This window comes from Pantoea rodasii (genome assembly GCF_002095465.1).
GTDB lineage: Bacteria > Pseudomonadota > Gammaproteobacteria > Enterobacterales > Enterobacteriaceae > Pantoea > Pantoea rodasii.
The window spans coordinates 113,953-219,443 of record NZ_MLFP01000006.1 but is presented as its reverse complement, the minus strand read 5'-3'; the positions used below and the strand labels follow the sequence as shown (position 1 = coordinate 219,443).

84 protein-coding genes and 12 pseudogenes (1 of these 96 running past the window's edge) are annotated in these 105,491 nt (G+C 53.8%); 55 read left to right on the top strand and 41 right to left on the bottom strand.

The window, feature by feature from the left end; genetic code table 11:
• Both HA45_RS28110 and HA45_RS28105 read right to left on the bottom strand, forming a co-directional pair.
• Positions 1–269, bottom strand: a 269-nt coding sequence (locus tag HA45_RS28110) for a class I SAM-dependent methyltransferase (protein WP_495524941.1), incomplete at its 3' end; no start/stop codon positions are given.
• Positions 270–329: 60 nt separating this feature from the next.
• Positions 330–578: a class I SAM-dependent methyltransferase gene (locus tag HA45_RS28105; protein ID WP_240629169.1), complete on the bottom strand. Its 249-nt coding sequence runs from the start codon at positions 576–578 to the stop codon at positions 330–332.
• A gap of 44 nt (positions 579–622) precedes the next feature.
• On the opposite strand from HA45_RS28105, the gene HA45_RS11260 reads away from it, so the two are divergent.
• From HA45_RS11260 to HA45_RS11245, 5 genes and pseudogenes are all read left to right on the top strand, one after another.
• Positions 623–1,474, top strand: a complete 852-nt coding sequence (locus HA45_RS11260; protein ID WP_100700128.1) for a hypothetical protein — start codon at positions 623–625, stop codon at positions 1,472–1,474.
• A gap of 183 nt (positions 1,475–1,657) precedes the next feature.
• Positions 1,658–2,215 (top strand): hypothetical protein, encoded by a 558-nt coding sequence (locus HA45_RS11255; protein WP_128598937.1) that lies wholly within the window; start codon positions 1,658–1,660, stop codon positions 2,213–2,215.
• A gap of 297 nt (positions 2,216–2,512) precedes the next feature.
• Positions 2,513–3,633: pseudogene (locus HA45_RS11250) on the top strand (IS3 family transposase).
• Positions 3,634–3,757: 124 nt separating this feature from the next.
• Complete coding sequence (locus HA45_RS27295; RefSeq protein ID WP_157811608.1) at positions 3,758–3,931, top strand: hypothetical protein; 174 nt, start codon at positions 3,758–3,760, stop codon at positions 3,929–3,931.
• Positions 3,924–4,202 (top strand): hypothetical protein, encoded by a 279-nt coding sequence (locus HA45_RS11245; protein WP_100700126.1) that lies wholly within the window; start codon positions 3,924–3,926, stop codon positions 4,200–4,202. Before HA45_RS27295 ends, HA45_RS11245 begins: the two co-directional genes overlap by 8 nt.
• A 39-nt stretch (positions 4,203–4,241) precedes the next feature.
• Here HA45_RS11245 and HA45_RS11240 read toward each other — a convergent pair whose 3' ends face one another.
• Positions 4,242–4,436 carry a hypothetical protein gene (locus HA45_RS11240; RefSeq protein WP_100700125.1) on the bottom strand — a complete coding sequence of 65 codons (195 nt, stop codon included), beginning with the start codon at positions 4,434–4,436 and terminating at the stop codon, positions 4,242–4,244.
• A 64-nt stretch (positions 4,437–4,500) separates the two neighbouring features.
• Here HA45_RS11240 and HA45_RS11235 point away from each other — a divergent pair, with 64 nt between their 5' ends.
• Together HA45_RS11235 and HA45_RS11230 are read left to right on the top strand one after the other, a co-directional pair.
• Positions 4,501–5,562, top strand: coding sequence for a hypothetical protein (locus HA45_RS11235; RefSeq protein ID WP_100700124.1), 1,062 nt, complete (start codon positions 4,501–4,503; stop codon positions 5,560–5,562).
• 40 nt (positions 5,563–5,602) lie between these two features.
• Entirely contained in the window at positions 5,603–6,337 is a 735-nt protein-coding gene (locus HA45_RS11230; protein ID WP_100700123.1) for a hypothetical protein, read from the top strand.
• Between the two features lie 477 nt (positions 6,338–6,814).
• Here the strand turns inward: HA45_RS11230 and HA45_RS11225 are convergent, their stop codons facing one another.
• From HA45_RS11225 to HA45_RS27290, 3 genes are all read right to left on the bottom strand, one after another.
• Entirely contained in the window at positions 6,815–7,300 is a 486-nt protein-coding gene (locus HA45_RS11225; RefSeq protein ID WP_100700122.1) for a hypothetical protein, read from the bottom strand.
• Between the two features lie 85 nt (positions 7,301–7,385).
• Positions 7,386–7,955 (bottom strand): hypothetical protein, encoded by a 570-nt coding sequence (locus HA45_RS11220; protein ID WP_128598936.1) that lies wholly within the window; start codon positions 7,953–7,955, stop codon positions 7,386–7,388.
• A gap of 75 nt (positions 7,956–8,030) precedes the next feature.
• The gene (locus HA45_RS27290) at positions 8,031–8,183 is read right to left on the bottom strand and encodes a hypothetical protein (RefSeq protein WP_157811607.1); all 153 of its coding nucleotides are present in this window, start codon (positions 8,181–8,183) and stop codon (positions 8,031–8,033) included.
• A 552-nt stretch (positions 8,184–8,735) separates the two neighbouring features.
• Here HA45_RS27290 and lplA point away from each other — a divergent pair.
• Positions 8,736–9,626: pseudogene (lplA, locus tag HA45_RS11215) on the top strand (lipoate--protein ligase); the annotation flags it as partial.
• Here the strand turns inward: lplA and HA45_RS11210 are convergent.
• From HA45_RS11210 to HA45_RS11195, 3 genes are all read right to left on the bottom strand, one after another.
• Positions 9,619–10,197, bottom strand: a complete 579-nt coding sequence (locus HA45_RS11210; protein WP_100700119.1) for a TetR/AcrR family transcriptional regulator — start codon at positions 10,195–10,197, stop codon at positions 9,619–9,621. The pseudogene lplA and the gene HA45_RS11210 sit on opposite strands and share 8 nt — an antisense overlap.
• Entirely contained in the window at positions 10,194–10,790 is a 597-nt protein-coding gene (locus HA45_RS11205; protein WP_100700118.1) for an NAD(P)H-dependent oxidoreductase, read from the bottom strand. Before HA45_RS11205 ends, HA45_RS11210 begins: the two co-directional genes overlap by 4 nt.
• 1,097 nt (positions 10,791–11,887) lie before the next feature.
• Positions 11,888–12,568, bottom strand: a complete 681-nt coding sequence (locus tag HA45_RS11195; protein ID WP_100700117.1) for a pirin family protein — start codon at positions 12,566–12,568, stop codon at positions 11,888–11,890.
• 222 nt (positions 12,569–12,790) lie between these two features.
• Between HA45_RS11195 and HA45_RS11190 the strand changes: the two genes are divergently transcribed.
• Positions 12,791–13,354 (top strand): TetR/AcrR family transcriptional regulator, encoded by a 564-nt coding sequence (locus tag HA45_RS11190; RefSeq protein ID WP_100700116.1) that lies wholly within the window; start codon positions 12,791–12,793, stop codon positions 13,352–13,354.
• Here HA45_RS11190 and HA45_RS28100 read toward each other — a convergent pair.
• From HA45_RS28100 to HA45_RS11170, 4 genes are all read right to left on the bottom strand, one after another.
• Positions 13,332–13,715, bottom strand: a complete 384-nt coding sequence (locus tag HA45_RS28100; protein ID WP_244563427.1) for a hypothetical protein — start codon at positions 13,713–13,715, stop codon at positions 13,332–13,334. The two genes, HA45_RS11190 and HA45_RS28100, sit on opposite strands and share 23 nt — an antisense overlap.
• Before the next feature lie 355 nt (positions 13,716–14,070).
• Positions 14,071–15,495, bottom strand: a complete 1,425-nt coding sequence (locus tag HA45_RS11180; protein ID WP_100700114.1) for an efflux transporter outer membrane subunit — start codon at positions 15,493–15,495, stop codon at positions 14,071–14,073.
• A gap of 1 nt (position 15,496) precedes the next feature.
• Entirely contained in the window at positions 15,497–18,658 is a 3,162-nt protein-coding gene (locus HA45_RS11175; protein WP_100700113.1) for an efflux RND transporter permease subunit, read from the bottom strand.
• Position 18,659: 1 nt separating this feature from the next.
• A complete protein-coding gene (locus tag HA45_RS11170; RefSeq protein ID WP_100700112.1) occupies positions 18,660–19,808 on the bottom strand; it encodes an efflux RND transporter periplasmic adaptor subunit in 1,149 nt (382 codons plus the stop codon).
• Positions 19,809–20,614: 806 nt separating this feature from the next.
• Between HA45_RS11170 and HA45_RS11160 the strand changes: the two are divergent.
• From HA45_RS11160 to HA45_RS11045, 23 genes and pseudogenes are all read left to right on the top strand, one after another.
• Positions 20,615–22,884 (top strand): annotated as a pseudogene (locus HA45_RS11160) (type VI secretion system Vgr family protein).
• Positions 22,884–25,178 carry a DUF2169 family type VI secretion system accessory protein gene (locus HA45_RS11155; RefSeq protein ID WP_158087311.1) on the top strand — a complete coding sequence of 765 codons (2,295 nt, stop codon included), beginning with the start codon at positions 22,884–22,886 and terminating at the stop codon, positions 25,176–25,178. The pseudogene HA45_RS11160 and the gene HA45_RS11155 overlap by 1 nt, the downstream one beginning before the upstream one ends.
• Before the next feature lie 2 nt (positions 25,179–25,180).
• The gene (locus tag HA45_RS11150; protein ID WP_100700109.1) at positions 25,181–26,266 is read left to right on the top strand and encodes a pentapeptide repeat-containing protein; all 1,086 of its coding nucleotides are present in this window, start codon (positions 25,181–25,183) and stop codon (positions 26,264–26,266) included.
• 126 nt (positions 26,267–26,392) lie between these two features.
• Positions 26,393–26,860 carry a DUF3540 domain-containing protein gene (locus HA45_RS11145; RefSeq protein WP_158087310.1) on the top strand — a complete coding sequence of 156 codons (468 nt, stop codon included), beginning with the start codon at positions 26,393–26,395 and terminating at the stop codon, positions 26,858–26,860.
• 11 nt (positions 26,861–26,871) lie between these two features.
• Positions 26,872–27,252 (top strand): DUF4150 domain-containing protein, encoded by a 381-nt coding sequence (locus tag HA45_RS11140; RefSeq protein ID WP_100700107.1) that lies wholly within the window; start codon positions 26,872–26,874, stop codon positions 27,250–27,252.
• 60 nt (positions 27,253–27,312) lie between these two features.
• Positions 27,313–27,816 (top strand): hypothetical protein, encoded by a 504-nt coding sequence (locus tag HA45_RS11135; RefSeq protein WP_100700106.1) that lies wholly within the window; start codon positions 27,313–27,315, stop codon positions 27,814–27,816.
• Positions 27,816–28,307, top strand: coding sequence for a type VI secretion system lipoprotein TssJ (gene tssJ, locus HA45_RS11130; protein WP_100700105.1), 492 nt, complete (start codon positions 27,816–27,818; stop codon positions 28,305–28,307). The genes HA45_RS11135 and tssJ overlap by 1 nt, the downstream gene beginning before the upstream one ends.
• A gap of 19 nt (positions 28,308–28,326) precedes the next feature.
• Positions 28,327–29,670, top strand: coding sequence for a type VI secretion system baseplate subunit TssK (gene tssK / locus HA45_RS11125; protein ID WP_100700104.1), 1,344 nt, complete (start codon positions 28,327–28,329; stop codon positions 29,668–29,670).
• Positions 29,671–29,691: 21 nt separating this feature from the next.
• A pseudogene (locus tag HA45_RS28645) lies at positions 29,692–30,913 on the top strand (DotU family type VI secretion system protein).
• 11 nt (positions 30,914–30,924) lie between these two features.
• Positions 30,925–34,510 (top strand): annotated as a pseudogene (gene tssM / locus HA45_RS11115) (type VI secretion system membrane subunit TssM).
• On the top strand, positions 34,507–35,190 hold the full coding sequence (tagF, locus tag HA45_RS11110) for a type VI secretion system-associated protein TagF (RefSeq protein ID WP_100700102.1): 684 nt from the start codon (positions 34,507–34,509) through the stop codon (positions 35,188–35,190). Before tssM ends, tagF begins: the two are co-directional and overlap by 4 nt.
• Before the next feature lie 10 nt (positions 35,191–35,200).
• Entirely contained in the window at positions 35,201–36,127 is a 927-nt protein-coding gene (gene tssA, locus HA45_RS11105) for a type VI secretion system protein TssA (protein ID WP_366557332.1), read from the top strand.
• Positions 36,128–36,241: 114 nt separating this feature from the next.
• Complete coding sequence (tssB, locus tag HA45_RS11100) at positions 36,242–36,814, top strand: type VI secretion system contractile sheath small subunit (RefSeq protein ID WP_420849019.1); 573 nt, start codon at positions 36,242–36,244, stop codon at positions 36,812–36,814.
• Complete coding sequence (gene tssC, locus HA45_RS11095) at positions 36,807–38,306, top strand: type VI secretion system contractile sheath large subunit (RefSeq protein ID WP_100700100.1); 1,500 nt, start codon at positions 36,807–36,809, stop codon at positions 38,304–38,306. The genes tssB and tssC overlap by 8 nt, the downstream gene beginning before the upstream one ends.
• A gap of 63 nt (positions 38,307–38,369) precedes the next feature.
• Positions 38,370–38,852 (top strand): Hcp family type VI secretion system effector, encoded by a 483-nt coding sequence (locus HA45_RS11090; protein ID WP_100700099.1) that lies wholly within the window; start codon positions 38,370–38,372, stop codon positions 38,850–38,852.
• Positions 38,853–38,920: 68 nt separating this feature from the next.
• Positions 38,921–40,624 (top strand): type VI secretion system-associated FHA domain protein TagH, encoded by a 1,704-nt coding sequence (gene tagH, locus HA45_RS11085; protein ID WP_100700098.1) that lies wholly within the window; start codon positions 38,921–38,923, stop codon positions 40,622–40,624.
• On the top strand, positions 40,624–41,400 hold the full coding sequence (locus HA45_RS11080) for a PP2C family protein-serine/threonine phosphatase (protein WP_100700097.1): 777 nt from the start codon (positions 40,624–40,626) through the stop codon (positions 41,398–41,400). The genes tagH and HA45_RS11080 overlap by 1 nt, the downstream gene beginning before the upstream one ends.
• A 10-nt stretch (positions 41,401–41,410) precedes the next feature.
• Positions 41,411–42,295, top strand: a complete 885-nt coding sequence (locus HA45_RS11075) for a hypothetical protein (RefSeq protein ID WP_100700096.1) — start codon at positions 41,411–41,413, stop codon at positions 42,293–42,295.
• A 309-nt stretch (positions 42,296–42,604) separates the two neighbouring features.
• Positions 42,605–43,156 carry a type VI secretion system baseplate subunit TssE gene (tssE, locus tag HA45_RS11065; RefSeq protein ID WP_100700095.1) on the top strand — a complete coding sequence of 184 codons (552 nt, stop codon included), beginning with the start codon at positions 42,605–42,607 and terminating at the stop codon, positions 43,154–43,156.
• Positions 43,153–45,024, top strand: a complete 1,872-nt coding sequence (tssF, locus tag HA45_RS11060) for a type VI secretion system baseplate subunit TssF (RefSeq protein WP_100700094.1) — start codon at positions 43,153–43,155, stop codon at positions 45,022–45,024. Before tssE ends, tssF begins: the two co-directional genes overlap by 4 nt.
• A complete protein-coding gene (gene tssG, locus HA45_RS11055; protein ID WP_100700093.1) occupies positions 45,021–46,064 on the top strand; it encodes a type VI secretion system baseplate subunit TssG in 1,044 nt (347 codons plus the stop codon). Before tssF ends, tssG begins: the two co-directional genes overlap by 4 nt.
• Before the next feature lie 105 nt (positions 46,065–46,169).
• Positions 46,170–48,793 (top strand): annotated as a pseudogene (gene tssH / locus HA45_RS11050) (type VI secretion system ATPase TssH).
• Positions 48,783–50,219, top strand: coding sequence for a serine/threonine protein kinase (locus HA45_RS11045; protein ID WP_100700091.1), 1,437 nt, complete (start codon positions 48,783–48,785; stop codon positions 50,217–50,219). Before tssH ends, HA45_RS11045 begins: the two are co-directional and overlap by 11 nt.
• 1 nt (position 50,220) lies before the next feature.
• Here the strand turns inward: HA45_RS11045 and HA45_RS11040 are convergent, their stop codons facing one another.
• From HA45_RS11040 to HA45_RS11025, 4 genes are all read right to left on the bottom strand, one after another.
• Complete coding sequence (locus HA45_RS11040; RefSeq protein WP_100700090.1) at positions 50,221–50,619, bottom strand: hypothetical protein; 399 nt, start codon at positions 50,617–50,619, stop codon at positions 50,221–50,223.
• Positions 50,616–51,419, bottom strand: a complete 804-nt coding sequence (locus HA45_RS11035) for a glycoside hydrolase family protein (protein WP_100700089.1) — start codon at positions 51,417–51,419, stop codon at positions 50,616–50,618. Before HA45_RS11035 ends, HA45_RS11040 begins: the two co-directional genes overlap by 4 nt.
• A gap of 320 nt (positions 51,420–51,739) precedes the next feature.
• Positions 51,740–52,885: a YncE family protein gene (locus HA45_RS11030; protein WP_420849025.1), complete on the bottom strand. Its 1,146-nt coding sequence runs from the start codon at positions 52,883–52,885 to the stop codon at positions 51,740–51,742.
• Positions 52,886–52,923: 38 nt separating this feature from the next.
• Positions 52,924–54,924, bottom strand: a complete 2,001-nt coding sequence (locus HA45_RS11025; RefSeq protein WP_420849024.1) for a TonB-dependent receptor — start codon at positions 54,922–54,924, stop codon at positions 52,924–52,926.
• Between the two features lie 435 nt (positions 54,925–55,359).
• Here HA45_RS11025 and HA45_RS11020 point away from each other — a divergent pair, with 435 nt between their 5' ends.
• A complete protein-coding gene (locus HA45_RS11020; RefSeq protein ID WP_128598932.1) occupies positions 55,360–55,908 on the top strand; it encodes a DUF6622 family protein in 549 nt (182 codons plus the stop codon).
• Between the two features lie 46 nt (positions 55,909–55,954).
• On the opposite strand, the gene HA45_RS11015 is transcribed toward HA45_RS11020, so the two are convergent.
• Positions 55,955–56,596 (bottom strand): glutamate racemase, encoded by a 642-nt coding sequence (locus HA45_RS11015; RefSeq protein WP_100700085.1) that lies wholly within the window; start codon positions 56,594–56,596, stop codon positions 55,955–55,957.
• Positions 56,597–56,734: 138 nt separating this feature from the next.
• Between HA45_RS11015 and HA45_RS11010 the strand changes: the two genes are divergently transcribed.
• Both HA45_RS11010 and HA45_RS11005 read left to right on the top strand, forming a co-directional pair.
• Positions 56,735–57,355, top strand: a complete 621-nt coding sequence (locus tag HA45_RS11010) for a LysE family translocator (protein ID WP_366557331.1) — start codon at positions 56,735–56,737, stop codon at positions 57,353–57,355.
• Entirely contained in the window at positions 57,352–57,897 is a 546-nt protein-coding gene (locus HA45_RS11005; RefSeq protein WP_240629168.1) for a P-loop NTPase family protein, read from the top strand. Before HA45_RS11010 ends, HA45_RS11005 begins: the two co-directional genes overlap by 4 nt.
• Positions 57,898–58,180: 283 nt before the next feature.
• Here HA45_RS11005 and HA45_RS11000 read toward each other — a convergent pair whose 3' ends face one another.
• Together HA45_RS11000 and HA45_RS10995 are read right to left on the bottom strand one after the other, a co-directional pair.
• Complete coding sequence (locus HA45_RS11000) at positions 58,181–58,402, bottom strand: hypothetical protein (protein ID WP_100700083.1); 222 nt, start codon at positions 58,400–58,402, stop codon at positions 58,181–58,183.
• Between the two features lie 60 nt (positions 58,403–58,462).
• A complete protein-coding gene (locus HA45_RS10995; RefSeq protein ID WP_058959946.1) occupies positions 58,463–58,663 on the bottom strand; it encodes a hypothetical protein in 201 nt (66 codons plus the stop codon).
• Between the two features lie 286 nt (positions 58,664–58,949).
• Between HA45_RS10995 and katE the strand changes: the two genes are divergently transcribed.
• The gene (gene katE / locus HA45_RS10990) at positions 58,950–61,214 is read left to right on the top strand and encodes a catalase HPII (RefSeq protein ID WP_100700082.1); all 2,265 of its coding nucleotides are present in this window, start codon (positions 58,950–58,952) and stop codon (positions 61,212–61,214) included.
• Positions 61,215–61,269: 55 nt separating this feature from the next.
• On the opposite strand, the gene HA45_RS10985 is transcribed toward katE, so the two are convergent.
• A complete protein-coding gene (locus tag HA45_RS10985) occupies positions 61,270–63,630 on the bottom strand; it encodes a membrane-bound PQQ-dependent dehydrogenase, glucose/quinate/shikimate family (RefSeq protein WP_100700081.1) in 2,361 nt (786 codons plus the stop codon).
• A 370-nt stretch (positions 63,631–64,000) separates the two neighbouring features.
• Here HA45_RS10985 and HA45_RS10980 point away from each other — a divergent pair, with 370 nt between their 5' ends.
• From HA45_RS10980 to HA45_RS10965, 4 genes are all read left to right on the top strand, one after another.
• Entirely contained in the window at positions 64,001–64,930 is a 930-nt protein-coding gene (locus tag HA45_RS10980) for an ABC transporter substrate-binding protein (RefSeq protein WP_100700080.1), read from the top strand.
• Entirely contained in the window at positions 64,927–66,246 is a 1,320-nt protein-coding gene (locus HA45_RS10975; RefSeq protein WP_100700079.1) for an NtaA/DmoA family FMN-dependent monooxygenase, read from the top strand. Before HA45_RS10980 ends, HA45_RS10975 begins: the two co-directional genes overlap by 4 nt.
• Positions 66,247–66,506: 260 nt before the next feature.
• Positions 66,507–67,475, top strand: a complete 969-nt coding sequence (locus HA45_RS10970; RefSeq protein ID WP_100700078.1) for a GT-D fold domain-containing glycosyltransferase — start codon at positions 66,507–66,509, stop codon at positions 67,473–67,475.
• A gap of 251 nt (positions 67,476–67,726) precedes the next feature.
• Positions 67,727–69,097: an MFS transporter gene (locus HA45_RS10965; RefSeq protein ID WP_240629167.1), complete on the top strand. Its 1,371-nt coding sequence runs from the start codon at positions 67,727–67,729 to the stop codon at positions 69,095–69,097.
• Positions 69,098–69,099: 2 nt separating this feature from the next.
• Here HA45_RS10965 and HA45_RS10960 read toward each other — a convergent pair whose 3' ends face one another.
• Positions 69,100–69,732, bottom strand: a complete 633-nt coding sequence (locus tag HA45_RS10960) for a DapH/DapD/GlmU-related protein (protein ID WP_100700076.1) — start codon at positions 69,730–69,732, stop codon at positions 69,100–69,102.
• 138 nt (positions 69,733–69,870) lie between these two features.
• Between HA45_RS10960 and HA45_RS10955 the strand changes: the two genes are divergently transcribed.
• Both HA45_RS10955 and HA45_RS10950 read left to right on the top strand, forming a co-directional pair.
• Entirely contained in the window at positions 69,871–70,773 is a 903-nt protein-coding gene (locus tag HA45_RS10955) for a ParB/Srx family N-terminal domain-containing protein (RefSeq protein WP_100700075.1), read from the top strand.
• Between the two features lie 48 nt (positions 70,774–70,821).
• A complete protein-coding gene (locus HA45_RS10950) occupies positions 70,822–71,367 on the top strand; it encodes an NUDIX domain-containing protein (protein WP_100700074.1) in 546 nt (181 codons plus the stop codon).
• A gap of 235 nt (positions 71,368–71,602) precedes the next feature.
• On the opposite strand, the pseudogene HA45_RS10945 reads toward HA45_RS10950, so the two are convergent.
• A pseudogene (locus HA45_RS10945) lies at positions 71,603–73,995 on the bottom strand (glycoside hydrolase family 31 protein).
• A gap of 14 nt (positions 73,996–74,009) precedes the next feature.
• Positions 74,010–75,322: pseudogene (locus tag HA45_RS10940) on the bottom strand (MFS transporter).
• 363 nt (positions 75,323–75,685) lie between these two features.
• Here HA45_RS10940 and uxuA point away from each other — a divergent pair.
• From uxuA to uxuR, 4 genes and pseudogenes are all read left to right on the top strand, one after another.
• Positions 75,686–76,864, top strand: coding sequence for a mannonate dehydratase (gene uxuA, locus HA45_RS10935; RefSeq protein WP_100700071.1), 1,179 nt, complete (start codon positions 75,686–75,688; stop codon positions 76,862–76,864).
• 101 nt (positions 76,865–76,965) lie between these two features.
• A complete protein-coding gene (locus HA45_RS10930) occupies positions 76,966–78,447 on the top strand; it encodes a fructuronate reductase (protein WP_100700070.1) in 1,482 nt (493 codons plus the stop codon).
• Complete coding sequence (gene uxaC / locus HA45_RS10925; RefSeq protein WP_100700069.1) at positions 78,444–79,862, top strand: glucuronate isomerase; 1,419 nt, start codon at positions 78,444–78,446, stop codon at positions 79,860–79,862. The genes HA45_RS10930 and uxaC overlap by 4 nt, the downstream gene beginning before the upstream one ends.
• Before the next feature lie 84 nt (positions 79,863–79,946).
• Positions 79,947–80,713 (top strand): annotated as a pseudogene (uxuR, locus tag HA45_RS10920) (Uxu operon transcriptional regulator).
• Between the two features lie 34 nt (positions 80,714–80,747).
• Here the strand turns inward: uxuR and HA45_RS10915 are convergent.
• From HA45_RS10915 to HA45_RS10895, 4 genes are all read right to left on the bottom strand, one after another.
• Complete coding sequence (locus HA45_RS10915) at positions 80,748–81,935, bottom strand: aminotransferase-like domain-containing protein (protein ID WP_100700068.1); 1,188 nt, start codon at positions 81,933–81,935, stop codon at positions 80,748–80,750.
• Positions 81,936–82,601: 666 nt separating this feature from the next.
• Positions 82,602–83,894 (bottom strand): PQQ-dependent sugar dehydrogenase, encoded by a 1,293-nt coding sequence (locus HA45_RS10905; RefSeq protein WP_100700067.1) that lies wholly within the window; start codon positions 83,892–83,894, stop codon positions 82,602–82,604.
• Positions 83,891–84,313 (bottom strand): DUF2231 domain-containing protein, encoded by a 423-nt coding sequence (locus tag HA45_RS10900; RefSeq protein WP_100700066.1) that lies wholly within the window; start codon positions 84,311–84,313, stop codon positions 83,891–83,893. Before HA45_RS10900 ends, HA45_RS10905 begins: the two co-directional genes overlap by 4 nt.
• Before the next feature lie 132 nt (positions 84,314–84,445).
• Positions 84,446–85,561, bottom strand: a complete 1,116-nt coding sequence (locus HA45_RS10895; RefSeq protein WP_100700065.1) for an ABC transporter substrate-binding protein — start codon at positions 85,559–85,561, stop codon at positions 84,446–84,448.
• A 299-nt stretch (positions 85,562–85,860) separates the two neighbouring features.
• Between HA45_RS10895 and HA45_RS10890 the strand changes: the two genes are divergently transcribed.
• The 6 genes from HA45_RS10890 to HA45_RS10865 all read left to right on the top strand — a co-directional run bounded on the left by HA45_RS10890 (position 85,861) and on the right by HA45_RS10865 (position 92,252).
• Complete coding sequence (locus tag HA45_RS10890) at positions 85,861–87,042, top strand: mandelate racemase family protein (protein WP_420849023.1); 1,182 nt, start codon at positions 85,861–85,863, stop codon at positions 87,040–87,042.
• 165 nt (positions 87,043–87,207) lie between these two features.
• Entirely contained in the window at positions 87,208–88,734 is a 1,527-nt protein-coding gene (locus HA45_RS10885) for an ABC transporter substrate-binding protein (RefSeq protein ID WP_420849022.1), read from the top strand.
• Entirely contained in the window at positions 88,731–89,756 is a 1,026-nt protein-coding gene (locus tag HA45_RS10880; RefSeq protein ID WP_100700063.1) for an ABC transporter permease, read from the top strand. Before HA45_RS10885 ends, HA45_RS10880 begins: the two co-directional genes overlap by 4 nt.
• Positions 89,753–90,658, top strand: a complete 906-nt coding sequence (locus HA45_RS10875) for an ABC transporter permease (protein ID WP_100700062.1) — start codon at positions 89,753–89,755, stop codon at positions 90,656–90,658. Before HA45_RS10880 ends, HA45_RS10875 begins: the two co-directional genes overlap by 4 nt.
• Positions 90,630–91,496: an ABC transporter ATP-binding protein gene (locus HA45_RS10870; protein ID WP_100700143.1), complete on the top strand. Its 867-nt coding sequence runs from the start codon at positions 90,630–90,632 to the stop codon at positions 91,494–91,496. The genes HA45_RS10875 and HA45_RS10870 overlap by 29 nt, the downstream gene beginning before the upstream one ends.
• Before the next feature lie 18 nt (positions 91,497–91,514).
• On the top strand, positions 91,515–92,252 hold the full coding sequence (locus tag HA45_RS10865; RefSeq protein WP_100700142.1) for an ABC transporter ATP-binding protein: 738 nt from the start codon (positions 91,515–91,517) through the stop codon (positions 92,250–92,252).
• Positions 92,253–92,299: 47 nt separating this feature from the next.
• On the opposite strand, the gene HA45_RS10860 is transcribed toward HA45_RS10865, so the two are convergent.
• Positions 92,300–92,935 (bottom strand): RpiB/LacA/LacB family sugar-phosphate isomerase, encoded by a 636-nt coding sequence (locus HA45_RS10860; RefSeq protein ID WP_100700061.1) that lies wholly within the window; start codon positions 92,933–92,935, stop codon positions 92,300–92,302.
• A gap of 128 nt (positions 92,936–93,063) precedes the next feature.
• On the opposite strand from HA45_RS10860, the gene HA45_RS10855 reads away from it, so the two are divergent.
• Positions 93,064–93,393 carry a cupin domain-containing protein gene (locus HA45_RS10855; RefSeq protein WP_100700060.1) on the top strand — a complete coding sequence of 110 codons (330 nt, stop codon included), beginning with the start codon at positions 93,064–93,066 and terminating at the stop codon, positions 93,391–93,393.
• Between the two features lie 470 nt (positions 93,394–93,863).
• On the opposite strand, the gene HA45_RS10845 is transcribed toward HA45_RS10855, so the two are convergent.
• The 7 genes and pseudogenes from HA45_RS10845 to HA45_RS10815 all read right to left on the bottom strand — a co-directional run bounded on the left by HA45_RS10845 (position 93,864) and on the right by HA45_RS10815 (position 100,872).
• Positions 93,864–94,367, bottom strand: coding sequence for a protein disulfide oxidoreductase (locus HA45_RS10845; protein WP_100700059.1), 504 nt, complete (start codon positions 94,365–94,367; stop codon positions 93,864–93,866).
• Positions 94,339–95,084: pseudogene (locus HA45_RS10840) on the bottom strand (DsbA family protein). Before HA45_RS10840 ends, HA45_RS10845 begins: the two are co-directional and overlap by 29 nt.
• Positions 95,084–97,086: pseudogene (locus tag HA45_RS10835) on the bottom strand (protein-disulfide reductase DsbD family protein). Before HA45_RS10835 ends, HA45_RS10840 begins: the two co-directional pseudogenes overlap by 1 nt.
• 47 nt (positions 97,087–97,133) lie before the next feature.
• The gene (locus tag HA45_RS10830) at positions 97,134–97,484 is read right to left on the bottom strand and encodes a hypothetical protein (protein ID WP_100700056.1); all 351 of its coding nucleotides are present in this window, start codon (positions 97,482–97,484) and stop codon (positions 97,134–97,136) included.
• 187 nt (positions 97,485–97,671) lie between these two features.
• Positions 97,672–98,465 (bottom strand): annotated as a pseudogene (locus HA45_RS10825) (SDR family NAD(P)-dependent oxidoreductase).
• A gap of 95 nt (positions 98,466–98,560) precedes the next feature.
• Positions 98,561–99,730: an MFS transporter gene (locus HA45_RS10820; protein ID WP_100700054.1), complete on the bottom strand. Its 1,170-nt coding sequence runs from the start codon at positions 99,728–99,730 to the stop codon at positions 98,561–98,563.
• Positions 99,727–100,872 (bottom strand): serine hydrolase domain-containing protein, encoded by a 1,146-nt coding sequence (locus HA45_RS10815; RefSeq protein WP_100700053.1) that lies wholly within the window; start codon positions 100,870–100,872, stop codon positions 99,727–99,729. Before HA45_RS10815 ends, HA45_RS10820 begins: the two co-directional genes overlap by 4 nt.
• Before the next feature lie 113 nt (positions 100,873–100,985).
• Here HA45_RS10815 and HA45_RS10810 point away from each other — a divergent pair, with 113 nt between their 5' ends.
• Together HA45_RS10810 and HA45_RS10805 are read left to right on the top strand one after the other, a co-directional pair.
• On the top strand, positions 100,986–101,876 hold the full coding sequence (locus HA45_RS10810; RefSeq protein WP_100700052.1) for a LysR family transcriptional regulator: 891 nt from the start codon (positions 100,986–100,988) through the stop codon (positions 101,874–101,876).
• An 85-nt stretch (positions 101,877–101,961) separates the two neighbouring features.
• Complete coding sequence (locus HA45_RS10805) at positions 101,962–102,819, top strand: NAD(P)-dependent oxidoreductase (protein ID WP_100700051.1); 858 nt, start codon at positions 101,962–101,964, stop codon at positions 102,817–102,819.
• Here HA45_RS10805 and HA45_RS10800 read toward each other — a convergent pair.
• The 5 genes from HA45_RS10800 to HA45_RS10780 form a co-directional block, all read right to left on the bottom strand.
• Positions 102,792–103,376, bottom strand: a complete 585-nt coding sequence (locus HA45_RS10800; RefSeq protein WP_100700050.1) for a P-loop nucleotide/nucleoside kinase family protein — start codon at positions 103,374–103,376, stop codon at positions 102,792–102,794. The genes HA45_RS10805 and HA45_RS10800 overlap by 28 nt on opposite strands.
• Positions 103,373–103,810, bottom strand: coding sequence for a PTS sugar transporter subunit IIA (locus HA45_RS10795; protein WP_100700049.1), 438 nt, complete (start codon positions 103,808–103,810; stop codon positions 103,373–103,375). Before HA45_RS10795 ends, HA45_RS10800 begins: the two co-directional genes overlap by 4 nt.
• Positions 103,811–103,819: 9 nt before the next feature.
• On the bottom strand, positions 103,820–104,089 hold the full coding sequence (locus HA45_RS10790) for a hypothetical protein (protein WP_100700048.1): 270 nt from the start codon (positions 104,087–104,089) through the stop codon (positions 103,820–103,822).
• A 63-nt stretch (positions 104,090–104,152) separates the two neighbouring features.
• Positions 104,153–104,995, bottom strand: coding sequence for a class II fructose-bisphosphate aldolase (locus tag HA45_RS10785; RefSeq protein WP_100700047.1), 843 nt, complete (start codon positions 104,993–104,995; stop codon positions 104,153–104,155).
• On the bottom strand, positions 104,982–105,491 hold the 3' portion of the coding sequence (locus tag HA45_RS10780; protein WP_100700046.1) for a PTS sugar transporter subunit IIC. Its footprint extends 858 nt past the window's final position; the window shows 510 of its 1,368 coding nt (coding positions 859–1,368); its start codon lies beyond the right edge, outside the window; its stop codon occupies positions 104,982–104,984. Before HA45_RS10780 ends, HA45_RS10785 begins: the two co-directional genes overlap by 14 nt.

Sequence of the window (105,491 nt, the reverse complement as noted above, 5' to 3'; positions counted from 1 at the left end):
GATTCCCTACGCACGTAACACCTCACCCCGCTATACACAAATCCCGCCGAACCTTGAGGAACTATCCATACCCCATAGTCTGCAAGTGATGCACCATGAGTAATAACCTTGTATTCGAACTCAGAACCCTTGTAAGAGCCTGTAACGGCCTCTGAGGTTTTGATCTTACCGAACGGTGGATTGCCATAAACAATGTCATAGCGTTCACTTGAAGAGTAACTAAGAGCATCACCGATGATCCATTCTGCCTGTGGTAGTACTCGCTTCACTACTGCAACGTAATCCGGGTTGAGTTCTACACATGTGATGTGTTTTGGTTTACATCGAGTTTACTGGCAGAAACTTAATGCCCCTATGCCTGCACATAGTTCAAGACAACGCCCCGATGAATAGCTATCAATGGTGAAATCCCATGCTAGTCCTTCAGGCGTGAAGAATGCCCCAGTACTCCCAATGCCGTCCCCTTGGAAGTTCCAGAGGATGAATTCTTTTTCATCGAAAGTGAGTTGCATATCTGAGTGAACAAGATCCATTACCTGCTCATGCAATTTTGATTGTTGTTTTGTAATACGTGCCATAAAATACCTGCTGTTTTTCAGGTATTTATTTGTAAGGGAGTAAAATGATTACCTTTAACCCATCAATAGGTCTTAAAGAATATATCAAGGATGAACTTAAAAAATACGGACACAAGTATAATGATAATCTTTCATGGGAAGATAATTTGTTAGTTGTGTATTCATTTCAAAGAAAAATCCCAGATGATAAACCTAGAGTAGTTATTGAGCTACCAAGAATAAAAGTTCCTATTCATCTTTTAAAAGGATATGAAAAGTTAAAAGAGAAAATAACAAAAGGCCTATCACTTCGTGGGCACTTATCAAAAAACACATCCAAATTTAAATTCCATGATTTACTTTTAAACTACTGGAACATTCACCACTTCCATTTATCCGTAGAAAAAGATTCTAATGGTTATTTCGAACGTACTGGCTACATTTTATTCGCTGTAGTTTACGATAATGCTATTATTTTCATAGATGTTTTGAATCATCCTACGGCTCAAAATGATGGGTGGTCTAATGTTGATTTGATCGAAAAAATTCACAAGTATGTCCCTGATGTGATCTCAAAATTCAAAAGCAGCCAAGTTTCAGGTCTGACATTAACTTCAATGCAACGAATGACGCTTCATAAAAAACATGCCAACTATGCGATGAAACTGTCAGATGAAACTACTTATCATTTCATGGGTGTCATGGCTTCAGGTGATTCTTTTTTTGATACCCATAAGCTAATGCACTTAAAAATAACTATTGATAGATTTAAAGTTTACATTGAAAATGAAGAAGAAAAAATTAAAATAGCACTAAAAGAAAGTGAAAAAAATATTGAACTTACCCTTTCAATTGACAATAACAAACCATTTGTTTACTCCCCACTGCATAAAACAATAATTAACTTTATTAATTGAACAAACAACCACTTAAGGAAAGTAACAAGATGCTATTGAAAGAACTAAAAAAAATTTGCAAACGAAATTTCCTTATCTTGTATCGCATCATTCCTTATAGGTGCATATACAGTATTCCTGATTAATTTTTTCTACTTTGACAACCATATCACGCCGCCAGGAGTTTCTGCTTTCGTCGCATCTATGGCTTTACTTTTTACTGTCTATGCTGCGGCCAAAGTTAAAGACTGGTATGTTCATAAGCTAAACGATAAAGCGTTCGAAAAAACTGATGCTGTTTTAGTTAAGCATGCCGAATTATTTCATGACCTTGTAATTACATTTGGACATGTAGAAAGTATGCTTTATGATAAAGTCGAACCATTTCTCCACAACTCTAGTAATAAAGAAATGATTTTAGATGAATTTAAAAATGGATTAGAAGGAAGTGAATCACTGATTAAAACCGTTAGAGACATTACAGTTTTAATAGGCTTTCTGCGTCATTGGAATGTGTCGCAAACAGGTTACTTCAATATAAGAACCAACGTAATTTTTAATGCCTCTCATAATTTTGACAAAAACATTCAGTTGTTTAGAAAGAGGTTAGAAGATTCCTTCGATGGAAAAGTTACATATAGCAAACAAGAATTATTGTATATACTTTGCTCAATCGAAAGAGAATACACTAGAATCATGATCTGTGTCAGTCAGATCAGAAAATCTAGTCATGCTGAACTTTTTATTATCGACTCACATTAAAATTATAAGCATTCCACAATTCACTCATCTTAATAGGAAGCCTAAACGCTTCCTATCAACTACCACCAATTAATATTATCAGTACTCTCCACACATCAGCAAGTGGTATGGGAGGTAGTACTACCCCAAACAATGCCAGTACTGGTATCGCCACATAATTCCATGCCACTATTAAGGTAAGCACATAGCCTAACGCTTGCCGCCAAGTGAACCCCTTACGTGTTTCTGACCTGCTCCCCGTTGATTAATACACCGCGATGTTAGTAATGTCTTCATAAGTCACATGAGGACATCCCCATGAAGAAGCGATTTTCCGACGAACAGATCATCAGCATTCTCCGCGAGGCTGAAGCCGGGGTTTCGGCCCGGGAACTCTGCCGCAAGCATGCTATTTCAGATGCCACCTTCTACACCTGGCGCAAGAAGTTTGGCGGCATGGAAGTCCCCGAAGTGAAGCGGCTCAAGTCACTCGAAGAGGAGAATGCCCGCCTCAAGAAGCTGCTCGCTGAAGCCATGCTGGATAAGGAGGCGCTTCAGGTGGCTCTGGGCCGAAAGTTCTGACGACAGACCAGAAGCGGGAGGCCGTAGAAGTCATGTGTGAGACAACGGGTCTGTCACAACGCCGTGCCTGCAGGCTGGCTGGTCTGTCCCTTTCAACCTGTCGTTATTCGGCTCAGCGTCCGGCTGCTGACGCGCAGCTATCTCTGCGTATCACAGAGCTGGCACTTGAACGTCGCCGGTTTGGTTACCGGCGCATCTGGCAGTTATTACGTCGGGAGGGCCTTCACGTCAACCACAAGCGGGTTTACCGCATCTAACACCTTAACGGTCTGGGTGTAAAACGCAGGCGACGCCGTAAGGGGCTGGCGACTGAGCGGCTTCCGCTTCTCCGCCCGGATGCGCCGAACCTGACATGGTCGATGGATTTTGTCATGGATGCACTTGCCAGCGGCCGCCGAATTAAGTGCCTGACCTGCGTGGATGATTTCACGAAGGAGTGTCTGACGATCACCGCTGCTTTCGGTATTTCAGGCGTTCAGGTCGCGCGTATTTTGGACGGCATCGCGCTGTTTCGTGGCTATCCGGCAACGATAAGAACCGATCAGGGCCCGGAATTTACCTGCCGTGCGCTCGATCAGTGGGCTTTTGAGCATGGCGTGGAACTGCGACTCATCCAGCCGGGTAAGCCAACACAGAACGGGTTTATTGAGAGTTTTAACGGACGCTTTCGGGATGAATGTCTGAATGAGCACTGGTTCAGCGATATTCTTCATGCCCGGAAAATCATTAGTGACTGGCGGCAGGACTATAACGAGTCAAGACCTCATTAATCGCTGAATTACCAGACGCCGTCTGAATTTGCAGCATGCTGGCGAAACGGGAAACATGAAGAAAAACCAACCGACATTACTAACTGAAGGTTGTATCTGATACTGGGGGCAGGTCAACAGGGCAATCTAATGATCTCATAATGATAAAAATAATTAAAGTTTTTTTAAATTATGCCGTTAGTACTTGCATCATTTCTTAGAGGGAATTGCAATGTTATCGACGCTGCTGAAAATCGTAATGTCAATCTACAACTTTTTTTCTTCTCTACCACCTGAGACTAAAGAAAAAATTTTTTTGATTGTCACGGAAATGTTTGATTCATTATTCCGCCAAATGTTTAAAAATAAATCGCAAGGCAACACTGGAGAAGAAAAACATGGATAAAAATCAATTAGCCTTGCTTAAAAAAAGTTTCGATGTTGCTGTACTAAAAGATGCACAACTCAGTATGACCCGTATAACTAAACCTATTCTAGGCAGCGAAACAAAAGCCGAGCAATTTTCAAATGAAGTAATAGAAGTTGTCAAAAGTGATGAATTCATCACAAAGCTAGATCAAAAAATTGGTGACGTATTACCGGGCGAAACTGAAGATGAATTTGTAGCAAGGGCGAAAAAAACAATGTTAAACGCTCTAAGAAGTAAGTTCGATTAGTCACAAGCCATAATGATCACTTTGTTGATTTATTATGGCTTAAACTTCCCATTTCAACCCGCTATCGTATGATTCACGGTCATACATCTCTTTCAGTACATCAAGTGTGACACGTTCTGGACTATCAAAAGCCAGTTCAACGTACTGCACTTGCTCACCACTAATGTAGTACTGGATTGCTTCCCCAACCTTTCTTAACTCAAATCTACCGATTTTAAAATTGTCTATCTGCATAGTGTTATTCCTCTGAATTTTTATGGTATTTATTACTTTCAAATCATGTAATTAGAGATTTCAGATGAACATTGAAACTGAAGCAAAAATACGTAAGGTGTACAGAGAATTTAAGAGGAACAATAAAGCACAGTCTGATATAGAGCATCTAACTCCCATACTTAATCGGTTACTAGGTAAAGCAGATTATTCAGTTAATTCTGCTCAGATTACCACTTGTATGATGCCTCTCGATGGATATTGCCTTGTTTATAAAAACTACAACATATTCTTCCCGAAAAATTCAGTTGAATGCCTTGAGGACAAAAATTTATTGTTCTTCGGTGAAATGCTTAATTATGCAGAAACAATCCTTCCACCTTACGTATCTATGGGCACGCTGGGGCCTATTATTCATCAAATTAAGGATTCTGAAAGTAAAGAGAATCAAATAGAACTAGGGAATAAATTCCTTGAAGTGGTTTTTGGTAAACTAAACCTCTCAACTTTTTCCATTGAGCTATATCCTAAATTCAAAGCTTTAAAGGAATCACACATCCAAATTAAAGAAACCATTGAGTTATACTCTTTAGGTTATTACCGTTCGGCTATAACTACCCTTTTGCCTTGTATCGAGAATGCAATTAGGTCTTTAGGAAATTCTTTAGGTATCTCTGAACCTGAAAATGTAGGTGCGAAATTCTTACTAGGAATAATCGAGGCTTCTGTAAAAAAATATATCAATGACTTTGTTTATCATAATTATGACTGGGTTCCGGCGGGTATAAAAACAAAAAGTTTCTTCAATAAGTTTGATAAAAGAGTTCAAATCATGTTGAACTGCCATAACTATGTTCAAAATCATTTATATCAATCTACAGCTTTTTATAGCGGTTTAACACAATTGAACAGGCATAGCATTATACACGGATTTATGCCAAATTATTATGAAAAAGCAAACTTCTTAAGATTAATTAACCTTTTAAATGGCATTTGCTTTATGCTTACCATGTCAGGTGAAAAGGTTTCATTATTGCCCCCACTTCAATCGGATAAGTCTATTATGTTTTTTGAAATTTTAAAAATCCTCAGCGTAACAGGAGGGAATCGAGAGAAAGCAATGGATAAGTTTGAAATTGAAAGATAATAACTTTTAATATAAAAATTTTTTAGGAAAATGGTGATTCATGTTTAAAATTATCTATAATATTTTCGTAAAGTCAGCAGTTCTAATTTTGTTAGTACTTTCATTGTGGTTAGTTATAAATGGGGCTTTGAAACAATCTGACTCTCATTTCGAGTTTGGTAGCCTGATGGATTTCTTCAATACGCTGGGCACAATAGGTACATTGTTGGTGGCATATTTGGTTTATAAAAATGCACCAAAATGGTTACATCAGAAGCAAGAAGAAGATGGTTACGCATTACTGAAAGAACTCATTTTAAATGATTACTATGATTATTACATGAGTTGGTTTCGAATGAGTCATAAGTTGAGTATGCTAGCATTTAATTTAAGATTCATTAGTAGAAACCCCGATTTATTTGTCACAGTTAAAGATTGTGACCAATTCATATCAAGCATTAGAGATTTAGAGATCAAACCGACCATTATCAATCATAAATTCAATAATCTAATAAAGTTAAAAATTGTAGTAAATGATGAGGTTAAAGAGTTGCACGCAAGTATGATAAGTTTTAGCGAAAAGCTTTCTCATCATAATTTGAGAGCATGGCGTAAAACCAGAAGCTTACTCATTAATGAAGATGCATCAGTAGAAGATTATGAAAACATTTCACAAGAAATTCTAAGCCTGTCAGCTAAGGTTAATACCTTAATGTCTGAATTTAAGGGATACAGTGATAGCATTAGTTACCATAGTGAAAATCTTAACGATTACTTCACTATCGCGAATCGATAGCGTCTTCAAGATCTATTGCTTTTATGGTACGTCTTGGATTTACTTGCAAACCACTCGCATACTCTGCGTCGTGGCGACTACTCACGATTACTTGCCAATCACTATGGATCTTTTCAGTACTTCTTAACTAGTCGAATGGCAAAGGCGTTCTGCTTGGGTTACGAGAAGTCATCGACTGCGAGAAACGCAAGTAAACCGATTTGTGTTGATCATGAGGAAGCAAAGCGACGAGTGATCAACAGTGAGCGACAGCGAACTATATGTACCTGGTTCTCATTTAAAAGGATTGATGGATTTTACTCTATATAGTTAGCAGAATGATCCAATACTGAAAAATCAATGAAAAAACGTATAAAATGAGGTTAAAAAGCCTGAAGAATTCACCTATTTGAGTACTTTTTTCTGTTTTATAAGTGCCCTGAAATTCATTCTGCTAACACCTTACGTTTTTAGTTATCAATACTCTTAACACATATCTCATAATGTGTTAGCAGAATCTATAAGACTTTTAAGATACTCCATGAGATCCTCTACAGAAGTATTGTTAGTTTGCATTTTATTTAACTCATACTGTTCTAAATCGGTTAAATAATGTTTCCCTTCTTCTTTTTTCTTAATGAGTTTGACGCCCAGGCGGTCTGCCTCAAGAAGAGCATCACTAACTGCCTTACACACATCTTTGTACTTACGAACGCTTGCTGTAGACATTAATTTTTCATTCTTTTCCAAAGTCCATAAATCGCACCAGTATTTGATATGTTGTCTGCTGTACTCATGCGTATTGAAGATAATGAAGTAGATCTTTTCGCTACTATATCCCTTTGTGCTTCCCGGCATTACTTCACGCATCGTTGGATAAATGATATTTTTTGCTTCCGTAGTTAAATCTCTATTGTAACTGTCAAATGTTGCTAAAAGTTTCTTTAATTCACTGTTATCGTAGACAACTTCTTTACCTGCCATTATTAAATCCTTAATAAATAATCTTGTAAATTCTTAAAATTAATTAGTGAAAAGCCCGGTGCAATAACTTATACCGGGCTTTATTTTATTGGTATTTTGAGTAAATTTCTTCTGCGTCATTTCTGCATTGTTGTGAATCACGAAGTAGTACAACACTAAGTTTGTGGCGATCAATATACTTTTGTGATAGTCCAACAAGATGTTCCGAGCGGAACATTAAATAATCCGCATATGCATGTTCTTGAGTGCTACGTGAAAATCCTGAATGATTAATCCCAAGTATTGTGGTTTTGAATGTATAACCTATACCAGAGGTATTGCTCTGAATGTTTTTGTATTCATATTTGTTATAGGGTTCCCGATATAAAGCATTAACTTCACGTGGTACATACATACAAGTTTCTGGACTATATATCTTTGAGACACCTGATAGCATATCTTTATCAAGATGCCAGCCTGTAACGTATTCTTTTACTGACCATTCAACAAAAGCGTCTGAACTTGTTTTCCATTCATCACACACAGAGACATTTTTATACCTCACATTATCTCTGACACGCCTAATCATATTCGCATAGTTAATTTGAAATAATTTTCGTTGTCGCTTTTCTTCTTCAGTTAGATTCGATAGTTTAGTATAAGTTCTTTTATCCATTTTCTACGTCCATGTTAATCATGCAACATCCTGTCGCACTCAATACTTTTCTATAGTGAAAGCATCAAACCCTTATTATCCTAATATTAAAGCCTTATTGATTAAGTACTGAATAGCTTGAGAGCGGTTTGTAACACTCTCATTACCTTCAATAATTTTATCTAAATGCTTCACCTGATTATCCGTAAGACGGACACCTACCAAAGTAGGCTTTTTTTCTTTTTTCATTTTGTTAGCAATCCTTGCTAAGTTGAATGCAAAAAATGCACCTCCGAAGGTGCAGAGGTGTTAACATAATTCTTGCTTTATTAATGGTAATTATAGCACATTAATTTATTTCGTTTCACAAACGCATTAACTAATTCATTTATCATCTCCCCGTGGATATGATGATTTATAAGCCTGATAAAGTTTAATTGCTTCTGCTATAAAACATATTGCGAGATAAACCATAAAACCTATAAAGGCGTATTTGATCCATCCTGTCACCATAAGTACAATAAAGAATACGATAAAAATTAGATATATCATCCACTCAAGCATTACAAACTCCCCTAGCTGTTGTATATAGTTATTTAGGCTACTAGTAGTAAAAACGTGTTCAAAAGAAGGATTGACTTATAAGGACATTACATAGCGATTTAAAGACCACCTTGGCTGTACCCTATCATCGCATTGGTTGGGGAGAGATATCGTCTAAGAATGCTTCCTGTGAGTTCTTTACTAGGCAGGATCATTATATTGATGTTAATTGTTATCATGTGTGAAATGTTTAGTATTACCGTGGTGATTGGCCGCGCGCAAAATCCGTGGAAAGAGTGCAATACGCGACGGATGGCAGAAGATGGCATCAAACTGGCGCGACGCAGCAGCGGCGGCGGTGCGGTGTTTCATGATTTGGGCAACGCCTGTTTTACCTTTATGGCCGGCAAACCGGAATACGACAAGACCGTCTCGACGGGGATTATTTTACAGGCGCTGGAAAAACTCGGTATGCCCGCCGAAGCCTCGGGGCGCAATGATATCGTGGTTAATGTGAATGGCGATATGCGCAAGATCTCCGGTTCCGCCTACCGCGAAACGCCCGATCGCGGATTCCATCACGGCACTTTCCTGATGAGCGCCGATCTCTCACGCCTTGCCGATTACCTGAACCCGGACATCAAAAAGCTGCAGGCTAAAGGGATCACCTCGGTGCGTTCACGCGTCGCCAATATCGCGGATTTTATTCCGAACATCAGTTTTGCGGACATCCGCCGCGAGGTGATTGCGGCTTACTTCGCGCACTACCATGAAACCTGCGAGCCCGAATATATTTCACCTGAAGCCTTACCAGACCTTCCCGGCTTTAAGGAGCAGTTTGCACGGCAGAGCAGCTGGGAGTGGAATTTTGGCCAGGCGCCCGATTTCTCACATCTGCTGCAGGAGCGTTTTGTCTGGGGTGGCGTTGAGATGCACTTTGACGTGGAGCGCGGCACCATTAGCCGTAGCCAGATTTTCACCGATAGTCTCAATCCCGCGCCGTTAGAAACGCTGGCGATGCGGCTGCAAGGAGTGGCCTATCACCCGGAGTCATTGCAGGCTGCAATGTTAAAACTGATTGCGGAGTTTCCGGAGCAGCAGAAGGAACTCAGCGAATTGGCTAACTGGCTGGTAAACAGCATCAGATAAGATGGCGCTGCACCAGCGCCTCGATCAATCCCTGCAGCTCTTTAACGCCATCCAGTTGTCGTATATCGCCACACACCACGGCATTTGAGATGGCGTCTGCCGCTCCCAGCAGCCCCCATAAGCTGGATTGCGGCAGTTTCGCTTCAGCAAACCACAAACGAAACTTCGCCATAAAATCGAGTTGGTATTTGCGCTTCACCTCGGCCAGTTCTGGCGTGCTGTTGAGCGCTGACAGCACATCGGGGATCTCGCGCCCCTGAGTAAGCACACAGTTCACATAGCAAGCCGCCACCGTGCTGGCGCGCTCAGCCCAATCGTCACCTGCCTTAGCCATCGCCGCATCAATAACAGCGTTTTGCCGCACATCAAAGTCTTCATACAGCGCAGCGATCAGGCCGTGGCGGGTGCCAAAATGCTCATACACCACGGGTTTGCTGACACCCGCTTCGATCGCTACCCGACCTAAGGTCAGGGCATCGCTGCCGTGCGAGCGCACCAGGTTCCACGCCGTGCTTATTAATTGCTCGCGGCGGCCGTCAAAGGTCATACGCTGGCGCGTGGGTGAGTTCATGCAGGTTCCTTCAAAATGGAAAGTCGCTGGCCCAATTGCCGGGCAAGCGCGTAATGGGCATCAGGATAGCCTTCATCGGACGGCAACAACAGTTCGCTGGTGATTACGGGCGCGCCGCAATAGCCGAAAATCCCCTCATCGATCTGATTGCGCATACTGCTGAAATAGCCGCGTCGCAGGTAAGTACGCGTATTTGCCGCACCCAGCGCCAGCAGATGTACCTGCAGGTGCCCCAATTTTTTTATGACCTTTTCGCCGGTGTCGTCATACGCCCAGCCTTGGGTAAACACGCGGTCAATCCACCCTTTTAATTGTGCCGGGAAGGACCACCAATAAATCGGATACACCAATACCAGCGCATCGGCACGGTTCAGACGCTGCTGTTCCGACAATACATCCGCAGGCGAGACGGTTCCTGATTTGAACTGATCGATATCGGCTTGATTGAAGCGAGGATCGAATTGTTCAGCCGCCAGATCGGCGATTTCAACACTGTGTGCGCCGCTCGCCGTGATGCTTTTAACAAGCTGTTCAACCACAGCATGCGTGTGTGAATGGGGGTCAGGATGGGCCGTAACGATAAGCGTGTGCATGGGATTTATCTCCGCTGTTGATTGACCTACTATTGGTAACTTACCGACGGTAGGTTGTCAATTGTTCGTTTACTGTTGGATTTGAGCGTGTGATGCCTTTGGCTGGCTGGGCTGCTGAGTGGCGCTGGTGATAACAGAATCTGGGGCAGATTTGGTGGCACTGGTGGTGGTTCTGGTTGAGATTGCCGGGATGATGCAGGTGATGACGTGGGCTGGGTGCCGCAGGTGATGACGCAGGCTGGAGCCGCTTAGGGTCTGGCGTCCTCGCGCCGCTGACGCGGTACCCTCACTTCGTTCGTCTGCCTTACGGATCGGCGGGGATGGCACATCCATGTGCCGCCCCGCCTTTCGCCCGCTTCCCTGCGGGCTATCCTGGCAGACTCACTCTGCTCGGCGCTGCGAATTGCCAGCCCCTAAGCGCCCCCAGCCTGCTCATGAACTTCGGTGCGTTCTGCCAAAAGGGCCGCCAGCTTGTTAGATTTAATGCGTTCTGTACAAGGGCCTGACTTTCTCGTTTGATTCAGTGCGTGCTGTAAAAGGAAAAACGACCGGCTCGTTTGATTCAGGGAATGCTGTAATAGGAAGCCAACCGACTCGTTTGATTCGGGGCATGCTGTAAAAGGAACCCAACCGACTCGATTTATTCAATGCGTGCTGTAAAAGGCAATCAACCGGCTCGATTTCAACGCGTGCTGTAAAGGGAACTAACCGACTCGATTGATTAAGTGCATGTGAAGGAATCAAACCTGCTGGATTGAATCAAGGCATGCTGTCAATTTGGCCTAAGTCTGCTCAGAAGCTTCGCTGGGTTTTGTCAAAACGGGCACCATGTGAATGGCCGTAGCACCTCTGATGCTGCAAGGGCTATTCGCAGCGCTGAGGCTTTTACGTTGTGCCAGGAGATCCACGCAGGGATGCGTGGATCAGTTCGGGGCCGACCAGGGATGGTCGATCCCCGAACGATCCGTAGGCACGACGTAGAAGCCGAGGGCACCGCGTCAGCGGCGCGAGGACTGCCCGGCAGCAGCTGAGGTGCTACGGCCCACACCACCGCACACAAAAAAGGCTGCCATTTATCTAACAATGGCAGCCCTCACTCACACAAACGTGACACCGTCACTCACCAAAAAAGCTATCAATGTTGCGTCACGCTCGCCGCGCACGTCAGGCAATGCGCCCTGCTCGCTTATGGAATCCCCTGGCATCAAGCGCTCATCACCAACACGCACAATCCCGTCCAGCAATGTCAGCCAGGTTGAGAAACCAGCGACATGTGGCACCTCTACCTGTGCGCCCCGCTCCACTTTCAGATCATAAATAAAAACTTCCTGACCCAAGCGCAGCGGTGCATCGCTAGTTTCTGGTCCCGCCAGCAGCGTCCACATATTTAGCGGCAGGCCTTCTGCGCGAGTGAAACTCGAGGTTCGTGGGGTAGCGCCGCGTTTTGCCGGACGGATATAAGCCTGAAACATCTCGGTTTCAATAAAAGGCGCAGACTCTTCATAACGCACCCCAATCCCTGCGCTCACCACCATCGCGCGTTTGGCATTCATCGCGGTGGTTTCCCCCTGCTCAGTCAGGTGTTGTGCTGAACCACGCCAAACGTAGCTAAAAATCTCTTCGTCCTGACGGGTGTGCATCGGAATACGCGCATCCATTTTCAACGACATCTGATCAATCACCGCCAGCGGGCCAAAAGCCTCACCGGGTCTTTGCCGGCGGATGGTAAAAGGACCGTATTCAAACAGTTGGTCACGCTGTGCACGCATCACGTTCATGGTTTGCTCCTCAGAATGTTGCTATGCACACCATGATAGCGACATGAAAATTCCAGAACAGGGGATCGATTTGCTCGCTTATGTCAAAAATTTTGAATATTGATAACTCGCAGCAATAATAAGAAAGAGAAACAACTCAAAGTCCGTCATTTTTCAGCATTCAGGATTAGTCAGCATGCCTGTTTTTGCGTAAAATACACTTTTCCGTGTTGAGTAAATAACATGAATCGCAGCGAACAGATTCTTGATGCAGCCGAGCAATGCATGCGACTAAAAGGTTTTCATCAAACCTCCATTCAGAATATTGCCAGCCAGGCGGACGTCAGCATTGGTTTAATTTATAAATACTACAAAAATAAAGAAGCCATTATTGAAGCGCTGGTCACCAATGTGGTGCAACGCATGATTGCATTATTGAATGCTGATTTTGAGCGAATTGCCCATGCAGGAGGGATGACGCATTCGGTGCAGGACATTGTGCCGACTGAGGTCGAACACAGTATTGTGTTGCTGATGGAGGTATCATCTGAATCTACGCGTAACGAACGTATTCGTCAGATAATGCATGATGCGTGGCAGGTGTTGAAAAATAACTTTATTACTCAGGAACAGACGCTTAATCCGGCGCTGGATGCCAACGTTATCAATACCCGCCTGCATATCATTTCACTGGTGATTGATGGCATGATTATTCGCCGCTGCATGAAACAGCGTGACGTCCCTGCCGGTTTTATGCCTTTCTTCGATGCCATCACGCGTGACATCAATCAGCCTGACAAGGTCTGATATCAGCCAAACAGATGATGCGTAAGAATGCCATTGATCCTGGCTTGTTCCTGATGATCCAGGGTTTATCGCCAAAGGCGCGGCAGGCAACCCCGTCTACCAGCATCAATAAAAATTGAATACGGTCATTGCACTGCTGAGCACTCACGCCAGGGTTCTGTTGACCAAATGATGTCTCCAGCTCAGCAATTAATAATTGTTCTTCCTGCGCCAAAACTTCACGGACACATTGATTCCGCGATGCTTCCGAATACATTTCCAGTAATAAGCAACGCTCCTGATACGGCCAACCCTGCCAAAAACCAGACTCTGTATTAATAATATCAGTGGTACTGATTTGTTGTGGGAGATTATTTTGCAAAAAAGACGCCAGCTCACCGCAATACTTTTAATGGTTTCGCCAACGATTAATTCTTTGCTCTCAAAATAACGGTATATCTGCCCTGCTCCCAGCCCGGATTCACGACTAATATCCGCCATGCTGGCACCATGAAAACCCGATTGGCTAAAGCAAATTTTGGCCGCTGAAATAATCAGCTGCTGACGTTGCTGGAAGAACTCTTCATTGTCTGATTTGCTCAATCATCACTCCTAAAATGTCCACAGCGTAATTATTGTTTTTCATATCATACGCGAAGGCGTTTCCCGCTGAAATGGCGGTTAAAAACCCGGTTACATTTTTACCCGGGCCGACACATAACCGGCCCGGGCGAAGGTTACAGTTTCAGTTCAGATTCTTTCAATGCCGTACCGCCACCCAAAACTTTGTAGAAGGTATTGAGGTTTTGGTAATAGGCCTGCTGCACGCTAACCAAACTGGTGCGCGCGGTATACAAAGTGCGCTGAGCGGTTAACGCATTCAGGTAGGTATCAACACCGTTCTGATAACGCAGGTCGGCCAGATGATAGTAAGTCTGCGATGCGGCAACATTATTACGCTGGCTGGTCAGCTGATCGTTAATGGTGCCGCGTCGCGCCAGTGCATCCGCCACTTCCGAGAACGCGGTTTGCACCGACTTCTCATACACCGCGACGTAATACTCTTTCTGCGCTTTGGTGTAGTTCAGGTAGGACACGTTATAGCCGCCTTTGAAAATCGGCAGCGAGATGCTTGGCGCAAATGACCAAATGCCTGCACCATTCTTAAACAGCGATGACAAATCGGCACTGCCAACACCTCCGCTAGCGGTCAGCGTAATGCTCGGGAAGAAGTTGGCGCGGGCGGCACCGATATTGGCATTCGCCGCCTTAAGATTATGCTCGGCCTGCAACACATCCGGACGATTGTTTAAGGCATCCGATGACACGCCCGCAGGCACGGTTTTCAATGCATTGCCAATCGACTCAATATCCTGCGGCAACAAGTTATCCGGCACGCTTTTACCGACCACCAAATCTAGCGCATTTTTATCCTGTGCCACGCTGGTGGTATAGCTGGCCACATCCGCCTGCGCGGATTGATACGTGGTTTCTGCTGAAGCCACGTCCACCATTGAATCCACCCCGTTTTGCAGACGTTTGCGCGTGACTTCCAGCGATTGACGCGCACTCTCTGCCGTCTCTTTGGCGATTGCCAGATTGCTGCGATCGGCAGCCAACTGTAGCCAGTAATCCACGGTGTTATACAGCACGGTCAGGCGCGTGCTGCGTGCGCCCTCCAGCGTGCCGAGGTAGGTTTCATACTGCTGACGCGACAGACTTTGGTTCTTGCCAAACAGATCCAACTCGAAGGAACTGACGCTGCCTTCCGCAGAATAGCTATTGCTGATCGCGGTTTGATTCCCCTCACCGGTCAGTGCGCGCGAACGAGTGCCGCTGACCCCTGCACTGAGGGTCGGGAACAGATCGGCGCGCTGTTCGCCGTACTGCGCGTGCGCCGATTTCACGCTGGCCACCGCTTCACGCAGATCGCGGCTGCTGTCCAGCGCCATCGTCACCACCTGACGCAGCTTGGTATCCAGCACATAATCCTGCCAGCTGATATCACGATAATTCGCGGGCGTGCCCTGCAAGCCACGATAGGCATCGCCGGATGGCGCGGTGGTGTTAACCGCATCCTGAGGACGATCGTAGTGCGGATCGAGTGACACGCAGCCCGCGAGGAAGCACGGTAACAACACCATTAACAGTTTTGCAGACATATTATTCCTCCGCCTTCACAGCAGATTCGGTTGACTGTGCATCGTCATGCGGAATCGCCGGGAATACGCGACGGACCAGAACAAAGAACAGCGGAACAAAGAAGATCGCCAGTAACGTTGCCGTCAGGGTGCCGCCGATAATACCGGTCCCGATGGCGATACGGCTGTTGGCACCGGCGCCGGTAGAAATGGCCAGCGGCAGCACCCCGGCGGTGAACGCCAGTGACGTCATAATGATCGGACGCAAACGCATGGTGGCGGCATGAATCGCGGCTTTCACCAGATTCTCGCCTTTGCGGTAATTGTCCTCAGCGAATTCCACGATCAGAATCGCGTTCTTCGCCGATAGCCCGATAATGGTCAACAGTGCCACCTGGAAATACACATCGTTTTCCAGACCACGCAATGTAATCGCCAGCAGTGAACCAATGACACCTAACGGCACCACCATCATCACCGAGAACGGCACCGACCAGCTTTCATACAGCGCGGCGAGACACAGGAACACCACAATCAGCGAAATGCCATACAGCGACATCGCCTGGTTGCCCGAGAGTTTTTCCTGATAAGAGAGCCCGCTCCACGCAAAGGTGGTGCCGGCCGGCAGTTTGGCCGCCAGTTTCTCCATCGCGGTGATGGCATCGCCCGAACTCTTACCGGAGGCTGACGACCCTTCGATTTCATACGAAGCCAGGCCGTTATAACGTGACAGCACATCGGGTCCGTAGGCCCATTGCGATGAGGCAAACGAAGAGAATGGCACCATGGTGGTGTTGCTGCTGCTATCCGTTCCGCGCACGTACCATTGATCGATATCTTCCGGCTTACTGCGGAACTGCTGGTCGCCCTGCATGTACACTTTCTTCACGCGGCCACGGTCGGTGAAGTCGTTGACGTAACTCCCGCCAATCGCTGCACTCAGCGTGGTGTTGATATCACTGATGGTCAGGCCCAGCGACTGCGCTTTGGCATCATCAATACTCACATCCAACTGCGGCAGATCGGGCAGCGAGTTGGCGCGTACCGCACTCAGCACCGGATCCTGATTAGCTTCGGCAATCAGCTGGTTACGCATCTTCAGCAGCTGGTCACGGTCGGTGGCCCCGCGCCCTTGCAGTTCAAAGGTAAAGCCGTTGGACTGCCCAAGGCCAGAGACCGAAGGCGGAGACAGGACAAAAATTTGCGCGTCACGGATGCTGGCGAGCGCAGCCATGGCGCGGCCCGCAATCGCATCAGCGCTGTTCTCAGTGCCTTTACGCTCGCTCCAGTTTTTCAGCGAGATAAAGCCAATCCCGGCGTTTTGTCCGCTACCGGCAAAGCTGAAGCCATTAACCAGCATGCTGACGTTAACGTTATCTTTCTCTTTGGTGGCGAAGTACTGCTGCACCTGCTGACGCACTTCACTGGTACGGTTTTCCGTTGCGCCCGGTGCCAGCTGATACTGCACCATGATATAGCCTTGGTCTTCGGTCGGCAGGAAGCCGGTCGGCAAGCGCATATACAGCACCGCACAACCGATCAGTAATACGCCGTACAGCAATAAATAGCGCACTGAACTCTTCACGACATGGCCGACGCCGTTTTGATAGCGTCCCTGCACTTTCTCATAGCTGCGGTTGAACCAGCCGAAGAAGCCTGTGGTGCCACTGTCGTGCTTATGCGGTTTCAGTAAGGTGGCGCAGAGTGCCGGCGTCAGCGTTAATGCGACAATCACCGACAGCACCATCGACGACACAATGGTGATGGAGAACTGGCGGTAGATCACGCCGGTTGAGCCACTGAAGAAGGTCATCGGCAGGAACACCGCTGACAGCACCAACGCAATCCCCACCAGCGCACCGGTGATCTCTCTCATCGATTTTTCGGTGGCCTGTCGCGGTGGCAATCCCTCTTCGCGCATCACGCGCTCGACGTTTTCTACCACCACGATCGCATCATCAACTAACAAGCCGATGGCCAGCACCATGCCGAACATGGTTAAGGTGTTAATCGAGTAACCAAATAGCGACAGCACACCAAAAGTACCCAGCAACACCACCGGTACGGCAATCGCCGGAATCAAGGTGGTACGAATGTTCTGCAGGAACACGAACATCACGATAACCACCAGGATCACCGCTTCGATCAGCGTTTTTACCACTTCTTCAATTGAGATTTTGACGAAGTCGGTGCTATCGAGTGGATAGGCAATTTCATAGCCCGCAGGCATGCTGCTGCGGAACTCATTGATGGTGGATTTCACCTGTTCAGCAGTAGACAGCGCATTCGCACCCGATGCCAGTTGCACCGCGATACCGGATGCCGGATGGCCGTTTGCTAACACGTTAGCGCTGTAATCTTCATCGCCCATCTCGACGCGTGCGACGTCACTCAGGCGCACCACGGAACCGTCAGACTGACTTTTCAGGACGATATTGCGGAACTGTTCTGGGGTTTGCAGACGTGAACGTGAACGCACCGTCGCCACCAGTTGCTGCTCTTTACTGGCTGGCTGTGCGCCCAACTGACCGGAAGAGACCTGGGTGTTCTGGCTCTCCAGCGCGGTGGTGACATCCGACGGCATCAGTGAATAAGAAGCAAGCTTGCTGGGATCCAACCAAATACGCATCGCGTACTCGGCACCAAACACCTGTACGCTACCCACGCCGGTCACGCGCGCCAGCGTGTCTTCCATATTACTGACCATATAGTCAGCCACATCGGAAGAGCTGCTTTTATTGGTTTTATCGTACACCGCGAGGATCAGCAGGAAGTCGCTCTGCGCTTTCTCCACGGTGACACCTTGCGTGGTGACGGCCGTAGGTAAGCGGCTCTCTGCCTGCTGAACCTTGTTCTGCACCTGCACCTGGGCGATATCCGGATCGGTGCCCTGCTGGAAGGTAACGTTGATTTTCACCTGCCCGGTCGATGCCGTGCTGGTGGAGTTGAAATAGAGCAAACCATCCAGTCCGGTGAGCTGCTGCTCGATGACCTGAGTGACGCTGCTCTCCAGCGTTTCCGCCGACGCACCGGTATAGGTTGCCTGAATGCTGATCTGCGGTGGCGCGACGTCAGGATATTGCGCCACGGGCAAGCTGTTAACACTGAGCAAGCCGAACATCATAATGCAGATGGCGATGACCCAGGCAAACACCGGCCGACGAATAAAGAACTGAGCCAACATATCAGTTACCCTCGCTGGTCGCGGCTTTATCGTTTGGCGTCACTTCCACGGCTTTAACACTCATGCCCGCCTGCACTTTCCCCGTGCCTTCAACAATCAGCTTGTCACCGCTATTGAGACCAGAGGTGATCAGCCACTTATTCCCGATCACGCGATCGGCCACCACTTCACGGCTCTCGACTTTATTCTCTTTATCGACCACCAGCGCCGTGGCGTTGCCTTTGGCATCACGCGTAATGCCCTGCTGCGGTGCCATGATTGCATCGGTTTTTACACCGTTGGTCACATTGGCACGCACATACATGCCCGGCAGCAACTCATGTTGCGGATTCGGGAAAATAGCGCGCAGCGTGACGGTGCCGGTGGCTTCATCCACTGACACTTCTGTCAGTTCCAGTTTGCCCGGATGATCATAAGCGCTGCCATCTTCGAGTTTCACCGTCACGGGCACGACATCAGTACTCTGCTGTAAAGAGGCCTGCTGGCGTTTCAGTTTCAGCAGCTGCACGCTGGATTGGGTCAGGTCGACATAGATCGGGTCGAGGGCACGAATGGTGGCCAGCGCGGTAGTTTGACTGGCGGTCACCAGCGCGCCCGGTGTCACCGATGAGATGCCAATACGGCCGCTGATCGGCGCTTTGATTTGGGTGTAATTCAGATTGATGCGCGCACTTTCCACGGCGGCACGGTATTGGTCCACCGACGCCACGTTTTGTTGATAGGTCGCCAATGCATCATCAGCATCCTGGCGCGACACACCGTTCTCTTTTACTAATGCGGCGTAACGCTCTGCTTTTAACTTGCTGCTTTTCACTAACGCCTGCGCGTTCTTTAACTGCGCGAGCGCTTGATCGTAACTGGCCTGATAGCTGGCAGGATCGATTTGATACAGCACCTGCCCGGCTTTGACTTCATCACCTTCGGTAAACAGGCGCTTCAGAATAATGCCTTCAACCTGCGGGCGGACTTCGGAGGTCATACTGCCGGTTACTCGCCCGGCGAGTTGGCTGTCCAGCGTAACCGATTCGTTTTGCAACGTTTTCACGCCCACTTCTGTGGTGGTTGCCGCGGCTTGTTGATTGCTGCTTTGATCGCAAGCGGCGACTAACATCACCAGCCCTGCGATCACACTGCGCTGAAAATTCTTCATGAATAACCCTGTAGTGAACGTTCATTCTCAAACTGAAGTCTATCAAATTAGCATTCCTTCCACTGTCAGGAAAATGAAAAGAGTCAGATCGCGGCTTAGCTTCGGGTGCTAAAAGCGTGAAACCACCAAAACCCCCTTCTGTTGTGAGAAAAGCGGTGAGAAAAGTGATTTGGAAACATGAGCATTCTTCAATATCAGAATGAAAGATCGTCAGGTTACAAATTAACAACAGATATGTACAAAAATTGCCGACACTTCAGGATTATTTAATATCGATTTGCGTTAAATTGCATTTATGCTCTATTTTAATTGTTGGCGACTTTAGGAAATAACGCCTCAATAAATCACTTCCCGTTAAAGTTGCACGGGATATCTTTTCCTATCAATACCATAACCTGCCGCTATATTCTCCCCGTTACTGACCTAAGCGAAGCGAATAATGGGTCATAATAAAAATTTATTTTTCACTTCAAATTAAAGTCATACAGAAAATACACCTTCTCTTGCCCCTCTCGCAGAGCAATATCCATGGGGCATGTCTATTTGTCATACTAAAGATGACAATTAAAATAATTGCGTCATGTTTTCGTTAGAAAAGTGTTTAGGAAGTTTCTTATCTTCACACAGGCCAGCAAATAATATAAAAACGTTAAAAGTTTTGTAAATTCGAATCATTACACAGAGCCTCCCTTTAAACGGAATTAAGTGCTCAGCGGGTTTTTATTGCCGTTTTATTTCAGGATGCAAAATTAGTTTATTTTGCGGTCCGTGCGGTAGCCATGCCGAAATAAAAACAAAGGGTAATTATGGATCGTGTCGTCGTTGCGCATTCCCCATTGGGTGAATCACTGTTATTCAAAAGCATGACAGGTCATGAAGCACTGTCGTGCCTGTATCAATATGATATTGAATTTCTTAGCAAAGATAACAGCATCGCTTTGCCCGATTTATTAGGTAAACCGTTAACGCTTGAGCTGAACCCTCGCCCCGGTGTGACACGTTATCTGAGCGGGATAATAACGCGCATGGCATTTGTCGGGCACGAGAAGCATCGGGAAGAATATTATACTTATCGTGCGGAGGTCAGACCTGAATTATGGTATCTGACGCAGAATCGCGGCTTCCGTATTTGGCAAAAAAATCCGTTAAGCAAATCCTTGAAACGGTCTTAAATGACACTGGCATCATCTTCGAAAATAAACTGACCGGTAGCTACCGCGAATGGGATTTTTGCGTACAGTATCAGGAGAGCACCTTCGATTTCATTCAGCGATTGATGGAGCACGAAGGGATCTATTTTTATTTCGAACATGCCATGGATAAACAGACGTTGATTCTGGCTGACGATCCCTCAATCCATAAGCCTTTCACCGGCTATGACTGCATTGAATATCATCAGGCGGCAGCAGGCGGATATGTGAATGATGAAAGCATCAATATCTGGCAAGCCAGCGCCGCTATTTCTCCCAGCCTTTATCAACACGACGATTACAATTATCTGGAAAGTAATGCTGATCTTTCCGCAAATGGCCAGATCGGTCAGTCGCACGCGGAAAAAACCGCAACCCAGCGCGAATGGCCAGGGCAATATCCGCAGCAAGGTGATGGGCAAAATTACGTCACGGTGCGTCAGCAAGAGTTTGCGGCCCGCCAGTTAGAGTCCGATGGCGTGGGCGATGCCTTTGGACTGGCGCCCGGTTATACCTTTGCACTGATCAAAGCCCCACGCGCTAGCGACGAAGGCCAATCCTTTTTAATTACCGCCGTGGATTACCAACTGGTGGAAAACAGTTACGCCAGTAACGACGAAGACTTCACGCGCCACTGCTTTTCCTTCCGCGTGGTGCCCGCCACGGTTAACTGGCGCCCGGCACGTAGCACGCGCTGGCCGCGCACCAGCGGCCCGCAAACGGCCGTGGTGGTCAACGCTCCCGATGCCAGCAAAGGCGATAACAGCACGGTGGCCACCGACGAATACGGTCGCGTGCGGGTGAAATTCCTGTGGTTCAAACCCGATAACGAACAGGATCTCTACTCCTGCTGGTTACGTGTCGCCAGCGGTTGGGCGGGGAGTCAACAAGGTCATTACCAGATTCCCCGCGTCGGTGAAGAAGTGGTGGTGGATTTCATCAACGGCGATCCGCACATGCCGGTGATCACCGGCCGTGTATTCAACAATCTGCAAACGCTGCCGGTGGGCGAAAGTCTGTTAACCATTGGCAGCGAAGGCGATATCGCCGATAGCGACACCATTACCGCCGAAGCTGCCACCTCCTGGTCATGGTCGAAAAGCGGTGTCTGGACGCGCTCCGTGGGTAACAGCGATGCCAGCAATGGCAACTTTATTTCGTTCGAAGATTTATCCGGCGAAGAGTCGCTGGATATTCACGCGCAGAAAGATCTCAACCTCTCGGCAAACAATGCCATCAAGATTTATGCCGCCAAAGAGGGAGACGGCGCGCTGAAAATTTGGGCGCCTGGCAAAGTCACCCTCCACAGCAATGACACGGTCTCCACCAGCGCACCCACGACCTATCACACCTCGCGCGGCAGTTACTACACCGTCACCGGTGCGAACTTCACCACCACCGGCATCGGCCTGACCATCAACGGTGTCAATGGCACGGTGAACGCCGTCAGCAACGTCGCCGCCAGCACCAGCGATTTTGCCGTGAAAGGGGTGAGCATGGATTACACCTACCTGAAGCGCAGTAAGACCCAGGTTGAATACAAAGCCGATTTGCAGCGTTTCGAGCAGGTTCCGTTTTACACCCTGCGCACCAACATGATGTCGATCATGAGCGGCGCGGTCAGTGAAGGACTCGGTAATACCCTGCAAGAGAAAATCCAAAAACTCACTGATGAACGCGATGCACGTAAGACCATCAAGCAGGAAGCCGACGATAAGAAGAAAACCGATTGGGAAAAACAGCGCGAAGAGAAGGTGACGCAGAAAAATAACCCCCAGACGCGTGAGCAAGCCGAGCGGGACAACAACAACAACAACAACAACCAGAATGATAATCCGCCTGCTGATGAAAACGACCCTACGTTCAATCCATGGGCGGATGCGTAATGCAGATCATCAAGCCTTCGCATCTCAGCCTGCTGTCGCGCCCCTATCGCTGGCAGCAGCAGGATTACCTCGGCGTTGCGGCGATCGCCCTGCTAGATATGTCAGCCACCCCAGCCTTGCGTGATGAGCAAACCCTCTGGCAGCGCGTTGGTGAAGTGCTGCAATCGCCCGACGGCGTGTTGGACATGGCCATCCCCAAAGCCTGTGCTGAATTTTTGGTCAGCGGTTTTGCCCACGCCGCCCCGCAGCAAACGCAGGTTGATGTGCTGATTCAGATCGACCAGCTGCGCAAGCAGCAACGCGTTGCAAACGGCCAGTCGGTGCAAATGCATGCCATCGCCATGGACCATCCGATGCGTCAGGCGCTGATGGGGCAGGATTTTGATGACCGCTGGCTGCAACATGAATACCCAGGTTTCCCACGCGATACCGACTGGCGGGTGTTTAATCAAGCCGCCGCCGATCAGTGGTGGTCAGAACAGGATGCGTTGCCACGCGGTGCCAGCTGGCGCATTGAAAATATGCATCCGCAGCAGCCGATCATGCAGGGCCAATTGCCCCTCTGGCAGGCGCAGGCATTTATCACGCGCCAGCGGCAGGATGAAATCCTGTTTGAAGCTCTGACAATGCGCGCGACCACCCTGCACTTTCTGCCGCACTGTCACGAAATGATACTGATCTGGCACGGCTGCTGCGCCATCAATCACGATGATGCCTTTGACGTGCAATCGCTGATGGTTGCGCTGGAGCGTGAAGACGCGCCGCGCGGTGTTGAGCACTATCGCCAGATCCACCAGCAGCGCAGCAGCGATCCTGATGCGGCATTGCACGCACTGCGTGAAAGCGACTTGATTGACGCAGAGATTCTCGCCCACGTGGCCTCCACCGCGCTGAACCGTGATCCCGGTCCGCTGGTGCAAAACCTGATGCGTTATGAACAGCAACAGCGCCAGCAGTTCGATCAACCGGTGCCGGCAAGCAGCCTGCATAAATTCGCCATAGAAGATGATTTGGCGAGTCAGTTTGCGCGGCAGGAAGCAGAAGGTGAGCAGCAGTATCAGCAGATGATGGCGCGCTATCAGCAGGAATCACAACGCAGTCACGCGGCATCATTACCGTTACCCGATGGCGTAAGCCAGTATCGCCAGCAGCGCGACGAACTGCATGCCAATCGTCATCTGCTCGGTCCGCGAGACAGCGACATTGCGCGTAGCGAACAGGCGCTACTCGACAGCTATCGTCTCACCGCACAGCAGCAGCCTTCCGCGCCTCGCCTCAGTCTTGCCGCCTCAGAGGCTCAGCGTCAGCAGCTTATTGCCTGCATGCGCGGCGACCAAGACGCGCGCGGTTGGGATTTAACCGGAGCCGATCTTTCCGGTCTCGATCTGCGCGGTATCGATCTGGAAAACGCGCTGCTGGAGAACACCGATTTCAGCCACTGCCAGTTGGACGGTGCCGATCTGCGCGGTGCAGTGTTGGTGCGTGCTGAGTTCCATCACACGAGCCTGACGCACTGTCTCTTAGACGGGGCCAATCTGGCGCAGGCGCAGTGCTGGCAAAGTGACTTCAGTGACAGCAGCCTGCGCGAAGTCGAGCTGGAAGCGTGTCAACTCGAACACTGCCGCTTTGAGCGTGCGCTACTGCGTCAGCTGTTTATCCAACAAGCGACGATAGCCCACTGCAACCTGCAACATGCCCTGCTCGATCGCTGTGACCTGATGAACTTGTCGCTGGAAGCACTGGATTTCAGCCACACTCATTTTGTCCAGAGCAACCTGATTCAGTGCAGGTTAAATGCAGTGCGATTTAATCACGTTAACGCGCAAGGCCTCTCGCTGGTGACCTGCACCTCATCCGATCTCTGCTTTGACGATGCGCAGCTGAAACAGTGCATGTTTACTGCGCAGAGTCAGTTACCTCAGGCGCATTTCCGCCGCGCCCAACTGACCGAATGTAATTTGCGTGACATCGATTTGCAGGCGGCCAACTTCGATCAGGCCACGCTGCACAACAGCGATTTCAGCGGTGCCGATTGCCGCGGTGCCAGCCTGCGATTGATGCGCACTCACCACAGCCGGTTCGTGCGTACCGATTTCCGCGCCGCACGGCTTACAGGCAGCCTGCTGCTCGGTGCCGATTTGCAGAAAAGCCAGCTCGCCGGCTGCGATCTCAGTGACTGCAATCTGTTCCGCGCGGATTTGTCGCAGACCTTTACTGATTCTCACACCCGCTTCGAGGATGCGTTGACCGACAGTATGAAAACGCTGCCGCGTCGTCGCGAACATCAGGTATAGCCATGACGCCAACTCAAATTCAACACGCCATCAAGCAGGGCAACATCATTCATGCCATTGCGCCCGCCGCGCGTAACTTTGCCGGCATGGATCTTTCCGGTGGGAGTTTTATCGCGGTCGATCTGGTGGGAGGCGATTTTCGCGGCTGCAATTTACATGAAACGCAATTCAGCGAATGCCAGCTGGCCGGGGCGCAGTTTGATCAGGCGCAGCTGCGCGAGACGCTGTTTAGCCAATGCCAGATGGTCGCCACGCAGTTCAGCGGCTGCACGCTAACCGATTGTCTGTTCAATCAGTGCCAGTTGATGGAGAGCGACTTCAGCGAAAGCATCCACATCAACAGCCAGTTCAATAAAGGCGACCTCAGTGACAGCAGTTTCCTGCTGGCGTCGCTGTTTCAGAGCGGTTTTATCGAACTGTCGACGTATCAGATGCTGCTGCGTCATGCCAGCCTTGAACAGTGCACACTGATGAGTCTTGACCTGCGGCGCAGCGATCTGCACAGCAGCCGCTTTGCGCTCTGCACCTTCTATCAGTGCGATATGCGCGGCGGCGACTACCGTCAGCAGCATTTTGCCCGTAGCCAGTTCACCGCCAGCAAATTGGATGAAGCCAGTTTTCAGGGCGCAGAGCTGATGCAGTGCAACTTCAGCCAGGTATCGCTGCGTGCGGCGGATCTACGCGAGGTGCTGGCCACGCAGGCACTGTTTACCGGCAGCGTGATGTGCGAAGCACGCTGTCACCAGGGCAACTTCAATCAGGCCATTTTTATGCAGGCGCAGTTAGAAGATGCCGATTTTAGCCATTGCCAGCTCCAGCGCGTGGTGCTGCAACAGGCGCGCGCTCAACGTACCAACTTCCAGCACAGCCAGTTGCACTACGCCGATTTCTCCTACGCCATGCTCGATCACGCCGATCTGCGTGACGCGCACTTTGCCCACACCCGTTTGCATCGTGCCAGCCAGCAGCAGAGTCGTTTCTCCTGCCGTGACGGCATCATCGAGCAGGATGAAGCGCTGTTTGCCGCTGAAAACTGGCAGCCGCACACCCGGTTAACCCCTCACGAGGATCACCATGAATCACGCTGAAAAAACCGTTGCCATGCCGCTGGATCTGCCGTTACAGGCTGAAGGGCAACTGTTGAGCATCGACGCAACCGGCTCCGTTCAGGTGCTGATCGACGGGCGCCGCTGGCACGGCCAACGCGCTGCCAGTTGCTGCTTACGCCGCAGGTGGATGACCGCGTGTTGCTGTACCGCGCCGGTGAGCAACTGTGGTTGCTGGCGGTATTGGTGCGCGCCCAACCGCAGCAAGCTGCTGAGCTGCACTGCGACGGCGACTTAACGCTCAGCACCAGCCAGAAACTCACGCTGCGCAGCCCGGAGTTTCAACTGACCGCGCAGCACGGCGACTGTCAGATCGACGAACTCAACTATCGCGGCGAAAAGGTCGCGCTGTGGGTCTCGCTCAGTCGTTTGTTTGGGCAACGCTGCGAAAGCGTGTGGGACAGTCTGAGCCAGATCAGTCATCACCTGCTGCGCCGCACCACCCACACCGAGCAAGTGCGGGCGGGCCAGTTGGATATCAAAACCAGTCAACTCACCCGCCTGCGTGCGCCGACCACCTTGATCAGCAGCGAAGCGCTGACGCGTGTCGACGGTAAACAGATTCACATGGGTTAAGAGGAAACAGCATGTTTGCAAATTGTCAGTGTGGTGGCACCGATCAGGCGATTGCCGATGTGTGCAAAACCCCGGCACCGGTCACCTTCGTCAATCTGGCACTCGGCAACACCGCGGTGCCGACGGCCAGCACGGTGCTGTTCACCGGTATGCCTGCGCACAACCTCTCCACCATCACGCCGATGACCCAGGGTGATGAAGCGGGCGTGCTGGGCGGCGTGATTTCAGAAACCTTTATGGGCTTATCGCGTCATCTTACCGGTTGTAACTCGCTGTTAATCAATGGCATGCCCGCCACGCGCATGGGCAGCGTAACGCAGCAAAACGTGGCCAATGCGCCCGGCGTACGCATCACGCCAAGCCAGACCACGGTGGCGTTGCTGGCGACTTAAGCGCTGCCGCTGCGCCCCCCTTTTGATGGCTCATATTTTTTACACAGGACGTTGATAAAAATGACAAAACAGCACAACAAACTCCCTTTTCTCGCCACCCTTTTTGCTACGGCGCTGCTTGCCGGCTGCAAGGCTCCAGCGCCGATCGTCACGGCGGATACCCTTGAAACCAGCACCGTCAACGAGGTGGCGCTGGTGCATATGCACATCATCCAGGCTCCACAGCAGTTCACGCCAGTCAACGCCGCGTATCGCACCCTCTATCCGGCGTCATTGATGAACCGGCCCGACTTCAGTGGATTGCGCATGGAGACGCTGGATGCCGGTGCCACGCTGCAAGTATTAGGCGAAGTGGAAAACAGCTGGCTGGCGGTATCGACGCAAGATAACGGCCAACTCAGCGGCTATATCCCTTATCGCGCCGCTGTCACCGCAGATCGCTACAGCGCCACGGTGAAAGCGCAGGCAGCGCGTCCACGTCGTGCCCAGCAGCAGTGTATTGGCGTGGGCTCTGGCGACCAGGCGTGCCGGAAAGGCAGCTCATCGACCTGGATTATTCAGTAATGAGGGCGCGCATCGCGGTGCTGTTTAGCCTGCTGCTGTTGCTTAGCGGCTGTATGTCGTCGTCACGTCAGGTACCGGCCAACTGGCAACTGACGCTCAACGCTACGCCAAACGCCAACAACGGCGCGCCGTTAAAGGTACGGGTATTTGTGCTGCGCTCTGACGCCAACTTCCAGTCGGCTGACTTCTATTCACTGCAAAACAACGCATCAGCGGTGCTGGGCGCGGATCTGCTGGATACCCAGCAGCGTTTTCTGACCTCGCAGCAACCCCAGCAAACATTGAGCGGCAGTCCGTCACTGGAGGCACGCTATCTGGGGGTGATCGCCGAATACGCCACGCTCAACGGCAAAGCCTGGCGCGTGGTGGTCCCGCTGCCCGCCCCCACCGACACCAATTTCTACAAGTTCTGGCAATTCTCGCCCGATGCACTGCATGGCCAGGTGAATGCCACCGCAGCCGGTCTGCATCTTACGGCTCAAGACGATTAAACGGACTCAGGAAGACGCTATGCACACCGCAGACAAGGTGATTTGGAGTGAAGGGATGTTTTTACGTCCTCACCATTTTCAACAGTCGGAACGCTGGCTGGAAGCGTACAGCCGCAGCTGGGGCAAACTGCAGTGTCCGTGGCACTGGGGTTTTATGACGCTGAGTATCGATCAGGCATTGTTGCGTCAGGGCAAACTGGCGATAGCCGAAGCCAGCGGTCTGCTGCCCGATGGCACGCCTTTTGTGATTAACGGTGCCGAAAATGGCCCTGCACCGCTGGCCTTGAGTGATGTGCAGGATCCTATCGACGTGGTGCTGGCCTTGCCGGAACAGCGTCAGGGCCAGACCGAAGTGATCTTCAGCGATGCCAGCGATTCACTGGCGCGTTATCTCAGCCAGGATCGTGAAGTAGACGATCTCAATGCCTCCTCTGTGGGCCGTGCGCCGATGCAGTTTGGTCGCCTGCGTCTCTGCCTGATGCCCGCCGCTGACCTTAACGCCGAGTGGACCGCCGTCGGCGTGGCACGTGTGAAGAGCAGCGGCAGCGATCGTGCCCTGACGCTCGACAGCGATTACATTCCCCCGCTGCTCAACGGTCATGTTTCCCCGGCCATCACCGCCTTTCTTAACGATATGCACGGCCTGCTGCAGCAGCGCAGTGAGCAAATGGCCGAACGATTGCAGCAAGCGGGACGTGGCGGCAATACCGAGATGATCGATTTCATGCTGCTGACGCTGATTAACCGCTACATCGGTCAGGTGGCGCACAGCCGCCGCCTGCCGCAGCTGCATCCCGAGCGCCTGTTTAGCGAGTGGTTGCAGTTTGCCACTGAATTATCCAGCTGGTCGCCGTCGCGTCGCCCCGGCGAGCAGCTGCCGGTGTATGACCACGATAACCTCTATCTCAGCTTTAGCCGCCTGATGATTCAACTGCGCCAAAGCCTGTCGCTGGTGATGGAAGAAAATGCGCTGCAGCTGACGTTAACCGAACGCTCTCACGGCCTGTACGTTGCGACGGTGTCCGACGTCAGTTTGATTCGCGATTACGGATTTGTGCTGGCAGTGCGCGCCGATCTGCCGGGTGAAATGCTGATTACCCACTTCCCGGCGCAGATGAAAATTGCCCCGGTGACGCGCATTCGTGACCTGGTGCAGTTGCAGCTGCCCGGCATTGGTTTGCGCGTGATGCCTGCCGCACCGCGACAAATTCCCTGGCACTCTGGCTACGTCTACTTCGAGCTGGAGCGCAGCGGTGATTTGTGGCAGCAGATGGCGAAAGCCGAAGCCTTTGCGCTGCACCTCGCGGGGGAATTTCCCGGGCTCGACCTGCAACTTTGGGCGCTGCGCCATGCGCGCAATTAAGCACGGAGATAAGCGATCATGATGCAGCCGCAGTCACTTAATGGCGAACTGGAAGCCGCTTCCGCGCATGAGAATCCGCTGGTGGCGATTGCCAATCCGTTGATCAATTCCATCGCGCAACTGCGCCATTCGGTTACCCATGACAATCCAGCGGGCCTGCGCCAGCAGCTGATCGACCTGGTGCGCCGCTTTGAAGTGGCGTGCCAGCAGGCGCAGCTGCCGTATGAAACCATCGTCGGCGCACGCTATTGCCTGTGCACCTCGCTGGATGAAGCGGCAGCGCTCACGCCGTGGGCAGTCGCGATGTCTGGCCGCGCAGCGGATTGCTGGTCACCTTCCACAATGAAACCTGGGGAGGCGAAAAGTTTTCCAACTGCTGGCGCGTCTGTCGCAGCATCCGCAACAAAACATCCTGTTGCTGGAGCTGATGAACGCCTGCCTGCTGCTCGGCTTCGAAGGCCGTTATCGCATCATGGAGAACGGCCGCACGCAGCTGGAAACTCTGAAACTGCGTCTGCTGCAGTTGATTCGCTCGGTGCGCGGCCCTTACCCGCCGCCGCTGTCACCGCAGCCGCTGGATGAGCCGGTACAACAAAAGCTGTGGAAGCCGCTGATCCCACTGTGGAGTTTTGCCGCCCTGCTGGCGCTGCTCGGCTGTGCGGTTTACATCGCGCTGAACTGGCGGCTCAACCACTTTACCGCGCCGGTGCTCTCGGCCATTTACCAAACCGATCTGCCGAAAGTGGATATCGCCCGTCCGGCAGCGCCGGCGGCACCGACGCTGGATCTGCGCCACTTCCTCGCGCCTGAAATCGCTGAAGGGCTGGTTACGGTGCGTGATGAAGCCACCCGCAGCGTGGTGCTGCTGCGCGGTGACGGGGTGTTTGATTCCGCGGCTACCACCATTCGCGAGCGCTATCACCCGGTGATCCGCCGCATCGCGCAGGCCATGGACAACGTTAACGGCCAGATTCGCGTCAGCGGTTACACCGACAACGTGCCGATTCGCAGTGCCCGCTTCAACTCTAACTATGCCCTGTCGCTGGCGCGTGCCCAGTCGGTACAGGAGATGCTGGCGCAGGATCTGCAGCAGCCGCAGCGCATCATCGTGGAAGGACGTGGCGAGAGTAACCCGCTGGCGCCCAACGATTCCGCGGCCAATCGCGCACGTAATCGCCGCGTCGAAATCACTCTGTTGGTTGCGCCTAAACAGACAGAAACCGAACTCAACAGCGTGCATTAAAAGGAATGGCCATGATTCGCACTGTGTTTTCCATTGCCACCAGCCGCCTGATGTGGAGCGGCCTCGGCATTACCGCACTCTGCTTGCTGATTTGGACCGTCGGCCCGCTGGTGGCGATTGGTGACTACCGCCCGCTGGAATCGGCGCTGTATCGCTACATCGCCATCGCCGTGCTGTACACGCTGTGGATCAGCTACCGCGTGGTGCCGCGCCTGTGGCGTCGCTGGCAGAACCGTCGTCTGGTGCAAAAATCGCGCCGGTGGAAAGTGCACCCGCCGATGAAATGTCGGCTGAGCATCCACTTGCGGAACGTTTCAGCGAGGCCACACAGTTGCTGCGTCAGGCACGGTTTAACCGCCCGGAAAGCCGTCGCTGGCCACGTTGGATGCAAAAGCTCAATCGCCAGTATCTGTATCAATTACCCTGGTACATGCTGATCGGCGCGCCGGGAGCAGGGAAAACCACCGCACTGGTGAATTCGGGTTTGCACTTCCCGCTGGCGGCGCAGTTTGGCAAAACCGCCCTGCGCGGCGTCGGCGGTACGCGCCACTGCGACTGGTGGTTTACCGACGAAGCGATCCTGCTGGATACCGCCGGGCGTTACACCACTCAGGAAAGTGACCGTCAGCAGGATGCCTCCGAGTGGCGCAGTTTTATTGGGTTGCTAAAGAAGTATCGCCCACGCCAGCCGGTGAACGGCGCCATTATCACCATCAGCGTCGGTGATTTGCTGAGTGAGTCCGAGGATGTACGTCATCAACAGGCCAGCGCCCTGCGCCAACGCCTGCTGGAACTGCGCGACCAACTGGCGATCCCCTTCCCGGTGTATGTGCTGGTCACCAAAACCGACCTGTTGAAAGGCTTTGCCGCCAGCTTCGGTGCCATGAACAAAGCGCAGCGCGATCAAATCTGGGGTTTCACCTGGCCGTGGAGCGAGGAGCAGCTTGACGTAGCCTCGGCATTCGAACCGCAGTTTGATCGCTTACATCAGCGACTCGATGCCGGCCTGGCCGACCTGATGATCAATGAACATAACAGCCTGAAACGCGCCGAAATGTATCTTTTTCCGCAGGAGTTTCTGGCACTGAAGCCGCTGCTGAAACACTACCTCGACGTGGTGTTTGCCACCTCCGGTTATGACGCCAAACTGATCCCACGCGGCGTCTATTTCACCAGCGGCACTCAGGAGGGCCTGCCGTTTGACCGCGTGATGGGCCAGATGAGCCGTGCGCTGGGCTTACCGGCGCTGCGTGCTGCTGATGCTGAGCCACCTCAGCCGGGCCACGGTCAGAGTTTCTTTCTGCATCAGATGCTGACTGAAGTGGTGTTCAAGGAGGCCGGGCTGGCGGGCATTAACCGCTGGTGGGCAGTGCGTAATCGTCTGGTTCACTTGATCACCTACGGCGTGCTGGCTCTGCTGCTGTTGCTGGCGTTGATTGGCTGGTTTACCAGCTATCAGCACAACAAAGGTTACCTGGCAGAGGTACAGCAGCGTGTGCCGGATATTGAGAAACAGAGTAAAGCGTTGTCACCGCTCGACGGGGAAAATATTTTCTCGCAGCTACCGTTCCTCAACAGCCTGGCGGGTTTGCCCATTAGCGATAAGCTCAGCGATTTGCAACAGCCGCCGCTCAGCTGGCGCGCCGGATTGTATCGCGGTGAAGAGGTCTCGACCGCCTCAGATTCACTCTATCAACGTGCGCTGGAACAGATGCTGCTGCCGGTGATCGCCCGCAACATCACCGACTGGCTGCGCAGTGATAACGGCAGCGACGTGGATTACAGCTATGAAGCGCTGAAAGCCTATCAAATGCTCTATTTGCCGCAGCACTATGACGGCAAATTCCTGCACGCCTGGGTGATGCTCAACGTGCAGCGCACGCAGGGCGCCAATGCCCCGCAGGCGCAGTTAAAGGCGCTGGATTATCACCTTGGTCAGCTGCTCGACGACAAGATCAACGCCTCTCCGTTTGAGCGCGATGAGCCGCTGGTGGTGCGCCAGATCGAGATGATCAGCCGTTCACCGCTGTCAACACGCGTCTATGGCCGCCTCAAGCGATTGCTGATGCCGCGTATCACGCCAGGCGTCAGCGTGGTCAATCTGAGCGGAGCCCAAACCGAACTGGTGTTCAGCCGTAAAAGCGGTAAGCCGTTGACCGAAGCCATACCCGGCTTCTTCACTCCCGCCGGATATTGGGGACCGTTCAACAGCAACATCAAAAACGTGGCGGCCAGTTTGCTGCAGGAAGATCGTTGGGTGCTGACCCGCCGCGAAAGCGCCGACGAGCAGAACACGCTGGAAGAGACGGTGCGCCGCCTGTACCTCGACGATTACATGCGTCAGTGGGATGCGCTGCTGCAGGATATTCAGCTGCAGCCCATCAATAGCCTCGACGCCCGTATCAATATGGCGCGCTTGCTGTCCGGCCGCACCTCGCCACTGCGCCAGCTGATCATTAATCTCAGCCGCAATCTGACGCTGACGCCACCCGAGGATGAGAAAGCCAAACAGGATCAGCCGTCACTGCTGGAGCGCAGCACCCATTACGTCAATAACAACGCCACCGCCACTTTGCAGGCCCTGTTCCGTGCACGTAAGGCGGCACAGAGCGGCAATATTGAGGCACCGGAGCAGCGGGTGATGGCGCACTTTGCCAGCATCATTGAGCAAGCGCAGGTCAGCGATCCTAAACAGAGCAGCATCCCGTTTGATGCCCAGCTAAAGGATATCGACGATCTCTACAGCTATCTCACTGCCGTGCAGGACGCCAGCAACAGCGGCATGTCACCGCCGGACAGCAGCATTATTTCCCGTATGCAGGCCGATGCCGGACGTCAACCCGAACCGTTCCGCACCCTGCTGCTGGAGTTAGCCGTCGGCGCCAGCAGCGATACGCAAAAGCGCGACATGAGCAATATGCAGAAGCGTGTCGGGGTGGAAGTGGGCAGCTTTTGCCGCAGCGCAATTGCCGGGCGCTATCCGTTCAACCGCACCTCGGGCACCGATGTGACACCTGACGATCTGGCGCGCATGTTCGCGCCGGGCACCGGGCTGATGGACAGCTTCTTCCGCGACAATCTCGCCAGCAAAGTGGATACCACCCACAGCAACTGGCGCTATGCCCCCGGCGTCGATGGAAAACCTTACCCGGCGGCACCAGCCTGCTGCGTCCTTTCCAACAGGCGCAGGCGATTCGCGAAGCGCTGTTTGCCAACGGTTCAACCACGCCAACTTATCGCCTGACCATCACGCCCATCAGCATGGATAACAGCATTCTCAACCTGACGCTGGATGTCGACGGACAGATCCTGCGCTACAGCCACGGCCCGCAGACGCCGCAAGTGGTGAGCTGGCCGGGCAGCGGCAATACCCAGCAGGTACGCATGCAGATTGGCCTGACCGACGGCACCACCAACACGCTCAACACCAGCGGCCCGTGGGCGCTGAATCGTTTGTTCGACAAAGCCAGCCGGAGCCCGGCCAGCGGCCAGAGCCAACGCGCCACCTTCTCGCTCGGTGGCCATCAGGTGGTATTGGCTTACACGCCAAACAGCGTGCGCAATCCGCTGCAACTGCCGGGGTTTAGCTGCCCATGAATACACCGTTAAACAGAACTTCACCCCTGGGCTGGTACGGCAAACTCCCCGGCAGCGGTGACTTTATGCGCCGTCGCTTGCCCGCGCGGCTGGTGGATAACTGGGCGCAATGGTTTCAAAGCAGCCTGCCGCGTCTGGCACAACAGCCCGCCAGCGGACGTGCGCCGGTGTGGAATTTCATCATTCCTGCCACCCTCGGCGTACCGATGATCCAGATGGGTTGTCTGCTGCCGACGCGCGATCGGGTGGGTCGCCAATATCCATTGTGCGCGATGCAGTTATTTGCCCCGGCTGACTGGCACGCCATGCAGCTGCACACCGCCGGAGACTGGTATCACCAGTTAGGCAAGACGCTGACGCTGGCGGTGCAAAACCGCTACAGCGGCGACCAATTTGATCACGCGCTGAACGCGTTACCGGCGCAGCTGGCACGGCCACCGCAGTCGGATGTATTTGATGTTATCGGTTATCAGGATACGCCCTGCAACCTCAACTGGCCGCAGGTGGTGCACTACTTTGACCCCGCCCAATACAGCAGTTTTTGGTGGAGCAACCAGAGTGACGGCAGCGCCTTTTACAGCCATTCGCACAGCGGCAACTTCACCACCCAGCTGTTTTTGCGTTTGTTCAATCCACCCCATGCCAGCCGCGGCGAACCGCCGTTGTTTGGTCAGCCTTAACGGTGAAAAGATGAATATTGACGCCCTTCTTGCACCGCTGCGTGACGATGCGCCCTGCGGTGATGACCTCGAGTACGATGCCGCGTTTATGGCACTGGAGCAGGCGCGCAGTGGCAAAACGGAGCAGCAGTTTGGCAACACCATCATTCCGGCCGAGCCACCCGACTGGCAATTGGTGGCGCAGCAGGCCGAGCAACTGTTAAGCCGCACGCGGGATATTCGTTTACTGCTCATCCTGTCGGAAGCCTGGACGCACACTCAGGGATTATCGGGCTGCGCGGCTGGCATCACGTTGCTGAGTGAATCCATCGCGCGTTACTGGCCCACGCTGCATCCGGCGCTAGAGTTTGACGGCGAACCGGATCTGCTGATGCGCGTCAGTGCACTGGCAGCACTGGGTTCGCAATCGGGCTTATGCCGGGCTATGCGCAACTGCTGGCTGCTGAAAAGCGCCACCGGTGAAATTACCCTGCGGGATGCCATCGCCCTGCTCGACGGCAGCAAAAGCGAAGTGGCCGATTTCCCCGGCGGGATCGCGCGTTTACGTGAGGCGTTACAGCAGCCGGACCTCGCCAGTGCCGAGGCCATTCACACCCTCACTCATCATTTCACTCTGCTGCGTGAGTCGCTTGAGCATCATCTTGATGCGGCAGATCGGCCGGACCTCGCAACCACGGAAAAAGCGCTCACCCTGCTGCTGCCTTTGCTGCCGGTACAGGCGGCACCGCCCGCTGCGGCGGAACCAGCAGCCGAAGAAACAGCATCAGAGCCAGTGCAGCCTGCGGCCACTGTCCGCCCTGCACCGCTGAGCTGGCAGCAGGTCCCGATCCAATCTCGCGCTGATGCCGAGTTGATGCTGGAAAAATCCGCCTCTACTTTCAGCAACACGAACCGAGCCATCCGGCACCGATCATGCTCGAACGCGTACAGCGTCTGATTCAACTCGATTTCCTCGACATTATTCGTGACCTAGCGCCCGACGCCGTCACCCAACTGCAGGGCCTGTTTGGCCGTGCGGGCGAATAAACGCCTGATCTCAGGCACATAACTCATGGAGAACACTATGGCTAACTTCCCCACCATTAAACGCGCCCGCAGTGGACAGAAGTTCATCTCGCGCAACCGTGCGCCACGCGTGCAGATTGAGTATGACGTGGAGATTTATGGCTCTGAACGCAAGGTGCAGCTGCCTTTCGTGATGGGCGTGATGGCCGATCTGGTGGGGCAACCCACGGAAGATCAGCCGGAGATTGCCGAGCGTAAGTTCCTCGAAGTGGATATCGATAACTTCGATGAGCGCATGAAAGCGCTGAAGCCGCATCTGGCGTATCACGTGGATAACACCCTGACCGGTGAAGGCAAAGTCGGCGTCGTTCTCACCTTCAACAGCATGGAAGATTTTCTGCCCGATGCGATTGTGCGCCGTGTGGATCCTCTCAATGAGCTGCTGGAAGCCCGTACGCAACTCTCCAACCTGCTCTCCTACATGGATGGCAAAAACGGTGCCGAAGCGCTGATTGCCGAAGTGCTAAAAAACCCGACCTTACTGAAAACGCTGGCCGCAGCCCCTAAACCGGCTACCGCCTCGAACGATGAAAGCGAAACGGAGAAACACGATGAGTAATGCTGCCTCTCAAAACGCACGCCTGCAGACGGAAACCGTCACCCAGAGCGACTTCAGCGCGCTGCTGAACAAAGAGTTTCGCCCGAACAACGATCAGGCGCGTGACGCTATTTCACAGGCGGTGCAAACCCTCGCTGCACAGGCGCTGGAAAACACCCTGCCGGTGTCTGACGATGCCTACCGCACCATTCAGGCGCTGATCGCTGAAATTGACGCCAGACTGTCGCAGCAGGTCAACGCCATTATGCATCACGAGAGTTTTCAGCAGCTCGAAGGCGCCTGGCGCGGCCTGCACTATCTGGTGAACAACACCGAAACCGACGAGATGCTGAAAATCCGCGTGATGAACATCAGTAAAAAAGAGCTGAGCCGCACGCTGAAACGCTACAAAGGCGTGGGCTGGGATCAGAGCCCGCTGTTCAAGAAAATCTACGAAGAAGAGTATGGCCAGTTTGGTGGCGAACCCTACGGTTGCCTGGTCGGGGATTACTACTTTGACCACAGCCCGCCGGATGTTGAGCTGCTGGGCGAACTGGCGAAAATCGGTGCCGCCGCGCACTGTCCGGTGATCACCGGCGCGGCCCCCAGCGCGTTGCAGATGGAGTCCTGGCAGGAGCTGGCTAACCCACGCGATCTCACCAAGATCTTCTCCAACACCGAATACGCCGCATGGCGCACGCTGCGTGAAAGTGAAGACACCCGCTATCTCGGCCTGGTGATGCCTCGCTTCCTCGCACGTTTACCCTACGGTGTTCGCACTAACCCGGTCGATAGCTTCGATTTCACCGAAGATACCGAAGGCGCTACCCATAAAAACTACACCTGGGCCAACGCCGCTTACGCCATGGCCGCCAACATCAACCGCTCATTCAAGCAGTTTGGCTGGAGCACTTCGATTCGTGGCGTGGAGTCCGGTGGTTCGGTGGAGAATCTGCCGTGCCACGTGTTCCCAACCGACGACGGCGGCGTGGACATGAAATGCCCAACCGAAATCGCCATCAGCGATCGTCGTGAAGCCGAACTGGCGAAAAACGGCTTTATCCCGCTGGTGCACCGGAAAAACTCTGACTTTGCCGCCTTTATCGGCGCGCAGTCACTGCAAAAGCCAGAAGATTATTACGATGCCGATGCCGCCGCCAATGCCCAACTCGCGGCTCGTCTGCCCTATCTGTTTGCCTGCTGCCGCTTCGCCCACTATCTGAAGTGCATCGTGCGCGACAAGATCGGTTCCTTCCAGGAGCGCGCCGATATGGAGCGCTGGCTCAACTCGTGGATCATCCGCTACGTCGATGGGGATCCGGTCAACTCCACTCAGGAAACCAAAGCCCGCAAGCCGCTGGCTGATGCGCGCGTCACCGTTGAGGAGCAAGAGGACAATCCAGGCTACTACGCCGCGAAGTTCTTCCTGCGTCCGCACTATCAGCTTGAAGGCCTGACGGTTTCTCTGCGTCTGGTATCGAAACTCCCTTCGCTGAAACAGCAGCAAGGATAAAACCCTCTGGGCGCACATTTTCGCCCATTTTTTGCTTGTTCATTACTAAGGAGTGTTATCAGCATGACCATCGCAATGTATCTGAAGCCGGAAGGCGTGGAAGGCGAATCTAAAGACTCAGCACACACCGGTTGGATCGATATTCTTTCTTTCAACTGGGGAGCGAATCAGCCGAATAACATGAGCGTGGGTGGCGGCGGCGGTGCAGGTAAAGTTAATTATCAGGACCTGCACGTGCACGCGCGTATCGACAAAGCGACACCAACGCTGATGTTGTACTGCTCCAACGGTAAGCACATCCCCACCCTGGAGTTTCACGTCACCAAAGCCGGCGGCTCGCAGATTATTTACAACAAAATCAATCTGACCGAAGTGCTGGTGACCAGCGTGCAGTTCACCGGTTCACGTGATGATGACACCGTAGGGATCGAGTATTCGTTCCAGGCGGCGCAGGTCGAAGATATCTATACCCAGCAGTCGGAAGACGGCGCAGCGGGTGCAGATACCACTTTCGGCTGGAATATCAAAACCAACACCGCGTCTTAATCGATTCCGATCGGTTTGTTGGGGCGTCCCTCGGGGCGCCCTCGCATGCACTTTTGCAGGTAATGCCTATGCGATTCACCCTTGTTGAGAGTAAAAACGGCGTACAGCCTCCGCTGACCAGCGTTGATTTCTACCCGCCAGGCGGCACCATTGGCCGCAGTGAAGACAACAACTTTATCCTGCCCGACGACAGTCGTACCATTTCGCGGCTGCAACTGCTGGTACACACCTCTGCCGAAGGCGAATGCCGCATCACCAATCGCGGTAACGTGATCAACGTGGATTTTAACGGCATTCCGCTGGAGCACGGTCGCCAGGTGGAATTACAGAGCGGCGATCTGCTCGGCATTGGCGATTACACGCTGGAAGTGAGTGAGATTGATGGGCAAATGCCGGCGCCGCGCGTCTCGATGCCCTCCTCTGCACAGGCGAAAGCCGTACCGCGCAGCACTGAGGCGAACGTGCCCGGTGAGATTTGGGACAGTTTGTCGCGGGATTTTGCCACGCCCAAAGTGGCCCCAGCCGCGCCCGATGCGCAGCATCCGCTGACGCAGCCCGCCGCGAAAGCGCTCAATCCGATTGATCCGCTGAGTCAGGAATCGCAGCACACGGATCTGACCGAGCTTGGCGTACGCGAAAGCGATCCGGCACGCCTGTTTACCGACAATGACCTGTTCCAGCAGCCCACTATTTTGCAGGATGCCACGCCCACGACGCTGCGCGATCAGCCGCGAGTGGCGCACCCGCAACCGCAAACCGAACTCGACCCACTGGCGCTGTTTGGCAGCAGCGGCAGCGCGCAGCCTGATGACAGCGATCCCTTTGGCCTGATGAACGGTCAGGCGCAGCCGTTAACACCGCCTGACCTGTTTCAGCCGGAAGCCGCGCCTGCGTTCGCTGCGCAGCACACGCCACCACCCGCTGCGGTACAGACTTCAGCACCCGTAACCTCTGCATTGGCACCCGCATCGCCAACTGCAACACCCGCATCGCCATTGCCAACACCATTGTCAGAAATACCGCTATCTGAACCCGCACCGATTCCGACACCGCGTGTTCAGCAAGGGCAACCCGAGCACTCCAATGCCCGTCGAGCCAGTGGCCGCATGGGCATCGATCCGGTGAGTTACAAAACCGCCGCGCAGCGACGTGCCGCAAATACCCCAGGCGTGGAGTCAGAACTTTTACAGGCATTTCTTGAGGGTGCCGACCTCGCCGATCTCGATAGCCAGCCGCATCTCGACAAAGAGCAGATGCATCTGCTGGGCCAGCTGCTGAGTCTGTTTTCACAAGGCACCGTCGCGCTGTTGTCCTCGCGCACCATGCTGAAACGTGGCGTGAATGCCGAAATGACCATGATCCTCGAACAGGCGAATAACCCGTTCAAGCTGCTGCCCTCGGGGAAAAGCGTGCTGGTGCAGATGTTCAGCAGCCAGATGCCAGGTTTTATGGAACCCGAAAAAGCGGTGCGCGATGCGCTGGTCGACTTGCAAGCGCACCAGCTCGGCATGATTGCCGGTATCCGCGCCATCATCACCGCCATGCTGCAATCCTTTAACCCCGACAATTTGCAGCAGGAAGAGAGTAGTCGCCATCTGTTTTCCGCCTCACGTAAGGCCGCGCGTTGGGATGCGTTCGTGAAACGTTATCAAACCATCGCCAGTGAAATTGACGACGATTTTCATACCTTGTTTGGCGAAGCCTTCCTGCACGCCTACGACGTTGAAGTGAACCATTACAAAGACCTGCAAACGCAAAAAACGGATCAATGATGAATATAACGTTCGCGTCCATCAGCCATCAGGGCAAACGCAGCACCAATCAGGACCGACTGGCGAACGCGCTGGGCGCTCGCGCCGCCTGCTTCGTGATGTGCGACGGCATTGCGGGCGAGAACGGCGGCGACACCGCTGCACGTCTGGCGTGCGACACCATCATCACCCAGTTTGACGGCGACAATCATCTGGATGCACAGCGCATCCGTGGCTATATCGCCTCCGCTAATCAGGCGATCAAACAGCAGCAGCACCATCACGACGCCTTGAAAAATATGGGCACCACGCTGGTGAGTTTGTTTATCGATCGTGATTACCAGCTCGCCTATTGGGCGCATGCCGGAGACAGCCGCTTGTACCACTTTCGACGTGGCTACCTGCTGGAAATGACGCGCGATCATAGTCTGGCGCAGCGCATGCAGGACGCGGGTTATCCCAGCGAGGCGATTAATCAAAATCTGCTCTATTTCGCGCTGGGCATGAAAGAGGAGCGAGAAGCCAGCTACAGCGATGTGCTGGCGCTGGAAGATGGCGATGTCTTTTTGCTGTGTACCGATGGCTTCTGGCACGAGATGGACGTCAGTGACCTGGAGCAAACTTTGCGCATGGTGAGCCATCCGCAAGAGTGGCTGGCGCTGTTGCAGCGTATGAAGCCAGAGGACAACGGTGACAACTTCAGCGCCATGGCGGTGTGGATGGGCGATCCGCAAGAGTCCACGCTGCTGAGTTCACTGGGCGATGCGCAGCGTATTTTGTTGTCGCAGCGCGACTGAGGAGAAGGCGATGAAAACTGCTTCCGCAGTATTGCTATCGCTGCTGCTGTTGCCCGTGGCGAGCGAAGCCAAAAGCGTGCGCATCGTCTGGTCGCCCACGCTGCGTCTCAGCGCCTGGCTGGATAACGTAGTGGATGGACGCGTCAAAAGCTGGTGTGACGACAGCGTGGCGCTGCACTTCGAACCGCAGGGCGAGTTAAAACCGGATGCGCTGGAAACCTTCGTGCCACAGGTTGGTCAGCTGCTGCAACGCCAGTGTCGCGGCCTCAACACGCTGCACTGGACGCTGATCGACAGCAACGGCAAAGCAGTGCGTGAAGGTGATGTGACGGCGAAAGAGAATTGGCGTATCCCGCCCAAACCGAAAGTCGTGGTCGCGCAAGCCGACACCACGCCGTGGCAGCGTTTCCGCATCAATGATAACTGCCAAATGCGCACCTACTGGCCCGCGTCAGGCGATGCGCGCTTTACCTTTGATGCGCATCCGCAGTGTGACAAGGACGGTTGGATCAGCGGTGCCGGTCAGTTGCATCAAGCTGACGCCAGCGCGGCACTCTGGTTCCTGCAAGGGTATCCGCTGATCGACCTGCCCGTCGGTGCCCGCGACGCGCAGGTGGTGGCAGCCAACAATCAGCGTTTGATCCTCGCCAGCGGCGTGGACGCGCAGAGTTGGTTATTACTGCCGTGGGATCCTGCACATCTGGCCTGGCGTTTTCACGGTGATGTGCTGGTAAAAGCCAGCGAAGCGCAATTGCATGATGACAACGCCAATGCCCAGCTGATGGCGGATGCGTTACATCGCTGGCAGATTGACGCCAGCCCCAGCCAGCTCAACTGGCATCAGGTCGAGGCGCTTCGTCTGCAGCAACGCGATCCTACCCAACCGACGAGCTAGACGTGCCTTATCACATCACGCACTCATGTTGAGGAGCAGGCTGGGGTCGTTCAGGGGCTGACAATCCGCAGCGCTGAACAGAGTGAGTCTGCCAGGAGAGCCCGCATGGATGCGGGCGAAAGGCGGGCTGGCACACGATGTGCCATTCCCGCCGGTCCGTGAGGCAGACGAATGGCGTGAAGGTACCGCTTTAGCGGCGCGAGGACCGTCAGCCCCTGAACGACACCAGACTGCGTGATCGCCTGTCGCTTAGCTGACAAGCATGAGCCGGTGCGCCACTCATTCGCATCGAAATATTAAGGAGCCTGAATGAAACCCCATCCCGACAGTTTCACTGGCTGGCAGGCGCGCAGCCAGCAGCGCATCACGGCTCGTGATGAGATGCGTCCCAGCTTGCTGGATCGATTGACGGACGACCATCCTGAACAGCAGAACGTCGAGTCAGGCCGCCAGTCGATCAGTCACCAAACCCTGCGCACGCAGGTTCTGCGTGACTTGCAATGGCTGTTTAACTGCATCAATAACGAAAGCCAGCACGATTTAAAGCCCTGGCCTGATGCGCAGATGTCAGTGATCAACTTTGGCCTGACCCCGCTGGCAGGCAAACGCATGTCGGAGATTGAGTGGGATGACGTACGCACGGCGCTGCGCCGCGCGATGTTGCAGTTTGAGCCGCGCATCATCCCGCATGACCTGCAAATCCGCTGCTTAACCGACGTCAACGCACTCAACAACCACAACACCCTTTCCATCGAAATCAGCGGCAATTTGTGGTGCATTCCCTGGCCGCTGGCGTTTGTGTTTCGTACCGAACTCGATCTGGAACACAGCCGTTTTGACCTGAAGGACGCCGAAGCATGAATCCTCAACTGCTCGACTACTACAATCGCGAACTCAACTATCTGCGTGAGATGGGCGCGGAATTTGCCGATCGTTACCCGAAAGTGGCTGGTCGCCTGGGTATGCAAGGAATCGACGTCGCCGATCCCTACATCGAACGTTTAATGGAAGGATTTGCCTTTCTCACCTCTCGCGTGCAGCTGAAGATGGACGCCGAATTCCCGCGTTTCACCGAGCAACTGCTGGAGATGATCTACCCCAATTACCTTGCCCCGACGCCGTCGATGGCGATTGTCGAGTTTCAGCCGGACCACATGAAAGGCAAGATCAGCAGCGGGTTTTCCATCCCGCGCGGCTCACTGATTGAAAATCAGGCGATGAAAAGCAAAGGAGTAAGCTGCAAATACCGCACCGCTCATGACGTCACGCTACTACCGCTGCAGCTCAGTGACGTTTCACTCGGCGGCTTGCCCGCGAATCTGCCGGTCTCAGCCGCCAATCTCGCACAACGTGGTGCGGTGCGCGCGTTACGCATCCGCCTGCAAACCACCGGCAACATCCCGCTGCATCAGCTGGAGATGGCCGATATCCGCTTTCATCTGAGTGGTGCCGATCTGCCCGCCAGTGAGCTAATGGAATTACTGATGGCGCATTGCGTCGGCGTGCTGTATCGCAGCCTGGATAATACGCAGCACGTATTGCTGGAAGCTGATGCCCTGCAGCAGCAAGGATTCGCCGCCGAAGAGGCCTTGTTGCCCGACGATCAGCGTAATTTCACCGGTTATCGTTTATTGCAGGAGTATTTCGCTTTTCCGGCACGTTTCCTGTTTTTCCGCACCAGCGGATTACAACCGCTGGTGAAACAGCTGCGTGGTGCCACTGAAATGGAGATCGTGTTGCTGCTGGATAAAGCCGACGACGACCTCGAAAATCGGGTAGACGCGTCGCATCTGGCACTGCATTGCACACCGGCCATCAACCTGTTTCCCCGTGTGGCCGAGCGCATTCAGTTGACGGAAGGACGCAACGATTATCATCTGGTGGTGGATAATACCAACCCGCTCGATTACGAGGTGTTCAGCGTGGGCCGCCTGTACGGCAGCGGTCAGGCGATGCATCAAGAGCAAGTTTTTCGCCCGTTCTGGCACAGCTTTGGTAGCGATCACGGCAACTACGGTGCCTATTTTTCACAACGACGTGAGCAGCGTACGCTGTCCGATCAGGCAAAAATTTACGGCACGCGCACCGGTTACAATGGTTCCGAGCTGTTTGTCACGTTGGTAGATGAGCACCAGTCGCCGTGGTCTGAGGCGGTGCAATACGTCATGGCCGACGTGTTATGTACCAATCGCGACTTACCGCTGCTGCTCAAACAGCAAGGCATGGATCAATTTACCCTGCCCACCTCTGCGCCCGTGCTGGGGATTCATCTGCGCAAGGGACCGAGTGTGCCCCGGCCAGCACTCGCTGCGGGCGCAACGGCATGGCGGCTGATCAGCCAACTGCAGCTCAATTACCTGAGTTTAATGGAGAGCGAGGGCGATCAGGGCGCGGCTTCACTGCGTCAGTTGTTGTCGCTGTATGCCAATACCGCGGAAGCGGCAACGGCGCGTCAAATTGAAGGCGTGCGCCACTGCGAACTGCGTCCGGTGTTTCGTCGTGTGCCCGAGCCTGGGCCGATTGTATTTGCGCGGGGTATTGCCATCACCCTGACAGTCGATGAACACGCTTTTGGCGGGGCCAGCCCGTGGATGCTGGGCAGCGTGCTCGCCACGCTATTCAGCCGCATGGTGGCCATCAACACCTTTACGGAGCTGACGCTGAACAGCAGCCAGCGTGGTGAAGTGGGCTACTGGCCGCCGCAAATGGGCAAGAGGTCACTGCTGTGACCGCGCTGCACAACGGCTGGCGCATTGCCTGTCGCCTGCCGGATGATTTCTGGGCAAAACGCTGTGCTACGCCTTTCCAGCACGATCTTTTTCAGTTGTTGCGCCGCCTTGATGCACAGGCCGGTCACGGCTGGTCACTCGGACGTGCGCCGCTGCCACGTGATGAGCCTTTGCGTTTGGGACAATCACCGTCGCTGGCCTTCGCGCCCGCCACCCTGGCGGGGATTCGCCCACGCAGTGGACAGGCAATGCATGAAGTGGATATCTGGAGTTTTGGCCTGTTTGGCCCCAACGGCCCGCTGCCGCTGCACCTCACCGAATATGCACACGAGCGCGTGACGCATTTCGGCGACCACAGCATGGTGGACTTCTGCAATCTGTTTCACCATCGGCTGATTTTACTGTTTTACCGCGCGTGGGCGGATGCCCAGCCTGCGATCGCCCTCGATCGTCCTGACCATCATCAGTTTAATCATTACCTGTCCTGCCTCACTGGCGTCGGCCAGCCGGCACTGCAACAGCAGCGTGGCAGCCTGAATGAGCACGCTCGCTACGCCCTCGCCGGGCACTTCACCCGCCAAACCCACGATGGTGAAGGCCTGACGCGCAGCCTGAGCTGGTACTTTCAGGTGCCCGTCGCCATCCAAAACAACATTCCACAGTGGATGCAGATCGGTGAGCGTGAACAGGCACAGCTGCGCGCCGGAAAGCATGCGCCGCGCCTGGGGGAAACCGCCTTTCTCGGCGGGGCTGTGCGCGACATTCAGCACAAGTTTCGCCTGCGATTTGGCCCGCTGCGCCTGAAGGATTATCAGCTGTTACTCCCGCGAGCCCGTCATGCACAGCAGGTGGTGGATTGGGTGCGTCACTATCTCGGCATTGAATACAACTGGGAGGTGCAGCTGGAACTGCATCAGGAGGATGTCGCGGGCGTGGCGCTCGGTGGCGAGCAACCCCTCGGCTATACCAGCTGGCTCGGCGAGCAACCGTTGAAACGCCACCGTGATGATTTGATTTATCAACCTGATGCCCAGCACTGATACCAGAGGCGTTTGATAGCGCGCCCATCAACCTTTTTCGCCCAAACCGTTAAGGTCGCTGTTTATGGCGACGTTGAAAAAATTTCGCGTAAATAAGGGAATACCATGTCAGATATTCGTCGCAACGTTCTGTTTAGCAAATTGAATCGCACCCTGTTCACCTCACTGGAAAGCGCCACCGCGTTCTGCAAATTGCGCGGCAATCCTTATGTCGAACTGGTGCATTGGTTGCATCAACTCTGGCAGCAGCCGAACAGCGACCTGCAACAGATTGCGCGACGTTTTGAACTGGATGACGCGCAGCTCAGCAGTGATTTGTCAGCGCCCTGGATCGCCTGCCGCGTGGTGCCAGCGCCGTGGCCGATCTCGCTGAACATATCGATAACGCCGTGGAACGTGCCTGGATCTACTGTTCACTGAGCGTGGGTGAAACCCAGATTCGCGGTGGCCACTTATTGCTCGCTCTGTTAAAAACGGTGGCATTACGTCACGTTGTTATGGCGATCTCCGGCGAATTTGGCCGTATTAGCGCCGATCGTCTGCTGGAATCCTTTGGTGACTATGTTCAATCCAGCGATGAGCAGCAACGGGCGACAAGTGACAACGTCACATCATCGGCGCCTCTCAACACCTCTGGCGAGAATGTTCTGGCGAAATACGGTCGCGATCTCACCGCTGAAGCTCGCGCCGGGAACATCGACCCGGTGGTGGGCCGTGATGATGAAATTCGTCAAATGATCGATATTCTATTGCGCCGCCGCCAGAACAATCCGTTGCTGACCGGGGAAGCCGGTGTAGGAAAAACCGCGCTGGCAGAAGGCTTAGCGCAGTGTATCGCCAGCGGCAACGTGCCACCGCCGCTGCAACAGGTGCAACTGTGGTTGCTCGATATTGGCCTGCTGCAAGCCGGTGCCTCCGTTAAAGGGGAATTTGAGGCTCGCCTGCAGGCGGTCATTAATCAGGTGCAGGCCAGCCCGCAGCCGATTGTGTTGTTTATCGATGAAATCCATACGCTGGTCGGCGCTGGCGGCCAGCAAGGCACCAGCGATGCGGCCAATTTGTTGAAACCAGCGTTAGCGCGCGGGCAGCTGCGCACCGTGGGTGCCACCACTTGGGCGGAATATAAAAAATACATTGAGAAAGATCCGGCGCTGACCCGGCGTTTCCAGCCGGTACAGGTGGCAGAGCCGGATGAGCAAACGGCCATTTTGATGCTGCGCCATTTGGCCCAGCCGCTGTCGCAGCATCATCAGGTACTGTTGCTGGATGAAGCGTTGCAGAGCGCGGTACGACTTTCACAGCGCTATATCCCTGCCCGCCAGTTACCCGACAAAGCCATTGCCTTACTGGATACCGCCTGCGCCCGCGTCGCGGTGAGTCTGCACCATCAACCGCCGCAGCTGGCTTTTTGTCGTCAGCAGTTGGCGGCGCTGCAGCTGGAAATCGAGATTGCCGAACGTGAAGCACGACTCGGCTTCGACTCTGCGCCTGCACGTATCGCCAGGGCACAGCAGCAACAGGAAATCTTGCAAGACGAAGAGCAGCAGTTGGATCTGCGCTGGCAACAGGCACTGGCTCTGACGCAGCAGTTGGGCGCGCTGCGTGCAGAACTGCTGGTCGATCAGGATGCCGAGCGCACCGCGCGTTATCAGGCGGTGCAGCAGCAGTTAGACGACCTGCAAGGCGATACACCACTGACCTTCCCGGCCGTCGACAGCAGCGTGGTGGCCAGCGTGGTCGCCGACTGGACCGGGATTCCGCTGGGCCGCATGCTGCAAAGCGAACGCGATGCGGTGCTCAATCTTGCTGATACGCTGGCACAGCGCGTGATTGGCCAGCAACCGGCGCTCAATGCCATCGCCCAACGCATCCAGACGTCCCGTGCCGGACTGGACGATCCCGGCAAGCCGATTGGCGTATTTATGCTGTGTGGTCCGTCGGGTAGCGGGAAAACCGAGACCGCACTGGCGCTGGCTGAAACCCTGTACGGCGGCGAACAAAACCTGATTACCATCAATATGAGTGAATTCCAGGAGGCGCATAGCGTTTCAACCCTGAAAGGTGCGCCGCCGGGCTATGTGGGCTACGGCGAAGGCGGCGTGCTGACCGAAGCGGTACGACGCCGTCCGTACAGCGTGGTGCTGCTGGATGAAATCGAAAAAGCCCACCCGGACGTGCACGAAATCTTCTTCCAGGTCTTTGACAAAGGCTGGATGGAAGACGGCGAAGGTCGACGTATCGACTTCCGCAATACAGTGATTATTTTGACCTCGAATATTGGCAGTGATGAGCTGGCGCACGCCTGCTCGGGTGCGGGCGTGCCGCCGGACACCGAGACCCTGAACAGCCTGCTGCGCGCGCCACTGCGTGAGGTATTCCCCGCCGCGCTGTTAGGCCGTTTAGCGGTGATTCCGTATGTGCCGCTCAGCGATGCCATGCTGATTCGCATTATCGATCTGCGGCTGGCGAAAATTCAGCAGCGACTGCAAGAACGTCACGCTATCCGCGCCGAGTTTGCCCCAGCGGTGGCGCAGCAAATTATGCAGCGCTGCACGGAAGGTGAATCCGGAGGACGTATGGTGGATGCGGTGTTGTCGCAAACCCTGCTGCCGCAAATGAGCTGCCAGTTATTGAGTGAACCTGCCGTCAGTACGCCACGGCATCTGCGGGTCGACTATCAGCACGATGCGTTCCAGCTGTTATTTAGTGTGGAGGCCGATGATGAGTGAAGCCAGCAGCAAAACAGGGTCGCAGGCGCTGCCGATTGGCTACCGCTTTAATGAGTACGAGATTCAGCAGGTGATTGGCGAAGGCGGCTTTGGCATTGTCTATCGCGCCTGGGACAGCGAATTGGATCGTACCGTGGCGATCAAAGAGTTTATGCCCGCCTCGATAGCGTTGCGTGATGAGGATCATCACCTGCTGCTGCGCAGCGAACGCTTTATGCGTCTTTATCAAGCGGGCCTTCACAGCTTTGTGCAGGAAGCCAAAACGCTCGGCCGCTTTAACCATCCTCATCTGCTGCACGTGCTGCGCTTCTGGCAGGCTAACGATACCGCCTACATGGTGACGCAGTTTTATCAAGGGGAAACCTTAAAAAGCCGCTACCTGCGCGAGTTTTCACCCTGCAGCGAAGCGGACATTCGTGCCATGCTGCCACCGCTGTTGAGCGCGTTGAAAACCCTGCACGATCATGACTATCTGCATCGCGACATCGCCCCGGACAATATTCTGCTGCAGCAGGATGGATCGCCGGTGCTGCTGGATTTCGGTTCGGCATGCAAAACCATTGGGCATCTGACGGATAAAACCGAGATCATGCTGAAACCGGGTTATGCGCCAATTGAGCAATACAGCGAAGGTCGCGATGGCGATCAGGGGCCGTGGACCGATATCTATGCGCTGGGCGCGGTATTGCACGCCCTGATTTGCGGCGAGGCACCGCCGGTGAGCGTGGTACGTTCGCTGAGTGACAGCTACCTGCCGCTGGCGGAACGGGAGCTAAGCAGCTACTCGCGCGGCTTGCTGTGCACCATCGACCAGATGCTGGCCTGCGAACCCGATCAACGTCCGCAATCGATTGTCGCCCTGCGCGATCTGTTGGTGGAAAACGACCGTGAAGTACAGTGTGATGCGCCTGAACCTGAACTGACTCCCGCGCGTGAAGAGACCTTGCTGCCTGCATTGGTGGTGCCGGAGGTTGCGCAGTCTGAACCGGCTATCGCGACGCCACGCAAACGGCGTCCGCTGTGGATTGGCGGCGGAATAGCCGCGGCGGGTTTAGTGACCCTACTCGCTGTGCACGGATTTAATGGCAATAGCCCGCACCCCGAAGCCGTCGCCCCAACTAAACCGCCGGTGGAGGTGGCCGAACAAAAAGTGACACCGTCACCCAAAACCGCTGTGGCACCTGTCCCGGTTACGCCCGCGCAGATTTATCTACGTGCAGCGGATGCCACCCAACTGAGTCAGGTCGAGATCAATGGCAAACCACACAGCACGGAAGATCAGGATGGCATGAAGCGGTTGAGTTTGGTTCCGGGAGACTATCAGTTGCAGGTTAAGCTTAAGCAAGGGGGCAACTGGCAGCATTCGCTACATATTGATGAAGGGAGCGGCACCTGGCTGGTGAATGTGCCGACTCCCGCGGGCTGATTTACTCGACGACGTTACCATTTTCGCTAAACAGCACCTTGTCGCCCTGCGCCTGGTGCTGTGAAACCTGCAGCGTCCAGACATGGTTATCATCGTTACCCGCGCCTGCTGCGGGTGACAGCACATAGCTGTAGTCCCCGTTGCGGAAGATATAGCCCCGGAAATCGTGTGACGGGCCAATATTCAGCGTCGAGCCTTTCAGCGTCAATTGGTGGTGATTCTTCTTATTGATCGAGTGGTAGATGATGCCATCGCACTCCACGTCGCCCTCAACGCATTTGCTGGTGTCCAAAAATACCTGATAGCTTTTGCTGTCAAAAAACGGTTTTTTGGCAGCCGGCGTCTGTGCCATAGCGTGGAGTGAAAAACAGACCAGAGATAACGCAAGTAGCTTTTTCATAATTTGATATAAATTCCTTTGTGATAGACGTTCAATTCGCTTTTTCTGCGATTCACCAATCCCTTCATACGCACGCCGCGCGAATAAACAAACTGCATCCACGCCCTATCTAAATCTTCTGGCGATTCGCCATTAATCACTTTCAACGCCGTCGAGTAATATAAACCTTTATGGTTCAGGTTATCACGCGTGCCAATATTAAACGCCAGCATCACTAACGCATCAAATTCGTTTTGGGTCAGCGCGACTTTGGCGTACTGACGCACCGCATCAACAAACTTTTTTAAATCCTGCGAGAATAAGGTTTCGGCGGCCGATTCTGAGATACCGTCTTTAAACTGATCAAATTCACTCTGGCGACTGATCCAATGTCCGTAACCTATCGTGGCTCCGGCAGTCCAGCTGCTGATCGTTTTTGAACTGTGATCGTCATAAGGGAGCGTATGCAATTGTTCGTACTGCATCATCAGTTTAAGCACCTGATAACTAGGGTACATAGTCATCGGGTTTTTACGCGCACCGTTAGGATTACTGCCGGTGGAACCGTGCGCGCGCGGCAGTGCGCTGCGCTGACCGGAAGAGAGCTGACTGAAGGTTTTTTGGCCGGGTGAAACCAGACCATCGGGATGGTGATAAAAATGTTTTTGGTAAGTGATAATCGCTTTGGTGGTATTATTTCCGCACACGCCGTCAATTTGCAGTTGTGGGAAACCATTCTGATTTAATAATTTTTGTACCAACTTGACATCTTGCGATCGATTGGTTCCTCGCAGCCCAACACTTTCCTGTATCGTTTCCATAATTCGCCTCAAAAATTCTTTTCAAGTGAGTAATTTTATTGACGTCTGAAGCCCGTAGCCGTTAATTATGCCGCATTTTTAACCGCGATAATTGACTGGGATACTCAGATTGTTCTTAAAGTCGTAAATGACAATAAGATGACAGTTAGGGGAAGAGGGAAATATTAAAATAAGGAAATAAGTTGTATTTTTCTATTATTAACCCGGAAAATTCAGGACCAAAAAGGGGTAGCGGTGGATTGATGGCGCCTCTGTCACCACCCGGCTATTGCAGGGCAGCGCCATCAATCGCACCGTTACGTCGGCATCATTCCACGTGATTATTCGCTGATACGCACCACACTCTCTAATGTTCCCGCTTTGGTCGCCGCAGCGTCATTTTTCACCGTGACAAACAGAGCATGGTTTACCTCATCTAATGCCAGGCTGTTGGGGTGCGGAGGCAGATTTAGCGTGTTAATACGTTGCAACGATCGTGCATCAAAAACCGTCACCGTCCCCGCGCCCTTTTCGACTCTGACACCGTTGCGATTGGTGACATAAATGCGCTGCTGCTGCGCATCGAGCAGTAAGCCAATCGGTACCTGATCGGTATCCACCTTCGCCAATACCTTGCCGCTGTCCGCCTCTAAGGCAAACAGCTGATGTCCGCTGCTGCGGCGGGTGTAGACTCGTCCCAGATAGTTGTTACGCGGCTTGTCACGATCGATCCCTTGATCAACGCCCAGCAAACGATTCTTCTGCGGGTCATAGACCAGATTAAGCAGTTGATCGGCCTCAATCTCCTGCGTATGGCTGATCTCAAGCGTATCCGCGTTCAGCGTCATCAGTTGCCCCTGCATATTGGAGACAAACACCCGGCGCCCCGCTTCATCAATGGCGATACCGGTGGCGTAAAAGCCAAAACCTGGAATGACTTTCTCGAGCTTCTGCTTGCGGGTATCCACCACGAACAGTACGCTTTCCACGCCGTAGCCCAGACCGGGCAAAAACAGTCGACCGCTGCGCGCGTCATATTTTACTTCGCGCACCTTGTACAAGTAATCATCGCTGATGCCAAAGCGCTGTAACTCTTCCAGCAGATACGCCAACCGCTGGCCGCCAATGCCTGCCTCACGATAAGCTGTCGCCAGATTCACCTTGCCTTGTAATACGATATCGCTCAGTGCTCGATTAGTGGCGGTATCCACCACGCCGACAGCACCGTTAAACCCCTGGCTAAGATAGAGGCGGTTGTTGCTGTCATCCAGTGCCACCCCGAAACCTTTGACCTGCTGCGGGATGGTGGCTTCGGCTTTGAGCGTCAGCGGGTTAAGCCGCAGAACGCTGGATTTTGCTTCCTGTTTCCAGTCGGGCGCACTCACAAACAGCGCATTTTGCTTCGGGCTGTAGGCCATTTCTACCAAGGCGGGAGCCAGTGCCTGACGCAGGTTTTCCGCATTCGCTGAAACACTGGTTAGCAGCATCAATGAAGCCATGATTTTTCCTTTCATCGTGTCTCTCCTTAGAAGGTCAGTTCCAGCGCCGCGCCGATCAGGCGCGAACGCTGCAGTGTGGCCCCGTAAACATCATTACCGCTGACCATGGTTTTACGATCGGAATCAAACAGGTTCTGTGCGAACAGCGTGGCGCGTCCATACAGGAAGGTGTAGGCCAGTTGCGCGTTCGCTGACCAGTAAGAACCAATGCGTCCGCGCGCGTCGTTATCGTAAGCAGAATAATAAGAGTCGGAGAAAGCAACGGTACCGCTCACTTCCCATCCTGCGGCAATTTGCCAGCTGGCACCCATGTTGGCGGTATAGGCAGGTGCTCGCGCCAGGTCATGGCCTTCAACCCCGCTGTCAGCAAACTTCTTAATCCGGGTCTTCAGCAAACCCACATTGCCAAACACATTCAGATCCCAACGCGGGGTCCAGTTCGCGCCCAGTTCTGCCCCATAGGTCTCGACTTTATCGGCATTGCGGATCACCGAGGAGCCGCTGGCCAGGTAATACGGCAGCTGCATGTCCTTATAATCGTTGTAGAAAATGTTACTGGTGAGCACCAGATTTTCCGTCGCCTGATGACGGCTATAAAGCTCGTAGTTCCAGACGTACTCGGAATCATAGGTGTAGCTGGTAATCGGCGCGCTGAGAGTGATTCCGGCTCCGCCGGCGTTATATCCGCGCGCGATACGAGCACCATAGGTCTGTCCCGGCTGCGGCTTCCAGGCGACATCCACTTTTGGCAGGAAGACGTTGTAGGTTTCATCGAGATCGACGCGCACACTGCTGCTGCCACCTACGCGGCGTCGATGTTCACTCTCCACACGGCTGGCGGCGGTGATGTCCACCTGCGGCGTGATGGCATAGGTCATTTCGGCGTAGGCCGATTGGGTGCGTGTTGAGTCTTTGAAGGTCGATCCGCCAAAGATATAGACCGATTCATCCTGTGAGGCATCAAAGTAGCGCAGGCCTGCCAGGCCGCGCAGGCGGCTATCACTGTCACCAAAATGCAGCACCGGCTCGACATGCACTTCACGTCCATCAATTTTCGCGTGTGGCTGAGTGAGAGCCGTATAGCGGTTGATGTTGAAGCCGGTATAAATCAGTTTGTTCTCCAGCCTCAATGTGGGGCTGGCTTCCCACGCCATGTCCCAGATACCGCTGTTCACATTGCTTTTGAACACCGGTCGCCGCCATTCATAGCGTGAATTGGTAGGATGTGGCATGGGGTTGAGGCTCTCGTTTTGCGGCGCACCGGCATCCGAGTGGTTAAAGGTCAGTTTAGTGGTGAGATCACGCAGCCCCGCCGGATTGAGCAGCAGTTTGGCGCGCGCATTGGTGGTTTGCACTTCGCGCGGATCGCCCACCGGCGTGTAAGCGGGCAGATCGATGTCACTGCGGCGGCGCTGGCGATCAACGCTGACACGAAACGCCAGCTGTTCATCAATCAGTGGGCCACTGGCCATCGCCGCCAGTTGTGAGGCGTGCTGATTACCGAATCCGCCCTTGAGCGCACTCTCCCATTCGAAGCTGGGATCTTTGGTGGTCATCACAATCGCACCGGCGATGGCATTGCGACCCTGAATGTAACTTTGCGGCCCACGAAACACTTCTACACGGTCTAAATCCCACAGCGATTGCGGTCCGTAAGCCTGTTCATTGTAGGTGAGCGCTCGGCCGTCCAGTGATAACCCTAAACGCGGGCGAGTACCGCTGAGGAACGCCCCTGCACCCGTCGAGGGACCGGAGCCATCCACCCCGCGCACCGTTGGCAGATCGTTGCCGATACCGACATCGACGGTGTTCGCGGTCATGCGCAATAAGTCTGAAACGGTTTCAGCGCCGGGCAGGGAATCAATCCTGCGGCTATCAAAAACCTCAACGCTCGAACCGGTATCAAAAATCGATCGTTCGGTTTTCTCTCCGGTGACCACCAGCTCTTGTTCATCCTGATAGTTACGCTCCCGGCTGCTGGCAACTTCCTCCGAGTCCTTTTCTGCGGCGGCGGCGGAACCCGACATGCCAATACACAGGCCGATAGCAATACTGATGGCCTTACGACGCGCATAATAGCCGTGGTGTGTGGTAATAGACTGACGCATTTCGCGTGTCTCCTTCATCCCAAAGGTTTAAAAAAACATTCATGTTTATTGACACAACCCACATTTTATTGAGTGCCGTCAGCATTTATTACTCAGACTCACGGCAATAGCAAAGCCACCTCTTTTGCAGAGGTTGTTATAAGAAGATGATCGTGAAGCGTAAAAAAGTGTTGCCAACCATAATCACTAATATCGATTGATGCAAATAAATATTACACCTTTGTGAAAGCGTATTGTTATTAGCGGATCTATTAACCTGTAGGGTTAAACGGTTTTTACCGCCCAACAAACATTTGCAATAAAATAATCTCACAGTGATGTGATTTTAAATCACAAGCGGGTTATTATTGCTTTTTGTTAACCTTGCTCAGGCTACTGGAGACAAAAATGGGACTTATTGAACTGATTAAACATACGCCAGCCTGGGTATGGGTATTATTCATCTATCTGATTTTCCGTGGCATTAAGGCACTAAAGACCCGTGAAGTCGCGGTGCAGAAACTGTTCTATATTCCTGTGCTGTTTTTAGTCTGGGGCTTTTATGGCGTATTTCGGGAAACCACCTGGGTCGCTTATACGCTGTTTTCTATGATTATCGGTTTACTGATTGGGGGTATCGTCGGTGCCATGTTGTCTCACGCGACAGGCAAACCCACTTCCAGTGAAAATCGCGGCACGATTATTCGCCCAGGTTCGGTGTTGCCATTAATATTTATGTTATTAGCCTTTGCCGCCAAATATACGCTTTCCGTTTCTGTGGCTTTGCACCCTGAATTAATCGCTTCCCTGTCATTTAATCTGATTCACGGTGCAATCAGCGGCGTTACTGCGGGGATATTCTGGGGGAGCATGCTGGTTTATTTCATTCCCTGGTATCGACAGCGTAAGAGATTATCCATTTAGCGGGTAAAAAGGGAGGACGCCACCCTCAGGCGCCCTCTCCGCGACATTAACGCTTTGCGATCACCGCGGCTAATGCCAGCTGCGGAATCGTCAATGGACGCTCGCTCTCCGGTATGCTGTTTGCCGCCGCCGCCATCGAGACCTGCGCCAGTGCGACCTGTCGAGCGCCCTGCTCGCGCCCCTGTTTTACCGCATCGGCGATGAGCGCGTGATAGCGTTGATGATCACCCGCTTTAAATGCGGCCCAGGCGTCAGGAATCAATGTGACCTGCGGCTGTTTATCCGCTGGCAGCGTCGGTGGACAGAACAACAGACGGGTAGCCGCTAAAGTTGATTCAGCCGCGCAGAGCACCAGTGCAGGCCCTGCCATTTGATGCAGATGATCTGCCAGCATCCGATCTGCGCGATATACCGGGCAGCCCGTGCTCTGTGGATTGAAGGTGTCGGCCACGGGCCCCAGCGTTGAACAGGTGATCACTATCGCATCAAACCACGGAGTGAAACTGTGCAGCAGCTGTGCCAAACGGTGCTGCTGCTCCTGCGTCATACCGCCACTTTGCTCGGCTTCAGCCAGCAGGTGTGGCATCACAATATGGCTCAGTGAATGGGAAGGTAATTCAAGGGAGTGCGCCGCGTGATCGAACAGTGCGATATTACTGGCAGCGGTGTGCAGGCAAGCGATGGTCATGGTCGTCCTTATTATTGTGCTATTTAAATGTCCGCTTAGTCCTGGCGGCGTGATTGCAGCGGTAGATTATTGCTTCACCGTCTAATAATATTCAAAATTATTTAACATTCATTAGCCGTTACCCTCATGAACCTGCATGTGCTGGCCTTTATCATTGCGATCTTACCGGTGGCCCTGTCGCCAGGGGCGAGTTTCACGCTCGCGATAAACAACACGCTGGTGGCAGGTGCACGCGGGCTGGCGGCAATTATTCTCGGCACTGCACTAGGCATTTATACCCATGCGCTGCTGATTGGCCTGGGAATCAGCGCCCTGCTGGTGCGTTCTCCCATAATATTTAATCTGTTAAGCGTGGCGGGCGCCGCTTATTTGCTGTGGCTCGGCATACAGCTATTGCGTCGAGGTCGTCATATTTCCCAACCCGTCGCCTCCTACCGCAGCGCCCGCATGGGGATTAAAGATGCCTGGCTAGCCAATGTGCTTAACCCAAAAGCGGTGATGCTGTATCTCACTGTGGTATCGCAATTTGCCGGGCGCGATCATGCATTACTGCATTATCTGCTGCTGGCCTCAATACATGTCGCCATCATGGCACTGTGGTTGGTGATCATCTGTTTTACGCTGCTGACCTCAGTGCGGGTGATCAATATTCGTAAGCTATCCATCGCCATCAACATCGGTGGCGGGCTGATACTGGTTTTCTTTGCTATCAGCAATTTGGTTCAGCTTTTTATGACCTTAAAAGGATTTTCATCATGATGGCATTAAGCGACTTCGGCCCACGCATCTGCATTTTGGGGCCTTCAAACAGCGGTAAATCGACGCTGGCTCAGGCCATCGCTAGTCAGACAGCGCGCCCACTCATTCACCTGGATCAGCTTTATCATCTGCCGGATACCCACTGGCAAGCGCGTGCTGAAGCAGATTTCCGGCAATTGCATCAGGACGCTATCGCAGGTGAGAGTTGGATCATGGACGGCAATTATGTGCGCACGCTACCGGACCGCTTAACGCGTGCCAGCGGTATCATTTTGCTGGATATACACCCTTTGCAGAGCTATTTTCGCTACTTAAGGCGAACGCTATTTGATAAACAGCGTGTCGGTGGTGTTGTCTCCGCTCATCAGCGAGAACACCTGACCTGGGAGATGACGCGTTATTTACTGATCACCTCACGTGACCATCGTGATCGCAATCGACGCATGTTTGAGGCGTGGACTTTACCCAAACTGTTACTCAGTTCCCCCCATGAGGTTAACCAACTCTGCCGAGAATGGGGCTTGCTTACGGTCAAAACCTAATCCACGCGTCTCAGCCTTGGTGGCAACAACTTAATCAAGGATTAATTGATTTCAGAAGATAAGCGGCATCCTAACAACGTTAATATTTACCGCTTCGCATGAAATCCCTTCAAGGCCAGCTATGATAATTAAGTCTCTATTACGCCCTGTGATGAGACCTGCTCTCATTGGAAATGTTTGGTACAGGATTGTACAAGCCCGGTTGTCACCACTCCCGGGCTTTATTTTTACAGCGATAAGAATTTTTTGGCGAAATGTGAAGTCGATGACGTGCAGAGCATCATTATTTATTAATGACATCAAACACGTTACTGTTAATTTTCACTCGCTCTCCTAACGACCAGCCTTTTTTTCCCAGGATACGGTCTGGCGTGCCGTCCGGCACATTGAAATAATACGCATCTGAAGAATCATTCTCTTGAAAAATATCGTCTGAGTGTAGACCCATCTCATTGAGTTCTTCTTCCGTCAAACCCAATTCATTTGCAAGTAAAGAATAATCCATTGTTGATCTCCTTAATGGCATAAAAATCAATGGTTACGCACTGTTAATGCGCGACTTACTCTACTTATCCTTGAAAGGATCGTGCTTGTGATCCTGGCTATCATCACGCGTGCGGGGTATCTCACCGTGTTCATCAGGATTATCTGTAGCGGGATGATCATCCTCTTCATACGCATTACCGGCATTGGGTGCGGCTTCCGGAAGGCCTTTTTTGACATCGCCTTCTTTCTTCCGCTGTTCGTTCGTATTATGTGCTTTCATAATTAACTCCATAAGAAGGAATATTTAAGGTTAGGCTATAATTTAAAATTTCGCTCTCATGACTTAGCGCTTGAATTATTTATCCGCATTTACCCGGGCATCGATAATTTCCCGCTTGGCTTTTATCACTGTGTAAACATAATGACAACGTTTTGACCTTCACTTGCCCGCAATGGAACCAATTATACGGCTTCGTTTATTTCCGTTCGAACAAATAACCACCTGCTAATGTTTTTTCTTCTCCTATATTTAATGGGGTCATTAAATCAGTCACTGGAGAATAGCAATGTCGAGCGAAACCGATAAGAAAAAGCTGACTCAGCGAGCCCCGACGAAAGGGCCAGAATCATCACAACCTGGATTAGGGTCGTTGGCTCCCAAAGACGGTTCACACCAACCTCCCGCTGAGCCAACGCCACCCGGAAAGCAGCCTACGGCGCCGGGCAGCCTTAAAGCGCCCGAAACGCAGAGCACCAAGCTTGAGCAACTTGCTGCGCATCGTAAAAATGGTACCGATCAGCCTCTGACCACCAACCAGGGCACGCGTATTGCCAACGATCAGAATTCACTGCGCGCGGGCACGCGTGGCCCGACTTTACTTGAAGATTTCATCATGCGTGAAAAAATCACGCACTTTGATCATGAACGCATCCCTGAGCGCATCGTTCACGCTCGCGGATCTGCCGCTCACGGCTACTTCCAGCCCTATCGTTCGTTAACAGCGCTGACAAAAGCGCATTTCCTTTCTGATTCAGAACAAGTCACCCCGGTGTTTGTTCGTTTCTCAACCGTCCAGGGCGGGGCCGGATCGGCTGACACCGTGCGCGATATCCGCGGGTTCGCCACTAAGTTTTATACCGATGAAGGGGTTTTTGATTTAGTGGGCAACAATACCCCGGTATTTTTCATCCAGGATGCCCACAAATTCCCGGATTTTGTGCATGCCGTTAAGCCTGAACCACACAATGAAATCCCTCAGGGTCAAAGTGCACACGACACCTTCTGGGATTACGTTTCCCTGCAGCCAGAGACCTTGCATAACGTTATCTGGGCGATGTCCGACCGTGGGATCCCACGCAGCTATCGCACTATGGAAGGCTTCGGTATTCACACTTTCCGACTGATCAATGCTGAAGGCAAAGCGACCTTTGTACGCTTCCACTGGAAGCCTGTCGCAGGTAAAGCCTCTTTGCTCTGGGACGAGTCACAGAAACTGACTGGGCGCGACCCTGATTTCCACCGACGCGATTTGTGGGAAGCCATTGAAGCCGGAGATTTCCCGGAATATGAATTAGGCCTGCAACTCATCCCCGAAGAGGACGAGTTTACGTTCGATTTCGATATCCTGGATGCCACCAAACTGATTCCGGAAGAGCTGGTGCCGGTAGAAATCGTTGGCAAGATGGTACTCAATCGCAATCCCGATAACTTTTTTGCTGAAACGGAACAGGTTGCTTTCCATCCGGGACATATTGTTCCGGGGCTGGATTTTTCAAATGATCCCCTGCTGCAAGGCAGATTGTTCTCCTACACCGACACGCAGATTAGCCGCCTGGGTGGACCAAATTTCCATGAGATACCCATCAATCGTCCGGTTTGTCCTTACCATAATTTCCAGCGTCAGGGCATGCACCGTCAGGACATTGATACCAATCCAGCGAATTATGAACCCAATTCGATTAATGACAATTGGCCACGTGAAACACCGCCGGCAGCGGAAGGTGGCGGCTTTGACAGCTATCAGGAGCGCATGGAGGGGCATAAAGTGCGGGAGCGTAGCCCGTCCTTTGGCGAATATTATTCTCAGCCGAGATTATTCTGGTTAAGCCAAACGCCTGTCGAGCAACAGCACATCATTGATGCCTATTCGTTTGAGTTGAGCAAAGTCGCCAGACCGTACATTCGCGAGCGAGTGGTCGATCATCTATTGAATATTGATATTGCCTTAGCGCAGGGGGTTGCCGATAACCTCGGGATTGCCTTGACCGCTGATCAATTGAAGACGCCGCCCGCACCGGATGTTAATGGCCTGCAGAAAGACAGTAGTCTGAGTTTGTATGCCGTTCCCGACGGCGATATCAAAGGACGCCAGGTTGCCCTGCTGTTGAGCGATGGCGTGAAATCAGCAGATGTACTGGCTGTATTGCAGTCACTTAAAGCGGCTGGCGTGCATACAAAATTACTGGCGGCTCACATGGGACAGGTTCGTGCCGACGATGGATCTGTCTTACCTATTGATGCAACCTTTGCGGGGCTCCCTTCACTGACCTTTGATGCGGTGTTTGTACCGGATGGCAACATTGATGCGCTGTTGCTGAGCGGCGACAGTCGTTATTTCCTGCTGGAAGCGTATAAACATCTGAAAGTGATTGGCCTGAGCGGTGAAGCTCGCCGCTTTAAAGCTCAGTTTGCGCTGCAGGTGAGCGAACAAGAAGAGGGAATTATTGATGGTGACAGTTCAGATGACGCTTTGCTGAATGCCTTTATTAATGCAATGAAAACGCACCGTGTCTGGTCACGTAGCCAGAAAGCCCTTTCCGTTCCTGCCTGATGTTCCGCATCGTCCAGAGGAATATCCCTCTGGACGAATTGGCTGTTATTTCATATTACTTCAGACGGAACGCCACTACGCTGTCACCCGCCTGGGTGCCCAGCGAACCGTGCCCGCCTGCCGCAATCACCACGTACTGCTTGCCGTCTTTACCCATAAAGGTCGACGGTGTGGCCTGCGCGCCGGCAGTCAGTTCGGTCTGCCACAGCAGCTCACCGGTAGTGCTGTCGTAAGCGCGGAAGAAGTTATCCGCGGTTGCGCCATGGAACACCACATCGCCCGCAGTCAGCAATGGACCACCGTGTGCCACCATGCCCATCGGGAAGCCGATCGGGAAGCGGCCCGGCAGGAAGCTGGTTTTCAGGTTTTTGGTCACACCCACGCGGCGCAACCACTCGGTTTTACCGGTTTTCAGATCGACACCAACCATACGACCCCAAGGTGGCGCGATGCACGGAATGCCGAGGCCAGAAGCCAACTGCTGAATATGAATCGCGTAGTCACCCTGGAAGTTTTCGTTCCAGTATGGCTGGCCGTCTTTGGTAAACAGACGCTGCGTTTCGGTCTGCGGCGTACGTTTGATCAGGTTGTATTTGTAGGCCAGGCGAACTGGCGCGGCAATCAACATCTGACGCTGCGGATCGACTGCCACTGAACCCCAGTTGAACACGCCAATGTTACCCGGGAAGATCAGCGAACCGGCTTCGGTTGCTGGCGTCCAAGGGTTGCCATCGTAACGCAGTGAACGGAAGTCCATGCGGCATGACATCTGGTCAAACGGCGTGATGCCCCACATCGATTTCTCGGTCAGCGGGTCTGGAATAAAGTTCAGGCTCGACACTGGCTGCGTGGCGGCAAACTTCTCACCCGGCACACCGCCTTCAGTTGAAACCTTCACCTGATTAACCGGATACACCGGCTGACCAGTCAGACGATTCAGCACAAACAGGTTGCCGGTTTTAGTCGGCAGAATTACCACCGGCTGTTTCTGACCCTGATAATCGATATCCAGCAGTGACGGCTGTGATGGGTTATCGCGGTCCCACAGATCGTGGTTAGAACTCTGATAGCGCCACTTAAACGCACCGGTCTGCAGATCCAGCGCGACCAACGCATCGCGGAACTTCTCGGTGTTGCTGTTAGCATCACGTTCAATACCGACTTCATCCGGTGACGCGTTACCAAATGGCACATACACCAGACCATTTTTCAGGTCAGCACTCAGCGTGCCCCAGGCAACCGGCGTATCCTGCGGATAATTCTGTCCCGCAGCGATCGGCGCCGTATTTTCTGGGTTCGATGGATCGAAGTTCCACACCAGACGACCGGTTTCGGCGTCATAGGCACGAATTACGCCCGATGGGTTGCCACTGTTGAAGCCGTTGTCCATCACGGAACCACCGACAATCACCAGCTTGCCCGCCACCAGCGGTGCGGCGGTTTGCATCAACGCATGTGGACGCACTTCGCCCATGTTGGCATGCAGATCCACCACGCCGTTGGTGCCGAAATCAGCACAAGGCTTGCCAGTATCGGCATCCAGTGCAATTAGCTGTGCATCGGTAGTGGCGTTGAAGATACGCTTACGGCAGATGGCCGGAGCTGCTGCTGAATCCTGCGCGGCCACCGGGCTTTGCTCGTAATAGCTTACGCCACGACAGGTCTGATGCTGCTGCAGGTAAGAACGATCTTTATTTGGCGTGTACTTCCACTTCACCGCGCCGGTTTCCGGATCGAGTGCGTGCACTTCGTTATGCGGCGTACAGAAGTAAAGCATGCCATTGGCTTTCACCGGCGTGGCTTCGAAGGTGTACTCGCTGGCATCCGCATCCTGACGTAAATCGCCGGTATGGTAAGTCCAGGCCAGTTCGAGGTTTTGCACATTGTCTTTGGTGATTTGATTCAGCGAAGAGAAACGCTGGCCGTCGGTGGTGCCGCCGTACGCGGTCCAGTCATTGGCTGCGCCCTGCTCGCTGGCTTGTTCACGCGCATTGCTGATGGTGCCCGCCTGCGGTAAGGGATCGTAGAAGCACAGACCGATCACCACCACAATCATCACGATGACCGTGCCACCGAGGAAGGTGTGGAAGCGGCGCTCGCCCTGATACAGCGGTTTCACCACCCACGGCATCGCCAGCCAGACGCCAATCACGCCGAACAAGTCGCCGCGCGGGATCCACTGCCATTTATCAAAGCCCACTTCCCAGATAATCCAGGCCAGGGTAATCCACATCAGAACCGCATACAGCGCCAGCGCGCTTCGCTGGTTTCTGAACAGTAAAATGGCGGTGATCAGTAAGCCCACCGCCATCAATGCATAGAACGCGCTGCCGCCCAGCATCAGCAGTTTGCCGCCCATATAGAGCAGCGCTAATGCCAGAATCGCCAACACGATACTGGTTAGTTTGTTAACCATGCCAATCCCTCAACGTTTTTCATCAATTACCACCCAAAATAAACCTACACAGTTTCAACAAAATTTTAACGTATGTTAGATAGCAGTAAAATCCCGTTGCTGAATGTGTCGTAAGCTTCGCTTATGAATGTAGCTTGGCTAATCACTGATGATTGCTGCAAGCGTCAATGTGTGACTGAAATCACGTTTCATTTTTCGGGGTGAGAATTAATCATTGATCAGGATAAATCGCATTTTTTGATAACGCGTTTGTGCCCTTTTGATAGGTTGAAACCGGCTTTTGCGTCCTGCGCATATCGTTGTGCTGATTTGTTACTACGCCTGCTGTAGCGGAAAACTTACGCTGGTTCCTTTTACTCAGGGAAATGCGATGAAACGTTCAATTATCGCCAGCGCGCTGCTGGCAATCACCCTCACTTCACACGCCGCCAGCACCGAATTGGTGGTAGGCGACCAAAAAGGCAACGCGCGCGCCGTGATGACAGCGGCGGGGGAACTCAACAATCTGCCTTATGAACTCAAATGGTATGAGTTTCCTAATGCCGCACCGCTGCTGGAGTCTCTCAATTCACAACACCTGGATGCGGGTTTAGTCGGTGACGGTCCGCTGGCCTTTGCCGTGGCCGCAGGGGCTAAAATTCGTGCCGTTCAGGCATCGCAATATCTTGGCAATGGGTTGCTGGTGAAGAACAACAGCCCGGTCCATACCATTGCCGATTTGAAAGGCAAAAAAGTGGCCACGGTGAAAGGTTCATCCGGACAGAATATGGTCCTTAATGCCCTGCATCAGGCCGGTTTACCTGATGACAGCGTCAACTTTGTTTTTACCACGCCTGCTGAAGCGACTCTGGCGCTGGATAATGGTGCGGTTGATGCGGTAGCCACATGGGAGCCCTATGTCTCCTTTGCCGTGGCGCAATCGGGCGATCGCATTGCCATCGACGGTAAGGATGCGCCGGTGTCCAATTATCTGGTGGCCACCGACAGTGCCATCAGTGCGAAACGTGACGCGCTGGTCGATTTCCGTCAGCGTCTGATTCGCGCCCGCGCCTGGGGAGTCGCGCATCCGCAGGAGTATGCCAACGGCATCGCCTCGTTGTTGCGTCTGCCAGATGCCGTGGCACTCAGCAAAGTACAACGTGAGAACAATGCCCCGGTAGAAGATTACGCGCTGATCGCCCAGCGCCAGCAGGCGGCGATTGATACCTTCGCCCGCAGTGGATTAATTAAACCTGGCTTACAGGCTAGTACGCTGGTGGATGCTTCGTTTTTTAACCCGAGTGGAGCCGTGAAACCATGATGAATTTGGCGCTCTATCTTGATTCCGGTATTCATCAAGGCGGCTGGCGTCATCCACTGGCGGCCACCACCGGCGGCAGTAATTGGCCGTTGTACCGTAAAATTGCGCAGCGCGCAGAAGCGGCAAAACTGGATATGATTTTTGTCGCTGACAAACTGGCGATTGACGATGTGTATGGCGGTCATCTGGCGCACACCGTTCAGCATCGTCAGGTTGGCTGGTCTGAACCGCTGACGCTGCTGGCAGCGCTGGCGGCAGTGACGGACCACATTGGTTTAGGCGGCACGGTTTCCGCCTCCTACTCCGAGCCCTACACCACGGCACGACAGTTGGCCAACATCGATCACATCAGCGGCGGCCGTGCGGCTTGGAATGTCGTGACGTCGTTAACCCATGCTGAGGCACGTAATTTTGGTCGCAGTCAGCATTTCAGTCATGAAGATCGCTACCGTCGGGCGGCGGAATTTATTGATGTGATGAAGGCCCTGTGGGACAGCTTTGAAGAGGATGCGCTGGTGGTGGAGAAAACCACGCCGCGCTTTGCCGATCCCGCGCGTTTTCATCGTTTCGATCATCAGGGTGAATCCTTCGATATTCAGGGCCCGCTTAACCTGCCGCGACCGCCACAGGGCCATCCGGTGGTGATTCAGGCGGGCGTATCGGACGCCTTCGTTGACCTTGCCGCGCAGCACGCTGAGATGCTGTTCGTGGTACAACCCACCCGTGAACGCGCTCAGCAGTTCTATCGCACCCTCAAGGAACGGGCTCAGCACTATCATCGTCAGCCGGATCAACTACGCATTTTACCGGGCCTGGTGCCGATTGTCGGCCACAGTGAGCAGGATGCACGTGATCGGGCGGAATACCTCAAATCTTTGATCACCGTGGAATCAGGGCTGAGCTTTGTTTCCGCCAGCATGAATATCGATTTATCGCAGTATCCGGTTGATGGCCCAGTGCCGGACCTGCGCGAGCAGATCACCGGCAGCAAAGGCCGTTTTCAGTATGTGATTGCCCATGCTATAGAGCAGAAACTCACTCTGGGGGAGATGGCCAAACGCTATGCAGAAAGCTTATCGTTCCCCTCACCAGTTGGCACTGCCGACCATATCGCTCAGCAGATGCAGGATTGGTATCAACAGCAAGCATGCGATGGCTTTGTGATTCTGCCGACTTATATTGATGAAAATGAGGACTTGTTCCTCGAGCACGTGGTGCCCCGCCTGCAAGCGGCGGGCGTGTTCCGACAGACGTATGCCCCAGGTACGCTACGCGATCGCCTGGGATTAGCCAAACCCGCAAACCGTTTCCATTAATGGTTATTTGTTGAATTGAATTAAACTATTATCGGTGCGCCACTGCGATTACTCCTGGATATATTTGATACAGTGGCGCCAATAACACCATTTCATGTCACTTTTATTTAAATTTATTTATTCTAATATCATCGCTATTGATTAGCCTCTTTCTGTTCTTATCACTTTGAGATTTTCCCTACGCTGACCTCGCGATAATAGCGTGATATAAATCACACCACTGCAGTGCGGCAAGGCCGCAAATAAAAAGAAGGTTAATTATGGTCAGTGCAGATTTCATTTATCGAAAATTACGGTTTCCTTTTAAACTGACACACGCTGCTTTTAAATTTCCTATTGCCAATGCTCGTGCTAAGCATTATCAGGTTTTGTCACCTGAACAGACTATCGATCTGTTACTGCAGGACAATACGCTGTCCCTTAGCCGCTATGGCGATGGAGAACTGGAGATGACGCTGTTTAAAAATATTGATTTCCAACCCTTCGATCAGCGCCTCTCCATCCGCCTTAAAGAGATTTTACGCCGTGGGACGCAATCGAATAATTGTTGTTTACTCTGTATGCCCGATGCTTTTCGCGGCACGGGCAATATGCGGTTAGGTTCAGCCCTATTCTGGTTTTTTCATAAGGCGTTCTTTTTCCGTCATTATGAAAACTTATTAAAGAAAGGGTATCGATACGGAAACACTTCCGTCACGCGTCCCTATCATGATTATAAAGACAAGCAACAGGCGAGCCGGATTTTTAATAAATTCAAACTGCTATTTCAGGGTAAGCGGATTTTAATCGTGGAGGGCAGCGGCACGCGCCTGGGGATCGGTAACGACTTGCTGGAGGGGGCAAGCGAAATTAAGCGTATCACCACGCTTAATCGTAATGCCTTTTCTGTCTATAACACCCTCTATACCTCGGTGCTGGCGCATGCGCGTGATTACGACATGGTGCTGATGTCCCTTGGTCCTACCGCAACGGTTCTGGCCTACGACTTAAGCCAGCACGGCATTCGCTGCATTGATACCGGCCACATCGATATCGAATATGAATGGATGCGCAGTTCGGCGCACGGCAAGGTACAGGTGGCGGGTAAAAACGTGAATGAAGCCGGCGTGTTACTCAGCGATGACTCACAGGATATGGATGATCATTACCGCAATCAGGTCCTGCTGCACGTCGGACTGCCAGCCGAAGCGCAACTGAGCGCCCCCCTGATGCCGCAACAGTTGGTCTAGCACCCCGATCGCAAGCAATCGCAAAAAAGAGGTATTTTGAGATTGCTTGCGATCGCCGCTTGATAACAACGCTGGCGAATGAAAATGATCATCCTATTACGCCCGCCATCGATAGCCCACGCACTATAAAAGAACGCTTAAGTGATCATGCTGGTGCAACCTTGTAGCAAGCTAACAGCCATCGAGAAATCCTCGTCTTTTTAATGCCCATAATGACACCCTGTCTTATTTTCATTAGCAGCCTCATTATCATGGCATCAGCTTTGCTTAATGATTCCTGTGTTCTTTTAAGGAGTCGCGCTATGCAAGCATCTTCAACTCGCTATACCATCTTCTCGCTGCTGTTTTTAATCGCACTGATCAATTACGTTGATCGCGGTGCGCTCTCCTTTGCCGCCAATGCTATTTCTCAGGAGTTTCACTTCAGCAAAGTGCAGCTGGGTGCAGTACTCGGCTATTTCGGTTTTGGTTATCTGTTTGGTTCGCTGTGTGGCGGATTTCTCGCTGATAGATTGGGCACCAAAAAAGTGTGGTTGATGGCCGGGATTCTTTGGTCGCTGCTGGAGATTGCCACCGCTTGGGCGGGAGAAGTCGGCATGGCGCTGTTTGGCGGCTCGGCCATTATGGGCTTTGCTGCGCTGCGCATCCTGTTTGGTTTTTCCGAAGGCCCCGCTTATGCCCTGATGAACAAAACCATTGCACACTGGGCGCCAGACAATGAACGCGGTTTTGCGTTAAGCATTGGTTTGCTCAGCACCCAGGTCGGTTCCCTGCTCACCGCACCAATTGCCGTGGGATTGCTCCTGCTCACCGATGACTGGCGAATGATGTTTATTCTGCTGGGTGCTTTTTCCCTGCTGGCAATGCTGCTGTTTGCTCGTCACTTCACCGATACGCCACTGCTGCATCCACGGGCCAATGCGGCGGAACGTCAGCTCATCATCAGCGGTCAAAAGTCCGAAAGCCAGCATGAGGGCGCGTTGCCGTGGTGGCGATTTTTCACCAGCCGGACTCTGGTGTGCAACGCCCTTGGCTACTTTAGCTTCCTCTATATCACCTTCACGCTGGTCACCTGGCTGCCAAAATATCTGCAGGATAACTTCCATTACGACCTGCACTCATTGTGGTATGTGGCGATGATTCCCTGGAGCGGAGCCTGCTTAACGGTCCTGCTTGGCGGACGTATAGCCGACCGCCTGCTGGCCTGCTTCAATAACCTGCGCCTGGCCAGAAATGTCTTCGCCTCTGTGACGTTGTGCGCCACCGCTTGCTGCTTTATGGCGATTCCATGGGTGGGCTCGGCGGCTGGCATCATCGCTTTGATGACGTTAGGCAATGCACTCAACGCGCTGGTGAATAACGTTTATTGGTCGGTGGTGATTGATGTCACACCCAAAGCTTCGGTGGGAGCTTATAGCGGGATGACGCTGGCCATCGCCAATCTTGCCTCGATTATCTCGCCAATGCTGAGTGGTTGGCTGGCGGAATACTATGGCTATAACGCGATGTTCACTGTCACCGCCTGCATTGCCTTTGGCAGTATGCTGGCGATGACGCTGCTGCAGCCCGAGAAGCGCCTGCAGGCCGAAGCCCCTACGGCCACGGCGCAGCAGGCGTTATAAATCTACACCGCGTGCCGCTGGCAGAAAGCAGCGATATCTGGCGATTGGAAATCGGCCAGATGCGCCATGACTTTTTCCAGCGGCCAATTCCACCAGGCGATCTGCTGCAACTGCACGGCGATTTCAGAACTAAAACGCGCGCGGATGACTTTCGCAGGAACACCGCCCACGATGGTGTAAGGCGCAACATCTTTAGTCACCACCGCGCCGGCAGCCAGCACTGCGCCATCACCGATGGTGACACCGGGCAGCACAATCACCCCGTGACCAATCCACACATCGTTGCCAATGATCACCCGGTCTTCACGGCGGTGGGCAAAGAAGCCCGCATCGCGCTGCGCTTGTGGGTCATAATATTCCGGGCAGTAGGTGAAACGATGCTGTGAAGCACGATCCATCGGATGATTGGGCGCACCAATCCTCACCTGATTGGCAATCGCGGTATAACGACCGATCTGCGCATCCGCCACACAACAGTGTTCGCCAAGATAGGAAAAATCACCCAACTCGCTGTACTCAAGATAACTTTCAGCGAGGATTTCGCACTGCTGACCGATGTGGGTTTCGCGCATGCGCACGCTGGGGTCGATAATCGTGTGTTGCAGTTTAGCTGGCTGGACAGCGGCGAGGGCCATAGAACGCTCCAATGTGGTCAGATGTCTGGATAACGGGTTGTATCTGGACAACCGCGAAGCACAACACTAAAGCGGGAAGATGACAGAAATGCTATCGTGTCGCCTCTGTTGCAGGGGAATAAGCGAAAGGGAAAGGGAATGAGAACACCATGGTCACTGCTGGCATTGTTGTGGTCCGCCGGTCAGGCTTCTGCCGCACTGCCCGCCGATATCAAAGCGGGCGATATTGTGCAGGTGCAACTGTCGCAACTGCATCCGACGCAGGCTGCGATTGGCTATCGTCAGTTGGATTACAAATTGCATCGCTATCAAGCCGATCCTAAAAAACTGTTCGATGATTTCTGCGAGAGCATGGGACAGAAAGGCGTGGATAAATTCAGCAGTAAATCACGCATCTCCGATCCGGACAGTTTTACCTGCAAAGCCCCGGTGGGCTCGCAGCCGGGCCCGATGAAAACCGCCGTTATCGCCCCGGATAACGCGCTCTATCTCACTGATGGCCACCACACCTTTAGCAATTTCGCTGATATTGGCGGCTTAAAAACTCGCGTGCAGGTTCGCATTACTAACGATTTCCGCAGCCTGAAAACCATGACGGCTTTCTGGCAACAGATGGAAGCCGCTCATTTGGTCTGGCTGGATACGCCTAAAGGTAAAATCACGCCTGATGCCCTGCCGAAAGTCCTTGGCCGTAAACATATGCAGGACGATGAGTATCGTTCGCTGGTTTATTTCGTGCGCGATATCGGCTTTGAGAAAGAGGATAACCCGCCACCGTTCCTTGAATTCTATTGGGGGGAATGGCTGGAAAGCGAACTGCCGCTAAAATCATTCGATCTGCATGACCGCAAAGGCTATGGCGCAGCGGTCACCGCCATTGCGGAGAAAATCACGGAAGTGCCTAAAGACACGGTGATTGCGCAAAGCGATAACGGCCCGCTGACCGCTGAAAAGCTGGGTGCGATGAAAAAGGTCAACGAGAAGAAACTCGATAAGATGATTTCTGCGGATGGCAAGCTCGGCTGGGCGTTTAAACAGTAATATCACTGAGGTTAATTAACCCATCGATACATTGAGCGGAGGCCTATTTTGAAACCTGAAATTCACACCCTTGCATCCACTGAGATCTATCGCAACCGCTGGATGACGCTAAAAGAAGATAAAATTCAACGCGCTGATGGCAGTGAAGGCATCTATTCAGTGATTGAAAAGAACGATTTCGTGGTGATTCTTCCGGTGGAGGATGACAGCCTCTTTGTGGTGGAACAGTATCGTTATCCGATAGGTGAACGCACCATTGAGTTGCCGCAAGGCAGTTGGGAACTCGATCCCGGCGCGACGCCAGAAATGCTGGCTGCGGGCGAACTGCAAGAAGAAACCGGGTTAATTGCCGACCGCTGGCAGTATGTGGGCTATCAAAAACTGGCGCAGGGCTACTCTGCACAGGGTTATCACATCTATCTCGCCAGTGACCTGCATTATCAAGGGCAAAATCTGGATGCTGAAGAAGTTGGGCTGACGGCACGCAAAATGAAGATCAGTGAATTTCTACAACAGGTGCTGGAAGGGAAAGTGACCGATGCAACATCCGTGACTGCGTTTTTACTGGCGCGGGCAAAGGGATTGATCGATTGATTTAATGCTACGGCAGGCTTTTCGTTCGCCATAAATGGCATAAGGCTTGTCGGTTAACCCCCTAAATAATCACGATTTTCGGTAGCTGCGCAATTGATTGCGCTTCCTACAGCCACTAAGTTAAGTAACGATGCGCGATAAATCGCGCCGCTACCGGATGTACTGTTAACCCGCTTAGGCTTTACTGATTAGTATTGAAGAGTGCGCATTTAGCGCACTCTTTGAGATCTGAGGCTTAGTGGCTCGCTAACTGCGCCAGCACGACATGCGCATCCGCGCTATCAACCGCCACACCTTCAACAAACAGCTGACGTTGTTCTCCAGCAGGCAGTGCAATCTGCAGCGTTTTCCATGCTGGCTGGTAATCGCCTTTGCGTGTAAAGCTCAGGTGAATGGCCCCGGCGTCGCTGCGCATTTCCCAGCTCAGCCACAAGGCGTTACCCTGCTGATAACCCCACGACTCACCGTCATCCTCGAACACCAATCCGTTGCTTACGCCTTTAGCCTGTAGCGGATAAAGTTGCAGCGTGCGGCGGTCATCCGCTTGTGCATCCACATGACGCAGACGCTGGCTAAACGGCAAGGCTGCGCCGGCGCGCACCAGCATTGGCTGGGTTTCCAGTGGCGCAGGCAGCGTGATCCACTGACCACCGCTGTACCACTGTTGTGTGGCGAAATCATACCAACCGGTTTGGTTATCCGGCAGCCAAAGGGTGCGTTCACGCTGACCCGCTTCAACCACGCTCGCCACTAATACATCACGGCCCAACAGAAACTCGTCGCACTCGGCAAAGGTCTGGGCGTCATGCTCATGATCGAGGAAGGTTGGACGCAGCATCGGTTCATCATCGGCATGCGCTTGCCACAGCAAGGTATAGAGATACGGTAGCAGGCGATAACGCAGTTCAATGGCGGCACGAATCGCAGGCGTGACCGACGGATACATCCACGGCTCATTCACTGTGTGATCGTCATTCCACGAGTGAATGGTGAAACGCGGATGCATCACGCCATTCTGCACCCAACGCACAAACAGTTCGGCATCCGGTTTATCGCCCGAGAAACCGCCCACATCGTGCCCGACGTTATACAGGCCCGACAAACTCATCCCCAGGCCCATACGGATGTTGTAGCGCAGCGAGGTCCAGTTGGTGCGGTTATCGCCACTCCAGGTTTGGACATAGCGTTGCATCCCGGCACAGCCAGAACGAGAAATCAGGAACGGACGTTTTCCGGCGCGAAACGCTGCTGCGCTTCCATCGACGCACGCATCATCAGCAACGGCATCACCGGGCGGATATGCTTAATGGCGATCGGCGTACCAAAACCGTGGCAACGCGCTTCACCATCCCACACTTCATATTCGTTATTATCATTCCAGGTGGAATCGATACCCTTTTCCAGCAGCTGTTGGGTGACGTTTTCTTGCCACCACGCCACCGCTTGTGGATGGGTAAAATCAAGGTGCGAACCTTCGTCGTCCCAGAACACCGAACGCTCTGGTGCGTCCTCTTCCGAATCGCGGATAAACAGCCCCTGCGACGCCACTTCTTCATAGCGCGGATGGTCCTGCAACAGGCAAGGTTTGATGTTAGCGGCCAAACGCAGACCGGCATCATGGAACGCCTGGCTCATCACCTCGGGCTGCGGCACTTTGTCGTCGTTCCAGTTGAACACGTAGCGCTTGTTGTTGATTGAGGTGTAGCCGGACGACAGCTGGAATGAATCGCACGGGATATCGTGCTCTTCACACAGGCGAATAAATTTCATCAGCTGATTCTGTGCATCTGGCGCATCGGTGTAGTGCATGGTTGAGCCGCTGTAGCCCAGGCTCCATTTCGGGCCAAACAGCGTTTTACCGGTGAGACGCACAAAGGCTTTGGTGACATCCAGCACTTTGCTGCCAACAAACAGGTAATAATCGATGTCACCACTTTCGGCCTGCCAGCGACGATACGGCTGATGGTAGTTATCCAGCTCGTTGCCAAGATCGAACCAGCTGCTGCTGAGGTTATCGTAGTAAAGGCCGAAGCTCACGTCGCTGCGACGCGTAATCGTGAACGGCACATGTTTGTACAGTGGATCGGTTGAGGAGGCGTTATAGCCCATCGCATCCAGGTTGCGCATCTCATAGCGCTTGCCGTTACGTTGCAAATCGCCGGCTTTCTCACCGAGGCCGTAATAGGCATCATCATTCATTCGACGCTGATAGTGCGCCACGCCGTCACCGTGTGCGTTGATCTGATAAGCACTGGTTGGGCGGTCACAGGTCAACAGCTGCCAGGCACCGGCGCTATCGCGGTGTTGCCACTCCAGCGCCAGCGGCTGATGGACAATCACGCGCAGCACGTCGGTAGACACCACCAGCGTGTCACCCTCTTCTTCCAGCGTAAAACCCGGCAGCGTGAAGCCCGCCAGGCTGTCACGTGGACGCCCTTCCCACGGCACATCGCTTTCTGGCGCAATGCTCCAGGTGCGGTCAAAGGCAAAACCGCTCTGACGTTTAATCGCTACACGGAACATGCCGGATTCGAGCACGTACAGGTTCAGCGTATGTTTACCATCAACGGTTAACGCAACATGGTGTTGATCAGAGTGCGTGAGTGACCAATTCTTTAACGTTTTCATTGTTACCTACTTTTTCAGGCGCGCTGTGCGCGACGTTCAGCAATAAAAGCAATCAGGAAGACCGCGCCAATCAAATCAAAGAAGCCCATGGCGACAAACAGCGGGTTAAAGCCAATTTTGTCGGCGGTGACGCCAATAATCAGGGAGAAAATGAAGCTGGAGATCCACGCGAATGAGCCGCGCATACCATTCACCGTCGCCATCTGTCCTTTATCAAACTTCTCCACCACCAGCGCACTCAGCATGCAAGAGATGATCTGATGACCGAAGCCACCAATCGAGATCAATGCGATAGCGACGTAAGGGTCTTTGGTCATCGCCACCAGTGCGAGAGACAACATCAGGAAGGCGCCGGTAACGGAACTGGCCACCACCGAGTTCACCAGCTTGAAACCAAACAAGCGTGTGTAGATACGCGTCAGATAGCCACTCGCGACACTCCCCAGATCCGCGGCAAGGAATGGCAGCCAGGCAAACATGGCGATCTGCTTGAGATCCATGCCAAGATCTTTCGCCAGGTAGAGCGGCACCCAGAAACTCAATACGCCCCACGCCGGTTCAGCCATAAAGGCGGGGATCGCAATGCCGTAGAAGCGTTTGTTTTTGGAGACGCTTTTAGTGCCTTGAAGAACGGTAATTTTACCGCGGGCGGTTCGTTATCCTGACGGATAAATTCCAGTTCAGACGCGGACAGATTGGGATGAACCTCAGGATCGCGATACAGTAACCACCACAGCACCACCCACCCCAGCGCCAGGCAACCGGTAAACAGGAAAGCCCCCTGCCAGCCAAATGAGGCATGAGCGAAATAGATAATCGGCGGTGCCAACATGGCGCCAATCGAGAAGCCCACACCCGCCCATCCGGCCGCGACTGGGCGCTCTTTTTTCGGGAACCATTCACCTAAGACTTTGGCGTTTGCTGGAGTCGCAGCGGCTTCCGCTCCGCCCATGACAAAACGCAGAATAGCGAGGTGAACCCAGCTCGCCGCCCCCGCATGAAACAAGCAGGCAACCGCCCAGACCGAAGCACAAATCAGGAAGCCGACTTTGAGGCCTATGACATCAATCAGCCAGCCGCAAATCGGTTGAAAGAAGGTATACGCCAGCTGAAACGCGCCGACGATCCATGAATATTGTTCAGTAGTGATGCCCAGGCTGGTTTTCAGCTCAGGCGCCAGAATGCCCAGTGAGTTACGGGTGATGTAGTTGACGGTAACGCCCGCTAAGAACAGCACCAACACCCACCAGCGCAAATTGCGGAAGGTACGTTTGCTGCCAGCGGCAGCGATCCCTGGATTTAAACTGCGGTTCATCTGGTTCTCCATTCTTTATTAACATCATGAGCTTACAAATTCTGTGGTGAATGCGCGGACTCGCGATAAACCGGAAATATCGTTGGCTGCCGCCCAGAATCTGTTGCTTGTTGTTGAGGAGCGACTTCAGTGAGTCATCTCTAACCATCCGCCAGGAGTGAAACACAGATGCGCAAAGTGGTCGCCACTTGCATAACGCATTTGTGATCTGGTTAACCAAAATTAGCAGTGAGGTTGACATCCTTGGTCAAAGAGTCGAATTTTAACGCCTGAAGCGCAGTTCATTCGATAAAACGGTGCGCTAACCGATAAATAGGTCAACCAATATAAGAATTGTCTTGAGTTTCATTTTCAGGACCCACATGAGGTAACAACATGAAGCAGACCTGGCGCTGGTATGGCCCAAATGACCCCGTTTCTCTCGCTGATGCACGACAAGCTGGCGTGACTGGCATCGTGACGGCGCTGCACCACATACCGAATGGGGAAGTGTGGTCAGTGGATGAAATTATGCAGCGTAAGGCAATTATCGAAGCCGCCGGGCTGGAGTGGTCAGTGGTCGAAAGCGTGCCAATTCACGAAGAGATCAAAACCGGCAGCGGTGAGTGTCAGAAGTGGATCAGTCATTACCAGCAGTCTCTGCGCAATCTGGCGCAGTGTGGCATTAAAACCGTGTGCTACAACTTCATGCCGATTCTCGACTGGACACGCACTGACCTTGAATATTTGCTGCCGGACGGTGCCAAAGCGCTACGTTTCGACCAGATTGAATTCGCCGTGTTTGAATTACATATCCTGCAGCGTCCTGGTGCGGAAAACGATTACTCCAGCACCGAGATCGCTCAGGCAGCTGACCGTTTCGCGACCATGAGCGAAGCGCACAAAACGCGCCTGACGCGTAACATTATTGCCGGTCTGCCGGGTGCTGAAGAAGGTTACTCGCTGGATCAGTTCCGCGCCCAGCTGGCACGCTATAACGGTATTGGTAAAGCCGAACTACGCGAAAACTTCGCCACCTTCCTGCGCGCGATCATTCCTGTTGCTGAAGAAGCCGGTGTGCGGATGGCGGTGCATCCAGATGATCCACCCCGCCCGATTCTTGGCCTGCCTCGCATTGTCTCTAACGCGGACGATTTGCAGTGGATGATGGATACCGTGCCGAGCCCTGCCAATGGCTTCACCATGTGCACCGGATCTTATGGCGTCTTAGCTGAAAACGATCTGGCCGGCATGGTGAAACGTTTTGGCCCGCGCATCTACTTCGCCCATTTGCGGTCAACCAAACGCGAAGAGAATCCGAACACTTTCCATGAAGCCGCGCACCTCGGCGGTGATGTCGACATGTTCGCGGTGATTAAAGCCATTGCCGAAGAAGAACATCGCCGTAAAACCGCAGGTCAGGAAGATCTAATCCCGATGCGTCCGGACCACGGCCACCAGATGCTCGACGATCTCAGGAAGAAGACCAATCCAGGTTATTCGGCCATTGGTCGTCTGAAAGGTCTGGCGGAGATTCGTGGTGTGGAGTTGGCGATTAATCGCGCCTATTTCTAAAGGCATTCGCTGCTGCTGGCGCAATTATCCGCGCCAGAAGCACAACGCTACGATCCGATGTAGGGTGCGCATTGAGGCGCACTGGGTCGAATGGAGTTTACATGGAACATAACCTTGCCAGCGGCGAACTGAAAGTCGCGCGCCCCGCATGGAATCACCAACGGCTGGTGCCGCGCATGGTACATATCGGCTGTGGTGCTTTCCATCGCGCGCATCAGGCGCTGTATCTGCACCATCTGCTGGACATCAGTGACACTGACTGGGGCATCTGTGAGGTCAACCTGATGTCAGCAAGCGGCAAACTGTTGGTAGAGCAACTGCGCCAGCAAGATCTGCTTTACAGCGTGACCGAGAAAGGCGCTGAGCATAATGACATTCACATTGTCGCCGCCATCAAACAGGCCCTGCATCCCGCGTTGGATGGTCATGATGGCATCATTGAAGCGCTTGCCCGCTCGGAAACCGCTATCGTCTCACTGACAGTGACTGAAAAGGGCTACTGTACCCAGGGTGCCAGCGGCGAATTAGATGCTGACAACCCGCTGATCCAGCATGATCTTGCACATCCCGCAGCGCCAAAATCCGCCATTGGCTTTATCGTCGAAGCATTGCGTGTGCGTCGCGAGCGCGGGATGGGTCCGTTTACCGTGCTGTCATGCGATAACCTGCGTGATAACGGCCATGTGGCCCGCGCCGCAGTGGTCGGCCTTGCCCAGTTGCGTGATGCGCAGTTGGCGAAGTGGATCGGAGAGAATGTCACTTTCCCCAGCAGTATGGTTGACCGCATCGTTCCGGCGGTGACCGACGAAACACGACAGGAAATTTGCGACTTGCTGGGCGTTGCCGATCCCTGCGGCGTGGCCTGCGAGCCGTTCCGTCAGTGGGTGATCGAGGATAACTTTGTCAACGGTCGCCCTGACTGGGATCACGTGGGCGCGCAGTTTGTGGCGGACGTTGCCCCCTTCGAAATGATGAAACTGCGCATGCTTAACGGCAGTCACTCATTTCTTGCCTATCTCGGTTATCTGGGCAACTGCGAAACCATTGCCGACACCATGCAACTGCCCGCTTATCGTCAGGCTGCGCTGGCACTGATGATGCACGAGCAGGCTCCGACACTGCGCATGCCTGATGGCATTGATTTGCAGGCATATGCCGATCAACTGATCGCTCGCTTCAGCAACCCCTCGTTACGTCATCGTACTCAGCAGATTGCTATGGATGGCAGCCAGAAACTGCCGCAGCGCTGGCTGGATTCCGTGCGTCACCATCTGCAGCATGGCAGTGACTATCGCCATCTGGCGTTGGGGATCGCGGGATGGATGCGCTATGTATTGGGCTGCAATCAACAGGGTGAGAAATTTGATGTGGTTGACCCATTGTTCGACACGCTCACGCACATCAATCAGCACTATCCAGAGGGTGATGCGCGCGTCAGCGCCCTGCTCGCAGTAAAAAGTATTTTTGGTGATGATCTGCCCGCCAATCCCGGCTTTGTCACCCACCTACAACACGCTTATGCGCAGCTGTGCCAGCATGGCGCTCGCGCTGCCGTTGAATCCCTGAGCCCGGAGCCCAAATGAAGCGCTTTATGGATGACGATTTCCTGTTGCAAAGCGACATTGCTCGCCGTTTGTATCATGACTTTGCCGCAGATATGCCGATCTACGATTATCACTGCCACCTTAACCCGCAGGAGATCGCGGAGGATCGCCAGTTCGCTAATCTCGGCCAGATTTGGCTAGAGGGCGATCACTACAAATGGCGTGCGCTGCGTGCTGCCGGCGTCGATGAGTCACTGATCACCGGTCACCGCACCAGCGATTACGACAAGTATCTCGCCTGGGCACATACCGTGCCTAAAACCTTGGGCAATCCTTTGTATCACTGGACCCATCTGGAGCTGCGTCGTCCATTTGGCATCACGGATACTCTCTTCGGGCCGGATACTGCACAACGCGTTTGGGATGAGTGTGCCGAGAAGCTGGCAACACCGGATTTTTCTGCGCGCGGTATTATGCGTCAGATGAAAGTGCGCATGGTAGGCACCACCGACGATCCGATCGATTCTCTGCAATATCACCGTCAGATTGCCGACGACCGCAGTTTTGATGTTGATGTCGCGCCGAGCTGGCGTCCGGATAAAGTGTTTAAGATAGAGCTTGACGGTTTTGTCGACTATCTGGGCCGTCTGGAATCCGCTGCGGATGTGGCGATCAATAGTTTTGATGCGCTGCGAACCGCCCTGCTGCGCCGTCTGGATCACTTCTCTGCTCATGGCTGCCGCGCTTCGGATCATGGCATCGAAATACTGCGTTTTGCGCCGGTGCCCGACGATAGCGTGCTGGATGGCATTCTGTCGAAACGTCGTAACGGCGACACGCTGAGCGAGCTGGAAGTCGCACAGTTTAGCAGCGCGGTGCTGGTGTGGTTGGGATCCGAATACGCCCGACGCGACTGGGTGATGCAGTTGCATATCGGCGCGATTCGCAACAACAGCACCCGTCTGTTCCGTCTGTTGGGTGCCGACAGCGGTTTTGACTCGATTGGTGATACCAACATTGCCCTGCCGCTTTCTCGCCTACTGGACGCGATGGATCTCAACGACCAACTGCCCAAAACCATTCTTTACTGTCTTAATCCACGCGACAACGAAGTGCTGGCCACCATGGCGGGAAATTTCCAGGGCACAGGCATTGCGGGCAAAGTGCAGTTTGGTTCTGGCTGGTGGTTCAACGATCAACGTGATGGCATGTTGCGCCAGCTGGAGCAGCTGTCGCAGATTGGCCTGCTTAGCCAGTTTGTGGGCATGCTCACCGATTCACGCAGTTTCCTCTCATACACGCGCCATGAATACTTCCGCCGTATACTTTGCAACCTGCTGGCCCAGTGGGTGCAGGATGGGATCGTACCGCATGATGAAGCGGTGCTTGGCAGCATGCTGCAAGATATTTGCTTTAACAACGCGCAGCGCTACTTCACCCTCAATCCAGGGTGAATATCACGCCCTGTGCTATAGTGCAGGGCGCAAATGATGGCAGCATCTGCGGTCGTAAACTCCTTAATCAGCAGAAAAGAGCTCATGAAAACACAAGCATCAGCACAGCGCCCTTATCAGGAAGTGGGGGAAATGTTGCGTAACATGATTACGCAAAAGCAGTATGCGGTGGGTGAACGCTTGCCGCCCGAGCGTGAGCTGGCTGCGCTGCTGGATGTCACCCGCACGCTGGTGCGTGAAGCGTTGATCATGCTGGAGCTGGAAGCTTAATTGAGGTACGCCGTGGTGCGGGCATTTATGTGGTGAATGACAGCCCGACACCCCGCGCCGGCGCGCAAAGTGCCTGCAATGATGCAGGTCCGTTTGAGATGTTGCAGGCGCGTCAGTTGCTGGAAAGCAATATTGCGGAGTTTGCCGCTCTGCAAGCCACGCGTGAAGACATTACTAAAATGCGCCAGGCGCTGGAACTGGAAGAGAAAGAGCTGGCATCAGGCGCCGTGAATGAAAGCGAGAACGGCGATCGCAATTTCCATCTGGCAATCGCGGAAGCCACGCATAACAGCATGTTGGTTGAGCTATTCAAGCAATCCTGGCAGTGGCGTGAAGACAATGTCATGTGGAGTCAGTTGCACCGTCATCTGGTCAACACCCATTACCGCAAGCAGTGGCTGGACGATCACAAGAAAATCCTCGCCACACTGATCAAGAAAGATGCGCGTGCCGCCAAGCAGGCCATGTGGCAGCATCTGGAAAATGTGAAACAGCGATTGCTGGAGTTTTCAGACGTCGACGACATCTATTTTGATGGTTACCTGTTTGAATCCTGGCCGCTGGACAGCGCCAACGGCTAGTGTGGAGCGGCTCAAAGGCCGCTCCACCAGGCGATTACTGCGGTAATGATGCCTTCAAACGCTGTGCCGCTACGGCCAGGTTCGCTTCCGATACCGATGCATATGAAATACGCAGCGTCGAGGTATCCGGATTATCACAATAGAAAAATTCACCCGGAACGTACACCACACCATTGCTCAGCGTGGTCTTCAGCCATTCGGTGGTGTTGAACGTCTCTTTAAACGTAGCCCACAGGAACATCCCACCCAGCGGACGATAGAAATGCAGTCGATCACCTAACTCGGTTTCCAGCGCCGTACACAGCGCATCACACTTCTGCTTATAAGCCGCACGGATCAACTTAATCTGTTCCGGCAGACGGCCGGTCTCCAGATAGTGACGCGTCATTGACTGCGACAAAGAGCTGGTGTGCAGATCGGTCGCTTGCTTGAGGTTCACCACCGATGACTTCAGCCAGCCCGGCATAGTGATCCAGCCGACGCGCGCGCCCGGTGCCAGAATTTTGGAGAAGGTAGAGGTGTAGATGACATTCTCGCTGGCGCCCATCGCTTGTGCATGGGATTTCAGTGGGCGGAACGTCTGGTGAGTAAAGTTGATTTCGCTGTAGGGATCGTCTTCAAAAATCAGGAAGTCATACTGCTTCGCCAGCGCCACCAGCTGCTGACGACGCGCATCAGATAAGGTCACGCCACTTGGATTGCCAAAGGTCGGTACGATATACACGGCTTTGATCGGCGTGTGCTTAACCAGCTCTTCCAGCTCATCGACAATCATGCCGTCGCCGTCGGTGCCCACCGATTTGAACTGCGCATCAGCCAGTTGGAAAACCTGCAATGCGGCGAGGTAGGTTGGACGCTCCACCACCACCACGTCGCCCGGATTGATCAACGCACGGGCGAGAATATCGAGGGACTGCTGTGAGCCCGATGTAATGACCACATCGTCAGGTGTGCAATCAATGCCACGGTCAGCGGAAATGCGGCAAATGGCTTCACGTAACAGCGGATCCCCTTCACTCAAGCCATACTGAAAGGCGTTGTGACCATCCTGCGATAACGCACGATCCATGGCGATCTGCAGACCTTCGGTGTCAAACAAATCGGGATTGGGGATACCACCACCCAGAGAAATCACCCCTTCCATTTTGCTGTGCTTCAACAAATCGCGGATAGCTGATGAATGAATGCGCTTAACGCTATTGGATAATTTTTGCGACGACATGAAAACCTTACCTGATTATTTTTTTTCAGCCTAAATTGATAACACAACTTAGCTAAGCTGATAATCACATTTTCACGGTCTGGCAAAGAGAATTTAGTGCCGGAAGAAAACTATCATTTCAGAGACAAGATTTATTATCATTTTGAACGAAAAAAGGCGGAGGGGTAAGCTCCGCCTTGTTTCAAGTTCCAGTCAGTGTGCCTGACCGGTCAGTTGCAAAAGGGCAACGATGATTTGCAGGATTACCCGGACCAGGTCCAGGAGTAGCCGGACAATTTCCATCACTTTCCTTCTCCTCTGACAGGAGCGCGCCTTTCAGCCGCCGGGGCTTTGACTCCACCCGCCGATGGCCTAAGCACAGCTGTGAGGAGTGCTGAGCGCCACTCATTGTGGAAGCCACAGGCCAGCACCACCTGAAACCTGCCGGGATTTGACTATCCGCGCCCCTGGGAGTCATCAGAAAACAATGAGACTGCGCTCGCCACTCAACACCTGTATAACCATACAGTACTTTTGCGAAACTTGAAATATTACGCCGCACATTTTATGATTTGCTTTGTGAGGAGTGCTGAGCACCCCGTTCGCAGCGCGGTTACCCGCCGGTTAGCGAACATAAAAAAAAGGATTTGGCGATTAAGCCAAATCCTTTTTGATTGCCTGAAGAAATCAGTTGGCGGAACTGACCCGCCAAATCGCATCACCCGCATCGTCCGCGATCAACACGCCGCCCTGCTGGTCGGTGGCCAACCCCACTGGCAATCCGCGCACCTGTTGTTGGTCATCCGTCAGAAAACCTGTCACCACCGGCTGTGGCTGTCCGACCGGCTTGCCGTTTTCAAATTTCACCCACACCACCTTGTAACCATTCAGCGGCGTGCGGTTCCAGCTGCCGTGTTCACTGATAAACGCCCCGCCACGATACTGCGGCATATTATTCGCACCGTAGAACAGCAGCCCAAGCGGTGCCACATGAGAGCTAAGCGCGTAATCCGGCTTGATAGCTTTTTCCACCAAATCTGGCCGCTGTGGCTGGGCACGTTCGTCTACATGCTGACCAAAGTAGCTATACGGCCAGCCGTAAAAGCCTTTCTCCTCCACTGACGTCATATAGTCTGGCACCAGGTCTGAACCAATTTCGTCGCGTTCATTGACGATGGCCCACAGTTTGCCGCTTTGCGGTTCCCATTGCAGCCCAGTAGGATTGCGCAGGCCGCTGGCATAAATGCGACTGGCACCGCTCGCCGCATCGACTTCCAGTACCGCCGCACGACGATATTCAGCACCAATGCCATTTTCCGTAATGTTACTGTTCGACCCTACGCCGACATACAGCTTGCTGCCGTCGGGGCTGGCTACCAACGATTTGGTCCAGTGGTGATTAATCGGCCCGCCCGGCAATTCTGTGACTTCCACCGGCGGTGTACGAATTTCAGTTTGGCCAGTTTCATACGGGAATTTCACCAGGCTATCGGCATTCGCGACGTACAACGTGCTGCCTATTAGCGCCATGCCAAAAGGTGCTGTCAGATGGTCGATAAAACGATGTTGTTCCCACTTGCCGTTCACGTTACGTAGAAGCGTAATTCGATTTCCACCCGCCCCGCCTTTGCCAGAGGCATTTTTCACCAGACCAGTGATGAGATCTTTGGGTGCCGTGGTGGGCTTTGGGGTGCCGTTGGATTCGGCTACCAGCACATCATTGTTGGGAAGAACCAGAACCTGACGCGGATGCTGCAAATTGTCGGCAATCTTTTCAATTTTCAGCCCCTCCGCCACCTTTGGCATTTCACCCGCTTTCCATGGAGTGGCTTCTGGCACCTGCATCGGCGGCATAAGGAAATTTTGCGCCTGCGGTAGTTCAGGATTGGGACCAATCTGTTTCTGCGGGTCGATGAGTGCGCCGTCATCACAGGCGCTAAGTAGCATAGCAAGGGTTACTGCACCGATAAGCGGCTTCATGCGCGACCTCCTGCTGTGTTACGTCCACGCAGCGCTAACTGCACGTTGGCGAGCAAAAGCAGTGCCACCACCAATGTCGATAACGTGACGCCAAGGGGCACCACTGCGTAGGCATCACGGCTGTGAATAAAGGCATTAACGATCGCCACTACGATGGCCAGCAATGACAGCCAGAAATGGGTTTTCTCACTGGGGTAAGGGCCACGAAATAAGTAAATAAGACTGATTAATCTTGGCAGGATGGCCAGCAGCAGACCGATAGCAATCAACCAACTGGCGGATTTGGTCCACATGATCACGGAGGTTTGCAAATAGATGATATCGAACAGCCAGGCCGCGACAAAAAAGCCCAGCGGCAGCGGTTCCAGTAGTGCGTAAAGCCCTACTGCAGACGCCGAACGTCCCGAGGTATACAACATTTTACTCTCCCTATTACGTTTATTATTCAGGCGATGGCTGCGTTTCGCTTCCCAGAAAGCACAGCCAACCGCCTGTAAAATATTAGTAAAAATGAAGAGTAATGCGCGTTATCGCCGCAAAAAGCTCAAAGATTATGATTTATCAGCTGGCAGTGTCACCCAGTAACCCGGCTGATAAGGCAGTGGCAGGAACTTCTCGTGGAACGCACGGAAGGTGGCGTCTGGATCGAGATCTTTGAACAAATCCGGATGCAGCCACTTGGCCAGTGCCTGAATCGCAACGAACTGATACGGGCTGTCATAGAACTGGTGCCAGATGGCATGCGCATTACCGTTATGCGCCACCGGCAGGGTTTTAAATGCATCGCGCATCATAAGCAATTTCAGACGTGCGGTGGCTTCTTGAGTATCAGCGCCAGGGCCAACGCCGATCCATTTGCCCACGGTGTTGTAGTTCTTCCAGTTAGCACCGGTCACCACCACCACATCCGGGCGGCTGGCGATGATTTGCTCTGGATTCAACGTGCCAAAAGTACCAGGAATCAGATCCTTGGCGATGTTACTGCCACCCGATATTTCGACCATCTGTCCGAAGTTCTCGTTACCAAACGACATGCAGCATTCGTCGGTATAGCCTCCCGCGCGGTCAATCATCACTTTCGGGCGTGTGCCGGTGAAGTTTTTCAGGCGATCGGTCACCTTTTCAATCTCTGCACGGCGGAAGGCCACAATCTCTTCAGCACGCTGCGGATTATTCACCAGTTCGCCCATGATGCGGATGCTTTTCTCGGCGTGCTCCATCGGCTTCTCGCGGAAGTCGATAAACACCACAGGCACGCCCACCGCCTGCAGCTTCTCAATCAGCTTGCCTTCATCCGTGGCGGCTTTGGATTCAAGGTTCATTAGCACCAGATCGGGCTTCAGCGTCAGCGCCTGCTCAACGTTGAAGGTGCCGTCTTTCGCCCCACCAAAAGTCGGCAGCTTCTTGATCTCAGGGTATTTTTTCTCATACGCCATGTAGCCGTCATAGTCGGCCTTATGGAAATCATCACGCCAGCCCACGACGCGATGGAAAGGTGCGGCGGTGTCGAATGCCGCCAGCAGATACATCTGACGCCCTTCCCCCAGAATGATGCGTTTTGATTCCTCTTTGACTTCAACCTGACGCCCCGCGATGTCAGTGATGATTTTTGCCGAAGCGGAACCCGTTACAGCCAGTAACCCCAGTGCTAACAGCCATTTTTTCATTTTATCTACCCGTACAAATGATAATGATTATTATTAAAATTTCGCGGCGTCACTATTACCTGGCACAAAGGAAATGAAAAGCCCCCGAGACACATTTTTTTACATCCTGTTGCCACTTTCCTTACTGTGTAGCCGCTCACAAAACGACCCGCTTTCGTGAAAATGCTCACAGCACACCATGCAACTGCCCAGGTAATCGCTCTCTCTTCCCGCACTTTCGCTAATGCGTAAACAAATTGTGAACGCTAAATTACGAAATGAAACGCCGTTTTAATTTTGCGTTAACGCTCACCCCGAGCATGGATAATTGTTATGGAGGTCTTACCGTGAAGATCAGCGCCATTGATGTCACCCTCTTTACCTACCCAACGCGCCGTGTGTCTGACAGCGCCGGTCACTCTCATCCTGGTGCGGAAACCGACGCGCAAATGGCGCTGCTCACCCTCACCAGCGAAGACGGCGATTGTGGATATGCCTTTGCCCCGGCCGAAGTCATCCGCCCGCACGTGGTGAATGCCTTCTTCCGTAAAGTGCTGATTGGGCAAAACGCCTTTGATCGTGAACGCCTGTGGCAGGATTTGGTGCACTGGCAACGTGGCAGCGCACATCAGCTCACCGAGCGCGCCCTCTCCGCTGTCGAGCAGGCGATGTGGGATTTGATTGGCCGTAAGTTGAAACAGCCGGTACATAAACTGCTGGGCGGCTATCGCGAAAAAATTCCCGCTTACGGCAGCACCATGTGTGGCGATGAACTGCAAGGCGGCTTATCAACGCCCGATGAGTACGCCCAGTTTGCTGAAAAGCTGGTGGCACGCGGCTATCAGGCCATTAAATTGCATACGTGGATGCCGCCCGTCTCGTTTGCGCCCAGCACCGCCATGGATATCAAAGCCTGTGCCGCGGTGCGTGAAGCCGTTGGCCCCGATATTGCCCTGATGCTGGATGGCTATCACTGGTACAGCCGCAGCGAGGCACTCACCATCGGTAAAGCGCTGGAAAAGCTTAATTTCGCCTGGTTTGAAGAGCCGATGGAAGAGGAGAGCATGGCCTCGTACGCCTGGCTGGCGGAGAACCTCAGCATCGACGTACTCGGCCCGGAAAGCCTCGGCGGTAAGCACCACAGCCGCGCCGATTGGGTGCGTGCGGGTGCCTGCGACATCTTGCGTGCCGGTGCCAACGGCGTCGGCGGCATCTCTGCCACCATGAAAGTCGCCAGCCTGGCTGAAGCCTTCGGCATGGATTGTGAAGTGCACGGCAACGGCGCGGCCAGTATCGCGGTGGTGGGTGCGATTCGTAACTGCCGCTGGTATGAGCGCGGGCTGCTGCATCCGTTCCTTGATTACGAACAGCCGCCGGCCTATCTCAACAGCCTGGTGGATCCGATGGACGATCAGGGCTTTGTTCATCTGCCGACACGCCCCGGACTCGGGGAGGACATCAATTTCAGCTGGATTGAAACCCATACGCTCAATCGCTGGTAAGCGTCGAACACAAGCAGTACGGCATACAACTATAAACCTCTGACCTGCTGGACTTTGCTTATGAATATCTCTCGCTGTTGCAGAGCGTGGTGCGCCACGCTGCTTCTGCTCACCGGTAGCCCGTCGCTGCTGGCCGCCACGCCAGACGACCAGCTGATTGTGGGCATGAACATGAACAATTTGTTGACACTCGATCCCGCCGCCATGACCGGCAACGAAGTGGTGGGCATCGTGGTCAATCTCTACGATGGCCTGGTGGAGCTGGATCCGCGCCAGCTAACGCAGGTACGTCCTGCACTGGCGGAGCGCTGGGAAATTAGCCCCGATAACCGCCAGCTCACCTTCCATCTACGTGACGGCGTGCGCTTTCATTCCGGTAACGTGCTGACCAGCGACGATGTGATGTGGTCGATGCGCCGCGTACTGCATCTTAATCTGGCGCAGGCTTCAGTGTGGAAATCCTACGGCTTCAGCAGAGACAACGTGGATCAGATGATCCGCGCACCCGATGCCCGCACCGTGGTGATCCAGTTGCCTAAACCTAACGATCCCCAGCTGGTGCTCTATTCACTGGCCGCGCTCGGCAGCATGGTGGTGCTGGACAGTAAAACCGTGCAGTCGCATGCGGTCAACAATGACTGGGGCAACCGCTGGCTGACCACGCACGAAGCCGGATCGGGCCCGTTTCGTCTCGATGTCTGGCAGGCCAAAGACGTGCTGCGCATCAGTCGGGATGACGAATACTGGCGTGGCGCTCCCAGGCTTAATCGCGTGGTGTTCCGCCATTTGCAGGAATCACAAACCCTGCGTTTGATGATGCAGAAAGGCGACATCGATATTGCCAACAACATGGCGATCCCCGATGTGCAGGCGCTGCGCCACGATCCCGACCTCAGCATCGATGCGGTGCAGAAAGGCACAATTTACTATCTGGCGATGAGCATGAAGGATGACCACTTCGCCAATCCGCAGGTCCGTGAAGCGGTGCGCTATCTGGTGGATTATCAGGGCATCAACAAAACCCTGATGGCCGGTTATGGCACCTTGCATCAGCGCCCTATTCAATCCGGCATGCCAGAGACGCTGCCCGATCCTGGTTATCGCCTTGATGTGCCTCGCGCCAAAGCGTTACTCGCCGCTGCGGGTTATCCCAACGGCTTCGACACCACGTTGCGCGTGTTGGCCGATCAACCGTTCCTGAACATCGCCATCGCCATTCAATCCACGCTGATGCAGGCCGGCATTCGCGCAAAAATCATCACCGGCACCGGTAACCAGATTTATGGTGCAATGCGTGAGCGCCAGTTCAATTTGCTGGTGGGTCGCGGCGGCAGCGGTGTGGAGCCGCACCCGCACTCCAGCCTGCGGTCGCTGGTGTACAACCCCAACAATGCCGATAGCGCCCGGCTCACCAATTTCCAGGGCTGGCGTACCGGTTTTTACGATGCCCAGCTCAACCAGATGATCGATCATGCCCTGCTGGAACGCGACACGGCAAAACAACAGCAGGACTATTTCGCTATTCAACAGCGCTATGACCAGTTGATCCCCGCACTGATGCCGATTTCTCAGATGACCGATTCGGTGGTGGTGAACAATCGCGTGCAGGATTACGTGCCACATCCTTCCGCCACCACTTTCCTGCGCGATGTGTGGAAAACGCCAGAGAGCCTGGCTGGAGGTGCCCAATGACCTTCACTAAACGTCACTGGCGACAAATCCGCAGCCGGGTGTTGCAGGTCGCCATCACTCTGTTTGGTTTGCTGATGCTCACCTTCTTTATTGGCCGGGTGATGCCGCTCGATCCGGTGCTGGCGATTGTCGGACCGGATGCCGATCACGCCACCTATCAGCAGGTTTACCATCAGCTGGGCTTTGATAAACCCCTGTGGATGCAGTTCTGGATTTACCTGCAAGGCCTGCTGCACGGCAATCTTGGCCTGGCGCTGCTCACCGGTCAGCCGGTAATCAACGATATTCTGCGCGTGTTCCCGGCCACCCTCGAACTCGCCACGCTGGCGATTGTACTTGGCACCGGACTCGGCGTGCCACTTGGCGTCTGGGCCGCCGCACGCCGCAACAGCGTGGTCGATTACCTGGTGCGCATTATCAGTCTGGCCGGTTACTCGACACCGATTTTCTGGGTCGGCATGATCGGTTTGCTGCTGTTTTACGCGCACCTGGGTTGGGTCGGCGGTGCCGGTCGGGTCGATTTCAGTCTGGATGACATTGTCCCGCGCCGCACGGGCTTACTGCTGGTGGATGCGCTGCTGGCGGGCAATTTCACCGTGTTTAACAACGCGCTCAACCATCTGATCCTGCCCGCTTCCCTGCTGGGTTTTCATTCGCTCGCCTACATTAGCCGCATGACGCGCAGCTTTATGCTGGCACAGCTGTCGCAGGAGTTCATTTTAACGGCGCGGGTGAAAGGCCTGACCGAGTGGCAAGTGATCTGGCAACACGCCTTCCGCAATATTTTGGTGCAGCTCCTGACGGTAGTGGCGCTGGCGTATGGATCACTGCTCGAAGGTGCGGTGCTGATTGAAACCGTGTTCTCCTGGCCCGGCTTTGGCTCTTACCTCACCGGCAGCCTGATGCTCGGTGATATGAATGCGGTGATGGGCTGCGTGCTGGTGGTCGGCCTGATTTTCGTGCTGCTTAACCTACTCTCTGACCTGCTTTATCAGGTGTTCGATCCGAGGACCAAAGTATGACTGTCTCTCTAGATCTGGTTCATGCCAGCGACTCGCGCGAACGTCTGGCACGCTGTCGCCGCGCCCTGACGCGTGTCGGGCATTTCCTGTGGCAAATGGCTCGCAATCCCCTGACGGCCATCGGCGGTGGCATTATTTTACTGCTGCTGATCGTCGCACTATTTGCACCGTGGATCGCCCCCTATCCTCCGCTGATTCAGGATCTCAATAACGCGCTGGTGCCACCGAGTGCCCAGCACTGGTTTGGCACCGATGAATTTGGCCGCGACATCTTTAGCCGCCTGGTATGGGGCGCGCGCATCACCTTATACATCGTGCTGCTGGTGTCGGTGACCGTGGGCCCGCTGGGTCTGCTGTTGGGGGTGACCGCCGGCTATTTCGGCGGCAAAGTCGATAGCGTATTGATGCGTGTTACCGACATCTTCATCTCGTTCCCGAGTCTGGTACTGGCGCTGGCGTTTGTTGCCGCGCTGGGGCCTGGCCTGGAGCATGTGGTGATTGCGATAACGCTCACCGCCTGGCCGCCGATTGCCCGTTTAGCGCGTGCAGAAGCGCTGTCACTGCGTCAGGCCGATTTTGTCTCCGCCGTACGCTTACAGGGTGCGTCCTCCCTGCGCATACTGTGGAAACACATTGTGCCGCTGTGCCTGCCCTCGGTGATCATCCGCATCACCATGAACATGGCGGGCATCATTTTGACGGCTGCGGGCCTGGGTTTTCTCGGCTTGGGCGCACAGCCGCCCGATCCGGAATGGGGCGCGATGATCGCCAGTGGCCGCACTTACATGCTGGAGTGCTGGTGGGTGGTCACGGTGCCGGGTTTAGCCATTCTGGTGAACAGTCTGGCGTTTAACTTCTTAGGAGATGGCCTACGTGACATCCTCGATCCTCGCAGTGAATAGCGCTGCGCCCCTGCTCGACGTGCAGGATTTACAGGTTAACTTCGTGAACGGAGGTCAGATAACGCCGGCGGTACGCGGCATCTCCTTCCAGTTGGGCAAAGAGAAGCTGGCGATTGTCGGTGAATCGGGTTCGGGCAAATCCACGGTCGGCCGTGCGCTGTTGCAACTGCATCCGCGCAGTGCGCAGGTCACCGCACAGCGTATGCAATTTGCCGATGTCGATCTGCTGCGGGCTTCACCTGCACAGATGCGTGCCGTGCGCGGCAAACGCATTTCGATGATCATGCAAGACCCTAAATACTCCTTGAATCCGGTGGTGCGCGTTGGCGAACAAATTGCCGAAGCCTGGCGCAGCCATCATCCGGGGCAGCGTGACATTGCACGTCAGCGAGCAATGGAGATGCTCGAAGTGGTGCAGATTCGCGATCCCCAGCGCGTTTATCAGTGTTATCCGCATGAGATTTCAGGCGGTCAAGGACAGCGCGTCATGATCGCCATGATGTTAATCACCGATCCGGAGCTGCTTATTGCCGATGAACCGACTTCCGCGCTGGATGTTTCCGTGCGCTTGCAGGTGCTGACGCTGCTGGATGAGCTGGTGCAGCAGCGCGGACTGGGGCTGATTTTCATCAGTCACGATCTCAATTTGGTGCGACGCTTTTGCGATCGGGTATTAGTGATGTACGCCGGACGTGTGGTCGAGTCGCTGGCAGCCGACCAACTCGATCAAGCCCAGCATCCTTACACTCAGGGATTACTGGCCGCGCTGCCGGATATGGATATACGCCGTTCGCGGTTGCCGGTGCTGCAACGTCAGGCCAGTTGGTCACAACATTAAGGAGAGAGCATGAACGAGATGATCCGCGTGAATCACCTCAACCTCAGTTTCGGTGAGGAAGAGCAGCGCAATCAGGTGCTGTATGACGTGAGTTTGTCGGTGAACGAGGGCGAGATTTTTGGTCTGGTTGGCGAGTCGGGATCGGGGAAAACCACGGTACTGAAATGCCTTGCCGGGCTGTTTACCCATTGGGAGGGCGAGCTAGCGATTGCGGGACAAAAACTGCAACATCGCATCGCCCGCGAGCGCTGTCGTCAGGTGCAGATGGTGTTCCAGGATCCTTATGGCTCGTTGCATCCACGCCACACTATTGGCGATATTCTGGAAGAGCCGCTGCACATTCACGGTATCGGTCAACGGAGCCAGCGCGTGGTTGCGATGCTGGAAAAAGTGGGATTGAATCGCGCCTGGCAGACCCGCTATCCGCATCAGCTTTCAGGCGGTCAGCGTCAGCGTGTGGCCATTGCACGAGCGCTGATCCTTGAACCCCGCGTGTTGTTGCTGGATGAACCGACCTCTGCATTGGATGTTTCCGTGCAGGCGGAGATCCTGAATCTGTTGAGCGACTTACAGCAGCAGGAGAATCTGACCTATCTGATGGTGACGCACGATCTTGGCGTAGTGGCGCATCTGTGCCATCGCGTGGCCGTCATGCAGCACGGGAAGATGCTGGAGACGCTGGATGTGGATGCGTTGGTGGGAAATCGGGCGCAGATGCCCTACACACAGATGCTGGTGGAAGCGAGCCGGGCATAACCACAATGCCGCGACGCCTTGCGGGTCGCGGCATGCTTCTTGCGCTGTTAGAGCAACTCGCGCACGTATCGCACAATTTCCTGATTCTGCCCATGTTCAAACAGGCACTCCTGCAAACGCGGGCCGCTGACAGCGGTCTTCACCAGTTCAGGGTCTATCGCGCGCAACGAATCAAGATAATTGTCTTTCAGCAGCGCCGCTTTCACCTGATTGAGAATGCCCGCATTGCGCACCTGCGGCTCTTTGCGCTCCGGCGGATAACCCAGTCCTTTTTCACCGGTAAAGGCTTTCTCAAAAATAAAGCGCAGATTTAGCTCAGCGCCCCAGCCAAAGCCTTTGGCGAACGGCAGCGAGAGCGCATTGCCATTATTGATCTGGGCAAACAGATAAGCATCGGCAGGATCAATACAGTAGCCGCACACCACGCCAGGATGCAGGTTCAATGACACCAATGCGCCCTGTCCAGTGCCACAACCGGCGACCACAAAGTCCACCGCTTTGCTGTTCAGCAGCACGCTGGCCATGATGCCGAGGTGAATGTAGGTCAGATGATGATCCTGTTCGTCGCTCATGCCGACGTTAAACACCTGATGGCCGAGCGGTTGCGCGACGGTTTGCAGTTCTTTCAACACGGTTGCGTTCTTGGCGGCCTGGCTATTTTCCATCATCAAAGCGATTTTCATGATCCATCCTCATATTAAATTGAAACACCGTTTCATTTTAATCAAAGCGCGTTAAAATGCAGCCCTGAAATGTCTCTTTCAATGTGAGGCATGTCACACATTGATGAAGTTACTGGTGAGGGGAACCCATGTTTATTTATAAAAGCGCCACGACTCAGGAAGACCTCGGCAACGGTGTGACGCGGCGAGTCATGGCCCACGGTGGTCGGATGATGGCAGTCGAAGTGACATTTGAAAAGGATGCGGTTGGGCCATTGCATCATCATCCACATGAACAACTAACCTATGTGCTGTCGGGCCGTTTTGCTTTCACGATAGATGGGGTTACGCAGGAGGTTGGAGCCGGAGACACGTTATATAAGGCGCCGAATATTGTGCACGGTTGCGTTTGTCTGGAAGCGGGTACGCTGCTGGATACTTTTACCCCGCAGCGTGAGGATTTTCTCGGAGCGCGGTAGATGTCTGAGACACTTGCAGGTGCATCCCTGGATAGTGCATGAGTTCCTGCTTGATTGCCGCTTACCGGTTAAACGATCAGCGTTAACGCAGTCTGGGGCCGCTTTGGGGCTGGCGGTCCTCGCGCCGCTAACACAGTGCCTTCACGTCATTCGTTTGCCTTACGGACCGGCGGGGATGGCACATCGTGTGCCGTCCCGCCTTTCGCCCGCGTCCTGCAGGCTCTCCTGGCAAACTCATTCTGTTCAGCGCTGCGAAATACCAGCCCGAAAGTGACCCCAGCCTGCTCATTAACTTCTGTGTGTGTTGTCAAAAGGGTACAAAAACCGCGGGTAGCTCAGAGGTGACTGGATAGCATTCGCCTTAATGCGCAAAAAAAAGCTGCCACTTCGGAAAGTAACAGCTTAACTAATAAATCGCCTAAATTGACAGCCAACGTATTGGTTTTGCCGATCTGGCGTGCACACTTGTGTTAGCTAAATTTTTCCGTCCACCAGAGCCGCAATTTCAATCCCCAACTGCTGCTCCAGCCGGTGGTGGTGCTCACCACTTTGCCCTGCTGCAACACGATAAAGGTCGGGGTAACGCTGATATCCCAGCCTTGACTCACTGCACCGTTTTCATCGTTCACCGCTGGGCCTTGCAGCCCTTTCTTCTCCAGCCAGGTCGCAACACGCAAGTCATTACCCGACCGCAACGCCACGCTCACCACCTGCGTACCGCTCTGGCTGAGCGCGGCTACCGTTGGGGTGGTGAGTTTGCACACCCCGCACCAGGTGGCCCACACATACACCAGCAACGGCTTATCCTGGCTTAACGTGGCCAGATTAACTTCGCCATGCAGCGCCGTCAGCGGCTGTTGCGCCAGGTCGGCAGGAAGCTGCGGAGAACGCAGCCAATCCATACCCCAAATTATCGCGGCTGCGATCAGCACCAGCCACACCGCTTCACGCAGCCAGCGCTTGAGACGCATCATGCTTGGCCTGCAGCGCGCCCTTCACTGCCGCTTCCAGTTGTGCATACGGCACCGCGCCGCTGATCAATTCATTGCCAACCAGCGTGGCGGGCGTGCCCTGAACGCCTAACTGCTGCGCCAGCGTCAAATTTGTATTGATGGTGTCGAGACTGGCTTTGCTTGGCTCTTTCAGCTTGATGCCGGTTTTGTCCAGCGCGGCGGCAATACTGGCTTCGTCATGATTGCCCTTCTTCGCCATCAGGCGCTCGTGAAGTTTCAGGAAGTTTTTCGGTTGCTGTTCCCAAACGGTCAACGCCAGCCGTGCGGAGGTCAAGGATGTCTCTGCGCGGTACGGCAGCGGCTTCAGCACCACCGCCACCTGTGGATAGGTTTTTAGCAGCTTCTCGATATCTGCATCGAATTTTTTGCAGAATACGCAGTTGTAGTCCGTGAAATAAACCAGCGTTAGCGCCGGTTTCTCCGCCCCGATGCGCGGTGAACCGGCATCGTTGAATAAGGCGTCATGGTTTTCTGCACCATCTGCGCGACAACACTCTGCTGCTGTTTCGCCGCTTCTTTGTCGAAGGCATCAGCCGCTTCGGCCAGAATCGCCGGGTTCTGCACCAGCGTTTCGCGAATCAGCTCTTTAATGCGAGCCTCCTGCTCTGGTGTGAAAGGTGCAGCCGCCAGCGCAGGCAGTGTCAGAAACATCAGGGGCAGTAACAGGGATTTTTTCATTATTTTTTAGCCTCAGAGAGTGTGGAAATCACCGCTTCACGACTTAACAGCGGTGACAAAATGTGGCCATGCGGCAATGCCGGGCCATAAATTTGGTTGAAAGGGATGGCGACACGATCGCGCTTACGCAGGAATTCGCCGATCGCCGGATCGGGCTGGGTCCAGTCACCGCGTAGCAGCACCACATCTTCGGCTTTGAGCGCAGCACGAACGTCAGGTTGATTCAGCACGCGGGATTTGTTCACTTTGCAGGTGATACACCAGTCAGCAGTAACATCGACAAATACGCGTTTATCCTGTTCCAGCGCCTGATTGATCGCTGCTTCAGTCAGCGGCTGCCAGTACAGCGTTTCCTCCTCCGGCGCGATACGCGTCATCAGGAATACCGCTCCCACCAACGTCAGGGTGATAAACACCACACCGGCTTGTTGCAGCGCACGATGCTGAATTAACCAGCCGCACAGTACCAGCAGCAACACGCCACCCAGCACCATGGCAACGGTGTTACCCCAATGCGGTATCAGCAGCGTGACCAGCCAGAAGGTGGCGATCAGCATCAACAGGCCGAGCATGGTGCGCAGATGCACCATCCAGCGCCCCGGACGCGGTAAACAGCGCGCCAAACCCGGCAACGCCGCGACCAACAACCACGGCAGGCTCATGCCGATGCCGAGTGCCGCAAATAGCAGCCACAGCTGCGGTAACGCTGCGGTGAGCGCGTAGGCCACAGCGGTGCCGAGGAACGGCGCGCTGCACGGCGTCGCTAACAAGGTGGCAAACGCTCCCTGGCCAAAGTGACCCAACAGCCCGTTACCGCCTTGGGTTGCCAGTCGGGTGTTAAGACTGGAGGGCAAGCGGAACTGCAGTAAGTCGAACAGGCTGGCGGTGAACAGGAACATCACCAGCACCATCGCCAGCAGAAATCCCCCGCTCTGGAACTGAATGCCCCATCCAGTGCCTGGCCGCTAAGCCGTAGGCCGGTCATCAACGCCGCCAATAGCATGAACGAAAACACAATCCCGGCGCTGGACGCGAGGAATTGCTGGCGAGTCTGACGACGCGTTTGCCCTTGTTGCTGTACCAGGCTGCTAAGTTTGATCGCCAGCACCGGCAATACGCAAGGCATCAGATTGAGGATCAAGCCTCCCAGCAACGCCAGCAGCAGCACCGACCATAAGGTTTGCGATCCGCTTTCAGAAACTAATGGCTGAGAACCGATGATCACCGTGCTTTGCTGAGCAATGCCCGCGTCCGCCACCACCAGCGACAGGCTTTTCCCCTGTAAATCGGGTGCTGCTTCGCCCCACTCGTCGGTCACCGCCACACGCGCCGTTAGCGTATCACCTGTGACGCTAATGTGTGGCGCCGCCAGCATGCTGCCTTGCGGATAGTCGAAAAACAGTTCCGGTTTGCTCCAGCCTTGCTGGCGCTGCGCACGGATCTGTAGCTCACCGTTACGATAACTGGCATCAAGTTGATCGGTAACACCGCTCGCGGCCGGAATCTGCCCCATTGCTTGCGCATAGTCGCGAGCGAAATCGCCATCAACGGCTTGCGTGAGATCGAGATTGAACGGGAAGTCGGTCAGAATGCAGACGTCACTGCAGGTAGACAGCGTGAGCGTACCGGCCAGCGTTGCCCCCGGCAGAGAAGCGATGTCTATCGGCAGCGTGATATTGCCTTTATAGCCTTGCGTCGTCAGGCCACTGACGTCAAAACGGGCGGGTGCAGGCCAGTGCCACTGTGCTTTTACCTCAGGCGTTTGCCAGCGAATTTCAGGAGCAACGCCCCCTTCGCCCGGCGATCGCCAGTAGGTTTTCCAGCCTTTTTCCAGATGGATATCCAGCAATAATTGCGCATTTTCGCCGTGGCTGGCGCTGCGCAAACGCACTTCGGCGTGGCTATTTTGCGCATTGCGCAGCCAGCCGCTGTCGGCGGCTTGCGCCACGCTGGCGCAGCAGGCTAACAGGAGCAACAGGCTCCTGATAAAGAGATTCATGATTTTTTTCTCCGGTGAATAACAAGGTTTACGCGATGGATGGCGTAGGGTTATTCCCGGAAGACGCAAAAGGTCAGATGCCGCCGCTGTACGGGCGGAAACAGGGGTTCGCGACGATAGCCGCGCGTAGGATCAGGCTGGAAGAGCGTGGCAAGTAGCGCCACCACCATCAACAGGAACGTCATGACGGATTCTATTATCGGGGCTGCGGCGTGCAGTGATTTCGCACTGATAGAGCAGATTTTCTCACCACCGATGATTTCGCTACTGCTCAACGACGATGCGCTAATGGGCGCCTGTGTTGCGCCAGAAAAATTGACGCTACGCTGGACGAGACAAAACGCCAGCACCAGACAAAGCAGTGCCAGAATCCATTTTGCGCGTTGTGCCGATTTGGTCATGCCATCGCCCCAGAGTAAAGTGCGGGCATTCTAAGCAGAGGAAGCAGAAACACCAAGTATTGCTGTGTAAACTTTTGTCTGGGTGTTGTTGGCTGTACTTAACGTAGCGGCCCCCCTCTGGCAGCTTCATTGCTGTTCGAGGGCGAGATCAATCTCGCCGCTACGGTTTTGTCGGTGCTATCAATCGTTAAACAATATCGTCCACCACACCACCATCCACGCGCAGTGCTGCGCCGGAAGTGGCCGAAGCTTGTTGTGAGCAGATATACACTACCATATTCGCCACCTCTTCTACCGTGGCGGCGCGCTGGATCACCGAGCTTGGACGTTGTGCCATCACGAATTCTTTTGCCAACACCTCTAACGATTTCCCGGTGCGTTTTACCTCGTCTTCCATCATCGCGGCAAAGCCATCCGAAATCGTTGGACCCGGCAGCACGCTGTTTACCGTCACGCCACTCCCTGCGGCCACTTTCGCCAGCCCACGCGCCAGTGAGAGCTGCGCGGTTTTGGTCACACCGTAATGCACCATATCGGCGGGAATATTGCGCGCCGACTCAGAAGAGATAAACACCACGCGGCCCCAGCCACGTTTCACCATCTCCGGCAACAGGCGCGCGACAGTCGCACGCCTGACATCACATTGGTTTGCCAGTAAGCTTCCCATGTCTCGTCATCGGTGGCATAGAAGTCCTGCGGTCCGTAGATCCCGGCGTTGTTGACCAGGATATCAATGGCAGGCAAGCCATTGAGCAACTGCTTGACGCCCTGCGCGCTGCCAAGATCGGCGATAAAGGTATGAATTTTGGCACCGGCCACCAGTCCATTCAGCTTCTCCCGCGCGCGGCTTACCGAGGCTTCGCTGCGCCCGTTGAGCACCACTTCGGCGCCGCTCTCAGCTAATCCCTGAGCTATCGCGAAACCAATGCCGCCGGTTGAGGCAGTGACTAATGCGGTTTTGCCGTGCAAATCGATTTTCATACAGGTCTCCTTGATGGATGCGCAATATCATGCGGAACATCCATCAAGCCTGGTTGAGACTGCGAGATATGCCTTGTCGAATCATGCGGTTATTATCACGACCGGGAATGAGCACAAGCGTGTCTGGCCTGCTTTCTGCCGCGCCAAATCCCCCACAGCGCGACCGCCAGCAGCAATAAAAGTGCCGGGGGGAAACTGCTGACGCCAACGCTGTGCAACAACATGCCGCCAATCATGCCACCGCCGGCAATCGCCAGATTCCATACCGTGACCAGCATCGACTGCGCAACATCCACCGCTTTGCCGGCATGATCCACCATCGCGGTCTGAAACAGCGTTGCCGCGCCGCCAAACGCCAGTCCCCATAGCAGCACCGCAAACCAGATCGCCATTGTCGTAGTGGGAAACAGTTGCAGCAGCAACGCAGCGGCTATGAACAACAAAATGCTGATGAACAGCATCGGCTGCAGGAAGCGATCAACCCACCAACCGGTGATAAAAATGCTGACTAAAGAACTGATACCGAACAGCAGCAATATCGCATCGGCGCGGAATGCCAGCCCGGCAGGTTGTAAAAATGGCACGATAAAGGTGTAGAGGATGTTGTGTGCCAGAACGACACAGAGCACCAGCATAAGTACTCTGGCTACACCAGGTAACATCAGCACCTGACGTAAAGGTAAACGCTGATGCGCCCGTTGTCCCGGCTGCTTAGGCGCGGTCAGCCGTAGTATTAGCATTAGCAACAGCGATAATCCGCTCAAGGCAGCAAAACTCAGGCGCCAGCCAATTATATTGCCCACCAGCGTGCCCAAAGGCACGCCGAGAGCCAGCGCCAGCGGCGTGCCCGCCATGGTAATCGCAATGGCTTTGCCCTTCTGCTCCGGCGGTGCCATGGCGGCTGCATAACCGGCCAATAGCGCCCACAACAGACCTGCGGCGACACCGGCCAATACCCTAGCCACCAGCATCAAGGGATAGCTACTCAACAATGCGGTTGCGCCATTGGCAAGTGTAAATCCCGCCAGCGCGCACAGCAGCAGTCGGCGTCGCGGCATGCCCTGCAGGAGTGACATGAGCGGAATGGCAGCAAGAAACGATGCTACGGCATACAGCGACACGCTTTGCCCGGCCGCCGCCACCGATACCTGTAAATCCCGCGCCATGGGAGCCAGTAATCCGGCGGGCAGCGCTTCGGTAACAATCGTAACAAACGCCGCCAGACTGAGTGTCATTAAAGGCACTAAGGGTAAGCGTGTGCTCATTGGGCCTCCTGTATTGCCAGGTAAACGGCATCGCGCAGATCATTAACAAATTGTCCGGACATGCCCTCATAAAGTGTGTTGGTAAACGCCACAACACTCAGTGCCTGCTGCGGATCGACAAACCACGCATGTCCGTACGCGCCACCCCAGCGCCAGGTGCCGGCAGATTCAGGTGAGCCCGCCAGCAGCGGATCGCGCAATACCGAGAAGCCCAGCCCAAATCCCACGCCCGGCATATCCGGCAATAAGTGCTGGCTGACTTGATCCCGGGCCATCTCTCTTACCCACTCTGCCGGCAGTAAAGTACCGCCCCCACTGCGCAGCATTTCCAGCAGCGTCATGAGATCGCTTACCGTTCCGACCATGCCTGCGCCGCCGGACGGAAACGCCTGAGGATCGTATACGCGTGCGGGGCTATACGGGATACCCACTGTCCCTTCAAACGGTGCCACCCTCTCTCCCTCGCGCAAGATATGTGGACGAGGCTGGTCGCTGACATAAGCGGTGGCAACAGATTGACCGGCTGACAGTGAGAAGCCTGTCTGTTTCATCCCGAGTGGCCCGGTGACCAGATGGTGTATGGCTTCAGGCAATGGCTGCTGCTGGACCTGTTCAATGATCGCCCCCACAACATCAATCGCCAGTGAATAGCACCATGCTGTACCCGGAGTGAACAGCAAGGGAACGGTACCAAGCCGTTGCAAGTTCTCCTGCAGAGAAAATGGGGTCGCATCCATGCCATCCGAAACACCCGCCCGCGAATAGGGTCCATCCGGGGCGGCCTCAAGGAAGCGATAGCTAAGACCAGCGCTGTGGCTCAGCAGTTGACGCAAGGTGATCAACGCCCTGCGGCCGTCAGGCTGAAGCGGTTTAAACGTTGGCAGCCAGCGCGTGATATCGCTATCCAGTGACAGCCTTCCTGCTGCGACCAACATCAGCGCCGCAGTACTGACTATCGGCTTGCTGACAGAAGCGAGGCGAAAACGCTCGCCCACCGTCATCAGTCGTTGGTTTTCGCGATCGGCATAACCTGCTGCCTGATGAAACAAGGTTACGCCATCGCACTTCACCATCACCTCCATCCCCACCAGACGCTGTTCATCCAGCGCCGTTTGCATCACCTGCTGAAGGATCTTTTGCATTGTTCTCGCTCCTGAGTCATGAGTCCGATTAAGGTAGCCACTTCCCGATTACGGAAAAAGTAGGGTACATTTCATGACTCACCGGACATTTTTGTCCTGAATAAGGGGTCAGGATGGACAGCCTCAATGGATTTATCGTGTTCGTTCAGGTGGCGGAGACACGCAGTTTTGTGTCGGCGGGACGGCATCTGGGTATTTCCGCGTCGGCGGTCGGGAAAAGTATCGCCCGTTTGGAGGACCGGTTGGGTGTGCGGCTGTTTCACCGCAGCACGCGTAGCATTACCTTAACCGCTGAAGGTGCGCTGTTTTTAGAGCGCAGTCGGCGCATTCTTGCCGAGATCGAAGCGGCTGAAAGTGAACTATCGCAAGCGGCGCAGCGGCCCACTGGCCGCTTAAAACTGAGTTTCCCGATGGTCAGTTCGCTGATCCTGCCCGCGCTGGGTGACTTTATGACGGCCTATCCTGACATTCAGCTCGATCTCGATTTCAGTGATCGTTTAGTGGATGTGATTGCCGAAGGCTATGATGCGGTGATGCGCGGTGGCCCGCCGATGGATTCACGTCTTTCGGCGCGCAAACTGGGTTACGCCTACTCGATTGCCGTCGCGTCCCCCGAATATCTGGCACGTCACGGCACGCCGCAGACGCCGGAAGATTTGCAACAACATTCCTGCCTGCATTATCGCTTCAACACCACCGGCAAACTGGAGCGCTGGGTGCTGCGCGGTTATGAAGATGAGCAGGAGCTGGCCTTGCCCAGCAGCATGGTGTGTAACAACATTGAGACGCGCGTCTGTTTTGCGATGCGCGGTTTAGGCATCGCCATGCTGCCTGATTTCTCAGTGCGGGAAGCCCTCGCGCAAGGCACGCTGGTAGCAGTGCTTAACGATTATGCTTGTCACCGCAATGTGTTCCATTTGCTATGGCCTGCCAGTAAGCATCCTTCACCTAAAGTCCGCGCGTTAATCGATTTTCTCAGTACACGTGTTTTTACGTCTGGTTAACGGTTGTATTTGCTTGCACTTCCCTGTGCACAATCTTTTCAGCGCGTTCCATACTGACAGCTCGATGCTTAAAGGAGTGACTTTGATGACAACCATTGCTATCGCTGCACCTGGCGCTATGGGCGCGGCCGTGGGAGCTGTACTTGTCCAGCACGGGGCGCGAGTCATTGCCCCGCTGAGCCAGCGATCCGCCCCATCTCAGCAGCGTGCACAGCAGGCAAACATTGTCGACTGTAGCGCTGAGGCGCTTTGCGAGGCCGATATTATTCTGTCGATTCTGCCGCCCGAATCAGCACTCAGCTGGGCGCAGCAGATGGCCCCGTTTCTGCAAGCTGCCGCGCATAAGCCACTGTATGTGGATTGCAACGCCATCAGCCCGGAGACGTTGAAGCAGGTGGCGCAGGTGATTGAAAGCACCGGTACCCCTTTTGCCGATGCGGCGATTATTGGCTTGCCGCCGGGCGCGCACAATCCACAAGGGCCACGCTTTTGGTTTGCGGGTCCTCATGCTGCGCGACTGGCACAGTTGAGTGATTTGGGATTGCGCGTTCGCGTAATGAGTGCCGACAATGGCGCCGCCTCTGCGCTGAAGATGGCCTACGCCGGAATTAACAAAGGCATCACCCTGCTGACCTCGGCAATGCTGATCAACGCCAGCCGCGTGGGCGCAGCCGAGGCGTTACGTGAAGAGATGCAGGACAGCCAACAAGCGCTGCTGCAACGAATGGCGAAAGCTACGCCAGACATGTTGCCAAAAGCCTGGCGCTGGGCGGCAGAGATGGATGAGATTGCCACGCTGAATCAGGGCGAATTAGCCACCGATCAACTTTATCGTGCTCTCGGCGAAGTCTGCCGCCAGCTGGCTGATGATCAACAACAGGATCAACAGTTCAACTCCCTGCTGGCGGCCTTCTTTCAACCTGAAGCGGATAAAGCGGGTTGAGCATTAACCGGTAAGCGCAACTGCCGTTGCAGCCAGGCAATCGCGGCAGCTTCGTCAGGGTCGCAGGCATCGAGTTGCAACACCGGTCCGAGCGCCATCGGCTGTGCGGTTTCTGCCAACTTACGCAGTTCGGGCAGATACTCGGCACCTGGATGGCCTGGCATGCGATCGGTGAGCCGTGACTGATAGCGCGCCACCGCTTCGTCTGGTGTGATCGCCAGCCACAGCTCCAGTACCCGGGTGATGCCCGCCTGCTGCAATCCCTGCTGTAACACCTCTTTCGGCTGGAAGCCAAACCAGGCGTCGATCAGGTAAACGCAGCGAGTTGGCGCTTGACCCACGACCTTCCAAATCGCCTGATAGGCTGCGCACCCCAACTGACGATTGCGCAGACGATCCACCGGCGCGAAACTGGCCATAAACGGTTCTTTCAGGCTGTCCAGCGTCAGTACCGGAAAACCAAACTGCTCCGCCATCGCGCGTGTCAGGGTGCTTTTGCCAGAGGCCGGAATGCCGTTGACCAGCACCACCACCTTCTCTTCAGTGTGTGAAGTCATAGGATTTCTATCACCTCCGCCACACTGCTGGCCTGCCGCAGGCGCACCAGCGTTTCTTCATCTTCCAGCAGTGAAACAATCGCGCGAATGCCCTCTTCGATGTGTGCATTGCTGTCACGCGCACCGAACATAATCACAATGTCGGCTTTGTCACTGCCTTCAAACGAAATCGGCTCGTCCAGCACGATCATACTGAAGCAATCTTTTAGCACGCCGGTTTCCGGACGCGCATGCGGAATGGCGATCCCTTCTTCAAACACATAATAGGCACCGTGCGTCAGGGTATTGGCAATCACCGCCTCAGGATAGGAATCCTTGACGTAACCGCCTTGAACCAGCGGTTGTGCAGCCAGCGCAATCACTTCGCGCCAATCCGTGACCGTCACCCCCACCTGAATCGCATTCGCTTCTTGCAGCAGTCGCTTAATACTCATACTGCCTCCTTAAATCGACTTGCGGATGGTATTGCGCAGTTCATCAATTTTAACGAACAGCGGATCAATTTCCTGACGAAAGCGGCGGCTTTTGGCAAAGATATTTAATGCGCGGTTATATTCCAGCATTAATTTCTTTTGCGTATCGATCGCCTGTGGATTAACAGCGAGTTGTTGCTCCAGCTCGCTTATTTTCCCACTGATATTTTCTGCCTGAAGATCTATTTCCTGTGAATCCTGGCTCTTATTTTCCGAGCCCTTTTTCAAGAATCCAAACATAGCGTCTCCTGCCCCGAACGGCGCCGGGGCACCTCAGGTTATTACGTCATGAGAGAGTCGTGGTTAGCGGAACAGCGAAATCTTTTCGACCAACACATTGGTCACGGCATCGTTAGCCGGCACCAGGAAATTACGCACGCTGTCATTCACCCGGCCTTTTTCAAAGGTCTGCTTGCAGTTTGCCACCCATTGCACATTCATTTCCGTGCCAACGTTCACTTTTTCGATACCGCTGCGTACGGCCAGACGCATATCTTCATCGCTCACGCCGGTACCGCCATGCAGCACCAGTGGGGTTTTGGTGGCATCGGTGATATCAGCCAGACGCTGATGCTGAATATGGGCTTTGCCGGTATACAGCCCGTGCACCGTACCGATGGAGATCGCCAGCATATCCACGCCGGTTTCTTCCACAAAGCGTTTGGCATCATCTACGGTGGTAAAGGAAGCAGCGTTCATCTCCACCTCTTTACCGTCTTCAGAACCCCCAATCGCACCTAACTCCGCTTCCACCGAGACCTGCAATGGACGCGCCATATCAATTACGCGACGGGTATTGGCAATATTCTCTTCAATCGATAAATGCGAACCGTCATACATAATAGAGCTGAATCCGGCGTCCAGTGCCGTTTGAATCGCATCCAAATCTGAACAGTGATCAAGATGCAGGCACGTTGGCACATTACGGCTCTCAGATAACGAGCGAATCGCATCCACTAATAATTTATGCCCTAAATATTTCGCGGTGCCGGTCGAAATTTGAATCATTAATGGGCTATTGGTTTTTTCCGCTGCTTTAAAAAAGGCCGGTAACATTTCCAGACAGTGCAAATTAAAGGAACCGAGTGCTTTAAATTCACGTTCTTTAGCCACCTGTAACAGATCGGTAAAATTATAAAGTTTCATGGAGCTTTTCCTCGTGGGATTTAGGGGATTTTCCGTTAACAAACCAGGCGATCAGAGTGATGAAGACAACAAAGAGAGCGACGAACAACCAGTTGCCCTGGAACGCATGACCCAATACCAAACCGGTACTGATGACGTCAGAGTCACTGAAGGTCACACCGGTGAAGCCATAGCTTTCGAGCATCGGCACCAGAATGGCCGGCAAGAAGGTGATAAACAGACCATGAACGAAACCACCGATCATCGCCCCGCGGCGTCCGCCCAGCGCGTTACCAAACACACCTGCAGTACCACCGGCAAAGAAGTTGGTGAGCAAGCCAGGCAGAATCATTGCCAGACCGAACATTGGGAACACCAGCATGCCGACGACAGAGCCGAGGGTGGTGGCAAGGAAGCCGACGATCACTGCGTTCGGCGCATAAGGGAACATCACCGGGCAATCGAGTGCCGGTTTAGCATCCGGCACCAGGCGCATGGCAATGCCGCGGAAGGCAGG

Excerpts from the sequence above, each read along its gene's own strand:
- tagF (WP_100700102.1), top strand. The coding sequence starts at position 34,507 with ATGAATACACCGTTAAACAGAACTTCACCCCTGGGCTGGTACGGCAAA.
- HA45_RS10930 (WP_100700070.1), top strand. The coding sequence starts at position 76,966 with ATGGAACATAACCTTGCCAGCGGCGAACTGAAAGTCGCGCGCCCCGCA.
- HA45_RS10895 (WP_100700065.1), bottom strand. The coding sequence starts at position 85,561 with ATGAAAAAATGGCTGTTAGCACTGGGGTTACTGGCTGTAACGGGTTCC.
- HA45_RS11035 (WP_100700089.1), bottom strand. The coding sequence starts at position 51,419 with ATGGAAACGATACAGGAAAGTGTTGGGCTGCGAGGAACCAATCGATCG.
- HA45_RS11230 (WP_100700123.1), top strand. The coding sequence starts at position 5,603 with ATGTTTAAAATTATCTATAATATTTTCGTAAAGTCAGCAGTTCTAATT.
- HA45_RS10860 (WP_100700061.1), bottom strand. The coding sequence starts at position 92,935 with ATGAAAATCGCTTTGATGATGGAAAATAGCCAGGCCGCCAAGAACGCA.
- uxuA (WP_100700071.1), top strand. The coding sequence starts at position 75,686 with ATGAAGCAGACCTGGCGCTGGTATGGCCCAAATGACCCCGTTTCTCTC.
- HA45_RS10795 (WP_100700049.1), bottom strand. The coding sequence starts at position 103,810 with ATGAGTATTAAGCGACTGCTGCAAGAAGCGAATGCGATTCAGGTGGGG.
- HA45_RS27290 (WP_157811607.1), bottom strand. The coding sequence starts at position 8,183 with ATGAAAAAAGAAAAAAAGCCTACTTTGGTAGGTGTCCGTCTTACGGAT.
- HA45_RS11205 (WP_100700118.1), bottom strand. The coding sequence starts at position 10,790 with ATGCACACGCTTATCGTTACGGCCCATCCTGACCCCCATTCACACACG.
- HA45_RS10975 (WP_100700079.1), top strand. The coding sequence starts at position 64,927 with ATGATGAATTTGGCGCTCTATCTTGATTCCGGTATTCATCAAGGCGGC.
- HA45_RS10890 (WP_420849023.1), top strand. The coding sequence starts at position 85,861 with ATGGATAATTGTTATGGAGGTCTTACCGTGAAGATCAGCGCCATTGAT.
- HA45_RS10880 (WP_100700063.1), top strand. The coding sequence starts at position 88,731 with ATGACCTTCACTAAACGTCACTGGCGACAAATCCGCAGCCGGGTGTTG.
- HA45_RS10985 (WP_100700081.1), bottom strand. The coding sequence starts at position 63,630 with ATGGTTAACAAACTAACCAGTATCGTGTTGGCGATTCTGGCATTAGCG.
- HA45_RS11090 (WP_100700099.1), top strand. The coding sequence starts at position 38,370 with ATGACCATCGCAATGTATCTGAAGCCGGAAGGCGTGGAAGGCGAATCT.
- HA45_RS11015 (WP_100700085.1), bottom strand. The coding sequence starts at position 56,596 with ATGACCATCGCTTGCCTGCACACCGCTGCCAGTAATATCGCACTGTTC.
- HA45_RS11080 (WP_100700097.1), top strand. The coding sequence starts at position 40,624 with ATGAATATAACGTTCGCGTCCATCAGCCATCAGGGCAAACGCAGCACC.
- tssB (WP_420849019.1), top strand. The coding sequence starts at position 36,242 with ATGGAGAACACTATGGCTAACTTCCCCACCATTAAACGCGCCCGCAGT.
- HA45_RS11225 (WP_100700122.1), bottom strand. The coding sequence starts at position 7,300 with ATGGCAGGTAAAGAAGTTGTCTACGATAACAGTGAATTAAAGAAACTT.
- HA45_RS11195 (WP_100700117.1), bottom strand. The coding sequence starts at position 12,568 with ATGAACGTGATGCGTGCACAGCGTGACCAACTGTTTGAATACGGTCCT.
- tssK (WP_100700104.1), top strand. The coding sequence starts at position 28,327 with ATGCACACCGCAGACAAGGTGATTTGGAGTGAAGGGATGTTTTTACGT.
- HA45_RS11180 (WP_100700114.1), bottom strand. The coding sequence starts at position 15,495 with ATGTCTGCAAAACTGTTAATGGTGTTGTTACCGTGCTTCCTCGCGGGC.
- HA45_RS10805 (WP_100700051.1), top strand. The coding sequence starts at position 101,962 with ATGACAACCATTGCTATCGCTGCACCTGGCGCTATGGGCGCGGCCGTG.
- HA45_RS11150 (WP_100700109.1), top strand. The coding sequence starts at position 25,181 with ATGACGCCAACTCAAATTCAACACGCCATCAAGCAGGGCAACATCATT.
- HA45_RS11175 (WP_100700113.1), bottom strand. The coding sequence starts at position 18,658 with ATGTTGGCTCAGTTCTTTATTCGTCGGCCGGTGTTTGCCTGGGTCATC.
- tssJ (WP_100700105.1), top strand. The coding sequence starts at position 27,816 with ATGAGGGCGCGCATCGCGGTGCTGTTTAGCCTGCTGCTGTTGCTTAGC.
- HA45_RS10855 (WP_100700060.1), top strand. The coding sequence starts at position 93,064 with ATGTTTATTTATAAAAGCGCCACGACTCAGGAAGACCTCGGCAACGGT.
- HA45_RS11135 (WP_100700106.1), top strand. The coding sequence starts at position 27,313 with ATGACAAAACAGCACAACAAACTCCCTTTTCTCGCCACCCTTTTTGCT.
- HA45_RS11245 (WP_100700126.1), top strand. The coding sequence starts at position 3,924 with ATGGATAAAAATCAATTAGCCTTGCTTAAAAAAAGTTTCGATGTTGCT.
- HA45_RS10980 (WP_100700080.1), top strand. The coding sequence starts at position 64,001 with ATGAAACGTTCAATTATCGCCAGCGCGCTGCTGGCAATCACCCTCACT.
- tssF (WP_100700094.1), top strand. The coding sequence starts at position 43,153 with ATGAATCCTCAACTGCTCGACTACTACAATCGCGAACTCAACTATCTG.
- HA45_RS10965 (WP_240629167.1), top strand. The coding sequence starts at position 67,727 with ATGGCATCAGCTTTGCTTAATGATTCCTGTGTTCTTTTAAGGAGTCGC.
- HA45_RS10820 (WP_100700054.1), bottom strand. The coding sequence starts at position 99,730 with ATGAGCACACGCTTACCCTTAGTGCCTTTAATGACACTCAGTCTGGCG.
- HA45_RS11000 (WP_100700083.1), bottom strand. The coding sequence starts at position 58,402 with ATGGATTATTCTTTACTTGCAAATGAATTGGGTTTGACGGAAGAAGAA.
- katE (WP_100700082.1), top strand. The coding sequence starts at position 58,950 with ATGTCGAGCGAAACCGATAAGAAAAAGCTGACTCAGCGAGCCCCGACG.
- HA45_RS10995 (WP_058959946.1), bottom strand. The coding sequence starts at position 58,663 with ATGAAAGCACATAATACGAACGAACAGCGGAAGAAAGAAGGCGATGTC.
- tssC (WP_100700100.1), top strand. The coding sequence starts at position 36,807 with ATGAGTAATGCTGCCTCTCAAAACGCACGCCTGCAGACGGAAACCGTC.
- HA45_RS10815 (WP_100700053.1), bottom strand. The coding sequence starts at position 100,872 with ATGCAAAAGATCCTTCAGCAGGTGATGCAAACGGCGCTGGATGAACAG.
- uxaC (WP_100700069.1), top strand. The coding sequence starts at position 78,444 with ATGAAGCGCTTTATGGATGACGATTTCCTGTTGCAAAGCGACATTGCT.
- tssA (WP_366557332.1), top strand. The coding sequence starts at position 35,201 with ATGAATATTGACGCCCTTCTTGCACCGCTGCGTGACGATGCGCCCTGC.
- tagH (WP_100700098.1), top strand. The coding sequence starts at position 38,921 with ATGCGATTCACCCTTGTTGAGAGTAAAAACGGCGTACAGCCTCCGCTG.
- HA45_RS11075 (WP_100700096.1), top strand. The coding sequence starts at position 41,411 with ATGAAAACTGCTTCCGCAGTATTGCTATCGCTGCTGCTGTTGCCCGTG.
- HA45_RS11170 (WP_100700112.1), bottom strand. The coding sequence starts at position 19,808 with ATGAAGAATTTTCAGCGCAGTGTGATCGCAGGGCTGGTGATGTTAGTC.
- HA45_RS10845 (WP_100700059.1), bottom strand. The coding sequence starts at position 94,367 with ATGATGCGTCTCAAGCGCTGGCTGCGTGAAGCGGTGTGGCTGGTGCTG.
- tssE (WP_100700095.1), top strand. The coding sequence starts at position 42,605 with ATGAAACCCCATCCCGACAGTTTCACTGGCTGGCAGGCGCGCAGCCAG.
- HA45_RS11260 (WP_100700128.1), top strand. The coding sequence starts at position 623 with ATGATTACCTTTAACCCATCAATAGGTCTTAAAGAATATATCAAGGAT.
- HA45_RS10785 (WP_100700047.1), bottom strand. The coding sequence starts at position 104,995 with ATGAAACTTTATAATTTTACCGATCTGTTACAGGTGGCTAAAGAACGT.
- HA45_RS11220 (WP_128598936.1), bottom strand. The coding sequence starts at position 7,955 with ATGGATAAAAGAACTTATACTAAACTATCGAATCTAACTGAAGAAGAA.
- HA45_RS10830 (WP_100700056.1), bottom strand. The coding sequence starts at position 97,484 with ATGACCAAATCGGCACAACGCGCAAAATGGATTCTGGCACTGCTTTGT.
- HA45_RS28105 (WP_240629169.1), bottom strand. The coding sequence starts at position 578 with ATGGCACGTATTACAAAACAACAATCAAAATTGCATGAGCAGGTAATG.
- HA45_RS11030 (WP_420849025.1), bottom strand. The coding sequence starts at position 52,885 with ATGCTGCTAACCAGTGTTTCAGCGAATGCGGAAAACCTGCGTCAGGCA.
- HA45_RS11140 (WP_100700107.1), top strand. The coding sequence starts at position 26,872 with ATGTTTGCAAATTGTCAGTGTGGTGGCACCGATCAGGCGATTGCCGAT.
- HA45_RS10915 (WP_100700068.1), bottom strand. The coding sequence starts at position 81,935 with ATGTCGTCGCAAAAATTATCCAATAGCGTTAAGCGCATTCATTCATCA.
- HA45_RS11045 (WP_100700091.1), top strand. The coding sequence starts at position 48,783 with ATGATGAGTGAAGCCAGCAGCAAAACAGGGTCGCAGGCGCTGCCGATT.
- HA45_RS11190 (WP_100700116.1), top strand. The coding sequence starts at position 12,791 with ATGAATCGCAGCGAACAGATTCTTGATGCAGCCGAGCAATGCATGCGA.
- HA45_RS10960 (WP_100700076.1), bottom strand. The coding sequence starts at position 69,732 with ATGGCCCTCGCCGCTGTCCAGCCAGCTAAACTGCAACACACGATTATC.
- HA45_RS10885 (WP_420849022.1), top strand. The coding sequence starts at position 87,208 with ATGAACATGAACAATTTGTTGACACTCGATCCCGCCGCCATGACCGGC.
- HA45_RS10955 (WP_100700075.1), top strand. The coding sequence starts at position 69,871 with ATGAGAACACCATGGTCACTGCTGGCATTGTTGTGGTCCGCCGGTCAG.
- HA45_RS11255 (WP_128598937.1), top strand. The coding sequence starts at position 1,658 with ATGGCTTTACTTTTTACTGTCTATGCTGCGGCCAAAGTTAAAGACTGG.
- HA45_RS10970 (WP_100700078.1), top strand. The coding sequence starts at position 66,507 with ATGGTCAGTGCAGATTTCATTTATCGAAAATTACGGTTTCCTTTTAAA.
- HA45_RS11040 (WP_100700090.1), bottom strand. The coding sequence starts at position 50,619 with ATGAAAAAGCTACTTGCGTTATCTCTGGTCTGTTTTTCACTCCACGCT.
- HA45_RS11235 (WP_100700124.1), top strand. The coding sequence starts at position 4,501 with ATGAACATTGAAACTGAAGCAAAAATACGTAAGGTGTACAGAGAATTT.
- HA45_RS11025 (WP_420849024.1), bottom strand. The coding sequence starts at position 54,924 with ATGTCGGGTTCCGCCGCCGCCGCAGAAAAGGACTCGGAGGAAGTTGCC.
- HA45_RS10810 (WP_100700052.1), top strand. The coding sequence starts at position 100,986 with ATGGACAGCCTCAATGGATTTATCGTGTTCGTTCAGGTGGCGGAGACA.
- HA45_RS10900 (WP_100700066.1), bottom strand. The coding sequence starts at position 84,313 with ATGTTGTATACCTCGGGACGTTCGGCGTCTGCAGTAGGGCTTTACGCA.
- HA45_RS11005 (WP_240629168.1), top strand. The coding sequence starts at position 57,352 with ATGATGGCATTAAGCGACTTCGGCCCACGCATCTGCATTTTGGGGCCT.
- HA45_RS10905 (WP_100700067.1), bottom strand. The coding sequence starts at position 83,894 with ATGAAGCCGCTTATCGGTGCAGTAACCCTTGCTATGCTACTTAGCGCC.
- HA45_RS11210 (WP_100700119.1), bottom strand. The coding sequence starts at position 10,197 with ATGAACTCACCCACGCGCCAGCGTATGACCTTTGACGGCCGCCGCGAG.
- HA45_RS10865 (WP_100700142.1), top strand. The coding sequence starts at position 91,515 with ATGATCCGCGTGAATCACCTCAACCTCAGTTTCGGTGAGGAAGAGCAG.
- HA45_RS11155 (WP_158087311.1), top strand. The coding sequence starts at position 22,884 with ATGCAGATCATCAAGCCTTCGCATCTCAGCCTGCTGTCGCGCCCCTAT.
- HA45_RS10875 (WP_100700062.1), top strand. The coding sequence starts at position 89,753 with ATGACTGTCTCTCTAGATCTGGTTCATGCCAGCGACTCGCGCGAACGT.
- HA45_RS27295 (WP_157811608.1), top strand. The coding sequence starts at position 3,758 with ATGTTATCGACGCTGCTGAAAATCGTAATGTCAATCTACAACTTTTTT.
- HA45_RS10800 (WP_100700050.1), bottom strand. The coding sequence starts at position 103,376 with ATGACTTCACACACTGAAGAGAAGGTGGTGGTGCTGGTCAACGGCATT.
- HA45_RS11240 (WP_100700125.1), bottom strand. The coding sequence starts at position 4,436 with ATGCAGATAGACAATTTTAAAATCGGTAGATTTGAGTTAAGAAAGGTT.
- HA45_RS10790 (WP_100700048.1), bottom strand. The coding sequence starts at position 104,089 with ATGTTTGGATTCTTGAAAAAGGGCTCGGAAAATAAGAGCCAGGATTCA.